At 58.2% G+C, this 113,591-nt stretch carries 109 protein-coding genes (2 of these 109 cut by a window edge); 14 read left to right on the forward strand and 95 right to left on the reverse strand.

Features of this window, described 5'->3' with window-relative positions; translation table 11 throughout:
• On the forward strand, positions 1 to 639 hold the final stretch of the coding sequence (gene otsA, locus AC1DS5_RS11130) for an alpha,alpha-trehalose-phosphate synthase (UDP-forming) (RefSeq protein ID WP_477718317.1). The gene continues 744 nt to the left of window position 1, outside the view; only the last 639 of its 1,383 coding nucleotides appear in the window; its start codon lies beyond the left edge, outside the window; its stop codon occupies positions 637 to 639.
• Positions 640 to 711: 72 nt separating this feature from the next.
• Here otsA and AC1DS5_RS11135 read toward each other — a convergent pair whose 3' ends face one another.
• The 25 genes from AC1DS5_RS11135 to AC1DS5_RS11255 form a co-directional block, all read right to left on the reverse strand.
• Complete coding sequence (locus AC1DS5_RS11135) at positions 712 to 1,224, reverse strand: thioesterase family protein (protein WP_477718318.1); 513 nt, start codon at positions 1,222 to 1,224, stop codon at positions 712 to 714.
• Between the two features lie 10 nt (positions 1,225 to 1,234).
• The gene (locus AC1DS5_RS11140; RefSeq protein WP_477718319.1) at positions 1,235 to 2,518 is read right to left on the reverse strand and encodes an RNA polymerase sigma factor; all 1,284 of its coding nucleotides are present in this window, start codon (positions 2,516 to 2,518) and stop codon (positions 1,235 to 1,237) included.
• A gap of 27 nt (positions 2,519 to 2,545) precedes the next feature.
• Positions 2,546 to 2,968, reverse strand: a complete 423-nt coding sequence (locus AC1DS5_RS11145) for a VOC family protein (RefSeq protein ID WP_011484807.1) — start codon at positions 2,966 to 2,968, stop codon at positions 2,546 to 2,548.
• Between the two features lie 81 nt (positions 2,969 to 3,049).
• Positions 3,050 to 3,580 (reverse strand): SRPBCC family protein, encoded by a 531-nt coding sequence (locus AC1DS5_RS11150; protein WP_477718320.1) that lies wholly within the window; start codon positions 3,578 to 3,580, stop codon positions 3,050 to 3,052.
• Between the two features lie 11 nt (positions 3,581 to 3,591).
• Positions 3,592 to 4,017 carry a YciI family protein gene (locus AC1DS5_RS11155; protein WP_477718321.1) on the reverse strand — a complete coding sequence of 142 codons (426 nt, stop codon included), beginning with the start codon at positions 4,015 to 4,017 and terminating at the stop codon, positions 3,592 to 3,594.
• A 139-nt stretch (positions 4,018 to 4,156) separates the two neighbouring features.
• Positions 4,157 to 4,513 (reverse strand): YciI family protein, encoded by a 357-nt coding sequence (locus tag AC1DS5_RS11160; RefSeq protein ID WP_477718322.1) that lies wholly within the window; start codon positions 4,511 to 4,513, stop codon positions 4,157 to 4,159.
• 10 nt (positions 4,514 to 4,523) lie between these two features.
• Entirely contained in the window at positions 4,524 to 5,351 is an 828-nt protein-coding gene (locus tag AC1DS5_RS11165; protein ID WP_477718323.1) for an SDR family oxidoreductase, read from the reverse strand.
• A 117-nt stretch (positions 5,352 to 5,468) separates the two neighbouring features.
• Entirely contained in the window at positions 5,469 to 6,233 is a 765-nt protein-coding gene (locus tag AC1DS5_RS11170) for an enoyl-CoA hydratase (RefSeq protein WP_477718427.1), read from the reverse strand.
• 176 nt (positions 6,234 to 6,409) lie between these two features.
• On the reverse strand, positions 6,410 to 7,249 hold the full coding sequence (locus tag AC1DS5_RS11175; RefSeq protein WP_477718324.1) for an acyl-CoA thioesterase: 840 nt from the start codon (positions 7,247 to 7,249) through the stop codon (positions 6,410 to 6,412).
• Between the two features lie 87 nt (positions 7,250 to 7,336).
• Complete coding sequence (locus tag AC1DS5_RS11180) at positions 7,337 to 7,720, reverse strand: YybH family protein (RefSeq protein ID WP_477718325.1); 384 nt, start codon at positions 7,718 to 7,720, stop codon at positions 7,337 to 7,339.
• Positions 7,721 to 8,121: 401 nt separating this feature from the next.
• Positions 8,122 to 8,745 (reverse strand): HD domain-containing protein, encoded by a 624-nt coding sequence (locus AC1DS5_RS11185; protein ID WP_477718326.1) that lies wholly within the window; start codon positions 8,743 to 8,745, stop codon positions 8,122 to 8,124.
• Between the two features lie 51 nt (positions 8,746 to 8,796).
• Positions 8,797 to 9,612 carry an alpha/beta fold hydrolase gene (locus tag AC1DS5_RS11190; protein WP_477718327.1) on the reverse strand — a complete coding sequence of 272 codons (816 nt, stop codon included), beginning with the start codon at positions 9,610 to 9,612 and terminating at the stop codon, positions 8,797 to 8,799.
• 222 nt (positions 9,613 to 9,834) lie between these two features.
• Entirely contained in the window at positions 9,835 to 10,380 is a 546-nt protein-coding gene (locus AC1DS5_RS11195; RefSeq protein ID WP_477718328.1) for a DUF4256 domain-containing protein, read from the reverse strand.
• Positions 10,381 to 10,463: 83 nt separating this feature from the next.
• Entirely contained in the window at positions 10,464 to 11,222 is a 759-nt protein-coding gene (locus tag AC1DS5_RS11200) for an arylamine N-acetyltransferase family protein (RefSeq protein ID WP_477718329.1), read from the reverse strand.
• Positions 11,223 to 11,325: 103 nt separating this feature from the next.
• Positions 11,326 to 11,796, reverse strand: coding sequence for a hypothetical protein (locus AC1DS5_RS11205; RefSeq protein ID WP_477718330.1), 471 nt, complete (start codon positions 11,794 to 11,796; stop codon positions 11,326 to 11,328).
• 86 nt (positions 11,797 to 11,882) lie between these two features.
• Positions 11,883 to 13,054 (reverse strand): IS3 family transposase gene (locus AC1DS5_RS11210; RefSeq protein WP_477718331.1). Its coding sequence is split into 2 segments (ribosomal slippage): positions 11,883 to 12,787 and positions 12,787 to 13,054, totalling 1,173 coding nucleotides; the frame shifts between segments, so codons are not numbered across the junction.
• Positions 13,055 to 13,096: 42 nt separating this feature from the next.
• Positions 13,097 to 13,822, reverse strand: coding sequence for a hypothetical protein (locus AC1DS5_RS11215; RefSeq protein ID WP_477718332.1), 726 nt, complete (start codon positions 13,820 to 13,822; stop codon positions 13,097 to 13,099).
• 941 nt (positions 13,823 to 14,763) lie between these two features.
• Positions 14,764 to 15,831, reverse strand: a complete 1,068-nt coding sequence (locus AC1DS5_RS11220; RefSeq protein WP_477718333.1) for an ABC transporter substrate-binding protein — start codon at positions 15,829 to 15,831, stop codon at positions 14,764 to 14,766.
• A gap of 36 nt (positions 15,832 to 15,867) precedes the next feature.
• Positions 15,868 to 17,025 carry an NAD(P)/FAD-dependent oxidoreductase gene (locus AC1DS5_RS11225; RefSeq protein ID WP_477718334.1) on the reverse strand — a complete coding sequence of 386 codons (1,158 nt, stop codon included), beginning with the start codon at positions 17,023 to 17,025 and terminating at the stop codon, positions 15,868 to 15,870.
• Entirely contained in the window at positions 17,022 to 18,413 is a 1,392-nt protein-coding gene (locus AC1DS5_RS11230; RefSeq protein ID WP_477718335.1) for an FAD/NAD(P)-dependent oxidoreductase, read from the reverse strand. Before AC1DS5_RS11230 ends, AC1DS5_RS11225 begins: the two co-directional genes overlap by 4 nt.
• Positions 18,410 to 18,832 carry a (2Fe-2S)-binding protein gene (locus AC1DS5_RS11235; RefSeq protein WP_477718336.1) on the reverse strand — a complete coding sequence of 141 codons (423 nt, stop codon included), beginning with the start codon at positions 18,830 to 18,832 and terminating at the stop codon, positions 18,410 to 18,412. Before AC1DS5_RS11235 ends, AC1DS5_RS11230 begins: the two co-directional genes overlap by 4 nt.
• Positions 18,829 to 19,623: an ABC transporter permease gene (locus AC1DS5_RS11240; RefSeq protein WP_477718337.1), complete on the reverse strand. Its 795-nt coding sequence runs from the start codon at positions 19,621 to 19,623 to the stop codon at positions 18,829 to 18,831. Before AC1DS5_RS11240 ends, AC1DS5_RS11235 begins: the two co-directional genes overlap by 4 nt.
• Positions 19,624 to 19,741: 118 nt before the next feature.
• Positions 19,742 to 20,620, reverse strand: coding sequence for an ABC transporter permease (locus AC1DS5_RS11245; RefSeq protein WP_477718338.1), 879 nt, complete (start codon positions 20,618 to 20,620; stop codon positions 19,742 to 19,744).
• A gap of 157 nt (positions 20,621 to 20,777) precedes the next feature.
• Positions 20,778 to 21,878, reverse strand: coding sequence for an ABC transporter ATP-binding protein (locus AC1DS5_RS11250; protein WP_477718339.1), 1,101 nt, complete (start codon positions 21,876 to 21,878; stop codon positions 20,778 to 20,780).
• 10 nt (positions 21,879 to 21,888) lie between these two features.
• On the reverse strand, positions 21,889 to 22,020 hold the full coding sequence (locus AC1DS5_RS11255; protein ID WP_477718340.1) for a hypothetical protein: 132 nt from the start codon (positions 22,018 to 22,020) through the stop codon (positions 21,889 to 21,891).
• A 125-nt stretch (positions 22,021 to 22,145) separates the two neighbouring features.
• Here AC1DS5_RS11255 and AC1DS5_RS11260 point away from each other — a divergent pair, with 125 nt between their 5' ends.
• Positions 22,146 to 22,979, forward strand: a complete 834-nt coding sequence (locus AC1DS5_RS11260; protein WP_477718341.1) for an IclR family transcriptional regulator — start codon at positions 22,146 to 22,148, stop codon at positions 22,977 to 22,979.
• Between the two features lie 6 nt (positions 22,980 to 22,985).
• On the opposite strand, the gene AC1DS5_RS11265 is transcribed toward AC1DS5_RS11260, so the two are convergent.
• Positions 22,986 to 23,909: a LysR family transcriptional regulator gene (locus AC1DS5_RS11265; RefSeq protein WP_477718342.1), complete on the reverse strand. Its 924-nt coding sequence runs from the start codon at positions 23,907 to 23,909 to the stop codon at positions 22,986 to 22,988.
• Between the two features lie 81 nt (positions 23,910 to 23,990).
• Here AC1DS5_RS11265 and AC1DS5_RS11270 point away from each other — a divergent pair, with 81 nt between their 5' ends.
• From AC1DS5_RS11270 to amaB, 3 genes are read left to right on the forward strand one after another with little or no spacing between them, the layout of a single operon-like run.
• A complete protein-coding gene (locus AC1DS5_RS11270; protein ID WP_477718343.1) occupies positions 23,991 to 25,022 on the forward strand; it encodes a 2-oxoadipate dioxygenase/decarboxylase family protein in 1,032 nt (343 codons plus the stop codon).
• Between the two features lie 34 nt (positions 25,023 to 25,056).
• Positions 25,057 to 26,322, forward strand: coding sequence for an aminotransferase-like domain-containing protein (locus tag AC1DS5_RS11275; protein WP_477718344.1), 1,266 nt, complete (start codon positions 25,057 to 25,059; stop codon positions 26,320 to 26,322).
• Positions 26,319 to 27,842, forward strand: coding sequence for an L-piperidine-6-carboxylate dehydrogenase (gene amaB, locus AC1DS5_RS11280; protein ID WP_477718345.1), 1,524 nt, complete (start codon positions 26,319 to 26,321; stop codon positions 27,840 to 27,842). The genes AC1DS5_RS11275 and amaB overlap by 4 nt, the downstream gene beginning before the upstream one ends.
• A 236-nt stretch (positions 27,843 to 28,078) precedes the next feature.
• On the opposite strand, the gene AC1DS5_RS11285 is transcribed toward amaB, so the two are convergent.
• The 11 genes from AC1DS5_RS11285 to AC1DS5_RS11335 form a co-directional block, all read right to left on the reverse strand.
• Entirely contained in the window at positions 28,079 to 28,948 is an 870-nt protein-coding gene (locus AC1DS5_RS11285) for an alpha/beta hydrolase family protein (RefSeq protein WP_477718346.1), read from the reverse strand.
• 184 nt (positions 28,949 to 29,132) lie between these two features.
• Positions 29,133 to 30,329: an acetyl-CoA C-acyltransferase gene (locus AC1DS5_RS11290; protein WP_477718347.1), complete on the reverse strand. Its 1,197-nt coding sequence runs from the start codon at positions 30,327 to 30,329 to the stop codon at positions 29,133 to 29,135.
• Positions 30,330 to 30,380: 51 nt separating this feature from the next.
• Positions 30,381 to 31,001, reverse strand: coding sequence for an endonuclease domain-containing protein (locus AC1DS5_RS11295; RefSeq protein ID WP_477718348.1), 621 nt, complete (start codon positions 30,999 to 31,001; stop codon positions 30,381 to 30,383).
• A 60-nt stretch (positions 31,002 to 31,061) separates the two neighbouring features.
• Positions 31,062 to 31,604, reverse strand: coding sequence for a DUF4442 domain-containing protein (locus AC1DS5_RS11300; protein ID WP_477718349.1), 543 nt, complete (start codon positions 31,602 to 31,604; stop codon positions 31,062 to 31,064).
• Between the two features lie 112 nt (positions 31,605 to 31,716).
• The gene (locus AC1DS5_RS11305) at positions 31,717 to 34,173 is read right to left on the reverse strand and encodes a 3-hydroxyacyl-CoA dehydrogenase/enoyl-CoA hydratase family protein (protein ID WP_477718350.1); all 2,457 of its coding nucleotides are present in this window, start codon (positions 34,171 to 34,173) and stop codon (positions 31,717 to 31,719) included.
• Positions 34,174 to 34,270: 97 nt separating this feature from the next.
• Positions 34,271 to 36,067, reverse strand: coding sequence for an acyl-CoA dehydrogenase C-terminal domain-containing protein (locus tag AC1DS5_RS11310; RefSeq protein ID WP_477718351.1), 1,797 nt, complete (start codon positions 36,065 to 36,067; stop codon positions 34,271 to 34,273).
• 16 nt (positions 36,068 to 36,083) lie between these two features.
• Positions 36,084 to 36,848, reverse strand: a complete 765-nt coding sequence (locus AC1DS5_RS11315; RefSeq protein WP_477718352.1) for a TetR/AcrR family transcriptional regulator — start codon at positions 36,846 to 36,848, stop codon at positions 36,084 to 36,086.
• 493 nt (positions 36,849 to 37,341) lie between these two features.
• Positions 37,342 to 38,196 carry a fumarylacetoacetate hydrolase family protein gene (locus AC1DS5_RS11320; RefSeq protein WP_477718353.1) on the reverse strand — a complete coding sequence of 285 codons (855 nt, stop codon included), beginning with the start codon at positions 38,194 to 38,196 and terminating at the stop codon, positions 37,342 to 37,344.
• Positions 38,197 to 38,234: 38 nt separating this feature from the next.
• Entirely contained in the window at positions 38,235 to 38,981 is a 747-nt protein-coding gene (locus AC1DS5_RS11325) for an SDR family NAD(P)-dependent oxidoreductase (protein ID WP_477718354.1), read from the reverse strand.
• Positions 38,978 to 39,709, reverse strand: coding sequence for an SDR family oxidoreductase (locus AC1DS5_RS11330; RefSeq protein ID WP_477718355.1), 732 nt, complete (start codon positions 39,707 to 39,709; stop codon positions 38,978 to 38,980). Before AC1DS5_RS11330 ends, AC1DS5_RS11325 begins: the two co-directional genes overlap by 4 nt.
• Positions 39,710 to 39,754: 45 nt before the next feature.
• The gene (locus tag AC1DS5_RS11335; RefSeq protein ID WP_477718356.1) at positions 39,755 to 40,867 is read right to left on the reverse strand and encodes a mandelate racemase/muconate lactonizing enzyme family protein; all 1,113 of its coding nucleotides are present in this window, start codon (positions 40,865 to 40,867) and stop codon (positions 39,755 to 39,757) included.
• 172 nt (positions 40,868 to 41,039) lie between these two features.
• Between AC1DS5_RS11335 and AC1DS5_RS11340 the strand changes: the two genes are divergently transcribed.
• The 7 genes from AC1DS5_RS11340 (at position 41,040) to AC1DS5_RS11370 (ending at position 48,697) form a co-directional block, all read left to right on the forward strand.
• Positions 41,040 to 41,759 carry a FadR/GntR family transcriptional regulator gene (locus AC1DS5_RS11340; protein ID WP_477718357.1) on the forward strand — a complete coding sequence of 240 codons (720 nt, stop codon included), beginning with the start codon at positions 41,040 to 41,042 and terminating at the stop codon, positions 41,757 to 41,759.
• A 90-nt stretch (positions 41,760 to 41,849) separates the two neighbouring features.
• A complete protein-coding gene (locus tag AC1DS5_RS11345; RefSeq protein WP_477718358.1) occupies positions 41,850 to 42,836 on the forward strand; it encodes a sialic acid TRAP transporter substrate-binding protein SiaP in 987 nt (328 codons plus the stop codon).
• Positions 42,837 to 42,968: 132 nt separating this feature from the next.
• Positions 42,969 to 43,544: a TRAP transporter small permease gene (locus tag AC1DS5_RS11350; RefSeq protein WP_477718359.1), complete on the forward strand. Its 576-nt coding sequence runs from the start codon at positions 42,969 to 42,971 to the stop codon at positions 43,542 to 43,544.
• Positions 43,545 to 44,939, forward strand: a complete 1,395-nt coding sequence (locus AC1DS5_RS11355; protein ID WP_477718360.1) for a TRAP transporter large permease — start codon at positions 43,545 to 43,547, stop codon at positions 44,937 to 44,939. It abuts the gene before it with no gap.
• 38 nt (positions 44,940 to 44,977) lie between these two features.
• Complete coding sequence (locus tag AC1DS5_RS11360; protein WP_477718361.1) at positions 44,978 to 46,504, forward strand: UxaA family hydrolase; 1,527 nt, start codon at positions 44,978 to 44,980, stop codon at positions 46,502 to 46,504.
• 128 nt (positions 46,505 to 46,632) lie between these two features.
• Positions 46,633 to 47,802, forward strand: a complete 1,170-nt coding sequence (locus tag AC1DS5_RS11365) for an Ldh family oxidoreductase (protein ID WP_477718428.1) — start codon at positions 46,633 to 46,635, stop codon at positions 47,800 to 47,802.
• Between the two features lie 148 nt (positions 47,803 to 47,950).
• Positions 47,951 to 48,697 (forward strand): SDR family NAD(P)-dependent oxidoreductase, encoded by a 747-nt coding sequence (locus AC1DS5_RS11370; protein WP_477718362.1) that lies wholly within the window; start codon positions 47,951 to 47,953, stop codon positions 48,695 to 48,697.
• A gap of 173 nt (positions 48,698 to 48,870) precedes the next feature.
• Here the strand turns inward: AC1DS5_RS11370 and AC1DS5_RS11375 are convergent, their stop codons facing one another.
• The 7 genes from AC1DS5_RS11375 to AC1DS5_RS11405 all read right to left on the reverse strand — a co-directional run bounded on the left by AC1DS5_RS11375 (position 48,871) and on the right by AC1DS5_RS11405 (position 55,559).
• Complete coding sequence (locus tag AC1DS5_RS11375; RefSeq protein WP_477718363.1) at positions 48,871 to 50,292, reverse strand: mannitol dehydrogenase family protein; 1,422 nt, start codon at positions 50,290 to 50,292, stop codon at positions 48,871 to 48,873.
• Between the two features lie 6 nt (positions 50,293 to 50,298).
• A complete protein-coding gene (locus tag AC1DS5_RS11380; protein WP_477718364.1) occupies positions 50,299 to 51,447 on the reverse strand; it encodes a beta-propeller fold lactonase family protein in 1,149 nt (382 codons plus the stop codon).
• Positions 51,444 to 52,505, reverse strand: coding sequence for an Ldh family oxidoreductase (locus tag AC1DS5_RS11385; RefSeq protein ID WP_477718365.1), 1,062 nt, complete (start codon positions 52,503 to 52,505; stop codon positions 51,444 to 51,446). Before AC1DS5_RS11385 ends, AC1DS5_RS11380 begins: the two co-directional genes overlap by 4 nt.
• 78 nt (positions 52,506 to 52,583) lie before the next feature.
• Positions 52,584 to 53,315, reverse strand: coding sequence for an amino acid ABC transporter ATP-binding protein (locus AC1DS5_RS11390; protein WP_477718366.1), 732 nt, complete (start codon positions 53,313 to 53,315; stop codon positions 52,584 to 52,586).
• Positions 53,296 to 53,955, reverse strand: a complete 660-nt coding sequence (locus AC1DS5_RS11395) for an amino acid ABC transporter permease (protein ID WP_477718367.1) — start codon at positions 53,953 to 53,955, stop codon at positions 53,296 to 53,298. The genes AC1DS5_RS11390 and AC1DS5_RS11395 overlap by 20 nt, the downstream gene beginning before the upstream one ends.
• Positions 53,952 to 54,653: an amino acid ABC transporter permease gene (locus AC1DS5_RS11400; RefSeq protein ID WP_477718368.1), complete on the reverse strand. Its 702-nt coding sequence runs from the start codon at positions 54,651 to 54,653 to the stop codon at positions 53,952 to 53,954. Before AC1DS5_RS11400 ends, AC1DS5_RS11395 begins: the two co-directional genes overlap by 4 nt.
• 99 nt (positions 54,654 to 54,752) lie before the next feature.
• On the reverse strand, positions 54,753 to 55,559 hold the full coding sequence (locus AC1DS5_RS11405; protein WP_477718369.1) for a transporter substrate-binding domain-containing protein: 807 nt from the start codon (positions 55,557 to 55,559) through the stop codon (positions 54,753 to 54,755).
• Positions 55,560 to 55,899: 340 nt separating this feature from the next.
• Here AC1DS5_RS11405 and AC1DS5_RS11410 point away from each other — a divergent pair, with 340 nt between their 5' ends.
• Both AC1DS5_RS11410 and manD read left to right on the forward strand, forming a co-directional pair.
• Positions 55,900 to 56,637 (forward strand): FadR/GntR family transcriptional regulator, encoded by a 738-nt coding sequence (locus tag AC1DS5_RS11410; protein WP_477718370.1) that lies wholly within the window; start codon positions 55,900 to 55,902, stop codon positions 56,635 to 56,637.
• 53 nt (positions 56,638 to 56,690) lie between these two features.
• A complete protein-coding gene (gene manD, locus AC1DS5_RS11415) occupies positions 56,691 to 57,902 on the forward strand; it encodes a D-mannonate dehydratase ManD (protein WP_477718371.1) in 1,212 nt (403 codons plus the stop codon).
• 242 nt (positions 57,903 to 58,144) lie between these two features.
• On the opposite strand, the gene slmA is transcribed toward manD, so the two are convergent.
• The 51 genes from slmA to rfbA form a co-directional block, all read right to left on the reverse strand.
• Positions 58,145 to 58,795 (reverse strand): nucleoid occlusion factor SlmA, encoded by a 651-nt coding sequence (gene slmA / locus AC1DS5_RS11420; RefSeq protein ID WP_477718372.1) that lies wholly within the window; start codon positions 58,793 to 58,795, stop codon positions 58,145 to 58,147.
• Between the two features lie 108 nt (positions 58,796 to 58,903).
• Complete coding sequence (locus AC1DS5_RS11425; protein WP_477718429.1) at positions 58,904 to 60,409, reverse strand: ATP-binding protein; 1,506 nt, start codon at positions 60,407 to 60,409, stop codon at positions 58,904 to 58,906.
• 146 nt (positions 60,410 to 60,555) lie between these two features.
• A complete protein-coding gene (locus tag AC1DS5_RS11430) occupies positions 60,556 to 61,248 on the reverse strand; it encodes a response regulator (protein WP_477718373.1) in 693 nt (230 codons plus the stop codon).
• A 118-nt stretch (positions 61,249 to 61,366) separates the two neighbouring features.
• Positions 61,367 to 62,284 carry an acetylglutamate kinase gene (argB, locus tag AC1DS5_RS11435; RefSeq protein ID WP_477718374.1) on the reverse strand — a complete coding sequence of 306 codons (918 nt, stop codon included), beginning with the start codon at positions 62,282 to 62,284 and terminating at the stop codon, positions 61,367 to 61,369.
• A gap of 78 nt (positions 62,285 to 62,362) precedes the next feature.
• The gene (locus AC1DS5_RS11440) at positions 62,363 to 64,306 is read right to left on the reverse strand and encodes a polysaccharide biosynthesis protein (RefSeq protein WP_477718375.1); all 1,944 of its coding nucleotides are present in this window, start codon (positions 64,304 to 64,306) and stop codon (positions 62,363 to 62,365) included.
• Positions 64,307 to 64,324: 18 nt separating this feature from the next.
• Positions 64,325 to 64,678, reverse strand: coding sequence for an H-NS histone family protein (locus AC1DS5_RS11445; RefSeq protein ID WP_477718376.1), 354 nt, complete (start codon positions 64,676 to 64,678; stop codon positions 64,325 to 64,327).
• Between the two features lie 88 nt (positions 64,679 to 64,766).
• Complete coding sequence (locus AC1DS5_RS11450; protein WP_477718377.1) at positions 64,767 to 65,330, reverse strand: sugar transferase; 564 nt, start codon at positions 65,328 to 65,330, stop codon at positions 64,767 to 64,769.
• A 15-nt stretch (positions 65,331 to 65,345) separates the two neighbouring features.
• On the reverse strand, positions 65,346 to 66,395 hold the full coding sequence (locus AC1DS5_RS11455; RefSeq protein ID WP_477718378.1) for a UDP-glucose 4-epimerase family protein: 1,050 nt from the start codon (positions 66,393 to 66,395) through the stop codon (positions 65,346 to 65,348).
• Positions 66,364 to 67,488 (reverse strand): non-hydrolyzing UDP-N-acetylglucosamine 2-epimerase, encoded by a 1,125-nt coding sequence (gene wecB, locus AC1DS5_RS11460; protein WP_477718379.1) that lies wholly within the window; start codon positions 67,486 to 67,488, stop codon positions 66,364 to 66,366. The genes AC1DS5_RS11455 and wecB overlap by 32 nt, the downstream gene beginning before the upstream one ends.
• The gene (locus AC1DS5_RS11465) at positions 67,481 to 68,494 is read right to left on the reverse strand and encodes a polysaccharide biosynthesis protein (RefSeq protein WP_477718380.1); all 1,014 of its coding nucleotides are present in this window, start codon (positions 68,492 to 68,494) and stop codon (positions 67,481 to 67,483) included. Before AC1DS5_RS11465 ends, wecB begins: the two co-directional genes overlap by 8 nt.
• A 17-nt stretch (positions 68,495 to 68,511) precedes the next feature.
• Positions 68,512 to 69,297, reverse strand: coding sequence for a 2OG-Fe(II) oxygenase (locus tag AC1DS5_RS11470; RefSeq protein WP_477718381.1), 786 nt, complete (start codon positions 69,295 to 69,297; stop codon positions 68,512 to 68,514).
• 29 nt (positions 69,298 to 69,326) lie between these two features.
• Positions 69,327 to 70,181 (reverse strand): dTDP-4-dehydrorhamnose reductase family protein, encoded by an 855-nt coding sequence (locus AC1DS5_RS11475; RefSeq protein WP_477718382.1) that lies wholly within the window; start codon positions 70,179 to 70,181, stop codon positions 69,327 to 69,329.
• 52 nt (positions 70,182 to 70,233) lie between these two features.
• Positions 70,234 to 71,478, reverse strand: a complete 1,245-nt coding sequence (locus AC1DS5_RS11480) for a glycosyltransferase family 4 protein (RefSeq protein WP_477718383.1) — start codon at positions 71,476 to 71,478, stop codon at positions 70,234 to 70,236.
• Positions 71,468 to 72,667, reverse strand: coding sequence for a glycosyltransferase (locus tag AC1DS5_RS11485; RefSeq protein WP_477718384.1), 1,200 nt, complete (start codon positions 72,665 to 72,667; stop codon positions 71,468 to 71,470). Before AC1DS5_RS11485 ends, AC1DS5_RS11480 begins: the two co-directional genes overlap by 11 nt.
• 41 nt (positions 72,668 to 72,708) lie before the next feature.
• Positions 72,709 to 73,557, reverse strand: a complete 849-nt coding sequence (locus AC1DS5_RS11490) for a glycosyltransferase family 2 protein (RefSeq protein ID WP_477718385.1) — start codon at positions 73,555 to 73,557, stop codon at positions 72,709 to 72,711.
• Between the two features lie 367 nt (positions 73,558 to 73,924).
• Complete coding sequence (locus tag AC1DS5_RS11495; protein WP_477718386.1) at positions 73,925 to 75,145, reverse strand: glycosyltransferase; 1,221 nt, start codon at positions 75,143 to 75,145, stop codon at positions 73,925 to 73,927.
• 12 nt (positions 75,146 to 75,157) lie between these two features.
• The gene (locus AC1DS5_RS11500) at positions 75,158 to 75,793 is read right to left on the reverse strand and encodes a NeuD/PglB/VioB family sugar acetyltransferase (RefSeq protein WP_477718387.1); all 636 of its coding nucleotides are present in this window, start codon (positions 75,791 to 75,793) and stop codon (positions 75,158 to 75,160) included.
• The gene (locus AC1DS5_RS11505) at positions 75,790 to 76,899 is read right to left on the reverse strand and encodes a DegT/DnrJ/EryC1/StrS family aminotransferase (RefSeq protein ID WP_477718388.1); all 1,110 of its coding nucleotides are present in this window, start codon (positions 76,897 to 76,899) and stop codon (positions 75,790 to 75,792) included. Before AC1DS5_RS11505 ends, AC1DS5_RS11500 begins: the two co-directional genes overlap by 4 nt.
• Positions 76,896 to 78,131, reverse strand: a complete 1,236-nt coding sequence (locus AC1DS5_RS11510; protein WP_477718389.1) for a glycosyltransferase — start codon at positions 78,129 to 78,131, stop codon at positions 76,896 to 76,898. The genes AC1DS5_RS11505 and AC1DS5_RS11510 overlap by 4 nt, the downstream gene beginning before the upstream one ends.
• Positions 78,128 to 79,081 (reverse strand): methyltransferase domain-containing protein, encoded by a 954-nt coding sequence (locus AC1DS5_RS11515; protein WP_477718390.1) that lies wholly within the window; start codon positions 79,079 to 79,081, stop codon positions 78,128 to 78,130. Before AC1DS5_RS11515 ends, AC1DS5_RS11510 begins: the two co-directional genes overlap by 4 nt.
• 50 nt (positions 79,082 to 79,131) lie before the next feature.
• Positions 79,132 to 80,523 carry a lipopolysaccharide biosynthesis protein gene (locus tag AC1DS5_RS11520; RefSeq protein WP_477718391.1) on the reverse strand — a complete coding sequence of 464 codons (1,392 nt, stop codon included), beginning with the start codon at positions 80,521 to 80,523 and terminating at the stop codon, positions 79,132 to 79,134.
• A gap of 48 nt (positions 80,524 to 80,571) precedes the next feature.
• On the reverse strand, positions 80,572 to 80,865 hold the full coding sequence (locus tag AC1DS5_RS11525; protein ID WP_477718430.1) for a GDP-mannose 4,6-dehydratase: 294 nt from the start codon (positions 80,863 to 80,865) through the stop codon (positions 80,572 to 80,574).
• On the reverse strand, positions 80,778 to 81,164 hold the full coding sequence (locus AC1DS5_RS11530; protein WP_477718431.1) for a GDP-mannose 4,6-dehydratase: 387 nt from the start codon (positions 81,162 to 81,164) through the stop codon (positions 80,778 to 80,780). The genes AC1DS5_RS11525 and AC1DS5_RS11530 overlap by 88 nt, the downstream gene beginning before the upstream one ends.
• Positions 81,165 to 81,247: 83 nt before the next feature.
• Positions 81,248 to 82,354 carry an MraY family glycosyltransferase gene (locus AC1DS5_RS11535; protein WP_477718392.1) on the reverse strand — a complete coding sequence of 369 codons (1,107 nt, stop codon included), beginning with the start codon at positions 82,352 to 82,354 and terminating at the stop codon, positions 81,248 to 81,250.
• A gap of 232 nt (positions 82,355 to 82,586) precedes the next feature.
• Complete coding sequence (locus AC1DS5_RS11540) at positions 82,587 to 83,396, reverse strand: glycosyltransferase family 2 protein (RefSeq protein WP_477718393.1); 810 nt, start codon at positions 83,394 to 83,396, stop codon at positions 82,587 to 82,589.
• Positions 83,347 to 84,324, reverse strand: a complete 978-nt coding sequence (locus tag AC1DS5_RS11545; RefSeq protein ID WP_477718394.1) for a glycosyltransferase family 2 protein — start codon at positions 84,322 to 84,324, stop codon at positions 83,347 to 83,349. The genes AC1DS5_RS11540 and AC1DS5_RS11545 overlap by 50 nt, the downstream gene beginning before the upstream one ends.
• A 69-nt stretch (positions 84,325 to 84,393) precedes the next feature.
• On the reverse strand, positions 84,394 to 86,220 hold the full coding sequence (locus AC1DS5_RS11550; protein WP_477718395.1) for a glycosyltransferase family 2 protein: 1,827 nt from the start codon (positions 86,218 to 86,220) through the stop codon (positions 84,394 to 84,396).
• A gap of 291 nt (positions 86,221 to 86,511) precedes the next feature.
• The gene (locus tag AC1DS5_RS11555) at positions 86,512 to 87,480 is read right to left on the reverse strand and encodes a GDP-L-fucose synthase family protein (RefSeq protein ID WP_477718432.1); all 969 of its coding nucleotides are present in this window, start codon (positions 87,478 to 87,480) and stop codon (positions 86,512 to 86,514) included.
• A 9-nt stretch (positions 87,481 to 87,489) separates the two neighbouring features.
• Complete coding sequence (gene gmd, locus AC1DS5_RS11560) at positions 87,490 to 88,617, reverse strand: GDP-mannose 4,6-dehydratase (RefSeq protein ID WP_477718396.1); 1,128 nt, start codon at positions 88,615 to 88,617, stop codon at positions 87,490 to 87,492.
• Positions 88,604 to 90,031: a mannose-1-phosphate guanylyltransferase/mannose-6-phosphate isomerase gene (locus tag AC1DS5_RS11565; protein ID WP_477718397.1), complete on the reverse strand. Its 1,428-nt coding sequence runs from the start codon at positions 90,029 to 90,031 to the stop codon at positions 88,604 to 88,606. Before AC1DS5_RS11565 ends, gmd begins: the two co-directional genes overlap by 14 nt.
• A complete protein-coding gene (locus tag AC1DS5_RS11570; protein ID WP_477718398.1) occupies positions 90,028 to 91,053 on the reverse strand; it encodes a lysylphosphatidylglycerol synthase transmembrane domain-containing protein in 1,026 nt (341 codons plus the stop codon). The genes AC1DS5_RS11565 and AC1DS5_RS11570 overlap by 4 nt, the downstream gene beginning before the upstream one ends.
• Positions 91,054 to 91,061: 8 nt before the next feature.
• Entirely contained in the window at positions 91,062 to 91,748 is a 687-nt protein-coding gene (locus AC1DS5_RS11575) for a glycosyltransferase (protein WP_477718399.1), read from the reverse strand.
• Entirely contained in the window at positions 91,745 to 92,959 is a 1,215-nt protein-coding gene (locus AC1DS5_RS11580) for a protoporphyrinogen/coproporphyrinogen oxidase (RefSeq protein ID WP_477718400.1), read from the reverse strand. The genes AC1DS5_RS11575 and AC1DS5_RS11580 overlap by 4 nt, the downstream gene beginning before the upstream one ends.
• An 87-nt stretch (positions 92,960 to 93,046) precedes the next feature.
• A complete protein-coding gene (locus tag AC1DS5_RS11585) occupies positions 93,047 to 94,978 on the reverse strand; it encodes an ArnT family glycosyltransferase (RefSeq protein WP_477718401.1) in 1,932 nt (643 codons plus the stop codon).
• Between the two features lie 137 nt (positions 94,979 to 95,115).
• Positions 95,116 to 96,756 carry a hypothetical protein gene (locus tag AC1DS5_RS11590; protein ID WP_477718402.1) on the reverse strand — a complete coding sequence of 547 codons (1,641 nt, stop codon included), beginning with the start codon at positions 96,754 to 96,756 and terminating at the stop codon, positions 95,116 to 95,118.
• A gap of 634 nt (positions 96,757 to 97,390) precedes the next feature.
• The gene (locus AC1DS5_RS11595) at positions 97,391 to 99,295 is read right to left on the reverse strand and encodes a hypothetical protein (RefSeq protein WP_477718403.1); all 1,905 of its coding nucleotides are present in this window, start codon (positions 99,293 to 99,295) and stop codon (positions 97,391 to 97,393) included.
• A gap of 104 nt (positions 99,296 to 99,399) precedes the next feature.
• Positions 99,400 to 99,561 (reverse strand): hypothetical protein, encoded by a 162-nt coding sequence (locus AC1DS5_RS11600; RefSeq protein WP_477718404.1) that lies wholly within the window; start codon positions 99,559 to 99,561, stop codon positions 99,400 to 99,402.
• On the reverse strand, positions 99,558 to 100,490 hold the full coding sequence (locus AC1DS5_RS11605) for an NAD-dependent epimerase/dehydratase family protein (RefSeq protein ID WP_477718405.1): 933 nt from the start codon (positions 100,488 to 100,490) through the stop codon (positions 99,558 to 99,560). Before AC1DS5_RS11605 ends, AC1DS5_RS11600 begins: the two co-directional genes overlap by 4 nt.
• Positions 100,487 to 102,913 (reverse strand): rhamnan synthesis F family protein, encoded by a 2,427-nt coding sequence (locus AC1DS5_RS11610; RefSeq protein WP_477718406.1) that lies wholly within the window; start codon positions 102,911 to 102,913, stop codon positions 100,487 to 100,489. Before AC1DS5_RS11610 ends, AC1DS5_RS11605 begins: the two co-directional genes overlap by 4 nt.
• A 142-nt stretch (positions 102,914 to 103,055) precedes the next feature.
• The gene (locus AC1DS5_RS11615; RefSeq protein ID WP_477718407.1) at positions 103,056 to 104,621 is read right to left on the reverse strand and encodes a hypothetical protein; all 1,566 of its coding nucleotides are present in this window, start codon (positions 104,619 to 104,621) and stop codon (positions 103,056 to 103,058) included.
• Entirely contained in the window at positions 104,618 to 105,721 is a 1,104-nt protein-coding gene (locus tag AC1DS5_RS11620; protein ID WP_477718408.1) for a DegT/DnrJ/EryC1/StrS family aminotransferase, read from the reverse strand. The genes AC1DS5_RS11615 and AC1DS5_RS11620 overlap by 4 nt, the downstream gene beginning before the upstream one ends.
• Positions 105,718 to 106,131, reverse strand: a complete 414-nt coding sequence (locus AC1DS5_RS11625) for a sugar 3,4-ketoisomerase (RefSeq protein WP_477718409.1) — start codon at positions 106,129 to 106,131, stop codon at positions 105,718 to 105,720. Before AC1DS5_RS11625 ends, AC1DS5_RS11620 begins: the two co-directional genes overlap by 4 nt.
• Before the next feature lie 4 nt (positions 106,132 to 106,135).
• A complete protein-coding gene (locus tag AC1DS5_RS11630; RefSeq protein ID WP_477718410.1) occupies positions 106,136 to 107,095 on the reverse strand; it encodes a GNAT family N-acetyltransferase in 960 nt (319 codons plus the stop codon).
• Complete coding sequence (locus AC1DS5_RS11635; RefSeq protein ID WP_477718411.1) at positions 107,092 to 108,015, reverse strand: glycoside hydrolase family protein; 924 nt, start codon at positions 108,013 to 108,015, stop codon at positions 107,092 to 107,094. The genes AC1DS5_RS11630 and AC1DS5_RS11635 overlap by 4 nt, the downstream gene beginning before the upstream one ends.
• 10 nt (positions 108,016 to 108,025) lie before the next feature.
• A complete protein-coding gene (locus tag AC1DS5_RS11640) occupies positions 108,026 to 108,781 on the reverse strand; it encodes a class I SAM-dependent methyltransferase (RefSeq protein ID WP_477718412.1) in 756 nt (251 codons plus the stop codon).
• A 27-nt stretch (positions 108,782 to 108,808) separates the two neighbouring features.
• Positions 108,809 to 109,483 (reverse strand): acetyltransferase, encoded by a 675-nt coding sequence (locus AC1DS5_RS11645; protein WP_477718413.1) that lies wholly within the window; start codon positions 109,481 to 109,483, stop codon positions 108,809 to 108,811.
• Positions 109,484 to 109,494: 11 nt separating this feature from the next.
• Positions 109,495 to 110,244: a methyltransferase domain-containing protein gene (locus AC1DS5_RS11650; RefSeq protein ID WP_477718414.1), complete on the reverse strand. Its 750-nt coding sequence runs from the start codon at positions 110,242 to 110,244 to the stop codon at positions 109,495 to 109,497.
• Between the two features lie 212 nt (positions 110,245 to 110,456).
• On the reverse strand, positions 110,457 to 111,806 hold the full coding sequence (locus AC1DS5_RS11655) for an ABC transporter ATP-binding protein (RefSeq protein WP_477718415.1): 1,350 nt from the start codon (positions 111,804 to 111,806) through the stop codon (positions 110,457 to 110,459).
• A gap of 67 nt (positions 111,807 to 111,873) precedes the next feature.
• Positions 111,874 to 112,626 carry an ABC transporter permease gene (locus AC1DS5_RS11660; RefSeq protein ID WP_477718433.1) on the reverse strand — a complete coding sequence of 251 codons (753 nt, stop codon included), beginning with the start codon at positions 112,624 to 112,626 and terminating at the stop codon, positions 111,874 to 111,876.
• A 134-nt stretch (positions 112,627 to 112,760) separates the two neighbouring features.
• Positions 112,761 to 113,306, reverse strand: coding sequence for a dTDP-4-dehydrorhamnose 3,5-epimerase (rfbC, locus tag AC1DS5_RS11665; protein ID WP_477718416.1), 546 nt, complete (start codon positions 113,304 to 113,306; stop codon positions 112,761 to 112,763).
• Positions 113,303 to 113,591: the final stretch of a glucose-1-phosphate thymidylyltransferase RfbA gene (gene rfbA / locus AC1DS5_RS11670; RefSeq protein ID WP_477718417.1), read on the reverse strand. Its footprint extends 599 nt past the window's final position; 289 of the gene's 888 nt are visible here — the last part of the coding sequence; its start codon lies beyond the right edge, outside the window; the stop codon is at positions 113,303 to 113,305. The genes rfbC and rfbA overlap by 4 nt, the downstream gene beginning before the upstream one ends.

Consider the following 113,591-nt stretch of genomic DNA (forward strand, 5'->3'; position numbering starts at 1 on the left):
GAGCGCATGAGGGACGAATACTCCCGGCGCAAACTGTTGCTGGGCGTGGAACGCCTGGACTACTCAAAAGGCCTGCCCCAGCGCCTGCGCGCTTTCAAGGGCCTGCTTGAAAAATACCCGGAAAACATCCGCAGCGCCACGCTGATCCAGATCGCCTCACCGAGCCGCGAAGACATGGGCACCTACACCGACCTGCTGCAGGAGCTCGAGAGCCTGTGCGGTGCCATCAACGGCGACTTTGGCGAGTTGGACTGGATGCCCGTGCGCTACATGCACCGCAACGTGGCACGCAAACGCCTGCCCGGCCTCTACCGCGTGGCGCGCGTGGCGCTGGTCACGCCGCTGCGCGACGGGATGAACCTCGTGGCCAAGGAGTTCATTGCCGCGCAGGACCCGGCCGATCCGGGGGTTCTGGTGCTGTCGCGTTTTGCCGGCGCCGCCGAACAGCTGAAGGAAGCCCTGCTGGTGAACCCCTACGATACGGACGGCACGGCAGACACCATCCAGCACGCCCTGCGGATGCCGCTTCAGGAGCGGCAGGGACGGCACCAGAAGCTGCTGAAAAATATCCGTGAGCAGGATGTGCACTGGTGGCGCAAGACATTCCTCGACACGCTGCGCGAAGCCGAAAGTGACTAGCCAGGTGACCAGCCTTTTACCTGACCTTTTTCAGGGACACCGCCGCTTGCAGCAGAAACCGAAGCAGAAAGTTCAGGACACGATATAGGCGGCAGCAGCGCTGGAAAAAAGCGTTCCGTCCGCCCCCAGAAACTCCATGCGCGTATTGGCCACCCGCGACCCCAGGCGCAACACCTCGGCCCGCAGTTCAAAATGCTCGCTGATGCCCGGGCGCAAATAATCCACCCGCAGGTCAATGGTTCCCAGCCTGGAAAACCGGTGCAGGCGCTGCAGCGGGGTCTCGTCCATGTGTCGCGCGCCGATGGCCGCCATCACCGCGAGCCCGCCCATGGCATCCAGGCCGGCGCTGATCACGCCGCCGTGAACGCGGTTGTGGGCGTAGTGGCCCACCAGTTCATGCCGCATGTCAATGCGTGCCGTGACCCGCTGGGGCTGGATTGACGTGATCTTCAGGCCCAGCGTCTGGTTGAAAACAATTTTCTCCTCGAAGATGGTTTTCAGGCCGGTGATGAACTCTTCTTCAAATTCTAAAACTGAAGGCTCGGGATTGGGATTGGGATTGGGGTGGGGTGAAGATCGGGTCATGGGTTGATTGTCATGCAGTCGGGTCGCGCGCGCGCTCGAGCAGCAGCTCCCGCTCCCGCAGGTTGCCGGCCAGCTGCGCCGCCCGCTCGAATTCGGCCCGCGCCTCGTCAAGGCGGCCCAGCTTGGCGAGCAGATCCCCGCGCACGCCGGGCAGCCATTGATAAGCCTGCAGCGACGGCTCCTGGCGCAGCGCGTCAATGATCTCCAGCCCGGCCGCGGGCCCGAACGCCATGCTGACGGCGACCGCCCGGTTCAGCTCCACGACCGGCGAGGGCGCGGTCTGCGCCAGCGCGTCGTACAGCGCGGCAATGCGCGCCCAGTCGGTCTCCGCCGCCGTGGGCGCCCGCGCGTGGCAGGCCGCAATCGATGCCTGCAGCGCATACGTGCCGAGCGGATGGCCACGTGCGCCGCACAGCGCCTCGGCCCGCGCGAGCGCGGCCAGGCCTCTGCGAATCAGTAGCCGGTCCCAGCGGCCACGGTCCTGCTGCGCCAGCAACACGGGGCGGCCCGAGGCGTCGACGCGTGCGGCGGCGCGCGAGGCCTGCAGCTCCATCAGCGCGACCAGTCCCTGCACTTCGGATTCGTCGGGCGCCAGCTCCGCCAGCATGCGGCCCAGGCGCAAGGCCTCGTCGGTGAGCGCCGGCCGCATCCAGTCCTCGCCCGCGGTGGCGGTGTAGCCCTCGTTGAAAACCAGGTAGACCACCTCGAGCACCGAGGCCAGCCGTTCGGCCAGCGCGTCGCCGACCGGCACCTCGAAGGGCACGCGCGCTTCCCCCAGTGTGCGCTTGGCACGAACGATGCGCTGCGCAATCGTCGGCTCGGCCACCAGGAAGGCCCGGGCAATCTCGTGCGTCGTCAGGCCGCCCAGCAGCCTCAGCGTCAGCGCCACCCGCGCTTCGGTCGAGAGCACGGGGTGGCAGGCGGTGAAGATCAGCCGCAGCAGATCGTCGCCGATCTGGTCGGCCCGGGCGGCGTCGAGCCCATCGACAAAATCGGGTACGACCAGCGCCTCCTGCGCCTCCAGGTCATGGCCGATCTGCGCCAGCTTGCTGTCGAGCAGCTTGTGGCGGCGCAGGTGGTCAAGCGCCCGGTTCTTTGCGGTGGTCATCAGCCAGGCGCCCGGGTTATGGGGCACGCCCTCGGTGGGCCAATGCTCCAGCGCCGCCACCAGGGCGTCCTGCGCCAGTTCCTCGGCCAGGCCGATGTCGCGCACCATGCGCAGGACGGCGGCCACGATCTTCGCGGACTCGATGCGCCAGACCGCGGCAATCGCCTGGTGCGTGGCTGAATGCATGGGCAAGCGTCCTCAGGCCCCGCCCGTTCAGGCCTGCTGGGGCGTGGCCGGGGCTGCGGCCATGTCCATGTACGCCAGCTCCCAGATGTGGCCATCCAGGTCCTCGAAGCCGTGGCCGTACATGAAGCCGTGGTCTTGCGGCGCGTTAGGCACGGTGGCGCCGGCGGTGCGCGCCTTGGCCACGAGCTCATCCACCTCGGCGCGGCTCTCGCACGACAGGCACACCAGCACCTCGGTGCTCCTGGTGGTGTCGGCCACCGCCTTTTTGGTGAAGGTCTTGAAGAAGCTTTCGACCAGCAGCATCACGTAGATGCTGCCGTCCGCCACGACCATGCAGGCGCCCTGCTCGTTGGTGAACTGCGGGTTGAAACTAAAACCGAGTTTGCCGAAGAACGCCTTCGAGCGTTCCATGTCCTTGATGGGGAGGTTGACGTAAATCTGGCGGCTCATGAAGTACTCCTTGGAATAAGCAATGAATGAATGAATCGATTTGAAAAACCGGGTTGAAACCGGATTGAAAAAATGGAACGCTCAGGCGCGCTCGGCCCGGGCCTTGAGGTTGGCGAGCCCTGCTTCGAAGTCGCGGCCTATCATGCGGTCCATGTTGAGGAACACGCCCACCAGTTTGCCCACGAAAGGACTCGGGCCGTGCATGGCCCAGGTGACCTCCGTGGCATCGCCGCGCGGCGCCAGGCTGAACTCGACGACGTTGTGCCCTTCAAAGGGTTCGAGCATGTCCAGCTTCATCGTGACCTTGCCAGGCGGCGAGGACTCGATGATCTCGATGCTGCCTTTGCCGACATCCTTGTTGCCCTGAAAGTCGTAGCCCGCCCCGGGGCCGCTGGCCGGGCCGCGGTAGCTGCCCTTGATGGCCGGGTCTTTCTTCTCGTAGGGGTTCCAGGTGTTGAACTGGCGCAGGTCGTTGATGAGCGGGTACAGCGTGTCGGGCGCAGCCTTGATGCTGGCGCTGCGCTGCACACGGAAGGTGTCGGGCCGGGTGGCGGCAAAGATCAGCAGCGCGCCAATGGCGGCAACAGCGATGAGGGCCAGGGTCTTGATCATGGCGCGCTCCCTCACTTCTGGCTGGGTGTGTTCATTTTGCGGAAGCGCTCGACCGACTCGCTGGCTACAAAGTCGTCCAGCTCGTAAAGCTGGCGCACCTCGATCACGGCCGGCGCGTTCTCGCCCACAGGGTTGGGAAAACGGCGCGACCACTCCAGCGCCTCTTCGCGCGAGCGCACCTGGATCGTGGTGAAGCCGGCAATGAGCTCCTTGCTTTCGGCGAACGGGCCGTCGACCACGGTCCGCTTCTGGCCGTCGTAGTGGATGCGCCAGCCCTTGCGGCTGGGCTGCAGGCCGCTGGCGTCCAGCAGCACGCCGGCCTTCGACAGCTGCTCGTGATAGTCGGCCATGGCGGCCATCAGCTTTTCGTCCGGCGACTGGGGCGTGGTCTCGGCCTCGAACTCGGGGTTGGATTTGACGATGATCATGAATCGCATATCGGTTCTCCTGGGTGGTAAACGGGTAAACGGTAGCCAAATTGCTGGCTTCCACTCACACGACGAACAAGCCGACGGGAAATCGACACATGACAGCTAGGTATAAACCCTAGATACACGACTGATCAGCCTCGACTGATCAACCTTCGTAACAAGGCGCCAGCGCCCGCACCTCGAGCGTGGCCCACTCCGCCGCCGGGCACTGCTTCGCGATGGCAATAGCCTCCTCCCGGCTGGCGCAGTCGACCAGGAAGAACCCGCCGACCATCTCCTTGGCCTCGGCGAACGGGCCGTCATGAACCTGGGGCCGGCCTTCGCGGACCTGAACCCGGCTGGCTTCGGCCTGCGAGCCCAGCGACTCGACGCCCAGCAGCAGGCCGCGGGCCTTCAGCTCATCGGCAAAGGTGAGCATGCGCCCGTAGACGGCGCGGCCTTCGGCTTCGGTGCGGGTGGCCCGCTGCCCGACGGGCTCGTGGATCAACAGCATGTAGGGCATCGCAATTTCCTCAATCGACAAAGAAGTCGGGAATGAAATCTTTCGTGCCCGGCGTCACCGAATATTTTTCCAGGTCGGTGATGCCGCGCGCGGCCAGCAGTTCGTCGTCAATATAAAAATTGCCGGTGTTCGAACTCGGGCTGGTCAGGATCAGGTAGGCGGCGTCAGACAGGATCTCGGGCGTTCGGCAGCGCTTCACGTCCACTCCGGGCAGCATCTGCAGCGCGGCGGTGGCAATGGCGGTGCGCGGCCACAGGCTGTTGACGGCGATGCCGTACTTTCCGAACTCGCCCGCATGCCCCAGCGTGCACATGCTCATGCCGTACTTGGCCATGGTGTAGGCCGTGTGGTGCTCAAACCAGCGCGGCTTCATCGACAGCGGCGGCGACATGGTCAGCACATGCGGGTTGCGCCCGGCCTGTGCGGATTTTTTCAGCTCGGCCAGGCAGGCCTGCGTGCACAGGTAGGTGCCGCGCGCATTGACGCCGTTCATCAGGTCGTAGCGCTTCATCGGCGTGTGCTCGGTGTCGGTGAGGCTGATGGCGCTGGCGTTGTTGACCAGGATGTCGATGCCGCCAAAAGTCTCCACGGCCTTGACCACGGCAACTCTCACGGCGTCTTCGTCGCGGATGTCCACGGCCAGCGCCAGCGCCTGGCCGCCTGAGGCCCGGATTTCTTCGGCGGCGCTGTAGATGGTGCCGGGCAGCTTGGGGTTGGCATCGGTGGTCTTGGCCACGATGACCACATTGGCGCCGTCGGCTGCGGCCCGGTTGCCGATGGCCAGCCCGATGCCGCGCGAGGCACCGGTGATGAAGAGGGTCTTGCCTTTGAGATTCATGAACGTCTCCTGTTTTAATTTGCGATGTTTTTGATTGCTCACCACCCCATATCGACAGCAGAGACAGGCTTTTTTTCTTGCTTTGTTCCTGATAACCCCCGAGCCCGTCCCGCCGCCTCACACCTTTGAGAAGTCCGGCTTGCGCTTCTCCATGAAAGCACCAAACGCTTCACGCGCGGCCGGCTCGCCGAGCATGCGGCCGAAACTGGCAGCCTCTTCGGCCATGCGTTCGGCCACGATGCTGGCGTTGCCTTTTTTCATCAGGCGCTTGGTTTCCATCAGCGCACTCAGCGGCTTGGCCGCCAGCTTGAGGGCCTGCCGCTGCGCCAGCGCATTGGCCTCGGCAGGCGGCACGATGCGGTTGACCAGGCCAAGCTCCAGCGCGGTTTCCGCCATGAAGGGCTCACCCAGCAGCAGGGCCTCGGCCGCGCGCGGGTAGCCCATCAGCTGCGGCACCAGCAAGCTCGACGCCGCCTCCGGGCACAGGCCCAGATTGACAAAGGGCATGGAAAACGCGGCATTGTCCCCGGCATACACCAGGTCGCAGTGCAGCAGCAGCGTGGTGCCAATACCGACGGCCGGGCCGCACACCGCGGCCACCAGGGGCTTGGGAAAGCTGCTGATGCCGCGCAGGAAACGAAACACCGGCGCATCGGGCGTGGACGGCGGCTTGTTCAAAAAGTCGCCAATGTCGTTGCCCGCCGAAAAAATGGTTTCATGCCCCTGGATCACGACGGCGCGCACGGCGCTGTCGTGGTGGGCCGCTTCCAGCGCGTCGGCCAGGGCAGCATACATCGCGGCGGTGATGGAGTTTTTCTTGTCCAGGCGGTTCAGCGTAATGGTCATCACGCCCGCTTCGACATGGCTGAGGATTTCGGGAATGGCGCCGGCTGATGTGCTGGAAGATGTGCTGGAAGATGATGAGTTCATGATGATTTCAGGGTTGGGATGCCAGGTGCGAAAAGCCCCATGGCGATGCCGAAAATATAGTCCTGTTGTCTTATGGTCCGGGCTATGCCGGTCAAGTTTATTCCTTGTGACGTCCTTGTGATTCCTGTTTATTCCTTGTAATAAACCATCTGGCTGCTGGTCGCCAGCAGGGCGCCCGCCTGATTCCAGACCTGCACGGCCTGGTCAAAAAAGCCGTTGCGGAAGTTCTGGCCGCGCGCCTGGCCCAGCAAATGCCCCTCGCCGCTTTGCGCCAGCTGCTGGCTGTCTGCATGAAAGTACACCGTGATCGACACCGTGCCGGCCGGCACCCGGGTGGCGCGGCGCAGCCAGACGCGGGGGTAAAACGCATCGGCCATGGCCGTCAACGCGAGAAAGTCCAGCGGGCGCGGCGGCTCGTCGCGTACCCAGAGCTGCGTCAGGCTGCCCTCTTCACCACCCTGGTCGCCGCCATCCCAGACCTCTGGAATCATGCCGCGCACCATGCGCATGTCGTAGCGGCGGGTCCACTCGGACGAGCCGAACTGCAGCCGAGGCAAGGTGTCTGAAAACCCGACAGCGGGCATGGGCGTGTCGTTCGCGCTCCAGGTTTCGCGCCGCGCGGCCGTCACCGCGGTCGCGGTCATCACCACCCCCTCCGCACCCGACGCATCGGCCTGCAGCAGCTCAACCGTCCAGTGCTGTGTCGAGCGGTTGGTGCGTACAGGCGTGGCCGTGATGCTGAATGGCCCTTCAGCCATGGCGCTGGCGTAGTTCACGGTCAGGGCGATCGGCTCGCCCAGCAAGGACGGGTGCAGCAAGATCGCCTGCAAAGCCGTGGCCGCCGTGGTGCCGCCAAACGGCCCAACCATGTTCCAGTAGGCCGGGCTGCTGGCGCCCAGCCAGGTGTTGGGCCGGTCACTGCCGGCGGCTTCAAGCCGAAGGGCCTGGTCAAAAGGGTGTTTATTCATGACCCAATAGTGTGAAGCAGGAAATCGGCGAAGGCAGTCGTCTGCGCGACGCCGGACGTCACTTTTTCACCATTTGAGGCCGGATGGTCAACTCAAGACGCCCGCGCCCCAGGGGTTGTCGATCACGAAGAGCCACTTGCCATCGGCCTGTCTGCGCAATACGTCTGAGGTCACGCCGTCCATGCGCGCTGGCGCGCCGTCAGGACCCGTCCCGTTGAGCGTCCATCGCACGACGGAGAGAGCGATGTCACCGGCTGCGACCAGCGTTTTCTTTTCAGGGACCAAGGTCGGCTTCATCGCGAGGAACCCGTTCAGCGCTTCACGTATGGCCGCGTGCCCCTCGACTATCTGACCTGGCTGTGCCACCAGAGTTGCCTTTGGCTCGTAGAGCGCAATGACGGTATCAATATCCCCGCGATTGAACGCGTCAAAGAATGCCTGGACGGCATCTTCCGGTTTGTTGATGAACATGTTGCCTCCTGCGTTTTGATGGCGCCTCAGGAATGTTGACGCGGTCTTGGCGGGCACCCTTTACCAATTTCCGCAGCGGGCTCAAGGACGCTCGATTCGACCCATGGGTGCCAATCGGGCAGGCCATTGAAGTTGCCTGTGACGTTTGAACTCGTACGGTACTGCAATTCTGCCCTCGGTGCGCGCACGATGAAAGTTGTTTAACGCGGCACAGGTTTCAAAGCCCGGCAAGACAATGATCTTCGGGCTAGCCCCAATATCGTTCAGTTAAGTTATTCACCCTGAGTAGGAATGACCAAAACCCTGACTTGTCATTGCGGGCCTGACCCGCAATCCATGGATCCCGGATCAAGTCCGGGATGACAAACCAGGGGCAAGGGCTTAACTGCACCGTATTGGAACTAGCCCGCATTCCCGGAAATGGCACGAGAGAGATTCTCACGGGCTCGCTGCTCCAGGGCCAAGTGGAAGTGGTCTGTGCTGTAGATGCGCCCTCTGCCCAGGAATGATGTCAAGATCGCACGACGCTTGCGCCTGAATATCCAGCCCGGAACAAAGGCGTACTCGTCCCGAATCTGCTGCTCATACTCTTTGAATCGCTCGTCTGACGCTCCGAGAATGGACAGATCCACATCCACAAGTAGTTGCTGGTCACCATGGGTTGGAACCTCTGTGTGCCGCGTGGCCTTGACAAGATCGTGCACGCGATTGACTGCGTCCGGCGGCACCGATGCCGTCTCAAGCTCCCGCCTGGACCAGTCAGCACTTTGCGCTTCGTTGTCGCCACGCTTGACGTCGTAAATGGCGTCATGGAACCACAGCGCAAGTTCAACTTCCGCAGGTCTCTGCGCAAGGGGACGAACTGTTTCGAACGTCTGCAGGCACTCGGTGAGATGCTGGAGCGTGTGGTACTTGCGATGCGGCTCGCCATACGACGCCACTAGCTCTTCGTACAACGAGGAGCCACTGGACTTGGCTCCGATATCGCGCCAGGCGCGCTCAAATGATGATTGCAGAGAGAGCATTTGATACGTCCAACCAAAGCGCACGCAGGGAACGCGACGCGTCCGGGAGCCCTACCGCACGTTCGCCACTGCACCCGTCCAGTCGACAATTTCCTTGATCGAAGCAGATGGTGCGCCCAAGTGACTGGAGCTTGGCTCATACAACCTGGTACGAGGATTCCTTGGAAGCGCATCAAACATCTGCTGCTTGATTTTGAGCAGCCCCGGATAGTCGTTTGTCGGGGCGATGAACAAGACAGGCGTGGCCGGATTCATGCGTTGAATTGCTTCCAGCAGGTTCATGGCACCCTGGGGATCGAACCAGGTCAAGTAGGCTGCGGGAGGGGCAATCACGGGGTAGGTCCCCTTGGCGCCCTCGAAATCAAAAAGCCTTGCCTTCTCGCCACCCTTTCCTTCGGCAACGAGCCTACGTGCCAACTCGACGGATTCACCCAGCTTTTCCCGAAATAACGAGCTGCCAACACTTCCCCCGGGAGCGATCGCAATCACACCATCGACGGCATGCCTGGTTCCGAAATACAGTGCGAACAGCCCGCCCTGGCTGTGCCCTGCAACAAATATCTTTTGAGCACCTTTGCTGCGTAGCGAGCTCAATACCGCCTCGACTTCTGCCTCAGCCGCACTGACGGGGACATCGTAATTTCGGCCTCCTGACCAGGGCATCTCCAGATTTTCGACGAGGTATCCCTGCCCCTCCAGCGGAGAGACCAGATCCGAGATATGTTTCATCGGGGAGCCACCCTTGCCATGCATAAGCACAACGCCAATCTTGCTGTTGCTGGCTTGAGCGATCGCACTCTGCGGCAGGAATGCGCAGACGATCAAGAAGGTCAGAGCAAACAAAATGCGATAAAGAACGGAAGCCATCACTTTCTCCTGACAAGGGCCAACGAAGCTATATATAAACCCGTTTTCAAGCGGCTGAGCACACGCGCACACGCCGGGATGATTCACGGTGGAGTATTTTTCAGACATGCTCGAAGTGTGCCGGATTTTGGGCTGCCTTGACACTTGCTCACGTCGTTGTGGCCTGTCTGGTATCCCGCCCTATTGGAACAACGGCGGCACCGGCGCTGCGTTGCACAAGATTCAGACTCGAAGTGAACCGCGGAAACCTCTGGCAGCGTAGTACGACTGCGCGCCGTTGTGATAAACGAACACCTTGCCATAGCGTCGATCACAGAAGAGGGCTCCGCCGAGTGCTCTAACGTCAGACGGCGTTTCGATCCAGCTGGAAGTCTTCGTATCAAAGTCACCGAGCTTCTGCAACTCTCGGTACCGCTCCTCCGTCAGAAGGTTGATGCCCATCGCGGCGGCCATTTCGACTGCGCTGTTCTCTGGCTTGTTCTCTTTCCGGGACTCACGCGCTTCAACGTCGTAACAGGTACTTCTGCGTCCTATGGGAGTTTCCGGGGAGCAGTCGCAGAAGGTGAAGTGACCGGACTCTTTGTCCTGACCAATGACATCCGGTTCACCACCCGTGGCTTCCATTCCTTGTAGCGACCCAAGTGCATCAGAATTGCCTTCGAGCCTGGCCAGTACTTCTGCCCATGCGATTCCAACATGTCGGTGCATGTTTTTCTCAAAGCGAGCCTTCAGTACCTGGAGCAGATCTTCGCGTTCTTGTGCCTTCATGGTCTTCTCAGTGTGTTCACGATCGATTGCGGATCAGTGATGTTCTTGTTAAGCGCGGCGTAAATACAAAGGGTCTCACAGCATTAGCTTGTCATTCCAATGCCAAAATGCTCTCGCAGTATGTCTGCATACTCATCTTGACTCGTTAAGATTCGCTCTTGTCGCCCGCCATTCTTGGACGTTGTGATAAAACGCATCCCGCTCAGGGTAATGCGCCCTTCCTCGGTCACCCGCGAGCAGATGCGTGCTCTGGTGAAATTCGACTGCGGAGAAGTCTGGTGGTAGCGGCACATCCCGGCATAGTCAGCATACTCATGGGGCTGTAAGGTAAAGCGATACTGAGCCTTCCATTCTTCCCCACTATCACGCCGCGCCAGAACCAAGTGAGCACCGTCCTCAAGAATTCGGTAGGTGCGTTCTCCCTCCACTTGCTCGCCCCGGTGATCAAGCAGCAGCGGCTCAACGAACGAATCCCCAAAGCCCACGTCCACAAGCCAACGCCGATCTAACGAAACCATCAGCGCCATGTGGTCGAAGTCCGGGCCGAACCCGCCTTCTGCATTCGCAACTCCGGCTGACAGCATAGCCACATCAAAGCCCAGTCCACGCAATAAGGCCGCAAACAGACCGTTGGCCTCATAGCAGAAGCCGCCGCGTCTACGCTCAACGATCTTGGCAAACAGAGCTTCATCCTCAAGAACAATCGGCTCATTGGCATGAATACTTAGATTCTCAAAAGGCACAGCCAACAGATGCGCGACTTGCAACTCGCGCAAGGTCTCAGCAGTAGGCGCAAGCGAGCCGTGATAGTTGATGCGTTCGAGGTAAGCCTTGGTGTTCAACTAAATCTCTCCACAAACTGCGTAAAACTCGTAAGCGCCTAATCATGCTACATAACCGACCCGTTCCGGTGACCAAGGCCACGCACCTCGATTGAAGAGAACGTCACTCTGATCTCTTAAGTTCTTTCAATTCGCTAACTGCCTGATCCTCTGCGACGAGACCAAAGCCGTATGCAACTGGTACATAAACCGTACCTGGTAGAACTATAGGAATTCCCCCTAGTGAAGGTTCGAACCGGAAAAACTTTCTTTCGCCAGCCGCCAATGTAACTTCGGTGGTGATCGGCTTAAATGACCCCATAAAGCCTGCCTTTAACTGCAGGACATGGGTTCCGGCTGCTGTGGGCAACGACACAAACCCAGCATTCCTTAGGGTAGCAACCTCACTTCCATCCAAGTTCACGTAATAGCTCACACCACCTCGGACAAAACGATCTGGTCGATAGACAACGATTTCGGCAGAGTCTGAATTGAGCTTTGTTACCTCTTGGAACTTAGGCCCAGTAGCGGCGCAACCGAACAGGAACAGAGGTGCGAAACCTAACAAGATGAGGTGTCGAAGTGGCACATGCATGCCTGGGAGTCTTTGGATATTCATGGAGCGCAAAAAACGGAGGGGATTTCAAAGGGCTAACGAATGAAAGTGGGATTCCCCTGATTTCACGGACACACCATTAAGCTCGCGTAGCGTTTTTCAAACTCTACCGGGCTCAAGCCATTGAGCGTCGAATGCCGACGCCTGGGGTTGTAGAACCTCTCAATGTAGTCAAAGATATCGGCTCGGGCTTCGTCCCGCGTCTTGTACCTGGAGCGGAACACTCTTTCGATCTTCAGCGTCGAGAAGAAACTCTCCATCGCCGCATTGTCCCAGCACTCTCCCCGGCGACTCATGCTGCAGGTAATGCCCTGATCAGCCAGCAGGCGCTGGAAGTCTTCGCTGGTGTACTGGCTGCCCTGGTCGGAGTGATGCATCAGCTGTGTGGGCTTGCCCCGTCTCCACAAGGCCATCATCAAAGCATCAATCACGAGCTGGGCCGTCATGCCCGAGCTCATGGACCAGCCCACTGCACGGCGGGAGTACAGATCGAGTACCACTGCCACATACAGCCAGCCTTCTGCCGTCCAGACGTAGGTGAAGTCAGCCACCCAGCGTTGATTGGGCTGGGCAGCTTCAAACTGGCGATCCAGGATATTGGGCGCGATGCCATGTTCGGGGCGCTGACCACTGTCGCCGGGCAACCGTCTGCGCTTGCTACGGGCTCTTAACTGGGCCGCCTGCATCAAGCGGGCCACCCGGTTCTCCGAGCAGGCCTCGCCCCAGTCCTGAAGATCGCGCCACACCCGTGGCGAGCCGTAGGTGCGGTCACTGGCTGCAAAGCTCTCGCGGATGCGGGCCGTCAGCAGTGCATTGGTCTGGCTGCGTTTGCTCGGGCAACGAGCCGCCCAGTCGTAGTACCCACTGGCCGAGACGCTCATCACCCGGCACATCGCCCTGACCGGCCAGACGCTGCGGTGCCGGGCAATGAAGCCGTACTTCACGATGGGTCTTTCGCGAAGTAGCCGAGCGCTTTTTTTATGATGTCGCGCTCCATCTTGACGCGGGCCAACTCGCGTTTGAGCCGCTCGATCTCCTGGGTCTGCGCGTTCTTCAGGGGCCGCTCAGTGGCCTTGTCTGCTGGCTCTGAGCCGTATTCCTTGATCCAGCGGCGCAGCACGCTTTCGTGCACGCCCAGGTCCTGGGCCACCGTGGCTACTGCGTTGCCGGGCTGCAGCGCTTGCCTCACAGCTTCGCGCTTGAACTCGGCTCCAAACTTTCTTCGGGTGTTTCCCATCTCTCACTCTCCTCGCTCTTTCAGCGTTTAAGAAAGTGTCCGTTATTTCGGGGGAATCCCAGGATTTATCTCCTTTAAAGCGCCAGGAAGGGAGAGCAATATTTCGTGTTCTGCTTCTTCTACTACGATGACTCGAGCCGTGATGGCAGCGCCCTGGTACATGGGCTCCACGCTAAGGCTGCCGAGTAGGTCGGTAGCTAGAAATCTCTCGCGCGCCGCGGCGGCTGGCTCAAGAGCATGGTCAAGCCGGGAAAAATCCAGCTCGGCACGCCAGTGATCGTAAGCTAGGTCGGCTGGCGCAAACGCTGATGCCAGATTGGCTCCCACGCCCTCAAGTTGACTAAAAAAGGCTGATGCCTCATTCAATCTCGCCGAAGCGAGCGCAGCTTCGCGTAGGGCATCAAACTTGTGGAAGGAGGCAAAAGCTGTTGCAGACGCAATTGATTGAGCAATGCCAGTGCTCATGGTCTGCATGGACTCAAATATCTTGCTCGCCCGCGCGGCTTCTTCGAGATGCTTTTGTGTGGCAGCGACCGATGCCAGCGTATCGTTCATCCGTTCAAATTCTGACGGCTGGATTACCGAGCGAATAAGTTCATCAAAGCGAGTTTGCTGGCGGACTACTTCCTCGTACCGCGCTTGAACTCGATTGATTTCCTCGAGGTATGGACGAACTTGCAGGGCAATTCTGTCAATCGAATCTTGGATTTCTTTAACCCGCCCCAAGGCTTCCTGATTAAGCAGCAGGGGATACGGATGCTTTGACATAGGCATTGAGAGGCTAACGAGGCTGTATATAAACCCGTTTTTCAAGCGGCTGAGCGCACGCTCACAAGCCTGGATGATTCATGGTGGAGTATTTTTCTGACATGCTCGGTGTGCGCCGGATTTTGGGCTGCTTTGACAATTTGCTCACGTCGTTGTGGGGGAGTCCATATACGAAAAGTTAGAACCAAACATGGGTTTCAGTATCAAGAAAAGTACTTTATATAAACATACATTCCAACCCATGGGGTTAGTGCCAATATTACAAATAGTGTTTTAACTAATCTTGATTTGAACGTACTGCGTTTTTCAAGATTTTGCGTAAGGCGAAGGGAATATTTATATATAAATCTTAGTATAAAAAACACTAGCGCCATTGCCAGCACTTTTCCAATTGCTTGTTCCACGATGAACCTCTAACTTTGATATATCCCGAAAAACTTCAAAATAACATGGCACACCGAATTCGAACAAACCGTTTGTTGTCATAAGGTTGCGCCAGCATGCTGTATGCATGTAGAGGCATAACGATTCTGGCAAAGTCGCCGTCCCTGTTTTCATTCCACCCGGCTGCTTGATCAGCTGCGCGAGCGCGTTCGCTATCTTCACTATAGCCTGCAAACCAAAAAAACTTGGCTGTACTAGGGCGCTTTTAACCGCAGGCATGGTCGGGGCGGCACGATGCGGCATCCGCGCAACATGGAGCAGGTCGAGGTGGAGGCTTCCTGACCATTGGCACGCCTCCCGCTGAAGCCCTTCGGCTAAAACGCGAGAGTGCCATGGCAACTTGCTCTGCTTTTAGTAGCGCGCCATGCCTATTGATATTTGGCTCAAGGCCAATTCATTCCCATCAACACGCCAACCAGGCGCCGCTGACAGGGAAGGCGCGAACTCCCCACCCTCACCCGCCAGCCACACACTCGCCGAATCAGCGAATCAACAACTCAACGCTCGACCGTCTTGTTCCACCGCGCATTCCACGCCGGGCGATTTTCGTTGATCACGTCCCAGTCGACCGTGACTGCCGTCTTCATGTAGTCGTTCATCTGCTTGACCAGCGCGGCGGCAGCGCCTGAGGCCTTGGTTTTGGGGTTGGACGGAATCTGGTCGCCGTGCTCGAGTGCGGCGGCTTGCGCTTCGGGTGACAGCAGGTACTGGGCCAGCTTGTGGGCCAGTGCGGGCTCGCTGTTTTTGGCGATCACGCATTCACCCACGGTGAGCACGGCGGAGCCTTCCTTGGGCTGTACATATTCAACCGGCAGGCCCTTGTCTTTCAGCACGCCGACGGCGGTGGGCGTTAGCGGGAACATGGCGGCCTCGCCGGTCTGCACCATCTCGGCGAGCTTGGCCGAGCTGGGGATGTACTCGAGCACGTTGGGACCAATGGTGGTGGGCCAGGCCTTGAAGCCGGGTTCCACATTCTTGTCGGTGCCGCCCTGGATGCGGTTAAACAGCAGGAAGCCGTGCAGGCCGAAGGTGGAAGACGACAGCGACTGGAACACGACTTTGCCCTTGAACTTGGGGTCGGCCAGGTCCATCCAGGAGGTGGGCGGAGCCCAGCCTTTTTCGGTGAACATCTTCTTGTTGTAGGCTAGGCCGGTCATGCCGACGTTGACGCCGGCGGCCATGTCGCCCTTGAAGCGGGCCGTGGGGAAGAGGTCATTGAGCGCGGGGCTGGGCTGCATCTTCTCGCAAAGGCCCATGCCGATGGCGCGGTACATGATGCCGTCGTCGAGGAACATGACGTGCATCTGCGGGTTGTCTTTGTTGGCTTGCGCCTTGGCCAGAATGTCTGACGAGGTACCGGGCACCACCACCACCTTGACGTTGTTGGCTTTCTCGAAAGCGCCGAACACATGGCCGGTGTAGGTTTTCTCCATCGTGCCGCCGTTCATGCCGATGTACAGCGTTTTGGTTTGCGCCATGGCCAGGCCGGTAGACAGGCTGGCGGCCGCAACGGCCAGGGACACCGCGGTGGCGCGGGCGGACGGGAAACGTGAGGGCAGCTTCATGGGGTTCTCCTGGAAACAAGGTTAAACATCGAGGGGTTAGACAACGGCGGAAGGAACAGGCCCGGTGGTTGCCACACGCGGGCTTTCGGAAAAACGCGAAACAGAAAATGCCTCAATCGGTGTGGCGGTCCGGCCGTCACGCACCAGGTCGGCCAGCACCGCGCCGACTGCGGGGCCCAGCTGGAAGCCACCACCGGCAAAACCGAATGCATGAATCAGGCCGGGTGTGGTGGCGCTGGGGCCCAGCACGGGCTGGCGGTCGGGCAGGTAGCCTTCGGTGCCGCTCCAGGTGCGGATGATGTGGGCGTTGCGCAGGGCCGGCAGCAAGTCAATGGTCTGCTGCATCAGGGCGGCAATGCCGCTGCGCTGGGCGCGGGCGCGCTGGTCGTCGAGCGCATAGCCCCGGCCGCCGCCAATGATGCAATTGCCGCGCGCCACCTGCCGCGCATAGACGCCGCCGCCTTCCACGCCCAGGCTGAAGTTCAGGAACACCGGCAGGGGTTCGGTCACGGCCATCTCGGGGTGGCCCGACTCCATGGGCACCGCATCGCCAAACTGCGCCGCGATGGTGCCTGCCCAGGCGCCCGCGCAGTTCAGCAAATGCCTGGCGCGCACTTCCAGCGCATTGCCCGAGCGCAGCACAAACGCCGTGCCGTCATGTGCCGCCTCATCGATGCGTGTCTGCTCGCGCACATCCGCGCCCAGCCGCCGCGCGGCCAGCGCAAAGGCCGGCGACACCAGGCGCGGGTTGGCCTGCCCGTCATCCGGGCAGAGCGACGCGCCCACGGCCGCCCGGCCCAGCCAGGGGCAGCGCTCGCGCAGGGCCCGCGCCGAAAGGATTTGCAGGTCCATGCCGAAGCCCTGCGTGCGTTCGCGGTAGCTTTCGAGTGCGGCCAGGTCGGCTTCGCTGCGTGCAATCTTGAGGTGGCCGGAGCGCAGGTATTCGCCGTCGATGCCGATGAGTTGCGGCAACTGCGCCCACAGGCCCTGCGCGCGTTGCGACAGCGGCAGCTGGCTGGCTGGCCGCCCCTGGCGCCGCACGCCGCCATAGTTCACGCCGCTGGAGCGGGAGCCGCAGAGGTCGCGCTCCAGCAAGACCACGGACAAGCCCATGCGCCGCAGGAACAGCGCGGCCGACGAGCCCATGATGCCGCCGCCAATGATGGCGACGTCGGCAGAGATGCGTTCCATCATGCGGCCTCTCCGTTCGCCCGGGCCATGGCCGCAAACGGCAGCGGCTTGATGGGCGCCTGGCCGCGCAGCCGGCCCACCGCATCGGGTGCGGCGGCGCAAGCCTGCGCGAGGATTTCCGCCGCCGCCACGCCGCAGGTGCGGCCCTGGCAGCGGCCCATGCCGACGCGCGTCAGCGCCTTGAGGCGGTTCATCTCGCGCGCGCCGGTGTTCTGCACGCATTGGCGCAATTCGCCCGCGGTGATTTCTTCGCAGCGGCAAATCACCAGCTCGTCAGGCGCGCTGGCGGCCCAGTCCTGCGGGAAGGGAAAGGCGCGCTCCAGCCCGACGCGAAAGGCCGCCGTGCGCGCCAGCTTCGCTTCCAGTTCGGAGGCGCGTGCGGCGTTCACAGCATCCACGGGCTTGCCGGCGTCGGACAGCAGCGCCAGCGCCGCACGCTCGCCCGCCCACTCGGCCGCGTCTGCGCCCATGATGCCGGCCCCATCGCCCGCCAGGTACACGCCCGGCACGCTGGAGCGCCCTGCCCCATCGCGTTCGGGCAGCGCGGCGCGCTGCAGGGCGTTGTAGCTGAAACGGCAACCCAGCAGGTCGGCCAGCTGGGTTTCCGAGCGCAGCGCATAACCAAAGGCCACGGCATCGCAGGCCACTTCGTGCTCGGCGGCGCCAGCGCGCCAGCGCATGGCCGTGACCCGCGCCTCGCCCGTGGCGCGCACCAGCCGCACGCCCTGGTGCACCGGCACGCCGTGCGCGCGCAACCAGCCCAGGTAATACACGCCCTTGGCAAACACGGCGGGCTGGCGCAGCATGGCCGGCGCCGCCAGCGCCTTGTCTTTGAAGCTGGCGGTGTCCAGCACGGCGACCACCTTGGCGCCTGCTTTCGCATACTGGTAGGCCACCAGATACAGCAGGGGCCCGGTGCCCGCGATGACCACGCGCGAGCCGATGGCGCAGCCCTGGTACTTCAGCGCCACCTGCGCGGCGCCCAGGGTGTAAACGCCGGGCAATGTCCAGCCGGGAAACGGCAGGACGCGGTCGGTTGCGCCGGTGGCCACGATCAGCTGGCCATATGGCAGCGTGCCCATGCGGCCGCGGCAGAGCAAATCAAGCCGACCGCCTTCGGCGCTCCAGACCAGCGTCTCGGGCCGGTAGTCGACGCGGTCCAGAATGTTGGCCATGGCGCTGTGCAGCGCCTCGGCACGGCCGGCTTCAAAACCGTACAGCGTGCGTTTGGAGCGGGTGAAACCGGGCGGCGGCTGACGGTAAATCTGCCCGCCCCAGCGCGGTGCTTCGTCAATGACCACCGGCCGCACGCCGTGCGCGACCAGCGTTTGCGCCGCGCGCACGCCGGCCGGCCCGGCGCCCACAATGACGGGATGCAGGACGGCCGTCATGATGTAAGAGCCCCCACGCTTGTCACTTCGTGTACTGCGCTTCCCCCCGAGGGGACCTTCACGCCTTGGGGCGGCCCGGCGTCGCTCATAGCCTCCCCGCCGGTCACCAGGCGCATGCCCTCTTCAATGAACGTGCCGCAGGCGCGCAGGCGCTGGCCCGACTCGGTGGTGATCCAGCAGTCCTGGCAGGCGCCCATCATGCAAAAACCGGCACGCGGCTCGCCGCTGAATTCGCTGTGGCGCAGCTGCGCCGTGTGGGTGAGCACCGCGGTCAGCACGGTGTCGCCGGCCAGGGCAACCCGCGCCTGGCCGTTGAGCACAAAGCCCACCGGAGCACGGCCGGTTTCGGCCACGCGTTGAAGAAGCGCCACGGTGTTTCCTGGGGAACGGGGTGTTTCAGTTTCAGTGGGCAGGGTCATTTGTGCCCCACCAGAATCTTGTCGAGTCCATAGACGCGGTCCAGCACCAGCATGGCGACGGCCGTGAGCGCCACCATGAGCGCGGAGACCGCGGCCATCAGCGGGTCAATCGACTCGGTCGCATACATGTACATGCGCACCGGCAGCGTCACGGTGGACGGCGCGGTGACGAAGATGGACATGGTCACCTCGTCAAAGCTGTTGATGAAGGCGAGCAGCCAGCCACCCGTCACGCCGGGCAAAATCATCGGCAGCGTGATGCGCCGGAACACCGTGGCCTGGCTGGCGCCCAGCGACAGGGCGGCCTGCTCCGCGCTGCGGTCGCCGCCCTCCACCGACGCCAGCACCAGTCGCAGCGCATACGGCGTGATGACGACCACGTGCGCCAGCGCCAGCCAGAAGAAGCTGCCGGTGGCGCCAATCAGCGAAAAGGTGCGCAGCAGCGCCACGCCCAGCACCAGGTGCGGAATGATCAGCGGCGAGAGAAACAGGCCATTGAGGAAATCGCGCCCCGGAAAGCTGTGGCGCGCAATGGCCAGCCCTGCCGGCACGGCCAGCACCGTGGCCAGCGTGGCCGACAGAAAGGCCAGCGACAGGCTGTTCTTGAAGGACTGCACAAAGTCGGCATGGGCAAACACCGCCTTGAACCAGCGCAGCGAAAAATGCGTGGTCGGAATGGTCAGCGTGTTCTCGGGCGTAAAGGCCACCACGCAGACGATGACGAGCGGCGCCATCATGAAGGCGATGACGAGGGCATTGAAGATAAGTGCGATGGGACCGTTTTTTGACATGGTGTGTAGCCTTGTTATTCCATGTTTACTTCAATGCGAGACCAGGCGCTGCGCCGCAGACAGTGCTGTAGCACGGCAAGGCGGGGCAACAACGTATCGGATTGAAGTAGACATGGAATTAGCCCATTGATTTTTTGTAGGAGCGCTCGAGCACCCGGTTGTAGCTGAGCATCAGCACCAGGTTGGCCAGCAGCAGCGTGAGCGCAATCGCCGCGCCCAGCGGCCAGTTGAGCTCGTGCAGGTACTCGTCGTACACCACGGTGGCCACCATCTTCAGGCGCCGCCCGCCCAGCAGGCCGGGGATGGCAAAGGCGCTGGCGCTCAGGCCGAAGACGATCAGGCTGCCCGAGAGAACGCCGGGCAGCACTTGCGGAAAAATAATGCGGCGCACGGTGGTGAAATGCGAAGCCCTGAGCGACAGCGCGGCATCCTCCACGCCGGGGTCGAGCTTTTGCAGCGAGGTCCAGACCGGGATCACCATGAAGGGCAGCATCACATGCACCAGCGCAATGACCACGGCGGCTTCGGTGTAGAGAATGCGCATGGGCGGCAGGCCCATGGCGCGCACGGCCTGGTTCACCACGCCCTCGGGCCCGAGCAGCATGCTCCAGCCAAATGCGCGCACCACCACCGACACCAGCAGCGGCGCCAGCACCACCAGCAGCAGCACAGAGCGCCACGGGTTGCGCATGCGGCTGAGCACATAGGCCTCGGGCGCGCCGATCAGCACGCAGATCAGCGTGGTGAGCGCGGAGACCCAGAAGGTGCGCCAGAAAATGCGGTGGTAGTAGTCGTCTGTGAGTACCGCGGCGTAATGCGCCAACGTGAAGCTGTTTTTGACGCCGGTGGCGTGGTCGAACACCTGGAAGGACAGCACGGCCGTGAGGGCCAGCGGCACCAGCAGCAGGCAGGCAAACAGCACAAAGGCCGGCGCCGACAGCAGCCAGGGTGCGCGGGCCGCCGAGGGCCGCGAAACATTCGGTGCAGCTCCCACCATGGTTGTCGCGTTCACTGCTTGCCCCCGTGTTGCTCCCTCTCCCTCCGGGAGAGGGCAGGGGTGAGGGCCTGGGCGGCTATAAGGCCAGCGGCCTGCGCGAACACCCTCACCCTAACCCTCTCCCAGGGGGAGAGGGAATGAAAACGGGTCGCCGCGTTCATGCCACCGCCTCCAGCGTCGCCGGTGCGGCACGCACTTGCAGATGCGTTGCGCCGGGCAACAGGCGCACCTGGCCGGCCGGCCAGTCCAGGCCGACGCGCTGGCCTTCTTCGGCGGGCACTTCGCCGTCGTTGGGGCAGACCACCACCAGCTCACCAGCGGCGGTGTCCACCTGGTAGAGCCACTGGCTGCCCAGGAAAAAGCGCTCGCAGACCGTGCCCGCGAGGCGGCCCTGGGTCTCGGGCACGAGGCGGATTTTTTCGGGTCGCAGGCTGAGCACCACGGCGTCGCCCGCGGCGGCCCCGGGTGCATTGACCTCCAGCGACGCCGTGCCCAGGTCCACCGTGGCCCAGGCGCCGGTGGCGATGACGCGGCCTTCCAGCAGGTTGGCCTTGCCGACAAAGCTGGAGATGAAACGTGTTTGCGGGTGTTCGTACAGGCGGTGCGGCTGGTCGATTTGCGTGACGCGGCCGGCCTCCATCACCACCACGCGGTCGCTGATGGACATGGCCTCGGTCTGGTCGTGCGTGACCATCACGGTGGTGGTGCCCACCTTGCGCTGGATCTGCCGCAACTCGAACTGCATTTCCTCGCGCAGCTTGGCGTCGAGGTTGGACAGCGGCTCGTCGAGCAGCAGCACCGGCGGCTCGATGACCAGGGCGCGGGCCAGGGCCACCCGCTGGCGCTGGCCGCCGGACAGCTCGCGCGGGTAGCGCGTGGCGTGCGCCTCCAGGTGCACCAGCGCCAGTGCGGCCTTGACGCGTTCGGTGCGCTCGTTTTTGGGCATACGCCGCATCTCCAGGCCAAAGCTCACGTTGTCGTGCACGCTCATGTGAGGGAACAGCGCATAGCTCTGGAACACGATGCCCAGGCCGCGCGTGTTCGGTTTGGCGTGGGTGATGTCACGGCCATCGAGCGTGATGCGGCCGGCGGTGACATCGGCAAAACCGGCAATCATTTGCAGCGTCGTGGTCTTGCCGCAGCCCGAAGGCCCGAGCAGCGAGACAAATTCGCCCTTCTCCACCGACAGGTTCATGTCGATCACGGCGTGCGTGGCGCCATAGGACTTGTTCACATTCGCCAGGGTCAGAAAAGACATCAGGAACACCTCACAAACAAGGCACAAACAAGGAAGGCATCAGGAAGACATGCACAGGGGAAATCCGCAGGGACATCAGCGCCGCAACTGGCTGCCTGAAGGCCGCATCAAGATTGTTTTGAGACACCTTGATGACATTCATGCTAGGGCATCTCATAAAAAATCGTCAATAGGTTATTCCGTATATAGAGATATTTATTTAATTTATTCCATTTGACGGAATTTCTATAAGATATGGATGAAATTCATTCCGATGAAAGAGATGCCATGAAAGAGAACTCAAAAGAGGACGACAGCGCCTCGAGCAGCGTGCAACGCGCTTTTTCCATCCTGCGGGCCCTGGCCACCACCCAGGCCAAGGGCGGGCGCATCACGCACATTGCCAAGGCCACGGGGCTGACGCAGGCCACCACCCACCGCCTGCTGCAAAGCCTGGTGGCCGAGCGCGTCGTGGAGCAGGACGCCGCGTCCAAGCTCTACCGACTGAGCATTGATTTTTTTGCGCTGGCCGCACAGGCCGGCAACTCGATGGACTTGCGCGCGCTGTGCCGGCCGTCCATGCTGCGGCTGTGCGCCAGCCTGGGCGACACCATCTTTTTGCTGGTGCGCAGCGGCTTTGACGCGGTATGCCTGGACCGCAGCGAAGGGCCCTTCCCGATCCGCTCCTTCACCGGCGACATCGGCGGCCGGGTGGCGCTGGGCATGGGCCAGGGCAGCCTGGCCATCCTGGCCTTTTTGCCGGAGTCCGAGCGGGAAGAGGTGATTCGCTACAACCTGCCGCGCATGCGCGAGTACGGCGTGTACGACGAGGTCTACCTGCGCACGGAAATCGAGCGGGTGCGCCAGTCGGGCTATGCCGGGCGCAACACCGGTTTGCTCGATGGCATGGCCGGCGTCGGCGTGCCGGTGCTGGACCGTGAAGGCCGCGCCGTGGCGGCGCTGAGCGTCGGCACGATCTCGTCGCGGCTCAGCCCCGACCGCCTGCCGACGGTGGTGGAATTGCTCAAGCGCGAGGCCACGGCCATCAGCGCGCAGCTCAACCCTTTTGACAGCACGCTGCGCCGCCCGGCGCAAAGCCTGGCGCCCACCGACAGCGCCTGAGCCCCTTTACACCGAGGACGCCGGAGGTGCCGCCTGTTCGCGCAGCCATTCGCGCAGCTGCAGCAAGGGCCGCCAGCTGGCCTTTTGCGTGGGCCACACCAGGTAGTAGGCAAAGTCGGAACTCAATGACAGGTCAAACGGCACGGCCAGGGTGCCGTCGGCAATCTCGTCGGCCACCAGAAAGCGCGGCAGCACGGCCACGCCCAGCCCGGCCTTGACGGCCTGGGCGATCATCGAAAACAGCTCGTACTTCGGGCCGGTGCTGGCGCCCTGCGCATCGTCAATGCCGGCCAGCTGCAGCCAGTCGCGCCAGGCGTGCGGGCGCGTACTCTGGTGGATCAGCGTGAACTTCAGCACGTCGGCCGGGCGCCGCAGCTGGCGCTTTTTCATCAACACGGGGCTGCACACCACCACGCTTTCCTCGCCCATCAGGTACTCGGACTCGGTGCCCGGCCAGTCGGGCCGGCCGTAGTGGATGGCTGCGTCCAGGCCGGTGAGCGAAAAATCAAAGGGCAGCAGCCGGGTTGACAGGTTCAGCGTGACATGCGGGTGCGCCTTGAGGAAGGTGGGCATGCGGGGAATCAGCCACTTGGTGGCGAAGGTGGGCACCACGCCGAGCTCCAGCGTGCCGCCCTCACCCTTGGAAGACGCCAGGTCCAGCATCGCCGCTTCCAGTGCATCGAGTGCCGGGCTGACACGCGACAGCAACGAGCGCCCGGCATCAGTCAGCACCAGCTGGCGCGGCAGGCGTAAAAAGAGGCTCACATCGAGGTCCTGCTCCAGCCCCAGGATCTGGTGGCTGACCGCACTCTGGCTCACCGACAGGTCCTGCCCCGCGAGCGTGAAACTGCCGCGGTGCGCCGCCGCTTCAAAGGCCAGCAGGGCCTGGGTGGAGGGGATTTTTCGGCGCATCGCATGAATATATCTCATGCCTGCATCGAAATACATCCTTTGCGCAGCGGCTGTGATTTCCCGAGAATCCGGCTTCTACCTGTTGAAATTACTCAAGCAATGACCAATCTCCAGACCCTGCTCGCCAGCTGCCTGCCGCCCGAAGCCGTGCGGCACATTCATGAGCAGATGTACGTTCATCCTGCCCTGCAGTCCGGCGTGTCCGGCACGGTGACGCGCGCCGAACTGGCCCAGGCCCTGAACATGGCCCTGTTCCATGGGTTGGTGCAGCGGGTGCCGGCGGCGCAAGAGTACATGGCCAGCGATGTGGCCGGGCAACAGCGCCAGGTCGTCTTTGACCACGGCGCGCTGCGCACCGTGCGCTGGCCCAGTGGCGCCTTGCCTCCGGGCGAAGCGGCCTTCACGCGGCTGCTGCGCCCGCTGGGTTTTACGCTGCAAGACACCTACCCCTTGCCGCGCCTGAAGATGACCGGCCGCGCCTGGTGCCACCAGGATTTTCCGCAGGAGATCGCGCAGTTCTTCGTGTCCGAACTGCATCCCGAACAGTTCACGGTGCCCTTCCAGGCCGCCGTCACGCGGGTGTTGTCCACCTCACGCGACCCGCTGGGCCCGCAAGATGTGGCGGACCTGGAGCAGCTGGCGCGCGACGGCAAGCTGCCGCTGCAACAGGCGCTGCGGCTGCTGCCAGTGATGCTCCAGTGCTTTGACCGCCAGCATGGCGTGTTTGCGCTGGACGACTATGAATTGCTGCTGGCCGAGTCCGCCGAAATGGCCTGGATCGCCACCGAGGGCAACGCCTTCAACCACGCGACCGACCGCGTCGGCGATGTGGATGCGGTGGCCCGGCGCCAGCGCGAGCTCGGCCGCCCCATCAAGGACAAGGTCGAAGTCTCGGCCAGTGGCCGCGTGCGCCAGACGGCGTTTCGTGCGGCGACGGTGCAGCGCGAATTCCTCACACCCGCCGGCCAGGTCACGCGCGCGGTGCCGGGCTCGTTCTATGAATTCATCACCCGCGCCGAGCTGCATGCGAGCCCTGCCGCCAACGACCCGGCGCAAAGCGGCCGCCTGGACCTGGCCTTTGACGCCGGCAATGCCACCGGCATTTTCGGCATGACGGCGGCCAGAGCATGAGCCGTGGGGCCGCGCATAGCGCGGAGGTTACCTAATGAACGCAGCCGCGCACACGCCGGTCCACCCGCTCTACGCGCAGGCCAGCGGTTCGCCGATTCGTGCCATGCTGGCGCTGGCCGGGCAGCCCGGCATGATTTCACTGGCGGGCGGGCATCCCGACCCCGCGCTGCTGCCGGCGGACTGGCTGCGCGAATGCATGCTGGCCGTGGCCTCCGGCCTGCAGGGGCACAGCCTGCAATACGGCGCTACCGAGGGCCTGCCCGCGCTGCGTGCGGCCAGCGCCGAGTTGCTGCAACAACGCGGCCTGCGGGCCCAGGCTGCGCAAGTGGTGATCACCACCGGCTCGCAGCAGGCCATAGACCTGCTGGCGCGGGTTCTCGTCGAGCCGGGCGCCGGCGTGGCGGTGGAGTCCTTCAACTACCCGGCCGCCCTGCAGGCCTTCCGCTTTGCGGGTGCGCAGCTGGTGGAAGTTCCTGCCGATGCCCAGGGGCTGGATGTTGAGCGGCTGGAACGTGTTTTGACCAGCGCACGGCCGCGCGTGCTGTATGTGGTTCCGAACTTTGCCAACCCGACAGGTGCCGTGATGCCCCTGGCGCGTCGCGTGCGCCTGCTGGAACTTGCCGCACGGCACGAGGTCACACTGATCGAGGACGATCCTTATGGCGAACTCTGGTTTGGCGCGGCGCCACCGCCCTCGCTGGCGCAGATCAACCAGCAAACCGGATCACATGCGCAGGTGGCCTACATGACGAGTTATTCCAAGGTGGTGGCCCCGGCCCTGCGCCTGGGTGTGCTGATGGCGCCGCCGGACGTGCTGCGTGCCGTCGTGCTGGCCAAGCAGGCCGCCGATGTGCACAGCGGCTCGCTTGAACAACTGACCTTGACCGCGATGCTGGCCTCCAGCCGCCTGGATGAGCACCTGGCCACGCTGCGCAAGGCCTATGCGGCCAAGGCCCGTACGCTGGCCGCTGCACTGCACGCACATTGCGGCGGGCTGCTTGAATTCAGCGAACCCCAGGGCGGCATGTTTGTCTGGGCCCGGCTTGCCAGCGCCCTGCCACTGATGCCGTCGCAGGCGTGGGTGGACTTTGGTTTGCAGCACCAGGTGCTGGCCGTGCCGGGCGCCGCCTTCAGCCTTCACAACACCGCACAGCCCTGGCTGCGCCTGAGTTTTGCCAACCCCAGTGCAGACGCCTTGCAGCAAGGCGCGCAACGCCTGGGCCGCGGGCTGCGCAGCCTTGCCGCCCCGGCCGATACGCCATCATCACGCCAACATTTCCCCGAAAGGACTTCACCATGAGCCACGCCAACGACATTTCGTCCCTGCTGCAAAGCCTGGGCATCCACGCCGATCTCGACAGCCAGGCGTCCGCGACCCTTGAGGTTCACACCCCGATTGACGGCAGCCGGCTGGCGCGTCTCGCCACCACCAGCCCGGCCGACGTGGATGCCGCGCTCAATCGTGCGCACCAGCGGTTTTTGAGCTGGCGCGATGTGCCGGCACCCAAGCGCGGTGAACTGGTGCGCGCCTTCGGCGAAACCGTGCGGCGCCACAAGCCGGAGCTCGGGCAGCTGATCTCGCTGGAGACCGGCAAGATCCTGCAGGAGGGCCTGGGCGAAGTGCAGGAAGTGATTGACATCTGCGAATTTGCGGTCGGCCTGTCGCGCCAGCTCTACGGCCTGACGATTGCCAGCGAGCGGCCCGACCACAAGCTGCTGGAGACCTGGCATCCGGTGGGCGTGGTCGGCATCATCTCGGCCTTCAATTTCCCGATGGCCGTGTTTGCCTGGAACGCCGCGCTGGCGCTGGTCTGCGGCAACACGCTGGCCTGGAAGCCGTCCGAGAAGACGCCGCTGTCGGCTGTCGCACTTAATGGCCTGCTGCTGCGTGCGGCGACGGAACTGGGGCTGGAGACCGAAGGCCTGAGCGAGTTGCTGATCGGCGAGCGCTCCGTTGGTGAAGCGCTGGTCAACCACCCGCAGGTCAAGCTGGTCAGCGCGACCGGCTCCACCGCCATGGGCAAGAACGTGGCCATGGCCTGCGCCGCGCAGTTCAAGCGCTCGCTGCTCGAGCTGGGCGGCAACAACGCGGCCATTGTCTGCCCTTCGGCCAACCTGGAGCTGGTCGTGCGCGGCGCGGCGTTTGCTGCCGCCGGCACGGCCGGGCAGCGCTGCACCAGCCTGCGCCGGCTGATCGTGCACCGCTCCGTCTACGCGGCGCTGGTGGAGCGGCTGGTCTCGGTGTTCGCGCGCCTGCCGGTAGGCAACCCGCTCACGGAGGGCACGCTGGTCGGCCCGCTGATCGACGGCCGCGCCTTTGACGCCATGCAAACTGCACTGGCCAGCGCGAAGGGCCTGGGCGCCAAGGTTCACTTCGGCCAGCGCGAGGAAGGCACCGGTGCTGGTGGTAGTGCGGGCCACTATGTGCGGCCCGCCATTGTGGAACTGGCCGAGCAGGCCGGCCCCATGCTGCACGAAACCTTCGCGCCGATTCTGTATGTGGTGCCTTACGACGACTTCGACGAAGCCATTGCCCTGAACAACGCGGTGGTACATGGCCTGTCGTCCGCCGTCTTCACCCAGGACCTGCGCGAGGCCGAGCAGTTCACCTCGGCGCGCGGCTCGGACTGCGGCATCGCCAATGTCAACATCGGCACCAGCGGCGCGGAAATCGGCGGTGCTTTCGGCGGTGAAAAAGAAACCGGCGGCGGCCGGGAGTCAGGCTCGGATTCGTGGAAGGCGTACATGCGCCGCGCCACCAACACGGTCAACTACGGCTCCAGCCTGCCGCTGGCGCAGGGGATTCGTTTCGAGATTTAACCTGGAAACGGCAGTTGGATGCGCCCGAGTGCGCCGTGATCGGCGTGCCAGGCAAGGCGTGACAACGCAGTGGGCTCCTGCCCACAAGGCGGAGCAACGCAGCATGGCGCGCCCGGCATGGTGCAATCGGGCGCATAGCGCTGTCACCCCAGAAGGTAATCGCCATCGAAGAGGGGAAAGTCAATGGGCATACGGCTTTCCTGAAGTTTGCAAGCGGTCAACTGCTGTTTCCAGGTTTAAGCCGGCACCCGCGCCATGCCGTCCAGAATCTGCCGGGCGCGCGGCCACAGGGTCTGGTCAAACTGTTCGCGGAAAAACCCGAAATGGCCGATGCGCTTGACCTGCAGGTCTGACGGCGCGATCCGCTCAAAGCTGCGCGGCGCATTGGCATACAGGTTGATCAGGTTTTGCGTGCCGCGCCAGGTCATCAGCTCATCGTCGGTGATGGACAGGGCCTTCACCGGGTAGCTGACCCGCCCGTAGCTCAGGCGCGCGCTCTCCCCTTCGGCGCCCACGCTGTACTGCGGGTCCAGGCACCACTTGCGCCATTGCAGCATCACGCCTGCCGGCAGGTCACCCACTTTTTTGAGCTTGCGTCCCGGGAAATAACCGAACAGGCACGTGGCCAGCGGCACCAGCACATACCAGAAGTACAGAATCATGCGCCTGAGCTGCGGCGCGTTGTCGCGCCAGTAGCCGCTGCCAGCCGCAATGCTGATCATCCCGTCGACCTGGCCCTGGTTTTTCAGGAAGCCCGGCAGCTGCGCGCCGAGACTGTGTCCCAGCAGGTAAAGCGGCGCGTCGGGCAGTGCGGACTTGGCCGCATCCACCACGGCTGCGTAATCGCTTGCCCAATCCAGCAGATCGGCCTTGAAGCCGCGCAGGCTGCCGTCCACGGTATCAGGCAATGACTCGCCCGAGCCGCGGTAGTCAAAGGTCGTGACACGAAAGCCCTGGCTGGACAGCCATTCGGCAAACGGCGTGTAGTAATCCTGGCGTACGCCCATCGCGCCGCCGATCACGACGCTGGCGCGGGCTGGCCCGGATGCGTCATAAATGCGCAGCGCGAGTTGGCTTGTGCCGGCAGCGAGAGTCTGCTTCTGCATGCTTGTCTCCAGTCGTTGAAAAATGCCAGTTTCCGCTGACTTGAAAAACCGACAGCCTCAAGGGCGTAGCGAGCGGGATGAGCTGCAAGGCGGACGGAGCGGACCCACCGGAACGTACTTCAGGTACGTGAGGATGGGGAGCACCGGACCAACGCGGCAGATCGCCCGCTCGGTAGCCACCAACTTACACCCGTTCGAAGATGCCGGCGGCGCCCTGCCCCATGCCGACACACATGGTCACCATGCCGTACTTCAGCTGATGGCGTTGCAGCGCGTGAATCACGGTGGCTGCACGAATCGCGCCCGTGGCGCCCAGCGGGTGGCCCAGTGCAATCGCGCCGCCCATCGGGTTGACTTTGGCCGCGTTCAGGCCCAGCGTGTTGATGACCGCCAGCGACTGCGCGGCAAACGCCTCGTTGAGTTCGAACCAGTCGATGTCGTCCTGCTTCAGGCCGGCGTAACGCAGCGCTGCGGGAATGGCTTCGATCGGGCCTATGCCCATGATGTGCGGCGGCACGCCCTTGGCGGCGTAACTGACGAAACGCGCCAGCGGTTTCAGGCCGAATTCCTTGACGGCTTTTTCGCTGGCCAGAATCAGCGCGCCCGCGCCATCGGAGGTTTGCGAGCTGTTGCCGGCCGTAACCGAGCCGCGCGCAGCAAACACGGTTTTCAGTTTGGACAGGCCTTCCACCGTGGTGTCGGGGCGTGCGCCTTCGTCCAGGCTCACGGTGCGGGTAGTGGCAATGACTTCGCCGGTTTCCAGGTTGGCGCTGCGGTCGGTCACTTCCACCGGCGTGATTTCATTTGCGAACTCGCCGGCCTGCTGGGCCTTGAGTGCCTTCATGTGGGACTCGTAAGCGAACTGGTCCTGCGCGTCACGCGAGACCTTCCACTGCTGCGCAACCTTCTCGGCCGTCAGGCCCATGCCGTAGGCAATGCCGACGTTCTCGTCGTTGGCAAACATTTCCGGCGACAGCGACGGCGAGTTGCCCGACATGGGCACCATGCTCATGCTTTCGGTGCCGGCGGCAATCATCACATCGGCTTCGCCGACACGGATGCGGTCCGCAGCCATTTGCACCGCGGACAGGCCCGAGGCGCAAAAGCGGTTGACGGTGATGCCGCCCACGCTGGTGGGCAAACCCGCCAGCACCGCACCGATGCGGGCGATGTTCAGGCCCTGTGGGCCTTCGGGAATCGCGCAGCCGCAGATGATGTCTTCAATGGCCTTAGGGTCCAGCGTGGGCACCTGGGCCAGCGCGGCCTGCAACGCCTTGACCAGCAGGTCGTCGGGACGCGTATTGCGGAAAAACCCCCGGTGCGAACGGCCGATGGGCGTGCGCGTGGCGGCAACGATGTAGGCTTCCTGGACTTGTTTCATGGGGAACTCTTTCTCGGTGAATCGGTGAATCTGTAAAAGGTTGGGTGTCTTTTAAAAGCGGCGGCTTGCGGGCAAGGGTTCGGGAGAGCCCCCATCCCTGCCTTCCCCCAGAGGGGGAAGGAGTGGTGCGGGGAAATTTTCAGGCTCTACACCCCGAGGCGGAAGAAGTGCTACGGGGGAGTTTTTAAGCTCCCCGCCCTGAGGGGAAAGGAGTGTTACAGAAGAGGTTTCAAGCGCCGCACTCCGAGGGGGCAGAGGTGTTACGGGTGAACTCTCAGGCTCCTTCCCCCTCTGGGGGAAGGTTGGGATGGGGGCGACCGCGGCCAGTTCGGTCAAACGGTTGTGTATCGCCTCAACCATCGACTGCAAATCGGAGAACGGCAAATTTGCCGGAAAACGCATCACGTCAAATCCGAGAGACTCGAAATATGCATCGCGCTTTGCGTCGTAGGCCTGCTGGTCAATATGCTGCGACCCGTCTATCTCGACAATCAGCTGGGGAGCAAGGCACGCAAAATCCGCCACGTAGGACCCGACAGGATGCTGGCGCCTGAATTTGACGCCCAGTTGCTCGCCACGCAAGCGCTGCCATAGCAGCCGCTCGCCGTCGGTCATTTCGCGGCGGAGCGACCTGGCGAACATTCTGGCGTTGAGGGTGGCTTGGTTTTGCATGTCGTAGAGCCCCCATCCCTGCCTTCCCCCAGCGGGGGAAGGAGCAATGCGGGGAGATGTTCAGGCCGTGGCCTCCTTGGATGCCGGCGTGGGCTGCGAGCGCACAGACGGCACCCAGGCCCAGACAAACTCGCACTCGACCGGGTTGACGCCGGCTTCGTCCGTCACCGTGACCGCCACATTGACTTCGCCCTTGTCACTGGCCTGCATGGCCGCTCGCTGCTCGTCGGTGAGCGTTGCGACGGCGCGCAACGAGCCGGTGGCGCGCTTCCTGAAGGTCATCTTCAGTTCCTTGGCCAGCGGGACGCAGTCGTCTCGCACGTTCATGCCGACCACCATGCCGGTGGCAGTTTCTGCCAGCAGGTTCATGGCCGAGGCATGCACGCCGCCGATGTGGTTCTGCACCTTCTTCTGGTTCTGGATGCCGATTTCTACCCGGTTGTTGCTCATCTGCAAAAAATCCAGCCCGGCCGTGCCGGTGAATGGCACGGCGCGGCGCAGGATCACGCTGCGAAACCAGGTGCGGGCAAAGGCCGGCACCTCCGACAGGCGCTCAAGCTGGCGCTCCAGGCGGTTGGGAGATGTCTTCGTCAAATCAGTCATCACTTTCTCCCTGCCAGCAAACACCGCAGAACCGGCTCTGCCAGGCTGCTGGTGTTGCCCCCTGCAAGGGGGGAGGCGGCTACACGAAGTGAGTCCGCAACGGGGGTGTTCATCAATTTCTCACCGGTTTGCCGGTGCTCATCATGCCCATGATGCGTTCCTGCGTTTTCGGGTTTTCGAGCAGCGAACAGAAGGCCTTGCGTTCCAGCGTCATCAAATACTCTTCCGTCACCAGGGTGCCGGCATCCACATCGCCGCCGCACACCACGTTGGCGATCAGGCTGGCGATGTGAAAGTCGTGGGCACTGATGAAGCCGCCGTCGCGCATGTTGACCAGCTGGCCCTTGATGGTGGCCAGGCCGTTGCGGCCCACCACCGGGAAGGGCCGCCTGTGCGGCGCGCGGTAGCCGGAGTTGAACAGGGCGCGTGCCTCGTTCAGCGCGATGAACAGCAGCTCGTCCTTGTTCGGCACGATGACGTCGCTGTCCAGCAGGTAGCCGAGCTTGCGGCTTTCAATCGCACTGGTGCCCACCTTGGCCATGGCGGCGGCCGTGAAGCCCTCGGTCAGGAAAGGCAGTATGTCCTTGTTGGTGGACGTGGCGGCGTTCTCTGCTGCGCGGCGCGCAATATACGCCAGGCCGCCGGCACCGGGCACGAGGCCCACGCCAACTTCCACGAGGCCGATGTAGCTTTCCATCGCCGCCACACGCTTGGCCGAATACACCGCCATTTCGCAGCCACCGCCCAGCGCCAGGCCACGAATCGCCGAGACGACGGGCACAGCCGCATAGCGCAGCTTGAGCATGACGTTCTGCAGTTCGGCCTCGGCCCCTTCAATCGCCCTGGCGCCACCCATCATGAAGGCGGGCAGCATGGCTTGCAGGTCGGCGCCGGCCGAGAACATCTCGTCGTTGGACCAGATGACCATGCCCTTGTAGCCTTTCTCGGCAAGGTCCACGCCCATCGCCAGGCCTTCCGCCACATCGGGGCTGATGGCATGCATCTTGGTCTTGATGCTGGCAATCAGCACATCGCCTTTTTCTCCGTTCGCGCCGTCCAGTGTCCAGAGGCGAATGGCATCGTCTTCATGCAGCGTGGTACCAGCGGTCTCGAAAGCCGGGGCGTTGGCACCGAGTACGTCTTCGGGGAAATACTGGCGCTCATAGACGGGCAGTTGGCGGCGGGGAATGAATTTTTTGGCCGAAGCACTCCACGAGCCTTCCGCGGTGTGCACGCCACCCGCGTCGGCCACCGGGCCCTTGAACACCCAGTCGGGCAGCGGCGCTTTGCTCAACGCCTTGCCCGCATCAATATCTTCCTGGATCCAGGTGGCCACCTGCTTCCAGCCGGCCTGTTGCCACAACTCGAACGGGCCTTGCTTCGCGCCAAAACCCCAGCGCATCGCAAAGTCTATGTCGCGCGCGGTTTCGGCAATGCTTTCGAGGTGCACCGCGGCATAGTGGAACTGGTCGCGCAGGATGGCCCAGAGGAAACGCGCTTCGGCGCCCTCGGCCTCGCGCAGCAGCTTCAGCCGCTCGCCGGCTGGTTTTTTCAGCATGCGTCCGACAACCTCGTTCGCCTTGGCGCCTGCGGCCACGTACTCCATGCTCTCGGGGTCGAGGCGCAAGATGTCCCGGCCGACCTTCTTGTAAAAACCGGCGCCGGTTTTCTGGCCCAGGCTTTTGGATTCCAGCAGTTTCGCCAGGACCGGCGGCGTGCCGTAGATGTCGGAAAACGGGTCTTCCACCTTGCCGGGGCCGAGGTTGTCCTGCAGCGTCCTGATGACATGGGCCATGGTGTCCAGGCCCACCACGTCAGCGGTGCGGAAGGTGCCGGAGCTGGCGCGGCCCAGCTTCTTGCCGGTCAGGTCATCGACCACGTCATATGTCAGGCCGAAGGTCTCGGCCTCCCTGATGGTGGCCAGCATGCCGGCAATGCCGACGCGGTTGGCAATGAAGTTGGGCGTGTCGTGCGCGCGGATCACGCCCTTGCCCAGCGCGCTGACCGCAAAGGCTTCCAGGTCGTCGAGCACTTTCGGCTCGGTGGTGGGCGTGTTGATCAGCTCCACCAGCGTCATGTAGCGCGGCGGGTTGAAAAAGTGAATACCGCAAAAGCGCGGCTTGATCGATTCGGGCAGGGCCTCGCTGAGTTTTGTGATCGACAGCCCCGAGGTGTTGCTGGCCACAATCGCGCCTTCGGCAATGAAGGGGGCGATCTTGTGGTACAGGTCGGTCTTCCAGTCCATGCGCTCGGCGATGGCCTCGATGATGAGGTCGCACTCCAACAGCTGCTCCATGTACTCTTCGTAGTTGGCCTGCTGGATCAGCGCCGCGTCCTCGGGCACGCCCAGCGGCGCGGGCTTGAGCTTCTTGAGCCCTTCGATCGCCTTGATCACGATGCCATTCTTCGAGGACTTGGAAGACGACGGGGCCCCGCCCCCATCGTTGTCCTTCGCGGGCAGGTCAAACAGCACCACGGGCACCTTGACATTGACCAGATGAGCGGCGATCTGCGCGCCCATCACGCCGGCGCCGAGCACGGCGACTTTTTTGACTGTGAATTTTTGCATGTTGTATTCCTTTATCGGAGAGCCCTCACCCTAACCCTCTCCCAGAGGGCGAGGGGATAAAGCGGAGATGACTGGGTGGGGGCTGACCCCGCATGGTTCAAGCCAGCGCCTCGTCGGTGTCCATCAGCGCCCGGCTGCCTGAGCGCGCGGTGCGCATCAGCGTGGCGGTTTCGGGGAAGAGTTTGGCGAAGTAAAACCGCGCTGTCTGCAGCTTGGCCACGTAGAACTTGTCGGTGTTGCCGGCGGCAATCTCGCGCAGCGCGACCTGCGCCATGCGGGCCCAGAAGTAGCCGAACACCAGATGGCCGGCGACCCGCAGGTAGTCGACTGCGGCAGCGCCCACTTCGTCGGGGTTCTGGAAACCCTTGAAGCCCAGTTCGGTCGTGAACTTGGTCATCTGGTCGGCCAGGTAAGCCAGCGGGTTGATGAACTCGGCCATCTTCTCGTTTACGCCTTCCTCTTCGATCAAGGCGCCGATCAGCTTGCCGAATTTCTTCAGCGTGGCGCCGTTGTTGCCCAGGATCTTGCGGCCCAGCAGGTCCAGCGACTGGACGGTGTTGGTGCCCTCATAAATCATGTTGATGCGGTTGTCGCGCACAAACTGCTCCATGCCCCATTCCTTGATGAAGCCGTGGCCGCCAAAGACCTGCATGCAGGCGTTGGTGGCGATGTGGCCGTTGTCGGTCAGGAAGGCCTTGACGATGGGCGTGAGCAAGGCGACGATTTCGCCGGACTCCTTGCGCACCTTTTCGTCGGGGTGGTAGAGCTCCTTGTCGAGCAGCAGCGTGCAATAAATGGCCAGGGCGCGGCCGCCTTCGGCATAGGCCTTGGCGGTCAGCAGCATCTTGCGGACGTCGGGGTGCACGATGATGGGATCGGCCGGTTTGTCCTTGGCTTTCACGCCGGAGAGCGAGCGCATCTGGATGCGGTCCTTGGCATAGGCAAGTGCATTCTGGTACGCCACTTCGGTCAGGCCCAGCGACTGGTTACCCACGCCCAGGCGTGCGGCGTTCATCATCACGAACATCGCGGCCAGGCCCTTGTTGGGTGCGCCCACCATGGTTCCCACGGCGTTTTCCAGCACCATCTGGCAGGTGGAATTGCCGTGGATGCCCATCTTGTGCTCGATACCGCCGCAGTAAATGCCATTGCGCGAACCGATCGAGCCGTCCTGGTTGACGTTGAACTTGGGCACGGCAAACAGGCTGATGCCTTTGCTGCCCTGCGGCGCATCGGGCAGGCGGGCCAGCACCAGGTGAACGATGTTGCTGGTCATGTCGTGTTCGCCGGCGCTGATGAAAATCTTGTTGCCGGTCAGACGGTAGGTGCCGTCGGGCTGCGGCTCTGCCTTGGTGCGCAGCAGGCCCAGGTCGGTGCCGCAATGCGGCTCGGTCAGGCACATGGTGCCGGTCCATTCGCCGCTGGTGAGCTTGGGCAGGTAGATTTTTTTCTGCTCTTCCGTGCCGTGGGCATGCAGGGCTTCGTACGCGCCGTGCGACAGACCCGGGTACATCGTCCAGGCCTGGTTGGCCGAGTTCAGCATTTCGTAGAAGCACTGGTTGACGACAAAGGGCAGGCCCTGGCCGCCGTACTCGGGGTCGCAGCTGAGCGCGGCCCAGCCGCCTTCCACGTACTTGGCGTAAGCATCCTTGAAGCCTTTGGGCGGCGTGACTTCATGGGTGGTCTTGTCGAGCTTGCAGCCTTCCTGGTCGCCGCTGATGTTGAGCGGGAAAGTCACTTCCGAAGCGAATTTTCCGCCTTCTTCCAGCACCGCATTGATGGTGTCGGCGTCGATGTCGGCATGGCGTGGCAAAACCTTCAGCTCGTCGGTGACCTTGAGCACTTCGTGCATGACGAACTGCATGTCGCGCAGGGGTGGGTTGTACTGTGGCATGGGGAATCCTTTGGCTTTAAACCGGTTTCGAAGATGTTTTGGGGGAGGCTTTTGCCGGTGCTTTCGTCGGCGAAGCGGAAGGGAGTGGCTCTGCCGGCGACGGCGCAGCCTCGTTGCCGTAACGCGCCAGGATGTTGGCAAAGCCGGTGTTGGCGCGGGCGACGGAGCCGGGGGATTTCAGGAAACGGGCTTCGTAATGCAGCGCCAGAATGAGTCCGTGGATCTCGAAGACCATCTGCTGTTCGTCGGCATCGCGCTGCAGGTGCCCGGCCTCCTTGGCCTGCATCACGGCGCGGTACATCGCGGCCAGCCAGGTCCGCACCGAGCCCGCCAGCGCGTCGCGCACCGGCCCGGGCCGGTCGTCGAACTCGACGGCGCCGCTGATGTACAGGCATCCTGAATCGATTTCGACCGAGGTGCGGTTCATCCAGTTGTGAAACAGCGCGCGCAGGCGCGGCAGACCCCTGGAAGCCTGCAATGCCGGGAAGAACACCTCTTCCTCGAAGCGGCTGTGGTATTCGCGAACCACCGAAATCTGCAGTTCCTCGCGTGAGCCAAAATGGGCAAACACGCCGGACTTGCTCATGTGCATGACTTCGGCGAGCGCTCCTATGCTCAGGCCCTCCAGGCCAATTTGTGTGGCCAGCCCCAAGGCAGCATCGACAATGGCCGCCTTGGTCTGCTGGCCTTTTTGCTGGCTTTTGGGCACGGCTGCACCGATCGCAGGGATAGGCGCAGCCGGGACGGGAACGGTTTTGACAGGAAGTTCATTGACGGTCATGGGATTGAGCCAAAATAAAACGAACGATCGTTCTATTTTGCAACAATTCCATGACAGTCAAACCCTGAGGGTGATGGAGTGTCTGTTTATAGAGAACAAGGTCTAGCCAAACCAAGGGTAAACCCTAGAACAAGCCCACCCCCTTCCAGGCTCACTGCGTGTAGCCTGTTCCCCCCTCAGGGGGCGGAGAAATTGGCTCACCCCCGTCCAAGCTCACTGCGTGTAGCTTGTTCCCCCCTCTAGGGGGCGGCGCCTGCGGTCTGGCAAAGCCAGTCCCGCGGCCCCCGCTAGTTGTGTTCGCTCGAACTCTTCGCCCAGTATGAGCCGTGGAACCGGCTTTGCCGGGCCACAGGCGCAGCGGCCCCCGAGGGGCTGGAGCCTGCGGCTCCAAAGCTGCTCGAGCAGCTTTGGACAGGCGACAGAGGCGAAGCGTCTCGCGAGCCGCGGCCTGCAAGGCCTCGGGAGTTACGCGAAGCGAGCGACCGTGGGGGCTTTATTTCACGAGCTTGAACGGCACCACGGTCTGCTTCTGCTCGCCCAGGCCCTCGATCCACACCGCCATCTGGTCGCCCTTTTTCAGGTACACCGGCGGTTTCATGCCCAGGCCCACGCCAGGAGGCGTACCTGTGGTGATGACGTCGCCCGGCTCCAGCGTCATGAACTGGCTGACGTAGCTGACGAGCTTGGCCACGCTGAAGATCATGGTTTTGGTAGAGCCGTTTTGCATGCGCTTGCCGTTGACCTCCAGCCACATGCTCAGTTTTTGCGGGTTGGGCACGTCGTCGCGCGTCACCAGCCAGGGGCCGATCGGGCCGAAGGTGTCGCAACCCTTGCCCTTGTCCCAGGTACCGCCGCGCTCGATCTGGAACTCGCGCTCGCTGACGTCATTGATGGTGCAGTAGCCGGCCACATAAGTGAGCGCGTCCTTCTGCGACACATAGCGTGCGCGCGTGCCGATCACCACGCCGAGCTCGACTTCCCAGTCGGTCTTGACCGAGCCCTTGGGCAGCATGACCGGATCGTTGGGCCCCTGAATGCAGCTGGTGGCCTTCATGAACACGACGGGTTCAGCGGGAATCGGCAAGCCGGACTCGGCCGCGTGGTCGGCGTAGTTCAGCCCGATGGCGATGAACTTGCCGACGCCGCTGACCGGGCAGCCCATGCGCGGCGAACCCCTGACCAGCGGCAGCTTGTCGGTTTTCAATTTGCGGAGTTTGGCCAGCGCCGCATCACCGAGCTGGTCGGGACCGATGTCCTTGATCACGCCGCTGAGGTCGCGCAGCTTGCCTTCGGCATCAATCAGTCCGGGCTTTTCCTTGCCCGGGTTGCCATAACGAACGAGTTTCATGGTTTTCCTTCTGGTTAAATCAAAGTCACATCAATAAGTCAATAAGTCGAACGCCCGCCCGACAAGTCGAACACGGCGCCGGTCGAAAACGAGCATTCCTCGGTAGCCAGCCACGTCACCATGGCCGCGACCTCCTCGGGGGTGCCGAAGCGGCCCATCGGAATTTTCGACAGCATGAACTGGATGTGTTCCGCCGTCATCTGGTCAAAAATTGGCGTCTTTACCGCAGCCGGCGTCACGCAATTGACGCGCACGCCAGTATCGGCGAGTTCCTTGCCCAGGGACTTGGTCAGCGCAATCACCGCTGCCTTGCTGGCACTGTAGGCGCTGGCATTGGGATTGCCGTCCTTGCCCGCCACCGAGGCGATATTGATGATGCGGCCATAGTTGCGCGTGCGCATGTGCGGCACCACCTCGCGGCAGCAGAAGAACAGTCCGTTCAGGTTGACCTGCTGCACCTGCATCCATTGCTCGGGCGGGTAGTCCCACAACTTGACATTGGGGCCGGTGATGCCGGCCGAGTTGACCAGCACATCGATGACCGGGTGGTGGGCCACGGTTTGCCGCACGGCTTCCACCACACTGGCATGGCTGCTCACATCCACCACAACGGTATGCACGCCCGCACCGAGTTCGGTTCGGGCCGCCGCCAGCGCCTGCGGGTTGAGGTCCCACACGGTGACGGTCGCGCCCGAAGCCAGCATGCGCTGCGCGATGGCAAAGCCCAGGCCCGCCGCGCCGCCGGTGATCACCGCATGGCGGCCGGCCAGGTCAAGCTGGTTCATATGGTCATGCCGCCGTCGATGGCATAGGACTGCCCGGTCACAAAGGCCGATTCGTCACTGGCCAGAAACACCACCAGCGGCGCTATTTCATGGGCCTGTGCAAGCCGCCCCATGGGCTGGCGCGCGATGAAATTTTTCCGCGCCTCATCGGGGTCTTCAAACACATTGATGCGGTCCTGCAGCGAGGGGGTGTCGACCGTACCGGGGCAAATGGCATTGCAGCGCACACCCTGCGTCACGAAGTCGGCGGCCACGCATTTCGTGAGGCCGGTCACCGCGGCCTTGGAGGCGCCATAGACAAAGCGGTTTGGCAGGCCCTTGAAGCCGCAGACGCTGGCCATGTTGATGATGCTGCCGCCGCCATGGGCCAGCATGTTGGGCAACACCGCCTGGATCATCCAGAACTGCGAGCGCACATTCAGGTTGAAGGCAAAGTCCCAGTCCTCGTCGGTGGCCTGCAGGATGGAGCCGGCGTGGACAAAGCCGGCGCAGTTGAACAGCACGTTGAGCGGTGGCAACTCGGCTGCCAGTTTCTGGATGGCGGCCTTGTCGAGCACATTGAGCGCCGCAGTTTTGATGTTGGGCACGCCGGCGTAATCGGCGAGCAGTTTCTCATTGACATCGGTAGCCCACACCTGGGCGCCCTCGGCCGCCATGGCCAGCGCGGTGGCCTTTCCGATGCCCTGTCCGGCGGCCGTGACCAGTGCGGTTTTTCCCTGGAGTCTCATGCTTGTTCCTTGGTTGTTGACGATGGTTGTGATGATTTCGATGACTTACTTGATGGTCACGTCGGCAAGCTGCCGCTTGCCGATGACGGGCCAGTCCCATTCGATGCCCAGGCCGGGCGTGTCCGGCGGGAAGGCGTAGCCATCCGCGACGCGGATGCGGCTGGTCGTGATGTCGTCGAGCTGCGGGATGTACTCGACCCAGGCCGCGTTGGGCACGGCGGCGCACAGGCTCACATGCAGCTCCATCAGGAAGTGCGGGCACACCGGCACATCAAAGCCCTCGGCCAGATGCGCCACCTTGATCCAGGGCGTGATGCCGCCAATGCGGGCCACGTCGGGCTGGACGATGCTGCAGGCGCCCTGCTCCAGGTATTCGCGGAACTGGCTGAGGTGGTACATCGACTCGCCCACCGCCACCGGAATGGCCGTGTGTTCGCGCAGATGCCGGTGGCCGGAGATGTTTTCCGCGGGCAGCGGCTCCTCCAGCCAGGCCAGGTCTAGCGCGGCAAAAGCCGCCGCCCGGCGCACGGCCTCGGGGCGGTTGAAGCCCTGATTGGCATCGGTCATGATGTTAAAGCCCGCACCGACCGCCTCGCGCACCTTGGACAGGCGCGCCACGTCCTCGCTGACATGCGGCCGGCCGACCTTGATCTTGGCGCCCCTGAAACCCTCGGCCTGTGCGGCCAGCGTCTGGTCCACCAGTTCATCCGCGCTCAGGTGCAGCCAGCCGCCTTCGGTGGTGTAGACCGGCACCCGCGGCTGCGCGCCACCCAGCAGTTGCCACAAGGGCAGGTTCTGGCTGCGCGCGCGCCAGTCCCACAGCGCGGTGTCCACGCAGGCCAGCGCCAGGCTGGTGATGGCCCCGACAGCCGTGGCGTGGGTATGGAAAAACAGGTCTTTCCAGATCGCTTCAATCAGCAGCGGGTTGCGGCCCAGCAGGCGCGGCGCCAGGTGGTCGTGCAGCAAAGCCATCACCGACGAGCCGCCGGTGCCTATGGTGTAGGCGTAGCCGGTGCCCTCCACGCCATCGCTGCAGCGCAGGGTCAGCAGCAGCGTCTCCTGCGTCACAAAGGACTGGATGGCGTCGGTGCGCACGACCTTGGGCGGCAAATTGACCTGCCGCAGGCGGATGGATTCGATCGTTACTTCCGGTTTCATGATGCAAAAGGGTATCCAGGGTTATTCGCGGTTATTCAGGTCGGTTATTCAGGTCATGAACGGTATTACAGGGTTTAGCCGGATGCCACCGCCGGTGGATTCATGGGATTATCAATTGGTCTTACCACTTGTCCAATTCTGGCTAACCCTTAATTTCGCCGCCAAAGCCCGCATGCCCATCCAAACCGTCGAACCGAAACGCCTGTACCGCCAGATTGCCGAGCAATTGCGCTCGCTGATCAGCAAGGGCGAGTTTGCGGCTGGCAAACGCCTGCCGGCTGAGCGTGACCTGGCCAAGCAACTGGGCGTGAGCCGCCCCTCCGTGCGTGAAGCCCTGATCGCACTGGAAGTGGAAGGCTGGGTCGAAGTGCGCACCGGCTCCGGCGTTTACGTGCTGGACCGGTCAAACCAGGTTCAGCGGAAAAACGGGCCGCAGATTGCGCCGACCGAATGGGGACCGCTGGAACTCATCCGGGCGCGCCGCGTGGTGGAAGGCGAAATTGCCTCCATGGCCGCCGTCCAGGCCAAACGCAAAGACATTGACGCCATGCGCAAAGCCATAGACGCCATGAAAAACGATGCCGGGCGCGGCGTACTGCCGCTCGAAGGCGACCGGGCATTTCACACCGCGATCGTCGAGGCCTGCGGCAACGTGGTGCTGATCGAAACCGTCCAGAGTTTCTGGGATTCACGCCGCGGCCCGCTGTTCACGCGCCTGGGTGGCTATTTCGAGACCATGAAGTCATGGCAATCCGCCATCGACGAGCACGAAGCGATTTATGCAGCCATCTGCGCGCATGACGGCGCCGCTGCCCGCGCTGCGATGCATGCCCACATGGACAAGTCCCACACCCGATTCAGCGCGAGCTGGCGCCGCGCGAAGACGAGCTGATTCCTGCGTCCAGCACTTCCCTGCTTTTACTTTTACCTTCTTCAATTTTTTAACTTTTCACGTTCACCTTTTTTCAACCGAGGAGACAACATGACAAAACGATCGACGATAAAAACCATGGCCCTGTGCGCAATATTGGCGGGGACCATGGGGTCATTTGGCATCGCCCATGCGCAAACCAAGCTGAAGTGGGCCCACGTGTATGAAACGTCCGAGCCCTATCACAAATGGTCGGTCTGGGCGGCAGACGAAATCAAGAAGCGCACCAGCGGCCGCTATGAGATCCAGGTGTTCCCGGCTTCCACACTGGGCAAGGAAAGCGACATCAACCAGGGCCTGCAGCTGGGCACCGTCGACATCATCATCTCGGGCGCCTCCTTCGCTGCCCGCAGCTTTCCACGCATCGGCGTGGGCTACTACCCCTACACCTTCCGCGACCCTGAGCACCTGCTCAAATACTCCAAGAGCGATGTCTTCAAGGAACTGGCCGACGGCTACAAGCAGAAAACAGGCGTGCAGACCGTCGCCGTCACCTACTACGGCGCACGCCACTCCACCAGCAACAAGCTCTTCAAGACCTGCGATGAAATGAAGGGCCTGAAGATGCGGGTGCCGGACGTGCCCGCCTACATGGCCCTGCCGCGCGCCTGCGGCGCCAACCCGACGCCGATCGCTTTTGCCGAGGTCTACCTGGCCCTGCAGAACGGCACCGTCGATGCGCAGGAAAATCCGCTGCCCACCATCGAAGCCAAGAAGTTTTTCGAGGTCCAGAAGAACATCATCCTGACCGGCCACATCCTGGACTCACTGGTGACGCAGGTCGGCCCCCACGTCTGGACCAAGCTCAGCGATGCAGACAAGAAAATCTTCACCGACGTGATGCAGGAGGCCGCAGCCAGCGCCACGGCTGACATCAAGAAACGTGAAGGCGAGCTGGTCGACGAGTTCAAGAAAAAGGGTCTCAATGTCGTCACGGTCAACAAGGACGAGTTCCGCGACCGCATCGTGAAGGCCGTGGACATGAGCTCCATGGGCTATGACAAAAAGGATTGGGACCGCATCCAGGCCCTCAAGTAAGCACTGCGTGTTGCCCCGCCGAACCTGGGCGGGGCTGAACGCTGCAGATCGCCATTCGCCATTCCCCATTCCATCCGATCCCCTTCCCATCGCGGGGAGGGGCTTCCCCACCAACCCCTACGCCCTACCATCATGATCACCATTCCTGACATCGACGCCCTGCCCAAGGTCATGGGCGACGACGGCGAGTTCCATGCCACCGACGAAGCGGTCGACCTGTCGGACACACCCGCCGAGGCCTGGGCGGCATTGCTGTTTTTCTGGGCACTGGGGCTGACGGTCTTCTACCAGTTCTTCACCCGCTATGTGATGAACGACTCCGCCGCCTGGACCGAAGAGATCGCGCGCTACCTGCTGATCGCCACCGTGTTCGTGGGCGCCGCCATTGGCGTGGCCAAGAACAACCACATTCAGGTCGACTTTTTCTACCGCTTCATGCCGCCCTGGCTGGGGCGGGCCATGGCCCTGCTCACCGATGTGCTGCGCATCGCCTTCCTGGCGGCTGCGGTTGTATTGACCTGGCAAATGATGATGAAGATGGGCAATTACAAAATGACCATCGTCGACTTGCCCATGAACCTGGTGTATGGCGTCTGCCTGATCGGCTTTGCGGCCATGTGCGTGCGCTCGCTCTGGGTCATGCGTGTGCACGTGAAGCGCGGCTACAGCGTGCTGGAACGCCCTGAATCCACCATGGAGGACCGTTAAATGTTGAAGGTTGTTTTCCTGTTCCTGATGAGCGGCGGCCTTCCGGTGGCCATGGCCATGGCCGGCGCCTCGCTCCTCTACATCCTGTTCACCCAAAGCTCGCCGCCCTTCGTGGTGATTCACCGCATGGTCAGCGGCATTGACAGCTTTCCGCTGCTGGCCGTGCCCTTCTTCATCCTGGCCGGCAACCTGATGAACAACGCTGGCATCACCAATCGCATCTACAACTACGCGCTGGCGCTGGTGGGCTGGATGAAAGGCGGGCTGGGCCATGTCAATGTCGTGGGTTCGGTGGTGTTTGCCGGCATGAGCGGCACCGCCATCGCCGATGCGGCCGGGCTGGGCACGATCGAGATCAAGGCCATGAAGGACCATGGCTACAGCACCGAATTTGCCGTGGGCGTGACGGCCGCTTCCGCCACGCTGGGGCCCATCATTCCGCCCAGCCTGCCCTTTGTAATCTACGGCATGATGGCCAACGTCAGCGTCGGCGCGCTGTTTCTGGCGGGCATATTGCCGGGCATCCTGATGGCCATCCTGATGATGCTGACGGTGGCCTACTTCGCCCACAAGAACGGCTGGGGCGCCGACGTCAAGTTCGAGTGGAGCCGCCTGAGCAAGGCGCTGATCGAAACCGCCGTGGTCATCGGCTGGCCCCTGCTGCTGTGGCTGCTGATCGGTAAGCTGGACTTTCCGCCGCAAGTTACCGTGGCCGCCGCGCTGGTGGCGCTGTTCGCGGCCGACAAGGCCTTCAAGTTCCAGGCCGTGCTGCCCATCATGACGCCGGTGCTGCTGATCGGCGGCATGACCACCGGCATCTTCACGCCCACCGAAGGCGCCATTGCCGCCTGCGTCTGGTCGCTGATTCTCGGCTTTGCCTGGTACGGCACGCTGACCTTCAAGAGTTTCGTGAAGGTGTGCCTCGATACGGTGGAGACAACGTCCACCGTGTTGTTCATCGTGGCCGCGGCCTCCATCTTCGGCTGGATGCTCACGGCCACCGGCGTGACCACCGACATCGCCAACTGGGTGCTGGCTTTCACCAAGGAGGCCTGGGTCTTCCTGCTGCTGGCCAATGTGCTGATGCTGTTTGTGGGCTGCTTCCTGGAACCGACGGCGGCCATCACGATTCTGGTGCCCATCCTGGTGCCCATCGCCGTTCAGCTGGGCATTGACCCCATTCATTTCGGACTGGTGATGGTGCTCAACCTGATGATTGGCCTGCTGCACCCGCCCATGGGCATGGTGCTGTTTGTGCTGGCGCGCGTGGCCAAGCTCTCGGTCGAGCGCACCACCATCGCCATCCTGCCCTGGCTGTTTCCGCTGCTGGGCAGCCTGGTGATCATCACCTACTTCCCCAAGCTGGTGCTGTGGCTGCCCAAGATGTTTTATTGAAATGTTTTGTTGAAATGTTTGACTGAAGAGAAATTTCCATGACCCCATTCATTCGCCTTCATCCCGCCGATGACGTGCTGATTGCCCGCCAGCAATTGCTGAGCGGCACCAGCGTCGAAGGTGTCCCGGTCAAGGGCCTGATCCCGGCCGGCCACAAGATTGCCACCCACGCCATCGCGCCGGGCGAGCCCGTGCGGCGCTACAACCAGATCATCGGCTTTGCCAGCAAACCGATTGCCGCCGGTGAGCATGTTCACACGCACAACCTCGACATGGGCCCGGACAAGGGCGACTTCGAGCGCGACTACGCCTTTGGCGCGGACGTCAAGCCCGAGCCGGCGCGGCGGGAAGCCACCTTCATGGGCATCAAGCGGGCCGACGGCCGCGTCGCGACGCGCAACTACATCGGCGTGCTGACCAGTGTGAACTGCTCGGCCACGGCGGCCCGCGCCATAGCCGACCACTTTTCGCGGCGCACCAACCCGGCGGCGCTGGCCGATTTTCCGAATGTCGACGGCGTGGTGGCCTTGACCCACGGCACCGGCTGCGGCATGGACACCGAGGGCATGGGCATGCAGATGCTGCAGCGCACGCTGGCCGGTTACGCCACGCACGCCAACTTCGCCGCCGTGCTGGTGGTGGGGCTGGGCTGCGAAGCCAACCAGATCAATGCGTGGCTGGCCCACAGCAGCCTGCGGGAAGGCGAAACCTTCAAGGTGTTCAACATCCAGGACACGGGCGGCACGACCAAGACCGTGGCCAAGGGTGTGGCGCTGATCAACGAGATGCTGCCCACCGTCAACAACGTGAAACGCGAGCCCTGCAGCGCCGCGCACATCACCATCGGCCTGCAGTGCGGCGGCTCGGACGGCTACTCGGGCATCAGCGCCAACCCGGCGCTGGGCGCGGCGGTGGACCTGCTGGTGGCACACGGCGGCACCGCCATCCTGAGCGAGACGCCTGAAATTTACGGCGCGGAACACCTGCTGACGCGCCGGGCGGTGAAGCCCGAGGTGGCTGAGAAGCTGATTCAGCGCATCAAGTGGTGGGAGCACTACACCGAAATCAACGAAGGCGAGATGAACAACAACCCCTCGCCGGGCAACAAGGCCGGTGGGCTGACCACCATTCTGGAAAAATCGCTGGGCGCCGTCGCCAAGGGCGGCACCAGCAACCTGCAGGCGGTCTATGAATACGCCGAGCCGGTGCAGGCCCACGGTTTTGTCTACATGGACACGCCCGGCTACGACCCGGTCAGTGCGACCGGCCAGGTGGCCGGCGGCGCCAACCTGATCTGCTTCACGACCGGCCGCGGCTCGGCCTATGGCTGCGCGCCCTCGCCCTCGCTCAAGCTGTCGACCAACTCGGCGCTGTGGCGCAAGCAGGAAGACGACATGGACATCAACTGCGGCGAGATCATCGACGGCAGCAGCACGGTGGCCGAGATGGGGCAACGCATTTTTGAACTGGTACTGGCCACCGCCTCGGGCGCACCCAGCAAGAGCGAAAAACACGGCTACGGGCAAAACGAGTTTGTGCCCTGGCAGGTCGGTGCGGTGATGTAGTCCTTTTTTTCACTCCCTCTCCCTCTGGGAGAGGGCGGGGGTGTGGGCCCTGCGCACCGAGAAGCCCTCACCCTGACCCTCTCCCAGGGGGAGAGGGAATGGAATCCCAAAACACCTTCAACACCCTCATGAGCCACACCATCTCCGCCCCCCAGTTACGTGCACAGGTAGCGACTGTTTTAAAAGCCGCCGGCAGTTCGCCCGAAGAGGCCGCAGCCGTTGCCGCCAACCTGGTGCTGGCCAACCTGAGCGGCCATGACTCGCATGGCGTGGGCATGCTGCCGCGCTACGTGGACGCGGTGCTCGAAGGCGGCCTCAAACCCAACAACGGCGTGCGGGTAGTCCTCGACACCGGCTCGCTGCTCACGCTGGACGGCCAGCGCGGCTACGGCCAGGTCGTCGGCGAGCAGGCGATGGCGCTGGGCATCAGCCGCGCCAAGGCCCATGGCAGCTGCATCATGACGCTGGGCAATGCCCACCACCTCGGGCGCATCGGGCACTTCGCCGAAATGGCGGTGGATCAAGGCCTGGTGTCCCTGCATTTTGTCAACGTGCTGTCGCGCCCGGTGGTGGCGCCGTTTGGCGGAGGCGATGGCCGCTTTGGCACCAACCCCTGCTGCATCGGCATTCCACTGAAGGGGCGTGGCGCGAGCGAGCGCCGCGAAGGGCCGCCCCAAGCAAGCTCAGCCCCTTCTGGTGATGATAGGGGCAGCGTACCGCCGAAGGCTCGCGAAGCGACAAGCGTGGGGGCTCCTTTCGTGTTGGACTTTGCCACCAGCCGCGTGGCGCAGGGCAAGATGCGTGTCGCGCACAACAAGGGGATTCAGGTCGAGCCCGGCACACTCATCGACGAACACGGCAACCCGACCACCGACCCGGGTGTGGTGGTGGTGCCCCAGAGCAATGGGCTGTTTGGCGCGCTGCTGGCCTTTGGCGAGCACAAGGGATACGGCATGGCCGTGGCCTGCGAACTGCTGGGCGGCGCGCTGACAGGTGGCGGCACCTGGCACAAAGCCACCGACCCGGCCGTGCGCGCCGTGGTCAACGGCATGCTGACGATTTTGATCGACCCGGCCAAGCTGGGCACCCAGGCCGCTTTCGAGCAGGAAGCGGTGGCCTTTGTGGACTGGCTCCAGGCCGGGCCGGTCGCACCCGGCTTTGACGCCGTGCAGATTGCCGGCGACCCGGAGCGCGCCACCCGCGCGCAGCGCGAAGTCGAAGGCATTGCGGTGGATGACCAGACCTGGCAAGAGATGGTTGCCGCCGGCCGCAAGGTCGGTGCGACCCTGCAAGGCTGATTTCCACAGCCCCACCATTCAGCTATTGCATTCAGCTACCCAATTGATGGCTATTTGCGCAGATAGATCAATGGCCAGACATTCAAAACACTTTCAGACACTCTCAACCACTTTTTAATCAAATACTTTTCAAATGTCTTTCAACACCATGACTCCCCCCATTCAGGACCAGGTCGCCCTCGTCACCGGAGCCAACGCCGGCATGGGCCTGGCGACCGTTCGCGCCCTGCTCGACGCAGGCTACCGTGTGGCCGCCACCGACTTGCGGACCGACCAGGTCGCCAGCTTGCTGGCAGTGCACGGCGACCGGCTGGCCTGCTTCACCATGGACGTGAGCGATCAGGCCCAGGTGCATGCGGCCTGCGACCAGATCGAGGCGCGCTTCGGCCGCATCGACGTGTGCGTGAACAATGCCGGCTTCCTGCAGTACGCCAATTGCGAACAAACCACCCCCGAACTCTGGCGCAAGACCCTGAGCATCAACCTCGACGGCGTGTTTTATGTGAGCCAACGCGTGGCGCCGGGCATGAAAGCACGCGGCTTTGGGCGCATCGTCAACGTGTCGTCCTACGGTGCCAAAACCGGCGGCCTGTCGCCGCTGCCGGCCTACGCGGCCAGCAAGGGCGGCGTGATTTCGCTGACCTTCAGCTTTGCACGCGAATACGCCCCGTTTGGCGTGACCTGCAACGCCCTGGCCCCGACCTTCGTCAAGACCCAGATGCTGACCGAGCAGGTCAGCGCCGAGCGGCAAGCCGAGCTGCGCCAGAAAATCCCGGTGGGCCGCTTTTGCGAGCTCGAGGAATTTGCCCACAGTGTGCTGTTTCTGGCGCACCCGCTGAGCGGCTTCATCACCGGCGAGGTGCTGGATCTCAATGGTGGCCTGCAGTTCGATTGAGTGAGCCCGCGCCTGTTCGCGCCCCTGCTGCGGTGCGAACAGGTCGCAACGGTGCGACGCAACCCGTGCGCCGTCTGATTGCCTTATTGCGAACTGACGAAGCCCTGCGACAGGCTCAGGACGAACAGTAGCCGAATGCCCGTCTGATGATGGACAGAAGTTCCGGCAAGAGCTCAGTCTGACGGATGCAGCTGCGCCAGCGCAGCGGCGACACCCTGGCGCCGAATGACCTGCAACCAGTGTTCCACGCGCGCGATCCAGCGTGCGTCGTGCGGCAACACCTCGCCCCATATCGAGCTCACGGCGAGCAGCGCACGCACCGTGCCAGGCACATCGTCCCGGCGCCGCTGTGCGGTGGCCTGCAAGGCCGCCCCCAGCGGGTCCGAGATGGCATAAGCCTGGCCTTGTTCATCGGCGCCCAGCAGATAGCGCATCCACACCGCCGCGGCCAGCGCCAGGGGTTCGATCGAACCGTTCGCCGCCAGTTGCGCCAGCACCGTCGCTTGCCAGCGCAGGGGAATCTTGAGCGAGCTGTCGGTGGCGATCTGGTGCACCTTGTGCCGGAGTTCGGGATTGGCAAAGCGCGCCAGCAAGGCATCGCGATAGGCCGGCAGCCCAGGGCGCTGCAGGTGCGGCATCACCACCTCGGTCATCAGGCTGGGAATAAAGCGGTGGATGTCAGGCCGGGCAATGCAGTCGGCCACCGTGGGCACACCCAGCACCGCACCGATCAACGCGATGGCCGTGTGACTGCCGTTGAGCATGCGCAGCTTGGCCTCCTCAAAGGGTTTGACGTCTTCCACCACCTGGACACCGGCAGCCGCCAGCGCGACGCCATCCGCGTCGTCGACAAAGCGGCGCTCGATCACCCACTCCCAGAATTCTTCGGTGCCCAGCGCACAAGCATCCGCCAGTCCCAGCGCTTGTGCCGCATCGCTGCGATGCTGTGCGGTGGCGGCCGGAACAATGCGGTCGACCATGCTGTTGGGGAAAGCGCAGGCGGTGTCAATCCACTGCGCCAGCGCAGCATCGTGCTGCGCCGCATCCACACACAGCTGCTGCAGCTTGCGGCCGTTGTCAGAGAGGTTGTCGCAGGAAGCGATCGTCAGCCCGCCCAGACCCGCCGCGCGGCGCGCCGCCAGCCCCTGCACCAGCAAGGCCGCCAGCGCCGGGCCATAGCCTTTTTCGGTCACCGTCAGCGTGACCCAGCGCGTGCCGGGTGCGGCAATAGCCGCCACCACGTGCGCAGGCTCACGCGCCGCCACGCAGGCCTGCAACACCGAGCCGACCACCTGCCAGCGCCGCCCCTCGTGGCTGGCCACTTGCACTGAGTAGAGCCCGTCCTGCGCAGCCAGGGCATCGGCCAGTTCGGTTGTGCGCATGGCCACGCCCAGTACGCCCCAGCGCGGGTCGCCGCGCTGCAACAGGGCGTCAAACACCATGGCCTGGTGGGCACGGTGAAAAGCGCCCAGCCCGAGATGCACCACGCCTACGTGGGCATCGGTGCGGCGATAGTGCGGCAGTTGAACAGGCGATGGTGTGGCAAACGCAGAGTCCGTCAACTGCGTCAGTGTGGCTTGGTTCAATGGCTGCATAGGTGATCAGGTGGATGGAAAATCGACGGTGCGGATGGCGGCAAAGCTGCCGAAGGCGATGGGCAGCCGCTCGCCAGTGTCGGTGAAACCCTGGCTGCTGACGCGAAATACCTGCAGCTCACGCTCCACGGTGTTTTGCACCAGCAGGGCGGTGCTGTCGTGCGAAAACGCCGCGCCCTGCGCCCAGCGGCCAATCGGGTGCTCGGCATGGCGGACCAGCTGCAGGCCGCTGACACGGAACACCATCAGGGTGCCGTTCGGGTTGAAAAAAGGCGAGTCCTCAACACGGGTGGAGCCGTTGTGGCACACCGCCACCACCCAGGCGCCATCGGGCGAGACCACCACCGCCTCCGGCGTCGCGGCAACACCCAGCGTGTCCACCACGCGGTAGGGCTTGCGCGTGAGATCGATCACGCTGATCGAGTCCGCATCGCCGCTGACCCGCCCTACGTTCGCCGTCACCGCGAACTGACCGTTGGGCGCCACCGACAGGCCATAGGGCTTGATGCCGGCGCTGATGTCGCGCCCGGCCGCCCGCACCTGGCCATCGGCCACATCAAAGACCGACACGAAGTGGTCGCCGTCGCGCGACACCAGCAGGGTGGCGCCATCGGGCGTGAAAGCCGTCGAAGCAGGCTGGCACTGGCGGTCGCCGACCGGCACGGTGGCGGTTTTGACCAGGGTTTGGCCCTCGACACGGAACACGGACAACGTGCCGTCATTGCGGTTGGCCACCACGGCCATGCGCCCGTCGGGTGAAAACGACACCCCCGTGGGGCCCAGTCCGGCTTCCAGGGTTTGCGAGATGCGTGCGGGCCCGGACGCGATGTCGATGACGGTCACACGCGTGTCGGGAACCGTACGCGCGGGGTTGGCCGGATCGGTTTTTTGCGCGGCCGTGACAAGGGCCAGCGTCTGGTCCGGGCTGACGGCCACGCTTTGCGGCGGGCCAGCCAGACTGGTGGGCATGGCCAGATAGCCCACTTCCCGGGGCGGGAAGACGGACAGGTCGTACAGCATGGCGCCGTCGCGCTCACCGTGGTTGATGACTTTGATGCTGCCCTTGTCCAGCACCAGCTTGCCGTCGACGGCCGAGAGGGCGATCTGCCTTTTTCCGACGCTGCTGGCTCCGGCGCTAGTGGCTGCCCTGGTCATGCATTGCCCAGGGGTGCAACGCCCAATTGGGTCGCACAGGCCGCGAGTTTGTCCAGCGTCGCGTCGCTCAGGGCGATGCCCTGTTGCTGCGCGCGCGCGATGTTGCCGCTGGCCTGGTCGCCCGGCAAACGCACCAGACCATCGGGCTGAACCGGCGTGCTGGCGCGGCAGGCGTCGCCAATGAAATCCATTTGGGTGAGGAAGTTGTCGCGGCCGGCAAAGGCCTCGGGGTCCATGACCTGCAGAAACACGTTGGCGCCCCAGCGGTTGGGGGCATCAATGCGGCCGTGGCCGGCCAGCCCCTGGGTCAGGGCCTCGACCATCAAGGCCAGGCCAAAACCCTTGTGGCCGTATTCCGCACCGCCGAGCAGCAGCAACGAACCGCGCGGCGTGGTCTGCTCCAGCACACGCGGGTCAGTGGTCGGCTGGCCGGCGTTGTCCATCAGCCAGGGGTGTTCGAACTGCGCACCGGCGGCGGCCTTGGTGCGGGCCATGGAGACGGTGGTGATGGAGGCGCAGATGTCCACCAGCACCGGGGCCTTGCTGCCGGGGTAGCCGATGGCAAACGGGTTGGGCGTCAACACCGGGTCACGTCCGCCAAAAGGTGCGACAAACTTGCCACCCGGGTCGGACGTGGCCAGGATGGCCACCAGGCCCCGGTCGGTGGCCTGTTTGACCAGCGCGGCCAGGCAGGCGATGTGGTGGCTGCGGCGCATGGCGAAGGTCACGACGCCGTGCCGGGCGACGCGCTCGAACGCCAGGCTCAAGGCCTTGTCGACCAGCCACAGGCCGGGCAGGTAGTGGCCGTCCCACACCACGGTGGCGCCGGTGTCCCGCACCACTTCGGGCTCACCGTCAGTGCCCATCAGCTGGTTCTTCAACTGGTCAATGTAGAGCGGGCACAGCGCCACGCCGTGGGTGTGGCGCTGCATCATGTCGGTCAGCACCAGCAGGCGGGCCACGGTGTCTGCCTTGGCGGCGGGCAGACCGGCGGCCGTGAGCAACTGGCTGGCAAATCGGGTCAGGTCGGCGGGGGTGTGGCGTAGAGCGGTGGTCATGGGCTTGAATCGCAAATTTGGATGGGGTGAGTGAATGGAACGAGGCGTTGCAATGAACACAATGAAGGATAAGGACGACTATTTCAGGCTGCCGCCAATGAACTGCCTGAGCTCGGGCGTTTGGGGTGAGGCGAAGAGTTGCTCTGACGGACCGGCCTCCCAGACCTTGCCCTGGTGCATGAAGACGGTGATGTCGGCGACGCTCTTGGCGAAACCCATCTCGTGCGTCACCAGCAGCATGGTCATGCCGTTTTTGGCCAGGTTTTCCATCACGATCAGCACCTCGCCCGTCAGCTCGGGATCCAGCGCGGAAGTCACTTCATCGAACAGCATGACCTTGGGCTGCATGGCCAGCGAGCGCGCAATCGCCACGCGTTGCTGCTGCCCGCCGGACAGCTTCTCCGGGTAGGCGCCGAATTTCTCCGAGAGTCCCACCTGCGCCAGCGTCGCCTCGGCAATGCGCCGGGTTTCTTCCCGCGAGATGCCTTTGGTGATGCGCGGCGCGAGCATGATGTTTTCACCGACGGTCAAGTGGGGGAACAGGTTGTAGCTTTGAAAAACAATGCCCACGTCCTTGCGCAGTTCCCGCAAATGCCGGCCGCTGTTGTCGAGCTTGTGGCCGGCAATGTCGATGTTTCCGGCGTAAATCGTTTCCAGCCCGTTGAGGCAGCGCAACAAGGTGCTTTTGCCCGAACCGCTGCGCCCGATGATGGCCACCACCTGGCCCGCCTGGACATCCAGCGAAACACCCTTGAGCACCTCGACTGCGCCAAAACGCTTGACGACATTTTCAATTTTGACGATTGGCATGTACTTTCCTCTCTAACATTTTGCTCAGGTGGGACAAGGGGAAACACAGCGAGAAATACAGCAGCGCCACGATCCCGTAAACCATGAAGGGAGAGTGCAGGCTGGTCTCGATGTGCTCGCCGGCGCGCATCAGGTCGATGTAGCCCACGACGGACACGATCGAGGTGTTCTTGATCAGCTGGACCAGAAACCCGACCGTGGGCGGCAGCGAAATACGCACCGACTGCGGCAGGATGATGAAGCGAAACTGCTGGGCCCGCGTCATGGCCAGCGAGGACGAGGCTTCCCATTGCTGGTAAGGCACCGACTCCATCGCACCACGCCAGATGTCGGCCAGATAGGCCCCGGCATACAGGCCCAGGGCGATGGTGGCAATGACCAGTGCCGGTGGATCGAAACCCATATAGGCCAGCCCGAAATACGCCAGGAATAACACCAGCAAAACCGGCAGGCCCTGCAGCACCTGAATGTAGAGAACCGCGACATTGCGCAGCAGATTGTGGTGAGACACCCGCGCAATGGCAAAAAAAGCACCGATCACACTGCCCAGCAAGAGCGACGAGACGGTCAGTGCCAGCGTCCAGCCCAGAGACCGGATCAAAAACATGAATTCGGGAAACCCGAAGCTTTCGATCATCATCCCAAACCTTTCGAAACCGCATTGGCTTTGGCGTCCTGCAGCGCCGGGAACAGCGTCCGCCCCAGCACGGCCAGGCCCCATTTCATCAGCAGCGCGACGCCGAGGTAAATCGGTGCGGGGATGAGGTAGGCCTCGAAGCCGCGCGCGGTGTTGGACTCCACAAACTTGGTGGCGGCCATCAGGTCGGTCACCGGAATGAACGAGCACACGCTGGTGGCCAGCATGGTCAGCACGAACTGGCTGCTGAGCGCCGGCCAGACCCTGGCCAGCGCCGGCATGATGACCACATGGCGGTACAGCTGGGCGCGGGTCATGGCCAGGGACAACCCGGCCTCCAGCTGGGACGGGTGGATGGCGTCGATGCCGGCCCGAATGATTTCCGTGGAATAGGCGCTTAAATTAAGCATCAGCGCCAGCAAGGCCCCCATCAGCGGCGGGATCGGAAAGCCCATCGATCCCAGTCCGAAGTAGATATAAAAAAGCTGAACGATAAAAGGCGTGTTGCGCAAAAACTCGACATAGACCGTGACGAGTTTGGGAATCGGCTGGGGTGCGATCTTGCGCGCCAGCGCCAGTGCCACCGCCAGCGCAAATCCCAGCGGAATCACGCACACCACCAGGCCCAGCGTACCCAGCGCACCTTCGGCGTAGAGCTGCCAGCTGGCAAAAATCGATTGGAAATGAAGCTCGGCTTTCACAGGCATCTTTCAGCGGGTTGAACGGCAAGGCACGCGCATTGGCGCCGCTTCGGGCGGCGCCAATGCCTTATCCCGGGGGACCAGGGATCAGGGGAAAAATCAGAAGGTAGGCAGATCGGGCAGCGGGGAGCCAATCCACTTGCGAGCAATTTCGTCGAGCTCGCCGTTGATCTTGATGTAATAGATCGTGTTGTTCAGCCACTGTTGCAACTCGAAAGCGTCTTTGCGCACGGCCATCGAGTTGGGCTGTTTGCTGAAAAAGAATTTCAGCGCCATATCGCCATCGGGCCGGGCCTTCAGGCTCTGGTTGGCCATGGTGTCGGGCTCGGCACAGGCGTCGATTTGCCCCGAAAAGACGGCCTGGATGACGGCGGCATCGGTGTCAAAACGCACGACCTTCAAGCCGACCAAGCCCTCCTGCTTGACCAGTGTCGGCTCTACGCTGGAGCCGCGATTCACGCCGACCTTTTTGCCTTTGAGGTCCGCCCAGTCCTTGATCTTCAGGGCTTTCTTGGCGTAAATGCCGACCTGGAAGGCGTTATAGGGAATGGTGAACATCACCGTCTTGGCGCGCTCAGGCGTGGGCGCCAGGGTCGAGACGAGAAAGTCCACCTTGCCAGACTCGAGCGCCGGAATACGCGCCGGCGGCTCCAGCGCCACCATCTCCACCGGCACGCCCAGGTACTTGCCGAGCAGGGTCGCGGTATCGGCATCAAAGCCCACCGGATTGCCGGACGAGTCCACCGCCCCCATCGGCGGAGCCCCCACCAGGACGCCAATCTTGACCTTGCCCCGCTTGACGATGTCGGTGACGGTCTGGGCTGAAGCGACATTGCCCGTCAAAGCGACGCTGGCCAGAACCGTCAGGCCGACCGCCGCAACTCTGAGAATTTTCTTGATCTGCATAGATGACTCCGCTTGGGTTTGATTTGAAAAAGCCAGGTTTTGGGAAGAGCTGGCCTGACACCAACTGAACGGAAGTTTAAAAGTGGCAACCAGAAATGCCATAGTGGTAAACCAGTAAAGCCAAAATTGGTAAACCACTTATAGTTTGGTCTAACCAGTAAGCGCTACGAGATACACTTATGCATCCCTGTCACATTCATGGCCCCCAAAAGAGCAGCAAACCCGGCGACACGCCGATGAAACGCCGTGTTGAATGGTCAGGGTTGGCAGTCTCTGGCTTAATTGGTAAACCATCTTCAGTTCTTGTGCCTGACAGGCCCGTCCTGCTGGCAACCCTCTTATGAACCTCCAACTCATTCCCGCTACCGCAGCAAAACTTCACCCTGAAGAGACCGACGTCGAGCGGCCCTACCTGCGGCTGGCCGCGCAGATTCTGGCGCTGCTGGCGCAAAAAGGCGTCAAGGCGGGCGACCGCCTGCCGTCGGAACGGGCTTTGGCCGAGCAGTTCGAGGTCAGTCGCACCTCGGTGCGCGAAGCCATCATTGCGCTGGAACTGCAGGGAGCCGTCGAGGTCAGGGGCGGCTCCGGCGCCTATGTGATCCAGACCCCGGCGACGGCGACACAAACCCCGGTCTTCATGCCAGAGGCCGGGCCGGGGCCGTTTGAGCTGTTGCGCGCACGCTGCCTGATCGAATCTGAAATCGCCTCTGTGGCTGCAGAGACGCGCAAAGACGCCGATCTGGACCGCATCTTCGAGGCCCTGGCCGACATGCGCCTGCACATGGACGACAAGGTGGCCAACGAAGCCGCCGACCGCCGGTTTCACCTGTACATCGCGGAGTCCACCGGCAACAGCGTTTTGCTGCAGATGGTGACCGCGATGTGGGACCATGCCAAAGGACCCGTGTGGGCCAAGATTGACCAGCACTTTCACAGCCCGGCCCTGCGCGTGTCGTCGCAGGAAGACCATCAGCGCGTCTTCGATGCGCTGATGGCGCGAGACCCCGTAGCGGCACGCGCCGCCATGCGCGCTCACCTGGAGCGCGTGATCAAGGAATTCGCCCAGGCCTGGCGCTAAACAGCGGCCCCGGTCCCCCGCCCCGTCCATTCACTGAAACCCCAGCACGCATCATGAAAATCACCAACGCCCGCGTCATCGTCTGCAGCCCCGGCCGTAACTTCGTCACGCTCAAGATAGAAACCGATGAGGGCCTCACCGGCATCGGCGACGCCACGCTCAATGGCCGCGAGCTGGCGGTGGCAAGCTACCTCACCGACCATGTGATTCCCTGCCTGATCGGGCGTGATGCGCACCAGATCGAAGACATCTGGCAATACCTCTACAAGGGTGCCTACTGGCGGCGCGGGCCGGTGACCATGAGCGCCATCGCCGCAGTCGATACGGCGCTGTGGGACATCAAGGCCAAGGCCGCGAACCTGCCGCTGTACCAGTTGCTGGGCGGGCGCAGCCGCACCGGGGTGATGGTCTACGGCCACGCCAACGGCAAGGATATCGAACAAACCGTCGATGAAGTCCTGCGCTACAAGGAAATGGGCTACCAGGCCATCCGCGCACAGAGCGGTGTGCCGGGGCTGGACAAGGTCTACGGCGTCGGAAAAGGCACGCTGTTCTATGAACCCGCAGACGCTGACCTGCCCGGCGAGCACGACTGGAGTTCGGAGAAATACCTGCTGCACACGCCCAAGCTGTTCGACGCGGTGCGCCAGGCCGTTGGTCCCGACATTCACCTGCTGCACGACGTGCACCACCGACTCACGCCCATCGAAGCGGCGCGGCTGGGCAAATCACTGGAGCCCTATCACCTGTTCTGGATCGAGGACGCCACGCCGGCGGAGAACCAGGAAGCGTTCAAACTGATACGCCAGCACACCACCACGCCGCTGGCGGTGGGCGAGATCTTCAATTCGCTGTGGGACTGCAAGGACCTGATCCAGAACCAGCTGATCGATTACATCCGTGCCACCGTGGTGCATGCCGGCGGCATCACGCACCTGCGGCGCATCGCCGACTTTGCCGCGATGTACCAGGTGCGCACCGGCTGCCACGGCGCGACGGACCTGTCACCGGTGTGCATGGGCACGGCCCTGCACTTTGACACCTGGGTGCCGAACTTCGGCGTGCAGGAGTACATGCGCCACACTGAGGCGACCGATGAAGTGTTTCCGCATGCCTACAGCTTCAAGAACGGCTTCATGGACTGCGGCGAAGCCGTCGGTCACGGCGTGGAGATCGACGAGAAGCTGGCCGCGAAATACCCGTATCAGCGCGCCTACCTGCCGGTGAACCGGCTGGCGCACGACGGTACGTTGTGGAACTGGTGAATAAGCTCACCCCTGCTGACGCTCACTGCGTGTAGCGTCCCCTCCCCTTCCAGGGGACAGGCGCCTTGGGCGCCGGCAAAGCCGGACCCCGGCCCCTGTTGGTATTGTTTTACTGACGCTCAAGCCGCACAGCATCCAACGAAGTTATTCACGCGGGGGCCGCGGAACGGGCTTTGCCCGGCCGCAGGCGCCGTCCCCTGGAAGGGGAAAAGGCGCGACACGAAGTGCGCGTCCGATAGGGGTTAGCCCAATATACTCGCCAGGCTGGCTTCGAGGTGCTCTGACGGCAGGCGCTTGAAACCCGAGCGGGCAAAGCGCTGCAAACGGCCCACCATGAAGGCGACGATCACCGAGGCACGCACCTGGGCATCGACCGTGGGCGTGGTGGCGCCGCTGGCGGCCGCTGCGTCACGCAGGCTTTGCTTGAGGCTGGACTCGAGCTTGTCAAAAAACTGGTTCATGCGCTCTTGCAGCCGGTCGTTTTCAAACACCAGTGCATCGCCCACCATCACGCGTGTCATGCCGGGATTCTTTTCGGCAAACTGCAGCACCATCACCACGAGTTTGCGGGTGCGCGCCGCGTGATCTGTCTCGCGCTCGCCGATCTGATTGACCAGCGTGAAGACGCTCTGCTCAATGAATTCGATCAGCCCTTCAAACATCTGCGCCTTGCTGGCGAAATGCCGGTACAGCGCCGCTTCGCTCACCTCCAGCCTGGCCGCCAGCGCCGACGTCGTGATGCGTTCTGCGCCCGGCTGCTCCAGCATGGTCGCCAGTGCCTGAAGAATCTGGACCCGTCGCTCACCCGGCTTGGGGCGCTTGCGCACGGCGGACTCGGCAGAAGCTGGCGTGGCGTTCGGGCTCAGTTCGGGTTCAGACGCTAAGTCGGACATAAGTGGCGGTATGAAGAATGTTTCAAAAAACCGGTGATCGTTGCAATTGATTCTCGCACAGCCTGACGACAGCCCAGGCTGAACCCAAGAGGCCAAACACGCGAAAGACTAAAGACGCAGGCGCACGCGCAAACCGCGTGGGCCTTGCGCAACATTGTCCGCATCTTCGCCATCGCCTGCATCACCACCATGGCCTGTGCTGGCATAGTCAAGCTCCAGCTGTGAGTGGTGCACACGGGCAATCTCATCGGCAATCGCCAGCCCGAGGCCGTTGCCCTCGCCGGCCGTGCCCCGCACCCGGTAGAAGCGCTGCAAGGCCCTGGTGCGCTCCTCGGGCGCAATGCCGGGCCCGTCGTCTTCCACTTCCAGAAAAACGCCCCAGCGCCGATGCGCGCTGTCGGCCTCGGCATCAGCATCGGCCAGGTGCGGCGGGTGGGTGTCAAGGGCGTGATCACGCGGAGCGGGAAGAGGGCCACAGCGAATCGTGACCGTACCGCCGGGCGGTGTGTATTTGACGGCGTTGTCCACCAGGTTGCCCAGCAGTTCCCGCAGCAGCCACTCGTAGCCGTTCACTTGCGCAGACTGCGCTTCCAGTCCCAGGTCGATGCCTTTGCTGGTAGCGGCATCCAGGTGCAGGGGCAAAATCGCCTCGCACAGGTCCTTGAGATCCACCCGCTGCGTGGGCTGGGCGCCCATGGCCGAGGCGTCCGCGCGCGACAGCGCCAGCAACTGGTTGGCCAGTTGCGAGGTACGTCTTGTGGCGCTGCGCAGCTTGATGATTTTGTCGGCAGACAGCAGGATGGCGCCGTCCGCCCCTTTGGCCCGCGCGGCCTGCGCCCACGCCTCGACCTGGGCCTGCAGCCCCGCCAACGGAGTACGCAACTGGTGCGCAGCGTCGGCGACAAAGCGACGCTGTCCGTCGGCCTGGTCATTGACGAGGCCAAACAGGCGATTCAGGGCGCTCACCAGCGGCCGCACTTCGGCCGGCGTGGTGAGCGGGTCAATGGCACTCAGATCCCGCGGGCTGCGGCGTTCCACGGCTTCTTTCAGATCAATCAACGGCTTGAGCGCGCGCGTGACGGCCCAGTTGACGGCAAACCCCGCCGCCACCACCAAAATGAAATTGGGCAACAGCACCTTGAACAGGATGGAGCGCACCCACTGCTGGCGCGGATCCGAGCCGTCGGCCAGCTGCACGATCAGCTCGCCGGCCGCGGTGTTCACGCGCTGCACCGCAATGCGGTAAGTCACGCCCCCATCCTCCATGCTGTGGAACTCGGGCTCGTGGGTCGCGGGCAGAATGTCGGCAATCCAGGGCTCACCCGCCAGAAACCCGCCCTTGGCATCCGAAATGCGAAAGCCCGCGGAACCCGTGAGGCCCTTGATGAAGTCTTCGACCGCCGGGGCGAGCATCAGCACCGGCGCGCTGTCCGGCGTGGCACCAGGCGCCACCACCGAATCGGCCAATTGGGGAATCAACCGCAGCAATTGCTGGTCTTTTTGCAGGGCCACGTTGCCGGCGGTCTGGTAGTCAAAGTAAATGCTCACCAGCACAAAAACCCCGAGCGGGACGAGCAGCAACAGCAGCAGCCTGCGCTGCAGGCCCGACTTCATGGCGGCAGGTATCAGCCGGCTGTTGACGACATGGAAAGCGCTGGCGTGAAGGCGGCTCTTCAGGCCCGTATTCAGACCACTACTCAGGCGGCGTGCCAGGTCGCTTAACCAGGCAAACCAGGCACGGCCGGGGGAGTTCATGGGCGCTACTCCACACCGGCACCTGGCGAAGCCTCGCGCAACTCCAGGCGGTAGCCAAAACCCCGGATGGACCGCACGGCAATGCCATGCGGCTCCAGCTTGCCGCGCAGGCGCGAGATGTAGACCTCGATGGCGTTGGGCGTGATCTCCTTGTCCCAGCCGGTCAGGGCCTGCAGCAGCTTGTCCTTGCTGGCCGGTTTGGGCGCATTGATCAGCAGGTACTCCATCACGGTCCATTCGCGCGGACCCAACTCGATCAGCTGGCCGTTGGCGTGGGCCTGGCGGTTGGCCGTGTCCAGCTCCAGCGCACCAAAGCTCAAGGTGGCGCTGGTGGCAGCCTGCGAGCGGCGCAGCAAGGCGCGCAGGCGCGCCAGCAGCTCGGGCAGTTCAAAGGGCTTGACCATGTAGTCGTCAGCACCGATGTCCAGTCCCTGCACGCGATCCTGCAGCGCATCGCGCGCCGTCAGGATCAGCACCGGCATGGCCAGGCCGCTACGCCTCAGGCGCCGCGTGAGTTCCAGCCCGTCGAGCTGTGGCAAGCCGATGTCAATGATGGCGGCATCGAAGGTTTCGCCCTGCAACACCTCTTCGGCGCGCTCGGCGCTGCCGACCCAGTCGACCGCATACCCGGCATCGCTGAGCCCCAGCTTGATGCCGCTGGCCAACATCACATCGTCTTCAACAAGCAGGAGTCGCATCTAGTCTCCCCCCCGAAGCGCCTTCGGCGCCTCCCCCTCAAGGGGGCGCCACCTGTGGCCCGGCAAAGCCGGTTCCACGGTGGCTGCTTGAGAAGGGTCCGGACGCGCCATCATGGGTCTAGTGCGACCGGATCATCGTGCCATAGGCCTGGTCGGTCAAAATTTCCAGCAGCATGGCATGCGGAACCCGGCCGTCGATGATGTGGACCGAATTGACACCGCTCTTGGCGGCATCCAGTGCGCCCTCGATTTTGGGCAGCATGCCGCCCGAAATCGTGCCATCGGCAAAGAGGTCGTCAATCTCGCGCGCCGTCAGGTCGGTCAGCAGCTCGCCCGCCTTGTTCAGCACGCCGGGCGTATTGGTCAGCAGCACCAGCTTTTCCGCCTTCAGCACGGTCGCCAGCTTGCCCGCCACCACGTCGGCATTGATGTTGTAGCTTTCATTGGCCTCGCCAAAGCCGATCGGGCTGATCACGGGAATGAAGGCGTCATCCTGCAGCGCCTTGACCACGCTGGGGTCGATGCTGACGATGTCGCCGACAAAGCCGATGTCATGCTCCTTGGCCGGGTCGTCCTTGTCCACCATCTTGAGCTTTTGCGCCCGGATCAGGCCGCCATCGCGCCCTGTCAGGCCGACCGCCTTGCCGCCGGCCTGGTTGATCAGGCCAACGATGTCCTGCTGCACCTGGCCGGCCAGCACCCACTCCACGACCTCCATGGTTTCCTCGTCGGTCACCCGCATGCCCTGAATGAAATGGCCCTTCTTGCCCAGGCGGTTCAGCGCCGCCTCGATCTGCGGGCCGCCGCCATGCACCACCACCGGGTTCATGCCCACCAGCTTGAGCAGCACCACATCCTCGGCAAAGTCGGCCTGCAGCGCCGGGTCGGTCATGGCGTTGCCGCCGTATTTGATGACCATGGTCTTGCCATGGAACTTGCGGATGTAGGGCAGCGCCTGAGCCAGGATTTCGGCCTTGTCGCGCGGGCCTACATGGGACAGATCGGGATCGTCAGCGGTTACGGTGGGTTGGGTCATGGCAGTTGTTCAGGAAAAGTCAATATGCAAATTGTGCCGCATGCGCATGCCGGACCCGAAATACCCGTACCGGAGCCCTCAGGACGCGCCCGACTTGGGGCTGTAACCCTGCACATGCCGTGCCAGCAAGCCGTTGATGGCGGCCAGGTCATCCTGCTGCACCGCCGCACCCAGCGCCGTCAATTCGGCCGACAGCTGCGGCCACGGCGCCAGGGATTCATGCGCCTTCATGATGCGGGGATGCGCGGTCGCTTGCGGGTTGTTCCCAATCAGCAATTCCTCATACAGCTTTTCGCCAGGGCGCAAGCCGGTGACTTCAATGTCGATGTCACCGTCCGGCGATTCGGCGTCGCGCACCGTCAGGCCCGACAGCTCAACCATGCGGCGCGCCAGATCCAGTATCTTGACCGGCGCGCCCATGTCAAGCACGAACACGTCGCCGCCGCTGGCCATGGCACCGGCCTGCAGCACCAGCTGGGCGGCTTCCGGAATGGTCATGAAGTAGCGGGTGACTTCGGCATGCGTGACCGTCAGCGGCCCGCCTTCCGCTATTTGCCGGCGAAACAGCGGCACCACGCTACCGCTTGAATCCAGCACGTTGCCGAAACGCACCATGGTGAAACAGGTCTGGTTGACCACCCCGCGCTGCGGCGCTTCAGTGCTGCCAGCGCCGCCACAAAGCACTGGTGCCGCCTCGGCGGCCAGCGCCTGCAGCACCAGTTCCGCCATGCGTTTGCTGGCTCCCATCACGTTGGTCGGCCTGACGGCCTTGTCGGTAGACACCAGCACAAAGCGGCTGGCACCCTGCTCCATCGCGGCCCGGGCCATGTTGAAGGTGCCAAACACATTGTTCGCAATGCCCTCGCTGGCGTTGCTTTCCACGAGAGGCACATGCTTGTACGCCGCTGCGTGGTACACCGTGACCGGCCGGTAACGCTGGCAGACCGCCGCCATGCGCGGGTAATTGGCGACACTGCCCAACAGGGGCACCAGCTCGATCCGGAGGCCCTGAACCGAACACAGGGCCAGCAACTCCTGGTGGATGCTGTACAAACCAAACTCGTTGTGGTCCAGCAGCAGCAGCTGGCGAGGTTGCTGCAGCGCTATTTGTCGGCACAGTTCGCTGCCTATGCTGCCGCCCGCACCCGTGACCAGCACCACCTTGCCCGCCAGGTCGCGCGCCAGCAATTCGGCGTTGGGAGGCACCGGATCCCGCCCCAGCAGGTCTTCCACATCCAGTTCACGGAAATCACGCACGGTGACACGGCCACTGGCCAGATCGGCCAGGCCCGGCAGCGACCGGACGTGAACCGGCAGCTCGCTCAAACTGTCAATAATCGCATTGCGGCGCTCTCGGGACGCACTGGGCAGAGCCAGCAGGATGTCGGTCACGCCCTGGTAAAGCACCAGACCCGAGACCTGCGTCGGCGAAAACACAGGCACGCCGTTGATATCGCGCCCGATTTTTCCCGGGTCATCGTCCACAAACCCCAGCAGCACATACTGCCCCGAGTCCTCGATCGCCGAGGCCGTCTGCACACCCGCGGTACCAGCGCCAAATATCAGCAAGCGCCCTTCGGCTTTTCGATGCTCATGGCCCAGGCCAGCCAGCCAGAACCGGGCCATGGCCCGGCTGGAACCCACCAATAACAAAAATATCAGGGGCTGCAGCACACCCATGCTGCGCGGCATGTCCACATCCGACACATTCAGCCACTGCATCCACATCAAGGCAGCCAGCAGCAGCAGGCCATATACCGCAACGGCTTGCGTGGTTGCCACCAATGCCGCCCTTCCGGTGTACCTGAAAATGGCGCGGTAGAGCCCAAACTTGATGAAGACAGGCAGCGCCAGCACAGGGCAAAGTACATAAACCCACCACTGTGCACCGATAGGCTGATGAAGCTCATCCAGGCGCAGCGTAAAGGCCAGCCAGGTAGCAGCCACCGCCATGACCACATCCAGCCCGGCCACCACCAGCCGCTTGACGGCGCGCGGCCACGCCAGGATTGTTTGCTGCATGTGACTTGTTGCGCCTGATCAGTCCTTGATGGCGAAATCTTCCTTGGTCCGGCCCTCGGTTAGCAGCGTTGCCAACCAGCGCGGCGTCAAGCCCCGGCCACTCCAGGTCTGGCCCTCGGGGCCGCGGTATTTGGCGGCAACGGCAATGCCCGGTTTCTTGGCCGCACCTTTACCGGCTGGTTTTTTCACCGGCGCGGCTTTGGCTTTACGGCCACGCCCCTTGCCGGGCTGCAGATCCTTCAGGGTAATGCCGAAGGCCTGCATTTTGGCGAGGATTTCCTGAACGGTTTTATCAAACTCCCGGACTTTGATGTCGTTGGCTTGTTTTTGAAGTTTTTCAATTTGGGTTTGAATATCGATCAGACTACTCATGGTTGGATGCTCCTTGTTAAATCACTGCCGATGTAATTAAATCACACGAATCACTTGTACTGAAAGGCATCGTAAAAATCAAGCCCGATTAATGAGTAATGCCTTCCCGCCGGATCACCCTCGCCACGGTCAGGAAGATTATTTTCAAATCAAACCAGAAAGACCGGCGCTGCAAATACTCAACATCCAGCTGCACCTTTTGTGGGACAGGCAGTTCATCCCTTCCATTAATTTGCGCCCAACCCGTCAGGCCGGGCAGAATTTCGTGAACGCCATATTGCGTGCGCAGTGAAATCAGGTCATCTTGATTGAACAAGGCCGGACGGGGCCCGACAAAACTCATGTCCCCCTTGAGAATGCTCCACAACTGGGGTAATTCATCCAGGCTGCTTGTTCTCAAGAAACTCCCCACCGGCGTGAGATAAGCCGCGGCATTTCCCAACAAATGCGTGGCTACCGCCGGTGTATCGACCCGCATGCTGCGAAACTTGGGCATTCGGAAAATCCGGTTGCGTTGACCGACACGATGAGACCAATACAGTACCGGGCCACGAGAAGTGAGCTTGACGATCAAGGCCACCATCACAACCGGTAGCAACAGGACCGCCGCCAGTATCAAGGCCAAAAGAAAATCAAACCATCGTTTGCTCACATTCACCTCACGGCCTTAACCACGCCATGGCGCCACGGTCTGGCGCAAACCCTCATCCACACTGAAGGGAGGGGTCCACCCCAACAATGCACGATTTTTGGCAGTGTCCACCTGCAAATTACTGCAAAGACGCTGCGCCACATACCGTTTGCCCATCAATGCGGCGCCCGCTTCCAGCACGGACGCCGGCACCGGAATCAGGCGAGCTGGTTTGTTCATGGCCCGTGCAATGCAACGAACCAGGTCCGTCGTCGATAAATCCTCGGCATCGCTGACCAGAAAGGTCTGGTTGGCGGCGGCCGAATGATCGGCACAGGTCATGAGGAAATCCAGCAAATTATCCAGACCCACAAGACTTCGCCGATTATTAATGGCGCCCAGCGGCAATGGAATTCCCCGTGCGACTGCCTTGATCAGACTGAGAAAGTTGGCACGTACCCCGGGGCCATATACCAGTGGCGGGCGAACAATAACAAATTCCAGTCCGGTTTCTGCGGCAATCTGGCGCAAACCCGTTTCTGCTTCGTGTTTGCTGATGGCATATGCATCCTGGGGGTCGAGTGAATCATCCGCAAAAAAGGCACGCCCTGGCTGGGTTGATTCGCCATTGACCTTGATCGAGCTTAAAAAAACAAATCGTTTGACGCCGGCCTTCGCGGCTTGCCGCGCCAAATTCAGGGTGCCCTCTACATTGACCCGACGGAATTCAGCCAGACTATCGGCTGCCGTTTCATGCATGACATGCACGCGGGCGGCAGTATGAATCACGGCATCCACCTGATCCAGCGCCCGCGTCCAATCAGTTTCGCCGTGAATATTCCCTACACAGGCCGTATTGATGCAAGAACCCGCAAAAGATGCTGAACCGGACATATTGCCCGCCAAACCGGCATCGGACCCCATTGTCCGGGTTGCAGCCACCACCTCGCGCCCTGGCTCCAGCGCCAAATGTCGCAGCAAGCCGGCTCCCACGAAACCCGTAGCGCCAGTAATCAGCAGCCGCATCAGACCGGGAAAATGCCGACGAAGGAAATCAAGCCTTCCTCCAGACGCGTTGATTGACAAACTCGGTGTAGCTCAAAATGATTCGCAACACCTTGTCAGACACATTAAGGGACTGATAGTCATGGACCATACCAAGCAAACGCTGGGCGCCACGCGGCTGTGTTTCCAGAAGAGACAAGCCGTTCATCACGCGATCTGCATCCAGCCCCACAAACATAACCGCTGCCTCTTCAAAACCCTCGGGCCTTTCATGCACTTCACGCAGATTCAGGGCCGGAAAATTCAGTATGGATGATTCTTCAGTGATCGTTCCACTGTCAGACAACACGGCGTGGGCGTCCATTTGAAGCTTGACGTAATCCAGAAATCCAAATGGCTTGCTAAAGACGATATGGGGATGGGTACTCATGCCCAGCGATGCCATGCGATTTCGGGTGCGCGGATGCGTGGACATGATGATTGGCTCGTCATACCGCTCGGCCAGCGCATTGAGCATGGACAGCAGGCGCGTCAAATTTTCCGGCGCATCTACATTCTCTTCCCGGTGCGCGCTCACCAGAAAATATTCACGCTCAACAAGACCAAGACGTTGCAGCACATCCGAGGCGTCAATCCCGGCGCGATAGTGCTCGATCACTTCACGCATCGGGCTGCCTGTCTTGATGATTTGATCGGGAGGCAAGCCTTCCCGCAACAGGTATTCCCGGGCGATCTCACTGTAGGTCAAATTAATATCCGCCGTGTGATCGACAATCCGCCGGTTGATTTCCTCCGGCACCCTGAAGTCAAAGCAACGATTGCCGGCCTCCATGTGGAAAATGGGCACCTTGCGTCGCTTGGCGGCAATGGCAGCAAGGCAGCTATTGGTGTCTCCCAACAATAAAAGCGCGTCCGGTTTGTATGTATCCAGCGCCTGGTCTGCCGAAGCAATCACCTGACCGATGGTTTCGGCCGCCGTCGAGCGGGCCGCCGCCAGAAAGCAGTCCGGTTTACGGATTTTCAGATCCGTAAAAAAAACTTCATTCAACTCGTAATCGTAGTTTTGGCCACTGTGTACCAAAACATGCTCGCAGTGCTGATCCAGTTTTTCGATCACACGAGACAAACGGATAATCTCCGGCCGCGTGCCAACGATCGTCATGACCTTAAGCATGGGAGAGCGCCTCACGTACCACGTCGAGCCTCATCAGGGTCTCCTTGACTTCTTCGACGCTCAAACGTCGCGTGCTGTGCGACGTGTAATCTTCGAACCTGGAAACTTCGGTTTCACCTTCAACAAAATATTTGTTGTAGTTAAGGTCGCGTGAATCGGCCGGGATACGGTAGTAGCCGCCCAGGTCTTCTGCACGCGCCATTTCTTCCCGCGACACCAGAGATTCATAGAGTTTTTCGCCGTGCCGGGTGCCGATGATCTTGATCTCACTGGAGCTGCCCGTGAGCTCCCTGAGCGCCTGCGCAAGGTCACCCACGGTAGACGCCGGCGCCTTTTGCACAAAAATATCGCCTGGCCTTGCATGCTCAAAAGCATACAAAACCAAATCGACGGACTCCTCCAGAGACATCAGAAAGCGTGTCATGTTCGGGTCGGTCAGGGTCAACGGCTTGCCCTGCCGGAGCTGATCGAGAAACAGGGGAATCACCGACCCCCGCGAGGCCATCACATTGCCATAGCGGGTCGCCGAGAGCACCGTGCCATTTGCATCCGAGAGACGCGACTTGGCGACCATCACCTTTTCCATCATGGCCTTGGAAATGCCCATGGCGTTAATGGGGTACACCGCCTTGTCCGTACTCAGCACCACACAGCGCTTGATGCCATGCTCTATAGCAGCACGCATGACATTTTCGGCACCCATCACGTTGGTGCGCATGGCCTCCATCGGGTAGAACTCGCAGGAAGGCACCTGCTTGAGTGCAGCCGCATGAAATACATAGTCAACACCTCGCAGCGCGTCGTGCACGCTGTCGTATTGCCTGACATCGCCAATGTAAAACTTCACCCGGTCACTTTTCAGTGACAGACGCATGTCTTCCTGCTTTTTTTCATCGCGACTGAAAATGCGTATCTCGGCAACATCGGACGCCAAAAACCGCTGCAATACAGCGTTACCGAACGAGCCAGTGCCCCCTGTGATCAATAGTGTTTTGTTTTTGAACATTTTTACCAACCGTGAAACTATTTGAAGCCACGGGTCTTGTTGCCACGCTTATCCATTAAAGCGCGTTTGACCCATAAAGCACTATGGGGGCTATCCACAGCCACATGATGCGCCGGTCGGGATTCTTTGGTGTAGTAATAAAGAATCAGGGAGCGGCGTGGGACACCTTCCGGGAAAGTCAAGGGATCTGGTAGCCCGTGGAAACTGAAGTCATGAGAATCAAAAATAACCAGCCTGTTAAACAGGGGCGCCACCTTCTTCAGGCATGTTGTACCGGTTTTATCGTAGAGGCCAAACTCCCCTCCCCATTGGAGCTGCCAGTCCGGATTGAAGTAAACAATCGCATTGAGCCGCCGGTTTAAACCAGTGGCATCATGATAATTGCCGTCAACATGAACGTCCAGCAGGCCATCACGCAGAGTGACGTTCAGTCCGCCGCCCGAGAAATATGGGTCCGCCACCAGCTTCGCAATGCCAATTCGTTCTGACATCGCCTGGAGAAAACAGGAGGAGTTGAGTATGCGGACTGCATCCACAATGCCCTCTGGAATATCAAACTCGGAAGTCCAGGTGGTGCGAAACTTCACCTCGATATCTTTGTCGTTGGCATGCTCCCAGGAACTGTCGCTGAGAGGCGGAAAATTCGCCAGGCAGACATCAGCCATTCGCTGATCAAAAAAATTGTCCAGCACGATGTGCCGATAGGGCTCAGCGAAATATTCCACTCCCTCTTTGGCCTGCTCTATTTTCCTGGCGCATGCCATCGCCATTGTTTTCAGGTCTGACTGGGTAAATTGGGCCATGTGATTTTCAGATTGTCTGGTTGGGTGGATTATCCAAAGGCATGCATGCTACGCACGAGCTCCGGCCAGGCGGGAGGCATATAACCCGTCCTGGCCCGAAAGCGGGTGGAATCCAGTGACCGGTCAATGACCAACTCATCGTCGGGTGTGATGTCGACTGTTTTTCCGTATGCTTTTGCAACCAGCATGAGCAAATCATGCTTGCTGATGGGATCGGCAGAAAGATGATACATACCGCGAAGCGCCGCATCAGATATGACATGGTCGCAGATGACTCGCGCGATCTCCACCGTCGGCAGACCCGAATAGATGGCCCGGGTGAAGCCTCGCACGGGACCTGTTTGTGCCAGAAACCAGTTGATCAGACTGCGGGCACCGTTCAACTCATGCCCAATGATGGAAGTTCGCAGGGTCACGGCATTGGGGTAATCGACCTCGCCCAAGAGCTTGCTGCGGCCATACAAATCGGTAGCGTCGGGATCATCATTTTCGGTGTACATGCCCTTCTTGCCCGAAAACACACAGTCGGTACTGAGATGCACCAGGCGCGCACCCGCCAGTTCACATAAATGCGCCAGGCGATGTGGCAAAAGCGAATTAAGCGGTATGGCCGTTAATGGGTCGTCAGCCGCGGCAAGCTGCTTGACGACACCAATACAGTTGATCACCACATCGGGCCTGGCTGTCACCACGGCACGAACCAGGCTGTCAGACTGCTCCACATCCACACCCGCGATGAGAAAAGGCCTGAGCGCCTCAGGAAGCAAATTCATTGCCTGTGGGGACCTGACCGTGCCTTGCACCACATAGTCAGGCTTGCCGGCGAAAAACCTCAATAGGGCACTGCCCAACATGCCTGAGGCCCCGAGAACGAGAATTTTCATGCGCTTGATCTATTCATGGTGATGACCTACTTGAGGTTTTAGCCCAGCCCGCCTACCGACGCGACACCCCGCCAAACAACTCTACCAATCGCCGGGCCAAGACGGTTGGCTCAAAATTCTCTGCATAAAACCGCCGGCCGGAATCCCCCATCCGCTGTAACGCCGCTGGCGGCAAGGCGCGCAGGGTCAGCACGGCTTCAGCCAGTGCCTGTGCGTCCTCGGCAGCGCAGGCCACACCGGCGCCCGCATCCAGAACCACGCGCGCGCCCTCGCCATCGATGGCCGCAATGACAGGGCGTCCGACAGCCAGGTAGGCCTGCAGTTTTGCAGGTATTGTCAGGCTCATCGTGGGATCCCGCACCAAGCTTACCAACAATGCCGAAGCCTGCTGCAAGATGGCCGGCATGGCCTCCGAAGGGAACCGGCCGGGCAGATGAACGTTATGCAGCCGGCGCCGGCTCACTTGTTCTTGCAGCCATGCGCTGCGGCTGCCGCTGCCGATCAGCACCAAACGGATATCAGGATGAATCGCCAGGATCTCGGCAGCATCCAGCAAGGTCTCCAGCGCCTGCACTGTGCCCAGATTACCGGCGAACACCACGTTGAAGCCCGGGTCGAGCTGCAGGGCAGGCGTATCGGCTGGTTGTGCCTTGCACGCAAAAGCGAGCTCACCGGGATTCGGGTAATAGACAACAGGTGTTGAACCTGCCATGGCCTGCACGGGTTCAATAAAAGCCCGGGATTGAACCAGCAGCAAATCATTGCGGCGGTAAATCCAGCGCACCACCACCGCAACCGCCCGAAGCAAGCGCTTGTTGCGCACAAAACCCGTGACTTCCAGACTCTCGGGCCAAAGGTCCTGCACCCAGGTGACCAAACTTGCACCCTTGATCAGCTTGAACCAGGCACCTGCAATTGCCTGCAAAATGGGTGACGGCGCATACACAAACACCATGTCAAATTTCTGCTTGCGCAGCAGCCAGGGCCCGATGGTGCACGCCGATGCGATGAACGAGAGATAGTTCAGAACAAGGCGCAGGGAGCTCCCCCTTCCCCTTGCAACCAGGGGCACCCGGTAAATCGCATAGCCATCATGCATTTCTTTGCCCGCCCCAGTAGCGCTGTAGCCAGGAAAGACGACGCCGTTCGGGTAGTTGGGTTGCCCCGTCAGCACGGTGACGGCGCATCCCGCCTCCTGCAATGAATGCACAACTTCCGTGATGCGGAAGGTTTCCGGCCAGAAATACTGGGTAATGACCAGAATTTTCATCGGCACGCCATCACTGTCAGGAAACATTGACAGCTTCTGGCATGGGCCGGGACCGATTCAACAACCATTCACTCACCTCCAAAGCCGTGGAACCAATCCGGGTCCAGGAGTATTTATCAAGCACGAGCTGGCGTCCCCGCTTTCCCATGAGTCCTAGTTCAACAGGGTCACACTCGATCGCAGCACGCAACGCGGCAGCCACACCCTCAACACCCGGCGCCACCCACCAGCCACAACGATGCTCCAGCAATTCCTGCCATGGCGCCCCAGTCGTGGTGATCACCGGCAGCTCGTTGGCCAAGGCCTCGGCAACGGCGATACCAAAGTTCTCGGAATAGGTGGGCAACACAAAAATGTCAGCGCCATCGAAGCAAGCCTGTTTTTGCGCGCCCGTCACAAACCCGACAAATTCAAAATCAGACTCCAGCTCTCTTACCCGGATCAAGGCCTCCACCTTAGCGCGGTATCCACCCTCATCACCTCCGGCAATAACAATCCGCCACCCGGGTCGCCGCACCAGCGCCCAGGCTTCAACCAAATCCAGCAACCCTTTGATGGGATGAACACGGGATAGGAAAAGGATTGTCTTGACCTCCTCACGCGCATCACGAAGAAAGGGCTGCTCCACATCGACACCATTGGGAATTACAGCGATGGGTTGACGTAAACCCAGTCGTCGAATGCTTTCCAGTTCCTGCCTCGCTGTCGCGACAAACAAGGAGGCCGAGCGCAAAATCGCGCCCTGGTAGGTCTTCAAGGCAAGCCACTTCTTGTAGTATTTATACCCAAGCGCCCAAGGCTCCAGGCACCCATGTGGCGAGACAACAAGGGGAATACCTCTCTTGCGCGCAACCATTGCCGCAACGGCCAGGAGCGGTGACCACATGCCATGGAGATGTATCAGGTCAATATTCTTTGCTTCTGAAAGTTTTCGTATGAAGTCATATTGAAAAAACAACGGCAGCAGATTGCGCCTTGCCACGCCATCCTGCAATTCAAACCTTCCGGCACCAAGCAACCCGGTGTTTGGAGAAGCAGGAATATGTTTGGCCAACAGGGTAACGACCCCTCCTGCCCGTGCAATAGATTCAGCATATCGCAACGCCGCCAGCCCTTCCCCTCCTGAAGTCACAGTGACATCGGCGACTATATGAAGTTGGTTTTTATGTTTCACGCCTGATAAAAAATCAGGAACGTTCCCTGGCAAATCAGTCAATGCTTACCCCAACAGCTACGAACGACTTAAGGCGCATAAGCTCAGGTCTTGGTCCAATAAGACGGCAAACCCCTGAGGCGTCGACTCAAGTCAGTAAACTTGCGGGCCCATTGCTCACCAAGCACGCTCCACAGCGCAGCCCGAATGTAAACCCTGGCCACGGCCATTAACCACGTCCATCCAGGCAGCCGTTGACCGTGCTTTCGTTGTGCTCGCCTTATTTCGCGCATGGCGATGAGATTATTGGCAGGATTACTGCTAATGCCTCCCTGACGCATCCCTGTTGTGATCAAGTCGGGAATAAACATGGCATCAGCCATTTTTAATTCTCGCAGCAATAACTCGTAATCACCAGCGATTCGGTACGTTTCATCAAATGCCCCCCGCTCTTCAAACAGGCTACGCCGGTGCATCACTCCCTGGTGCGGAATACACATGACATTTCCGAATCGTCGCTTTATTTTTCGCCAGGATTCACCCACCGGATATATTGCTTTTCCTGCAGCGCTGAGCAACATCACCTGACCATAAGCCACACGGATACTGGGTGGAAGCTTTTGCAGTTGCTCACTCATCTGAGCTAAGACGCGCTCATTCCAAAAAAAATCATCTGCACCCAGGAAGCAAATCCAGTCACCCCGTGCTTGAGTCAGCGCCTTATTCCAGGCGTTATATATGCCACGGTCAGGCTCTGAAATCCAATAAGCGATATTTTCCTGGTTGGCCGTCAGCAAATCCACCGTCCCATCTGTGGAACCACCATCAATAACAATCAGTTCAGTATTTTTATATGTTTGCTGCGTGACACTGTCAAGGCACTGCTGCAGCGTTTCACTTCCGTTGTATACGGCGATGATCGTGCTGATCAGTGGAGGATTTTCGGTGCTCATTATGGTCGCCACTGCAAAGTTAATTTCTCAAAATCCAATCCGTACCAGCTCAAGACGGCGTAGCGGTTCAGCAGCACTCAGAAAATCTAGTAATACGAAATTTATTCCGCCAGGGCTGACTGGGCAGAAAAAGTCCTGCGCGCAATTTGGCATCAGCGGCGCAGTATTACCAGAAAATCCACGCGAGTGGGCTTTCGAGATACTGTGGACGGCTGATAGGACTGATTTCACGTAGTTTTTTAGAAATATTGACGTAATTCAGGCTAGGAAGCAGTGGCTGGGTTTTGAGGTCACGGATTCAGGTTGAAAACTTGATACGCATATTTAAAGCGGGCATAAGGTAAATTACGCAGACTCAACCTGTTTCTCAACAGCTTCCAGCACAAGTGCTAGCAATGTCGAACAAGCTTAAACCCAGCTTGCGTGCATAGTCACCGCTTTTCTGTGATAGCTCATCCATGTTCTGTCGAAGTGCTTTGCTCTGAATTTGCAGCTTAATCGCATTAGCTAGAGATTGCTCATCACCTGCTTTAAAGAATCTAACCGTCGAGTCATTAATTTCCAAATTGACCGGTATATCAGACAACACACTTGGAACCCCCAACGCTACCGAATCATATGCCGCACCACCGCCTGGCCCGCCTTCAAACAACGTTGGCTGCAGCATCAGATCGGCTCCATTAAGCAGGGCTAATTGCTCTAATTTATCAATATAACCTGTAAAAATAACTCGGTCTTTGATATTCAACGATGTAAGTAATGCTTGTAACTTTGAAAAATGACCCGGAAAACGGTAGTCTTCCATCGCGCCAGTACAAACTAGCCTATAACTAGATAGGGCATCATCCTGAATTGCTAGTGCAAAGGCTTTGAACGCAGTTTTATGGTCTTTATGAATCCAAAATTGGTTTGAAATAATGAAGTACTGCTCGCCAGTATCGTATTTTTTTCTAACTAAGGGGGTTTGCGCCAAGACAGACATGATATTTTCAGATCGCATCAGTGGTGAAAAAGGAAGTGCGGAGATATTTGCTTTTTTATCAGGGAAAAAAGTGTCAAGGTCGGTTACTACAGCTTGGGCATTAACTATGACGCAACTTGCGGTGCGCAGCATTTGTGCAAAGTCGCGGTCACGATTGGCAATTTCGTTTGAGCCAAAAAATTGAGGGTAATACCTATGCTGGCAGTCAAACAAATAGCCGGCCCACGGTGTACCGAACTTTCGCAATGGCGTCATACTGGGCAGCAACACATCCACCCTCAAACGTTGGCAAAGCTGACTCAAACTTTTCGATGTGCCGTCATAGCGCATGACAACTGGGCAAATTTTGGCGAACAGTGCTGGCGCCGTCCGCCAAGGAGTAAGGTTATGTGTTGTGCCCCACAAATGCCGAATCGCTTGGGACGGTTGAAAAGCTGCTCTTTTTACCCTGCCTGCCAGCTGGCGCAATTCCCTCTGTGCAGGTACAAAAACGGTGATCTTGGTCACCTTGTCGGGCACTGCGACCAAGCCAAAGAGCAGATTTTCAATAAATCCAACGCCCCCGCCCCAGCCGACAAACCCGTGTGCACTAACGCCGATATGCATGCCTGAACCTGCTCATTTGATTTTTTTGGCCGGTATGCCCACATAAGTACCGGGCTCTACAATGTCGCACACAACCACAGCACCAGCACCAATGATGGCATCGGCACAAATGTGGATGTTTTCAATGACCACCGCACCCATGCCTAAAAAGACGCGCTCGCCCAGGCTGACTTTGCCTGCCAGGTGCACGCCCGGCGAGAGGGTGCAAAAGTCTGCAATGCGCACGTCGTGGCTGATGCTGCAGCCCACATTAACGTGCACGTGGCAACCCAGGCCAAGCTGGCTAGTCAGTGTGCACCCCGGAAAAATAATACAACCCGCGCCTAGGCTGACTCTGCCTGACCTGCTATCAAATGTGACGGTTGGATGGATCAGTAGAGGCCACGCCGCCAGCGGTGAGTCAAATTTATGCCAGACTTTTTGGCGCAAACGGGGATTTCCCAGCGCAAGGAAGCCGTTAAAAGGTCCACCCCGTAGCAGCACTTGGGATTCGGTCAACACCGGCAGCCCAACATGCAGCGTTTGAGGGCAAGTGTCTGGCATCACAAAGCTGTCGGCACGCCAGGTTTGACCGGCGGGAGCTTCACACACTTGGGTGAGCCACTCAATCTCGGTGGCGTGTCCACTGGCACCAAAAATAAGATTCATGACTTTTGAGGCGAAAAGAAATCCTTGACTTTTCCGAGAATGAACTCTTGCCCTTCAACCGAAATATCCGGCGAACTGGGCAAGTTGATGCCACGCCAACCAATGTTTTCTGCCACAGGATGTCTTTGAAATCGCTGGGAATACATGGGCATGGTGTGTACCGGGTAAAACACGGGGCGGGTTTCAATGCCTGCGGTTTGAAGCACATCGCGCAAAGGGTCGCGCTGGTTGGCATCTGGCACAAGCATGGCAAACATCCAGAATGAATGCGTAACGCCAGGTGATTCTCTCAGGTAGTCCAGCCCTATCTGATCCAGATACCGCGCATAGTTCAGCGCAATAGCGCGCTTCTTTTGCAAAAATAACTGTGCCTGTTCCAACTGAGCCAAGCCAATGGCTGCACAGATATTAGTCATGCGGTAGTTATAGCCCACCACGTCGTGCCAATACTGACGGTGCTTAGCCAAGCCCTGGCCTTTGAAATGGACCACACGATCATGTAGGGTGTCGTCGTCCGTTGTGACCATACCGCCTTCGCCGGTAGTGATGGTCTTGTTGCCAAAAAAGCTGTAGGTGGCAATGTGGCCAAAGTTGCCAACGTGGCGCGTTCCAATGTAGCTGCCAAAGGCTTCGGCACAGTCTTCAATTAAAAACAGTCCGTGTTCGTCAGCCAGTGCTCGCAGGGCGGGCATGTCGCAGGGGTGCCCATACAAATGCACGGCCATTATGGCGCGGGTGCGGGGGGTGATTTTGGCGCGCACGTCGTCCACACTGACCTGCCAGGTTGACGCCACGCTGTCGGCAAAGACGGGCGTTGCGCCGGTGTAAACAATGGCGTTGACCGAGGCAATGTAGGTAAGGGTGGGCACAATGACTTCGTCACCCGCGCCGATACCCAGGGCAATGAGGGCCAAATGGATGGCAACAGTGCCGTTGCTGCAGGTGGCGGCATTGCGCGCCCCGGTGAAATGGCTGAAAGACTGTTCAAAGCGCTGTATGAATTCACCCTTGGACGAAATCCATGTGGAGTCAAGGCACTCGTTGACATATTTTTTTTCGTTGCCAGTTAGGCTGGGTTGGTAAATGGGGTATTTAATCATGTTCATTGCTTTATTACACTTTGAAAAATATTCAAATACGCCTCAGCGGTATTCCTCCATGTCAATCGACTCAAGGCATTACGCGAGTGTTCTGCATCTTCACGGGCGATCTCACCATGATCAAGAATGAAGGCGATTTTTTTCGCAATATCCTGAGGGCTACGTGGGTCGAATACTTGAGCTCGAACATCAAAAACGTCCAGATGTTCCAAAAAAGCAGGGATGTTTGACATTGCCACCGGCGTACCTCTGCCCCACCCGTCCAACCCTGGGCCATTGCCAGCTTCATAGAGCGACGGACTGACAACAACCAGTGCACATTGAACGAGTGCATCCATTTGAAAATTGGAAACGTACCCAAGCCCCTGAACATCCCCGCCATTTATGTCAAGTCGCACTCCAATCGTACTCGCATTACCCGATATAGCTTCGGTTCCAGCACCTGTAAGTACAAGCTGTATCTGGCGGCCTTGCTCCCGCAATATTGCCATCGCAGAAGTCAATGGCCCCAGATTCTTATGACTGCATAGGTGTGTGGGGTAGAGAATGTACTGATCATGAATGCCGAGTTGTGCTACCACCTTTTGAGCCTGCATTGGCTCGATCAAATCCACACTGCCCATCGGTGCCAAATGGACGACTTTAGTTTTATGAGCAGCTTCAGGATAAAAGAATGCCAATTCAGATGCCATGAAATTTGTCGATACCACAGGTGTTGTATTGGCCAGCCAAACAGGCATTTCAGCTTCCAACTGGGCACGTTGCTCAGCGGAAAAAACGAATGATCCACCAAAGTAATATTTGTAATTAAAGTCGTGAAAAATACCTACTGATGGACAATCCAACTTTGGAAATTCAAGCAAGAAGGGCCATGGGTAAAACGCAAGATCGAACCCCTCGACACAAGCGACAATTTCCTTAGAAACGTTACCAGACAATACAAAAGGTAGCCAACTTTGATTTGCAAGCCATCGATCTTGCAATAACTGAATTGCCCGCCGAACGTAACTCGATTTAATAACCGCGCCTTTGCTTAGCAACAGGGACTTCAGCGCACGCACCTGAATATTCAGTGCGGTAAATTCCTCGGCTGAGTTCTCTCGCTGTATGGCTGCGGGATTGCCAAAGTAAGTTATTTCAAGTTCTGGAGCCAGTTGCTTTAGAGCAGGCAGCAGCGCCCGCACGACCCGGCTACCCCCACCGTGATTACCAACATGATCGATAACGGCTATCTTCATCGCTTGACAAACTCAAAAGCGACAACGCCAAGACCAGGCATACTTTCAATGCGGTCAAAGTATTGATACTCCGAGGCCATTATCCACGACTCTCGCCAGAAAGGGTAGTCTGAGTCTGAAAGTTTACGCTCACGATCACGTACGAATGTTCCCTCAATTTTTTCTCCAAAAACCGCCATGCGCGCAGGTCGACCCACGACACCGAAAATATGATCCTCAACTAACTTTTGATCATAAAACCGCTGACCAAATACATAGCCATCACTCTGTGTTTGAAGCAGATGATACTCATTGAAATTAATAAATTCTTCGAATGCTGTAGCCGCACAAGGTACTGAGAGAAGCAATTGTCCGCCTGGCTTTACAAGTTTCCACATGGCTTGCAACGCGTTGATTGAGGCTTCGTCAGGTATGTGCTCTAGCACCGAGATGCAAGTTACCAAATCAAATGAATTGGGCGACTCTTTAAATTCACCAATGAGGTCACTACAAAACTCACATTTTTTGTCGATTCCAATAGCTTTAAACAAATTAACACTAGCAGCCAAATCTTTGGCATCCGGATTTAAAATAACTGTACGGTGCGTTTTACCACTGGCAATAACTCGCCAACAAAACATTCGCGGCGACGAAACATCTAAATAATCTCCGATTGCGTTTCGTTGTGAAATAGATTTCCAAAAAAAATCAAACTCAAAGTAGCGAAAGGTATCCATCGGTGAAGTGAACAATCTATAAACTTCACCCTTGGATAATCGCGACCCAATCCATCGCAATGCCGATAAAGCGATTGCCACGCGGAATTTAACACCTGGCCCATTCTTATACGCTGCACGAAGTAAATTAACCCATGAAAAAACAAGACCATACAATAAGGCAATTGGCTTTCGCCTTATATGAGTGGCATCCGCTTTAATATTCACGTAAATTTTTTTAAGGGTGTCTGGCATTGGATTTCAGAATTATTTGAATATAAATGCATAATTTTCAGGAGGAAAATTTATACGACAGCGATTTTTTTCTTCACTCGATGCATCAGCCAGAGTATTGGAATGCATGTTGATGCTGCCATAGCAAAAAAAACGCCTGGGACACCCCATGTTGGAATAAGGAAGTACATCAAAAATATCACGATGAGTGCGGATAAAAACACCATACCGATCTGTGACCAGATATCGTCCAGACTACTTAGAGTCTCGCTCAGTAGAGAACTGATAGAAACAAAAAACAATGATAAAACCACACAAGACCAACCCCAAAAGCCTATGGCATTTGCACTTCCAGCGCCAATCCAACCACGCATAATTGAGTCACCAAAAAATATCAGCGCCAGTGAAAAAGGAACCAATGCAAGTATCCGCAAAATGAGACTTCGTTGAATGGCTTTTCTAACCCAACGAATATCAGTACGCTCGAAGGCATCACGAATGGCTGCATAGAACGGACTGCTGAGTGCCGCGGCAATAGAAAAAGCAAATAGATAAACGCGCAATATCATGTTGTAGTCCGCTACAACCGAAATGTTCGCCAACCTGGCAATCATGATATTGACAAGTTGATTCACCAGCAACGCACCACACTGAAATAAAAATAATGGCACGCTTGAGCTTGCCACCCGTGAGATTGCTTTTCTATTGATGCCTTGGCGTTGAAGTCTTAGCGCTGCATCTAAATTAGAAATTAATAGCCATAACCCCAAATTGAATAACACTGGTGTAAAAACTGCGATCGAGACCAGTCCCAGTAAATTGGTGCCATATTGCACAGCCAACCACATTCCAAAAAAAGAAATAACCGATGACAGTGCTTGCGATATGGATATGACGTAGCTGCGCTGATAGGCCATATAGACGCGGGTAACTAAAGACACAGGAATGCTAATGACAAATGCCAACCCCACCAAAAGGAAGGCATCGTCTGCCATTGCTACCAAATCTGGTTGAGTGAGGTTCAAAGCTTTTCCCCACGGTACCCAAAGATAAACAGCCCACAGCGGAAGCAGGCAAATCAATGCTATCAGTACTGTCGCCGCAAAGGCTGATGACAAGTATGCGCTTGCAGCTGCCGGGTCGTCGCGACCATGGGCCTCGGCTAAGGCATTAGTTAAACCATTGGAGATGCCAAAGTCAGCCAATTGCATCCAAACCACTAAAGAGCTAACTACCATCCAAAGCCCAAACTGCTCCTTACCAACATAATGAACAATCATGGGGACACTAGCCAATCCAACTAGCGCAGTAACAACCTTGGTCGCAATGGCAGTAGCGCCAGAAAACGCAATGAGTCGATAACGCGCCCTAGATCGCCGGGCAATCTCAGGTAAGCCGTGCGGTGATCTGCGCAGAATATTGACCGCGCGTTGGGTTATATCCCAAAGCTTATCGAATATCATTAATGAGCGCACCAGAACTGGCTTTTCTTAATGGTACGTACAACACAACTAGTCCACACTTACGCTCACTAAATAACCATATTTTTTTAGCGGTGCGTGTTGCCTGGCTTCAGCCAGATCGGCTGCGACCATCTCGGTACACATTTCCTGGGCCATGATTTCAGGCACCCAGCCGAGTTTTTGTTTGGCTTTGGTGGGATATCCGTACAAGGTTTTTACTTCAGTGGAGCGGAAATAACGGAGATCGATGCGGATTACCGGTTCGGGGGGCGCTGGATTCCCGTCTTCGCGGGAATGACGGTTTGTCCAATAACCAACATCGTTGACGCCTTCGCCCCCCAGCGCAGCTGCATGCCCAGGGCGTTTGCGGTCCATTCGATGAACTGGCGCACGGGGTATTGCACACCCGCAGCAATCACAAAGTCCTCGGGTTGCTCCTGCTGCTGCATCGTCCATTGCATGCGCACGTAATCCTTGGCGTGCCCCCAGTTGCGCAGCGCATCGATGTTGCCCATGTACAGGCAATCTTCGAGGCCCTGACTGATAGTGGGCAGACCGCGCCCCGCCGACTGGCGGCTGGCGGCTGGCGGCTGGCTCGTGGATAAGCTGGCATAACAAGTGGCATGGCAAGTCTTGCGCAGGCACTGGTGACCTTGATGTGTTCATGACCTGAACGCATTGTAGGTGCAGGTCGGCCTTGCAGCCCTACCTTGCAGCCTTTGTATTACCTGCGGCGCAGCCAGCGCGGCACCTTGAAGCGGATGATGGCCACGTAAGCGGCCACATAACTCACCACAAACAAGGCACAAAACCCCATCAGCACCAGCGTGTTGCTCCAGAACAGTACCGCGGGTATCACCGAGAGCACGGTAAAGCTCCACAAATACGGTGATGTGCGGTTGTTGCGCATCAGCATGCGGCGCGAGGCATCGTCATCAAACACGCCTCGCACAATGCGCCGGTATATCAGCTGGTGAAAATGCAGCGCATCGGCCACCCCCGGCGAGACGCCACGCGCCAGCTTGCGGTAGATGGAAAAAACCGTTTCCCACACCGGGTAGATCAGCAACAGCATGGGAAACCACGGCGACACCTGCTCGTGCCGCTGCACCAGCAAAATACTGGCCACGGCAATCACCAGCCCCCACAAGTAGGCGCCCCCGTCGCCGGCAAAAATCAGTCCGCGCGGGTAGTTCCAGAATAAAAACCCGGCCGTGGCCCCAGCCAGGCAAATCACCATGGCGGCCAGTTGCCTGTCAGCCAACTGCAGTGCCACGTGGGCAATCGCCACGCACACCAGCAGGGCAACGGTGCCCGCCAAGCCGTTGTAGCCGTCAATGATGTTGAAGGCGTGCGGCAAGCCGCAGATGGCAAAAAACGCCAGGGCAATGCCCGCCCCTGGCATGGCAAGCAGCCAGCCGTCTACACCCGGCAGGCCCAGCCTGCTGATAGACAGCCCCAGCAATGCACACGCAAGCGCCGCAGATATTGCGGTTAACCCAAGCCTGTAGCGCACCGAAAGGCGCTGCGTCACATCCTCCATAACGCCGCCCATCACGGCCGGAAGCACCAAAACGACCCAAGGCCATGCAAACGCCCAGTCGACCTGGATGTTTAAATGAATTCCGAAAACCACGGCAATTGCAGCCACCAGCCAGCCGGCGACCGCACCCGCCAAAACCCCCACACCACCTACCCGCGGCACATCGCCCGCATGAAAGCGTTGGGGCTTGGCCTCGCCATAGCGCTTCGCGTGACCGCGCGCCATGCGGATGAAAAACACCGCAGACAACAACGACACGAAAAAACTGCAAAACAAAAGAATCACCATAACTAACCACTCCCCTTGTTATGGATTATCTACACCTCCAAACACTGGAGAAAATACCAGTGTGGTGTTGCACGCTGGCTGCCTCGGCGGCAACCAGAAAAATGCCACGTGAATCTCAACATGCAAAAAAACTCGCGTCAGCAGATGACGCGCATGACACAGCGCTTGTCAAAACCAGTTCGACGCACGACTACGGCGACTATCGGCTGCAGCTACAACCACTCACTACCGCCTATTTGCGCCGATCAACAAATTTCCGTTTGTACTCTCTATAAGACGCGGAACTCCACAACCGTAACAGACTGCGTACATGCCACGCCAGATGCCCTGGGCTTTTGAGGGTATTGCGCCGGGTGTGGTGAATCACTTTTGCATCTGCGCGCGCCAGGCTGTAACCGGCAAGCTGCATGCGCAGACAAATATCCACATCCTCGCAGTACATAAAGTAACGCTCATCGAAACCACCAAGCTCACGAAACACCGATGACTTGAAAACCATGAATGCCCCACTGACCCAGTGAACAGGTTTATTGGGTTGCGGCCGATAGCGTTGGCCAAACAAATGGCGTTGTGCAATAGCGAAGGGGCTGACCAGCTCACGCTCAAAGTCCAGCAATGCATTTTCCCCATCAACTTGCGATGGATAGGCAAGCCCCACCTTAGCAGCAGAAAGCGCTTCAACAAGGTGAGCAAATGGATCACTTGCAAACTCAATATCTGGATTGAGTACGCAAAAAAACTCTGTATCGCACTGCTTGAACGCCTGATTATGGTTAGCGCCAAACCCGCGAACTTGCACGTTGTCAGTGCGTTGCACGTCAAAACGCAATCCTTCAGCAGGCATATTCGAAAAATCATCCAAAGTAGGCGCGTTGCTTGTAATCACCACCCGTGACACCCAAGGGCCGCCTGAAGCCGCCAGCGAGTCAATCATAGAGCGAACCAAACCACTATGGCCATGGCTAACGACCGATATGGTGACTGATTTCTGATTATTTACTTGCATGTACAGGTTTTTCGCCAGCCACATTGATAAGGCCATGCCAGCATCCGTACAGCATAGCTTTCATCGCCTCCCATTTGCTGTCTCCGATGGAAATTCCTATTACAAATTTACCTGGAATTCTGATGGCATCCTGCAATTTCCATAATAACGGAACGTGCTTCATTCTATAAAGCAATATTCTGTTCCGCATAATATAGTAAAGTCTGGTGCTGTTATGTTGGATTACAACTTTTTTACCCAGAATTCTAAGATGCCAAGGTGCTTGAATATGCGTGTCACCGAGTTGATGCGAAAGTATCGCATCAGGAACTCCAACCAAATGCCACCCCATATCCCGGGCGCGCAAGCACCACTCCAGATCAACATTGTCGATAAAGAGGCGCTCATTCATTTCACCCACCTGTTGAAGTGCCTCCAAAGGCATCAGGCATCCCGATGTAATCAAGCAATCGGTAAAAATAAACTCTTCATCTATCGATTTAGAGGCTGGCTTGTTGCGAGGAAATCCCACACGCCAAAACGGCGTAAAAGTGGCACCACGAGAATCAAGGAAGTTTGGACCTGCAGCTGCCACACGGTATTTCTGTTGGGACTGCGTTAATCCGGCCATTAATTTCTCAACCATTCCGTCTTGCGGAATACTGTCCTGGTCCATCATGAGCACATGGGTAGCACCTATCTCCCTTGCTTTCAAGATACCCACATTGAGGCCCTTGGCTAAACCCACATTTTTGCCCAAGCGTATTGGTGTAACAAAGTCAGTGTTTTCTTCCGCTTGGTCCCGCCTTTCAACCGGCGTGTTATCAACGAGCACCACATGAGAAACTTGCTTGCGCAACTGAATTATTTGTGAGGCAAGACCTTTCTCTTCAGGAAAGTAGGTCACCACCACAGCGATTACCACGGCATTACTTGGTTCAGCTAGCATTGTGTTCCGTGCAACGACACAGCCTAATTGGATCATTCGAATTGATCCAGATGCCTTCAATAGCAATAACGAACATCGCGCCCCCTTTTTGCCAGAAAGCCCATGCTAAATCCTGGAAAGGGGTAGACGATGAGTCACCCTCCTGCGGATATGCGGATTGAATTTCATGGGTAACTGGATGTCCCATTTGGTGCTGTGGATGGCCAGGTTCGGGTTGTAATAGGGATCTCCCTGATCAAGGAACTTGTGCCATCTCTTGGTAAACAAGGCCGAATCTTCTGGATGAGGGTCTTCATGACTCTTGCCCCGGGTATAGGACTCATGATGAATCAAAGCCGCATGGGGGCAGAACACGACGCGGTAGCCCGCCTCCCGTGTTCTCAGGCACAGGTCCACGTCACCAAAACCCACCGCTAAGGCCTCGTCGAAACCGCCAATGCGCTGAAATGCGTCCTTCCGCATGAGCGCACACGCTGCGGTAACCGCAGAAACTTCGTGATTCGCAATCAAAGTCCCGTGATAGCCTGGATGAATGCTGCCATCAGGCAGTCGCTCATCCATAAACTTCGCGTAGTGTTCCGCGATTCCGAACATGCCGACGCAAACGCCCGCATGCTGGAATGTCTTTCCGCCCGGGTAGAACAATTTCGCACCCACCATACCCACGTCCGGTTTCTGGCAAAGCTCAATCATTCGCTCCAGCCAGCCCGCTTCGGTCGCCTCGATATCGTTGTTGCAGAACAGATAATGGGTGTACGCCGCCTCCAGCTGCTTCACTGCCCAATTGTTAATGGCGGAAAAGTTGAAAGGCCCCTCGTACCTCAAGACTCGATGCCGGCCATTCAACTGCTGGAAATAGGCCAGCGTTTCCGCATCGGTGGATGCGTGGTCAATGATCAAAATATCGTACGGAACTCCAGTCACGGTGCGTTCAATGCTTTCGACGCATTGTCGAACCAGTTCCCCATGGTTCTTGGTCGGAATGATGATGGCCACACGTTGACCAGGTTCGATCGGGTAACGCACTTCATAGAAATTGAAAAGCAGACCATCTTTGACATCCCCGCGCTCTCCGCAACGCTCCAGATGACTCGCCAGCACTTGGCGAGAGGTCTCCGTTACCTCGCCTTGCATCTCGTGGCTGGTTGAGTCAGTACGCTGCCGCCACAGGTAAAGGATCTCCGGGATATGCACGATAACCGGCGCTTTTTCACTTGCCCGAAGAATCAGATCGTAGTTCTGGGAAATAGCCAAGGAAGTATTCAGACCGCCTAATTCCCTCAGCAAATCCGTTTTGAACGCCACCAGGTGAACGATATAAGGGCAAGAGCGCAGCATCTCCAGAGAAAAGGCAGGCCGATATACGTGGTTAAGGACTTCCTCGCCATTTTCCGACAGAGTTGCCTCATCAGAGTAGATCATGTCGGGATCGTCGGCCACAATACTTTCCGCCAATCGAAACAAGGCCTGCTTCTCCAGCAAGTCGCCATGCCCCAGCAGCGCGACGAACCGGCCGCTTGCAAGAGCCAGAGCACGATTGGTCGCGCGCGCGATACCGCCATTTATCTCACTGATTTCCACCCGGATGCGGCTATCCTTGGCAGAGAATTCCTCCAGGATGCTGCGCACTTGGGATTGAGGTGAAGCATCGTCGACCACGCACAGTTCCCAGTTTGGATAAAACTGAGCCAGAACCGACTCAATCGTCCTCCTCAGTACTCCCTCAGGTGTGTTGTAGACCGGCAGCAGAATAGAGATCAGCGGCCCACCACCCTCCATTCTTCCGATACGGTGCCGGATGTCCGCTTCTACATCCGGCGTGAATAGCTTCCGGTATCGGCGCCAAACCTCATTGAAACTCACTTCACTCGGAAGCTGAAGCAACAACTGTTTGACAGCCAAAAGCCCACCCCGATCCCACGCAGAAGACATGCGGGTCAACGTAGATGGAATTTTGCGAGGGTCACGCCATAAGGGCGCGAGGCATCCGATCAGCGTACGAAACTGCTTAAGGTAGCGGCCTATCCGGCGCATAGACGCTGGTAACGGCCAATTGCTGGGACTCAAGATTTTCTCCATCCCGGTTTCACGCTCGGCTCGGGCGCGACCTCGCACCGATAAACGCCCGCCGGGCAGGAGTCCAACCGCAGACAGCAGGTTTGAAACAAAAAATACTTGTAGTCTTCTCACTGAAAATTAATCCACCACTCAAAGATAATTTTTTCATTGGTGGATATCTACAGAAGACAAATAGTTTTTGTATGCAAGTTCAATCCCTATGGGCAAATCAATTTCTGGCTTCCAGCCCAAATTGCGGATCTTCGACACATCCATGATCTTACGCATCGTGCCATCGGGTTTGCTGGTGTCCTGCACAAAACCGCCTCGGTAACCCACTACTTCGGCGATCGTTTCCGCCAACTCCCGGATGGTCAGGTCTTCGCCGGAACCGACATTGATAAGCGGACACCGCGACGGATCAACCAGTGTGTCGTAGCGCGCGTTATCCAGGGTTGCGAGGAACACCAGTGCGCTGGCCAGATCGTCCACATACAAGAATTCGCGCTTGGGTGTGCCGCTTCCCCACAACACGACCTCTTCGGCATTGGCCACTTTGGCTTCATGCATCTTGCGGATCAAAGCAGGAAGGACGTGGGAGTTGTTTAAATCGTAGTTGTCGCCCGGGCCATACAGGTTGGTAGGCATGGCCGCCAGCCATTTGGTGGCGTATTGGCGGTTGTATGACCAGCACATTTCGATACCGGCGATCTTTGCCAAGGCATAAGGACGGTTGGTTGCTTCCAGCGAACCAGTCAGAAGGTATTCTTCTTTGATAGGCTGCTGGCAATCACGTGGATAGATGCAAGAGCTGCCCAGAAAAATCAGGCGAGCAACGTTTGTCACATATGCGGACTGGCAGATGTTGGCTTCTATGAGCAGGTTGCTCATCAGGAAGTTCACTGGATACGTGTTGTTGGCATGAATGCCGCCAACTTTGGCTGCAGCCAGGAACACCATCTCGGGACGTTCTTGCTCAAAGAATCGCTGCGTGGCCGCGGGATCTTCCAGGTCAAGTTCAGCATGAGTTCGCGTCACGAGGTTGGTGTAGCCCCGGCGTTGCAACTCGCGCACGATGGCACTGCCGGCCAATCCACGATGGCCTGCAATGTAGATTTTTCTGTCCTTGTCCATCATCGAATCCTATTCGTGGTAGTCATACGCCGCGTAACCGTGCTTCTTCACCAGCTCGTCGCGCTCTGCACTCTTGAAGTCTTCACGCACCATCTCGGACACGAGTTCCTGGAAGGTGATCTTGGGTGTCCAGCCGAGTTTTTGGTGAGCTTTGGACGGGTCACCCAGCAGGGTTTCGACTTCGGTGGGGCGGAAGTAGCGCGGGTCGACCTGCACGATGCACTTGCCGGTGGTAGCGTCATAGCCCTTTTCTTCCTGGCCTTTGCCCTCCCAGCGCACTTCGATGCCGAGTTCTTTCGCGGCGGTGATGACGAATTCACGCACACTGTATTGCACGCCAGTGGCAATGACGAAGTCTTCGGGTTGATCTTGCTGCAGCATCAGCCACTGCATTTCCACGTAGTCTTTCGCGTGACCCCAATCACGCAATGAGTCCATGTTGCCGAGGTACAGACAGTCTTGCAGGCCGAGTTTGATGCGCGCAAGAGCACGGGTGATCTTGCGGGTGACGAAGGTTTCGCCACGAATGGGGCTTTCGTGGTTGAACAGAATCCCATTGCACGCGTAGATGCCATAGGCTTCGCGGTAGTTCACAGTGATCCAGTACGCGTACAACTTCGCAACAGCATATGGGCTGCGCGGATAGAAAGGAGTGGATTCCTTTTGTGGAATCTCTTGTACCAAGCCATACAACTCTGATGTGGAGGCTTGGTAGAAGCGGGTCTTCTTTTCCAAACCGAGGATGCGGATGGCTTCGAGGATACGCAAGGTACCGATACCGTCGGCATTCGCAGTGTATTCAGGGGCCTCGAACGAAACGGCAACATGACTCATGGCGGCGAGGTTGTAGATCTCGTCCGGTTGGACCTGCTGGATGATCCGGATAAGGTTGGTGGAGTCGGTCAGATCGCCGTAGTGCAGTTTGAATTTGGCGTTATCGACATGAGGATCCTGGTAAAGGTGGTCGATACGGTCAGTATTGAACAAGGACGAGCGGCGTTTGACGCCATGCACGATGTAGCCCTTTTTCAGCAATAGCTCGGCCAGGTAGGCGCCGTCTTGGCCTGTGATACCGGTGACCAGTGCAACTTTTTCGTTACTCAATTTCTTCTCCTGATTAAATCTATTGGCGTCCATACACATCTTCGAACCGGACGATGTCGTCTTCACCCAGATATGCACCGCTCTGCACTTCGATCATCACCAACATGAGCAGGCCTGGATTTTCCAGGCGATGTTTGTGGCCGGCCGGGATGTAGGTAGACTCGTTGGTGTTCACGAATAGTTCTTTCTCGCCGTTCACCACGCGCGCCATGCCACTCACGACGATCCAGTGTTCGCTGCGGTGGTGGTGCATTTGCAGGCTGAGACTGGCACCGGGTTTGACTTCGATGCGTTTTATTTTGAAGTGTGGGCCTTCTTCCAGCACCGTGTAGGTACCCCAGGGGCGATGCACGGTGCGATGCAGGCGGTGCGCTTCGTGGTCTTGCGCTTTGAGTCGGGTGTAGAGGTGTTTGACATCTTGGGCACGGCTACGGTCGGCGATTAACACGGCATCCGGGGTGTCGATGATCACCAGATCTTTGACACCCACTGCGCCGACGATGCGCTGGTTGCTCTGGATATAGCAATTATTGACATCATGCAGGACAACTTCACCTTCAATGCGGTTACCTTGGGCATCCGGTGCGGTAAGGTCGCCCAACGCAGTCCATGAGCCGATATCGCTCCAGCCGATGCTGCAGGGCACGATGGCGACGTTCCGGGATTTTTCCATGACGGCGTAGTCAATGGAGTCGTCCGGCACGAGCTTGAATGCTGCGGCATCAAGGTTGAGTTGACTGAAGCCTTTGCCTTCTGCGCTACGCGATTGCGCGATACAGACCCGGGTAGCGGCGAGAATGGCCGGGCAATGTAGTTGCATCTCGCGCAGCATGCTCCCCGCCTGGAAACAAAACATGCCGGAGTTCCACAAATAGCGACCGGATGCGATGTATTCCTGAGCTTTTTCCAGATCAGGTTTTTCGACAAAGCGCTTGACGTCGTTGCCATCCGCTTCGATGTAGCCGTAGCCAGTTTCGGGCATGTCGGGCTGGATGCCGAAGGTAACCAGCTTACCTAGCGCAGCCAATTCCATGGCCTTCACCACAGCTTGGGAGAATGCTGTTTGGTCGGCGATGAGATGGTCAGCCGCCAGCACCAGCAGGCAGGTATTTTCGCCATGGGTGGCGGCAACATGCAGTGCTGCAGCGGCGATGGCCGCCGCAGTGTTGCGGCCAAATGGTTCAAGAATGAAGCGGTTGACCAGGTCCTTGTTGCCGGAAGAGGCAGCCACTTCGCGGTATTCGTCTTCGGTTTTGAAGAACAGTTCGCGGTTAGTCACGGTGAGCGTCTCGGCAACATCCGGCAGCACTGTGCCGCGCAGCCAGGCTTTTTGCAGCAGACTTTGTCCATCGGCCAGGCGAATGAACGGCTTGGGGTGCAACTCGCGGGAAACCGGCCAGAGCCGGGAGCCCGCTCCGCCACAAAGGATGGTTGGGATCAATTTCATGATTTATATACCTTTTGTATTGGCGAGGAATCTACAGGCTCCATTTCGCGTGGACTATGCATCGCTGCCAGGTAAAACGGCAGACCCAATAGCCTGGATAGTGCACCGATGATTTGAAATAACAAGCCAATCAGGGCGCCATTTTGAATCAATAGTAAATGAGATAGCAAAAAATCAAATGCAGCAGTCCCCAAACCAAAGCCACCCGCCACCCCAAATACGCCACCAAATATTGCCAACGGGAAAACGATCAATCCTTTTAGGGGCTCAACAGCATTGCCCACTGCAATCGCTATAAATAACAATGATGTGCACCAGAAAAGATGATTCACGATGGACAGACCTAACGCCGAAATTAATATTTTCGGATTTTCGCGTAGCGCATTAAATGAACCAATCAAGTTCTTCAAGCGCAGGCCCCAAGGGTGAGCCATAAGCCAACGATTAATGTACGAATTGTTATAAATTCTCCGCGCGCCGGCAATGCGAAATGCAATTAATGGCCCGACACTCGCTGCAAACGACATACCGACAACCAGATAACGGGCAGGCAAATCCGCCAATAAACTCCAGCCAATCAGACCAGCTATTGTGGCCAGTAAAAACAAACCCAACAGGCCGATAATCCGATCAAAACCAACGGCCATTACGGCCCGAGTCCTTAAACCTTTACCTACATGCGTAACCACATAACCCGCCTTGATCAAATCTCCCCCATTAGAACTGGGCATGGCAAGATCGAAGAACGAGCCGACCATCGTCCAGCGAAGTGCTTGCCGAAATGGAACGTCAATACCCTGGCTGGACAAAATCAATTTAAAACGATACGAAACAATCCAGAAGGGCGGTAGCGCAAGCACGAATGCCACCAACAACCACGGCCATGTCTCCGATAATGACGCAAGAACAGCAATATCGATACGATTAAAGTACGCGAGCAGCCCGATAATCCCAACAGCAACCGCCAACTTGAACCAAACAGAAGTTGCTGCCCGGCGTAACCAACTATATTGTTTAAGCACGTATTTCCTCAACCTTGACGACGCAATTCAAACCACAGGTAAGAAAGCAGGCGTTTACCAGTTGGCCAAATCTTGAAATGTGTTTCCCCATAGCCGCGTGCCATCTCGGTAGTTGGGAACTCAACACGCGGAATACGCAACTTGTAGGCTCGCACGACCATTTCAATGTCAATTGACAAGCCCACGTCAAGCACCTTCATTTGAGCAAAGGCCGAGCGCTTCCAGCCCTTGAACCCATGCAGCACATCGCGCACCCAGGCCCCTTCGCGACGCCAGACGAGCGCAGCAGCGGCCGCCAATCCGATCACCGCCCATTTGCGAGGGCGAAAAAAATGTACGTCCTCTTCATTGACCGATCCAGGCAATTGTCGACTTGCAATAATCAGCTCGTTACCTTTCTCGAAAAGGGGTCTGAACTTGCGCAAGTCTTCCGTTGGCAAGGTGCCCTTGGCAAAATAGACGACCACGGCATCACCCGTTGCGATGTCATTGGCATGCACGTAGGCGGCATTCAGACCTTTTTTGGGTTGACGATGAACGGGTATTCCCTGGCTTTCAAGATACTCAACCGTTCCGTCGCTACTGCCACCGTCCACAGCGAAAACCTCATCGAATTCATCGAGTGGAAGCTTTGGCACATCGGCTTGACAGCCCTTTAGTTCATTCCATACGATCAGACACAACGAAATCTTCAAGCTATCACCCTGTTATTTAATTTATTTGCCATTTGCAGCGCTTCAGCAACCGCAACATCCGAATTCATATGCTCCCACCGGCCCCAGCGTCCGAGCCCGACGATGCCGTTGCTATGGCCCCAGGCAAGAATCTTGTCGACGGCTTCGGGCTTGCCCAGCGTGTTAATCGGGTAAGCAAACTCATTGTGGAAGCGGGTGCCATCGGTAGGCGATGATCGTGTGGCATTTGTCTCTGTCCAGTAGCCACGACCCTCCTCGGTGAAATTTGAGCGCAACAACAAACGGTGATGGGCGATCGACTCGTCCGGTTCGTATATCCAGTGCGCAGGACTGTCCAGAGTTTCCGGATGATAGTCAACATTGATAGGCGCATTTTTCAAGCTTGAAATGGCTGTGAGAATATCTTGCGGCAGATCGCAATATCCAGCCCACAGGGTCCAGGGTATGGTGGAGATGATTGTTTCTGCCTGCCAGCGGTTATTGACGGTGCGCGTTGCCAGGTCAATGCTCTCGACCGGGCAGTTCGTCACCAGCGAATCACCAAGCGCCTCGCCCATGCGCCGCCACACCTCGCCATAACCGAATTTCTTCGGGTACAAGAATGTGCCGTGAGCCGGTAGCGCGCCCATTGGCTTGCCTTCAAGGCAGCTCAACAATGTTTCACGGAACGAAACATTAGGCAGCTTATACAGCCAATAGGTACCCAGTTCGTCAGGATCCATGGACCAAATCTTGCGATTGTACGGGAGCATGTACTCCTGCGCGATGCGATCGCCCAGCTTCCATTTGATCCACGCGGCAAACGATTCAGGCATTTCTTCGCCACGCACGCAACCTGCCTGGGCGATCGATTCGAGGTAATCTGCCTGCACTTCGGTCGGAAGCTGCCAGAGGTTGGCTTCCAGCGGATGATCTACTTCCATCCCGCGAATTCGAATCTTCGACACACGATCGTACAGATCCCACTCCTCCCGCGGCATGAAACGAAACACGAAGTCCAGCACCTCCTTGCGTTTTACATCCAGGAAGTGCCCCCCACCGATGTCCAAGGGCGCGCCATCAACCGTCTCCGAACGACACAAGCCTCCGCCAATAGCCTGCTTCTCGACAACAAGGATTTCGTCCAGCGAGCAGCCGGCGTCCACCAGGGAATGCGCCAGCGTCAGGCCGCTCGGACCCGCGCCGAGTATTAGATATTTGATTTTTTTCATAGAGTATTGCAGTGGAAATTCGTGATTAAGACAAGCGTCGTCTTTTGCAGTGGTGAATAGGCCTGGATAATTAGTCGCGCTTGCACGTCAATTTGAAGGTTTTTTAATACTCATGACGGAGGATTTTGCGGAAGAATATTTATTCCATATGAATCCATTGCTCCAATGAATGGATTTTAGATCTGAAGTAATTTTTCCTGAAACTTTCCACTCATCAACATAAACAGTACCATCCCGTATCGTTGCAGATCCTTTGAGCCCCGCCTCTGTTGTTATCGTTAGACCCCCTCCATCATTGGCTGCGATGTTTGCCAATCCACTCCCGACCACCCAACTACCAACCAGATCAGAAACGGAATGGATGGACACATAGCTTGGGCCGCGTTTGAAAAATAGTGTAAACCGGCTTCCGTCCGGCTGCTCAATATTCAAGTCCGTAGACACATATTTCGGATCAGCGTTAAGACGAGATACTATTGAGGAATCCAACCTCGAGGAAAACGCGGGCCAGTTTTCACCGCTTTTAAAAACTATTCCGGCAGGATTTGTTTTCTCTATGAATTTTAACGCCTCTTCGAGTGACATTTCCGAATCTGAATAGTATGGCAGAACGATATATTTTAAATGAAAACCACTCATCAAGCCTTCATAATCCAAAAGCCTGAGATGGTAATAACGATTCCCCCCTAAAAAAACAACTGTTTTACTTGCTTGATGTGCATCGAGCTTCTGGGCAATTCCTCGAACTAACTTATCCACCTGCCAATCCCTCTGGTCCGGCGGTGAGTCCGCAGCAAAGCCCATATCCATTTTTAAAGCCGATACAAATTGCCCTGTCGACTTCGCACTTAGCAAATTATTACCATATAAATACCCCGGCAATGCAATCATATATATTAACGCCATCGAAATGGCCCCCAACCTGGTCATTGAATTTCGTGCCGCAGCTACGCCCGCGAATACGAAAATCGGCACCAAACCAGGATATATATAACGAGGATCTTTAATTTCACCAAATGTAGCGAGCAGAAACGGAATGAGAAACCATACGATCATGACAATAAACAGGTTTTTATCTTCGGCCTCCCCTAGCCCATCTGCGGATTTTAGATTTGACCGACTCCACCAAAAATACGGCATTGCAACGGCACAAAGAGCCGCAACAAGGATTACAGGGTTTGCAAAGATGCCCCGCAAATAATTCAATATCGTTCGAGGATCAAAAGCTCCCCCAAACCCATATAACTTTGATAAATTGTGGGACGACAAAAAAGCCGTAAATTCAAGAATGTGTTTTAAATTGTATAAGTAATATGGCCCGGCAATGACAATTGATAGCAGTGCCGCCGGGAGGAACAAGTTAAATGCCGTCCGAACAGACGAGTTTCGAGCATTTCTAAAGATCAAAATACCGAAGGCTGGCAAAAGAAAAACGGCAAAAGTCACCTTCGTCAAAAGGCCTAGGCCAATAAATATGCCAGCAAGCACCGACCACTTAACTTCTTTTGTTTTATGTAGCAGTAATAGTGAATATATTGCAGCACAAACAAAGGAAACCAAAAAGAGTTCGACAAGATAGTTATGCGAGAGCATAACGGTTAACGGATAAAATCCAAATAATAAAAATGCAAAAAATCCCGCCTTGTCGCCGGCGCTTGAATCTGTGACTTTTCGAGTAATTCCCGGCAATGACCAAGCGAGAATAAACCATGCAAAGTTGAGTGAAATTACCGCAACATCCAAACTCGGACCAAATAAATAAAACGCCGGTTGCACAATGACTGTCATCAACGGCACCCTCCCGCGATCGGTATTGAATACCGAAATCAGGAAATCAAAAAAACCATTCTGCATAAAACTCTTATGCAAAATAGTAGCTTGATAAAGATAGAGCCCCTGGTCCCAAGCTGGCGGGCTATTGTCTATGTACGACCAATAAACTGATAAACCAAAAAAAATGATGGCCGAAATAATTGTCGCCAGCTTCCATGCTGACATGGAGTTCAAAAAGCGATCCATCAAAGACTCATAAAGAGTTCGTGACAATTGAATGCTGTTAAATAGATATTTCAATTCTGGATTCCAAACAAAACTCGGAAATTATTTTTTTAATAAAATGCTGATGCCATCAGTACGAGAAAAATTTTCGTTGCAATTTAGTTAACATCTATCAACAGACGATGTCCTTCCCAGTCACTGTGCCCATTCAGAACTTTTCGAAATATCTGCGGCTTAGAAAGCGAAGCAACTTTGTATATCCCGATTGCTACTGAGGAGACACGATCCCATGTTTCTCGTTGTACTGGCCAAACATATATCCGATTAGTAGTAGTTAACCCATTTCTTCCAGGTAGTTCAGTCGCATTTTCATATGCATAATCCCCTTGGCTTATCATTTTTCCATTCTTATCCAAGAGGTGGACAAACACTTGATCCTGCGATTTTGTCCCACTCCAGATAAAAACCAGCCGTGGATCTACCCCATTTTTTGTAAGGCGAATCAATTCTGAACCGTTATCGAATCTGATGGGTGTTATTAAAAGCTCGGTTCGGGTTTCGGTAACGTAACCACTCGATTGAAATCTTTCGACATAAAGATCATTTCTTGGAAAACTCACAGGTTCTTGACCTATAGATTTTGATCCAATCAGCATGAGTTGTGATTTATTCACTAATGTAGGCTGACTCCCAATACCCCAGAATAGTACATTTTCACTATCCCAGTCGATATAAGGACGCGACTCAAGCCTTAACCCCAGGTGCTTTAAGTATTCACTTACTGTCCAATTTTGCTGAAATGGACTATCGCCCCAACGAACAAACGGGTTTGTAATGCCGAATGCTGGATATTTATTAAAGAAATCATCTTGATAAAATCCATTTTGCACAATCGATATAACACGCACTCCATTTTTAGCAGCATCATTTAATGTGGATATGATTTTTTTATCCTGCTCTGCATTTAGAGGAGCAACATTAATTTCATATGCAAGCCAACTTACGCAAACAAGACAAGGGATGATCCATGATGTCGCTCGCATCAGGCCTTGTCCTCCCAGGCTTGACAAATTCCTCCACATCAAGAAAACAACGACTAAGGTCGCTGGAAGTACAACATAGCCATACCGTACTTGTAGTGCAAACGGATGGCCATATAGCTTCGCGCCGGCGAAAGACATGCCAAAATATAAACTCCAGAGGGACAACAACATAATTATCAAGGCAAGAAGTCCCTTAACGCCTATTCCATCACTTGACAAGATCTCCCGTGTTCGACGAAACGTATTCGTAATCCAAAAACCACGTCGATATTCACTAGAATCAACCAATGCCTCGAATGGGATCAGTGGAGCCAGAATAAGTGCTAATAAAAATATACTCACGTAAACAAACTGTTGCGACACTTCACTCCAGGCAAAAGAATAACTCTTTAGCAAAGGGTAGTAGGGCTCGTAACTTACAGCAGTTAATTGAAAGCCTTGCAAGAAAGCCGATTTTACCGATTCAAAAAAATAAGATAAGTTTTTTGTCAGCGCATCGAAATCAGTAAATCTAACGTCAAATCTCGACGTACCGCCAGAATAATTATTAAAGATACTTAAAAGTAGGTAATGAGAAACTAACGTGGCCAACACAATTAGCAAATGTAATCCAGCGTATTTGGCGTCGCGTTTTTGATATATCCTAATAAAAAGATAGGTAATCACAGGTGGCAGAATTGCCTCACCAGAAAGGCAGATAATAAAAACCAAAACCGATGAAGGCCACACTTCCTTTAAATTGATTGAGAAACTCAACCTTTTCTCAATCAAGCAAACATAAGCCAGAAAAAGGAAGAATGGAAATAATATATAAGAAAAATGATGAAAAGTATTGCTAAGCGAAAATGGTGAAAAAGTCCAGATTAGAGCGCATCCGAAAGCCTCGACATTCAAACCAATCGTTGGAGTACTTAACCGGGAAATAAGTCTATATATAAGTAACGCGGACCCAAGATGGGTTATTGCCATTATCATATAAAACGGAAGCGGATTATTACCGAGCAAGTAAAAAATAATGAATTGGAAGCAGCGTGAAAATGAATATGTCCTATATTCGTTTGGTAAATCCAATCCGAGAAAAATCTGTTTAAGCCCAGTTAAAAACTCCGCCCCATCGAATTTTATAACGAAACTTATGTCGTCGAAATTCCATACTGGATGCCTGATACTAAAGTATATGTAAACCACCGCAAAAAGAGCGATGAAAGATGCATTTAAACGTTGTCTAAGCATGTCTGGAAATGGTGATTAATTTTCTAAATTAAAAATCAATTAATTATTGAATTTTAATAATTCATGCTGAATGCATTTTTTACTTCATTAATGCTTGAGAATTTGAATGACTTAACTCGAAATTTTTTCAGTTTCTCGACATCGCGTTCTTCGAGCTTTATTTCTGTTCCATTTTCCCGTAAGGCCCAATTGAAAGAGCAAGGCCAAGCGCCCCCATGCAAGCAAAGAATGGAATGATCGGCAGAACGTAGCGTGCCTGGGTGCCGCTCCAGGAGCTCGCGTCGAGAATGCCAAACAGAGCAACACGGGCCGCAATTGCGGCAATCATCAGCAACAGCATCGCCACGATCACCGAGCGCTGGCGCCGGATCAATGCCGCCGCGACAGCGCCTAGCGCTGCGAGGCAAAACAAATAACCAAACCAGACATACGCATTGCTCAGCCTCGTCAGCCAGCGGTCTGCCCTGTGAGGACGGGCATTCGACTCCATGCCGTCGATGCCAAATCGTGCGGAAGCACTTGCGCCGATAGTCGCCGTCATTCCCGTGGCGAGTGCGGACAAAGGCACACTGCCGCCTTGACCGCCAGGCATTTGCAGCAGCAATTCGGTCGGGGGTGCGATATCTTGCGAGGAAACCGCAAAGCCGTAGGCGCCGGGCACGTCTGGACGGGGCTGTTGGCCGACGCGTTGCCAGGATGACGTCACGCTCTGTGCGCCAAGACCAATTAGGCTGCCTGCAGGGGCGACAATCCAGCCGTTCACGGTGACGCGTGGCGACAGGCGTCGCCGTCCGGTGACCGTTGCGTAGTGGTCGAGCTGGCCCGGTGAAGCATTTTCTGTTGGTGACTCCAGGCCTCCAGCCACCGGTCGCACCACCACCTTCGATACGTTGTAGATCGATGTCGGCAGTTGCGGCATCCATTTGCCCAGGTCGGGGTCGACAAACGACGAGAGCATCCGACGCTTCTTCAAGCGGCCTGCCCTGAACGCCTGCTCCAACTCATCGGCAGCCGCAGCGTATTTGCTTTCGGCCAGTCTCGCATTCGCGTGCCATCCCGACTGGGCTGCCACGCCGCGCAATGCCCAGTAAAACCAGCCATTGCCGATTTCTCCCGGCGCGGCAACATAAGGACTGGCCAGGGCAACCCATTGCTGCCCGGGATTGCCCTCCATGGCCGGCTTCAATTCGAGGAAGGTCGGGCTCTCTCTATAAGCCAAAGAAATCATCTCTTTGGTCACGGTAATTTGCCATGGCGTCGGACCGGCGTCGATGCTGCTCAAAGCAGCAATTGCGCGTTCGTATCCCGGTGCAGCCAGCTCATGACGGGCCCAGATACGCCATTTCAAATAATTGCCGGCAGATAGGAAAACGCCCAGCAAAACCGTCGCCAGCAGCGGTGCCAGCAGCAGAGGCACGACCAAAGTGGATCGGTTGACACCGCGCCACCAGTGCTGACGATCGTAAATGGACCAGCAGGCCAGCAGCAGTAGCGGCACGGCCAGTACGATGCCCTCCTTGCGCGTGTGATAAGCAATGGCAAAGCCGGCGGCATAGACGATCAGGGCGACGCGGCTGCGGTACGCGGCACGGTTGTCGCGAGAATTCCAGAGCTCGATGGCGGCAGCAAGCACTGCCGCGGAGACGACAGTTAGGAAGGTCTCGGCCAGTGCCCGGTCGAAAATGCTGATGACATAAGGGTGAAATGCCAGAAAGGCGAACAGCAGTGCTGCTATCCAGGCCACTCGGGTCAGGCGATACACGGCAAAGGCCAGGTAACTGGTGGCGAGGAGCCAGCACACGTCAATTGCAAGTCTTGCGGGTATGCCGAACAGATCAAGGCAGGCCAGCCAGATCGAATAGACGGGCAAATGTATCAGGGTCATCTCGTTGTACGGACCGCCCCATATCCTGTTGAAAGCGCTATGGATATACCAGTATTCGTCGTGAGGGGAGTTCAGCGCCAGAATGTCCCGGTCGCCTGTCAGATAAAGCCGCGCAACGATAAGCACGGCGAAGAATATCCACCAACCCCGGCGGATCAATATGTTTTTGTTCGTCATGTGGCTTCAATTCAAGGCAGATGGTTTGGATTTTTTAGCAAAGAGACGCTCGCCTTGATGGCGTCACGCTGTTGGGGAATCATGGCTGTCCAACAGCAAGCGGCTCAAGTGAAATCAACGACCAGCACCTCGACCGACCAGGCGGTCCGTTGACCCATGCGTTGACCCATGCGTTGACCCATGAGTACATCCAGCATGCCACGCAACTTCATGCCGACGTTTTGGCGGATATCCACCGACGCCTTGAATCTCGACGTGCCGGTCATTTGCTCAGCACTTTGCGCATGTATTCCGCCGTTTTTACAATCCCCTCCTCCAGGGTGACCAGCGGCACCCATCCCAGTTCCTGGCGGGCCAGGGAGTTATCCAGCACGTTGACCGGCACATCAAAAGGGCGCCCCGGCAGGTAGTGACGAGCCACTTCACGCCCCAGTACGCGCTCGATCATGACGATCATTTCATTGAGCGTTGTCCCGACGCCGGAGCTGATGTTGAAGACCGATTTCGCGCCGTCGTAAGCCACCGCGCGGGCAAATGCTTCGGCGACATCGCTGATATACAGATAGTCGCGGGCAACACTGCCGTCGCCCCAGATTTCAATCGGCTGATTCTGGATCGCCTTGCTCAGGAATACCCCGACGGCACCTTGCGCGGTTTCAACACGCTGACGCTCACCAAAGGGATTGGCAACCCGAAGAATATTGGCCTTGATGCCGTGAAGATGCTGGTACATCAGGAGGTATTTTTCTATAGCCAATTTGGTGATGCCGTACGACACCTGCGGCTCGGTCGGATGCTTCTCGTCCACCGGTAAATAACTGGGTACGCCATAGACCGTACCTCCGGACGAAATGAACACGATCTTGCGCACCTTCTTGGCGACCATGGCGTTGAGCAATTGCAAGGTGGCGACGAGATTGCTCTGTACGTCGTAGATTGGGTCGTCGTTGGAGCTTTTTGGCAGCGTGGTGGAAACCAGGTGCAGCACCACGTCGACACCATCGATCGCATTGTTTACATCGTGGACGCTCATCAGGTCGCCGGTCAGCCATTCGACTTTTTCGCCGTCAGAAAACTGACGATAGGCATCCACCCTTGGACGTTCGAAGATGCGCAGTTCATGGCCATCCTTGAGCAGACGATCCGCGATGGCCGACCCAATAAAGCCGCCGCCACCGAAAATGGTGATCTTCATCGCGTGACACCGTTCACGTTGGTTACCGCGTACCGCAGATCGGCAACCGAGAGACTCAATGAGAACAGCCTTTCAAGTGCGTGAAGCGCACTGCAGTCATACGGCAGTGGTTCTTCAGGATAGTCATCCCATCCGAGATTCAGGTTCATCATTGGCCTTAAAGCTGCGGCGCTGGCCCAAAACATTGTTCCGACCGGAAACGAAAAATATTCCGGAACATGCGGCAACCCAACCCGTTTTGCATAGACGTCGGCGAATGCGCGATTGCCGCCCAAACCGATTACATGAGGATCATCCGGAAACACCATGCCGATTGAAGCGTCCTGCTTCATTCTGGCCAGGATGCGGTCCGCCATCGCTCCGGAGTCGCCACCCAGAAGGTTTTCGAGCAGGAATCTGAACCACGTTTTGCCCATGGCGGCATCCTGCACGTCGGCGCTCTTTTTGGTGTGGAGATGTCCAATGAAATCATAGTTGGCCATGAGGCGGGGACCGAATGCCGTCAGAAAGGGGCCGATATCACGGCCGCGATTGGCGACTACCTGGATGTCGATAACCCGCCCTGGGTAATCCTTCAGTTCGTTGGTCACTTGCTTGCATGCGGCATCACTCGCCACACTGATAAACAGGTCTGGGCAAATCCGGTTGCGCAACAATCTCGTCGTTATTTCGGATAGCAGATCGGGGAAGTAGACGTGCACATGCAAAGCCACGCGCCGATTTTCCGGCAAACTGTCCGACGCAACCTGGGCAGCGGTAATGACGGGATAACTCCACGGCCCCTCAGGACGGCCCGCGCGTAAATACTCCGCAAAGGGGTCCGCATTTTTTGTCGTAACGCCATGCTGCTCCAGGTAAATGCCCGGATGGAAGCCCGGAAAGGGTTTCCGGCGGTCGATGCCGCTGGCCCAGCCTCGCACATAGCCGCGAATTTCCGACTCCAACGGATCGTTTCGTCGATGCATGGGGCAGGAGAAATCGTGCTGATAAATGCCGGAGTCGAGAATGACCCGGATATCTTCTTTTTCCTGTTGGGTGCGGTCGATCGCTTCCTGCGCCAGACGCTCCAGTCGCGCGACATATTCCTCCATGCTGAAATAGGACATTGAGGCTGCGCGACATTGCTCCGCAACCTCGGCGCGTAACGATGTCGAATTCGCCAGAGCAAGAATCTTTTCGGCCATCTCCGCCGTATCGATGTACTCGGCAACGCAACGATCGCGAAGTCCGGCGTCGATCAGGAAATCGGCAATGCCGGTGGTCTTGTTGAAACAAAGCACGGGGACTCCATGCACCATGGCATCGATCGCGACATTCGGCAAAGGATCCAGGCGTGAAGAAAGCAGCAGCAGATCCGCCTCTTCGTAGGCGGCCTCGATGGCGCTGGTCTCGTCGATGAAAAACACATGCTCTTGCAGACCCGCGCGACGAATCTGGTCCGCCAGATACACGGAATATGCGACGTCGTTTTCCGGGTCGTATCCTTTACCAATCCAGACGAAGCGACAACGGTCGCCACCTCCCGCTGAACTCAGCACCCTGGCGGCACATTCGATGAACAGGTCAACGCCTTTTCGTAATTGCACAAATCCGGCACCAAGCACCACTACTGATTTATCGGCGTTTTTTGGCCGGATCAGCCGGCGTATGCGCTCACTTTCGGTTTGAAATTGCTGCTCACTAAATTCAGTGGATGGCAATAAACATTGGCCCTGTGGAAAAATGTAGGCCGACCGCTTCTCAAGATCAGGATATTCGGCGAATGCATTTTCCTTGGTCACATTGGCCGAGAACACGACCTCGCCCGACCATAAAAGGGCTTCTCTGAAGGCATGACGAGGACGCGTGTAGGAAGCAAATTCGTGGATCAGACTGATCGTCGGAACAAATTGTCGGCCCAGTTCCGGCAGCACGACGCGCGATTCAATACTGTTAATCAAGGCGAACTTGAAATTGAAACGCGCGCACAATTGACGGACAAAAAAATCTGCCACGTCTGGCTTTCCCCTCAGATTCAATGCGGTTATCACCGCTGCACCTGATAGCTGGAAGGCTTCAGAGAGCGGACCACCACCCAATAACAACGCTACAACGTTATAGCGCCTGACAAGCCCCTGGACGAGATTGAGACTCAGCACCGGAGCACCTGTTCTGGACGCCTCGTGGCTAACCACAAGAATTGTGTCGCGATCAGTCCTGAATTCAGGACCGCCAAAAACATCAATGGCGGGCCGTGAGAACGCACGGCCTTCGTGACGTCCGAAATTCAAATAATGGGTCGTCGGATCAACACCCGCGCTCTTTACATCCGGATTTAATTGCAGATAAAGAGCGCTATCAAATCCATCAGGAAGGCCCCCCCCTACTGTGGCGGAAATACGCCTCAATGAATAGCCAAGACGTTTCAATAGTTTCAATGACATCAAACTGGAACGGTGCAACCTCACGGCTACCTCTTTCTAACTAATTTTTACCGGGAAGAACAGAAGACAGAAATCCTGAATTAGGCACTGTCGACACAACCTTTTTGGTCTACAAAAGACCATACACCATCGACAATTCAATTTAATGACGCGATCCGGAGAACAGTCGCTTTACAAGAGAGCTGGCCAACGCTTTAGGCGAATCAAGACACAGGCGGAGTCTTGCATTCTCGGAGGCAAGTTCGTCCCTTTCCTTGACTGCGATTAACCATTCGTTATTTACACGCTCAATCTCACTCAGGTTGCTATTTTTCAGGGTATTGAATTCAGCCGTTTCATCCAGGAATACCTGAAGAGCATCAATGGCATATTCTCGCAACTTGGGTACTGCACTGATATTTTGATTCCTGGAAAGATCAGCGGCCTCGATAAGCGCCTGATCCGAATGGAAATTTTCGTAGTATGTTCTCGCCAGCAACGAATGGCGCATTAGCTCTTCCGCCGTCACGCTGTTCAGGATCGCAAGCAGCTCAGCCTCGTTCCGCCATAGCCAAGCCTCCGGATAGGCAAGATCCGCCCCTCCGAGAAAGCGGGAACGGTAATTCTGGTGCATCAGCAACGGGATGCCTGCTGCCATTGCCTCAACGCTGGATTTCCCTCCCCCCAGAGGGAACGACGACATATAAAGATCCACTTTGTATTCGACAAGCGCCCTGGCAATCGAGGGCACCCAGGCGACGTGGATCAAAGAGGCCGGATCGACCCTCGCCACCGCAAGCCCGTGTTGCAGCCTCTTCTCCATCTCTACCGTCAAGCCACCGATATGGATGTGGCGACCACCAGTCGCAGCCAATAGCCTTGGAATCAATTCGACATAGTCGTAAAGATAATGGCTCGCGTCAAATTTTTCTGGTCGACCACTGGTGCAAGTGACGAGACGTCCGTCGGCAAGAAACGGAGGAACCCGCGGCTGCACGGAGCGGCAATTCACCGTTAGTGGCCAATAGCGATTGTTCCTTATTTCTAGTTCATTCTTGCAATGGAAGTAGCCTATGTTGGAGGGGTCGATGTGTATGAAGTCTTCACACGTAACCCCCAAGCTCAAGTGATGGTCTCCGTGATGTATGAACACCACTTTATCTGCGACGTTCGAGTGTGCCGCTGAAACGCCCACACTATCCTGGTTATGCGTTAACAGAACCACGGTGGTCGGCGCCAGACTCCGCAAACGCTCAAGAACCCAGATCAAGCGCTCACCAGAGGAAGGCCCCTTCGCAACCTCTACATTGACCCCGCAAGTCGCCGAAAAATCGGCTATCACGTCGTCATCGACTCTGGCAAAAAGGTCCGTGAGCACAATACTGAACGGGCCATCAAACAACTTCAGCCGGATGATGTCCTTGAGCATCTCGACATGCCCGCCTGCTTTAACGAGCTCAGTGGCGAGGACAACAGTTCCGCTCCGGCCACCCGCTGGAGCGGCACAGACGCCTGTTGTGGTCGCGGCAACTTCTCCGACGTATCGGCATAACTTGTCGATGTCAGTGCTCGCAAACACCTTGGCCACTGATTTTTGGTCGAAGATCACGGACTCAACAAAATGGCGAATCGCATCCAGCGCATAGCCAAACTTCCCGTTTTTCACCAAGGCGCGCACGTGCGCGTCCAGCGCGGCAACTGAAGTTCTTTCGAATTGATGAGTCGTCATTTTTCTAGGAACTTGATCAGGGTCTGACACACCTGATCGACTTGCTCCATGGGGATATGGGGCCCCATCGGTAAGCTCAACAGCTCGTCCGCCATCTGTTCCGCAATCGGAAATGCCCCTTTTGTCCAACCGCAGGACTGGTAAGCCACTTGCATATGCGGCGGAATCGGATAGTGAACCAATGTACCGATGCCAGAGTCAGCCAGGAATTGCTGCAATTGGTCGCGACGAGGGTGTCGGACGACGAAAAGGTGCCAGGCGGGGTTGGCCCAATCAGGGACCGTAGGCAGCGTTATCGGTTCGCTAGACAAGACCTCAATATAACGGCGGGCCACCGATGCACGCCGTTCATTCCATGCATCCAGCACGCGGAGCTTGGCCCGCAGAATCGCAGCCTGAATCGGGTCGAGACGGCTGTTGTAACCGCATACTTCATTGACATACTTGACCCGGGAGCCATAGTTTCCGAGTAGTCGGACGCGGTCGGCAAGTGCCACGTCATTTGTCGTAACGGCCCCGCCATCGCCCATGGCTCCAAGGTTCTTGCCCGGATAAAAGCTCCATGCCACCGCATCGCCGTGGGCACCGATGGGTTGGCCCTTGTAACTCGCGCCATGCGCCTGGGCCGCATCTTCAAGCACACGCAAACCATGGCGGCGCGCAATCGAAACAATCGCGTCCATATCCGCGGGCTGACCATAAAGATGCACCGGCAAGATGACTTTGGTTTGCCGCGTTATAGCCGCTTCTACCTTGTCCGGATCAATGTTGTAGGTCGCCTCAATCGGTTCAACCGGCACAGGTCGCGCGCCACAATTGGTAATGGCCAACCATGTGGCAATATAGGTATTGGAGGGGACGATAACCTCATCGCCCGGACCGACGCCCATCGCCAGCAGTGCCAGGTGCAACGCGTCCAGCCCATTGGCAACGCCCACCGCATGTCCAGCGCCGCAATACGTCGCAAATTCATCCTCAAACGCCTTGACCTCATCACCGAGGATAAACCAACCTGACGATACGACCGTCGCCAGGGCCTTATCTATTTCGTCTTTCAACTCAAGATAGGGTGCTTTGAGATCCAGGAAAGGAACGTTCATCGAACGACCCCTTTAGCCCGAAGAAAGTCATCGTAGTCGCGGTAGTAATCGTTTGCATCGTAAGGTATTGATGCCATAACGAGACAAACTGTTCCGGGATCGAAATTAACCTCCGCAGCCCAAATCATAGGGGGGACATAAAGCCCTTGCCATGGCCGATTAAGGTGAATAATGGACTTATTAACTCCATCATCAATAGCTACGTCGAAGCTCCCAGACAGGCACACCAAAAACTCATGCAATTCCTTATGCGCATGCGCTCCCCGATTTGCGCCCGTGGGCACGTCATAGATATAGAACACCCGTTTGATTTCAAAGGGAATATGCTGCCCACCTTCCACGAAGGTGATGTTGCCTCGTGGATCCGAGACCTTGGGGAGAGTTATAAGTTTGCAATCCGAAATTGACATTTATTTAAAGCACCTTTAGATCGATTTCGTAATATTCGTGCGCTACGCCACCGCCACCAAACTCCGACTTGAACTTATACAGTCCGTCGTTTAACACCAGGCCAACCTGTTCGTTACTGGTTCCGAAGTCGAAATAACGCACGCCGGTTTGTTGCGCCTCTGAAATCGCGGCGTCAAACACGGCATCCAGCGCGGACACATCGTACGCACGTTCACTTGCAGCAATGTACTGCGCATGCCAGACGGATGGCGAATTGAAAAAAACCACGCCCGCCTCAACCCGGCCATCCAATAATGCACATCGAATATTGATTTGACCTGGAAAGCGATCTCTGAGCAAATCAAGCTCAGCCAATGAGTGCACCGGCCTGGCATCGTGCTTGCGAGCCAGGTTCTGTGCAATCACGTCCCATAGCTCCCCTAGCAGCGCCTGATCGCTCGATAAGGTAACCGCCGTGTGTGCCTTCTTCAGCCCCCGTCTTCGACGCTCGCTAAGCGGTTGACGATGGGCTATGTCTATCGTGCAGGAAAGATCGCAGCGTATGCGGCGGGCACTTAAACGAAACAACGCATACAAGTCATCCTGCGCGGGAATTGCCGTATAGATGTGTGGAACAGCCTTGTACTGCAGCCGATGGTAGCCGCACTTTCCGTAATACTCGGACAAAGCGGACAACGCTTCAATCATCCGCATCCCGCTCAGCCGGCCCCGATGAACAACCCCCCCATAAGTGATACCCGGGTGACTGACCACCAGCTTAGGATCAGATGGTGATTCCGCCGCCGGAAAAACACCAACAAGCTTGCCGGATTCCATCATCAGTACCGACACATCCTTGAACCGATCGCCGTGATAGCCGAGAAAGCGACGGGTGTGCAAAAAGGTGCCGTTCACGGCGCCCGTGCAAAACTCATCCCATTCCGTGTCATGGGCCGGGGTGTAAGGCGTCATGACGATACTCACGCAATCAACTCCGCCACGCCGAAACCCTGCTCGCCGAAATTGTTGCCGTTATAAAAACAGTAAGTTTTGTCGCCAACCGAAATAACAGCCGAATACATGATTGCGTCGGAGTCAAATTCACCCGGCGAGACATCCAGCCCCATTTCGCCATCTTTACGAACCCAGTTGATGCCATCCGTTGATTCGGCATAACCAAGCCGATACGCGCCAAAGGAGCGACGGCGAATTGAATAGAAAAGCTGGTAATCATTTGGCCCGCGTTTAATCACCCAGGGGCGGCCAAAACCATGCTCATCTTCGCCCGTGATCGCCATTGAAAGCTTGCCCGTATCGGACCAGTGAATCCCATCCGCGGATTCCTGGTAACGCAAATCGTAAACCGGCATCGGCTTGCCATTGAGCATAGTCCATTCGCTGCCCGCCACATACCATAGTCTGAACACGCCTTCATCAAACATCGCGAAAGGAGCACAACGAAAAAAAAGCTCGGAGTCGGTGCGATCCAATATTGGTGTGCGACTGTGCCGTGTGAAAGTAGCCCCGCTGTCCTTGCTCACGGCAAGTCCGGAGAAAATGCGATAGCGGATATGCGTACAGAGTTCAAAGCCTGCGTAATATAAATAGACGGTGTCCAGATCGACACTCACGACGCTAACAGCTATTACGCCGTTATCATCAAAACCGCCAGCGATTCCGAGATCCAATAGTGGTGCATCTGAAACAGCCAATACTTTTCGCGGATCCGTTGCTGACACATCAACAAAGCTAGGGCGACCCCTGCCATGTTTATCCAGGCAGGTCACAAAGACCCTTATCACATCCTCATTTAAGAGGTAGGGTACCGGTACTGCAGCATGACTATGTGCCCATGGAAACGCTTTGTGCGAACCATAAACAAGACCAAGCTTTCGCCAAATCATTTGGACAATTTTAAGTAATTATCAGATAGCTACGATCTGGTAGAAAACGGGATCGTTTTATTTCGTAGTTTTTCGTACCCAATACCTCCACAACCGCCTGCGTCTCGCCAGGATAATCATGATGACAAAGCTCATCAAATACAAGCACGCTCCCTTTAATTAGTCGAGGTTTTATCGCCTCAAGACATTTAAGCGTGGGCTCATAAAGGGCCATATCAAAATACGCCATTGCAACCAAAACCTCAGGATTTGACTTAATATACTCCGGACATGTAATTGTTGCATCACCTTTGATAATGGCATGTTTTTTCACGTGAGCCATCATATTTTCTTTCTCGTGATAATCGAGCAATTCCGTCAGATATTTTTCATATCCGTCACAGACTGTATAGACGCCTTCAGTGATTATGTCGGAACGAACATCGGACTGCCCTATGCCAACGTAGCCCGAGAAAGTATCAAAGGCGACTATGCGTCGCTGATAGTTGTAAGGCTCATAAACCGCTCGCAGATTTTCAAATGCCACCGTACTAGCACCCATCCATACACCAAACTCACATATGATCCCTGGAAGATCAACGATCTTTTGATACATCTCATTGAGAAACAATAGTTTTGCCAATGAACCACTTCGCATATACATGGAAAGATTTACTAGAAGATCCTCATCACTCATCGGCCGGTCACGAAAAAGCCGATAAAGCTGTTTACGTGCTTCCAAGGCCTCATTCGAAGATCGATTCTGGGAGGTAATTGCTTTGCTCATAATGTTCTCGTAATACAAATAAGTTAGTTAAGAAACTTTAAAAAAACGACGTGCGCCAACCTTTGCCGCTTCAGGTTGTTCACCCTTGAAAAGTAAATTTGGCTCTGTATTCTTCACAATCGTCACACTAGGGCCAATCCAGTTATCCTCACCGAGGATGACGTTATTACCTAATGTGGCGTTCACACCCATAAATGTGCTATTGCCTATGTCGCAAAACCCGGAGATCACTACATGGGAAGCAATGAAGCAATTGTCTTGAATTACAGAGTGATGCCCGATATGGTTGCCACTCCATAGCACTACGTTCTCACCAATCCTCACAAACGGCTGAACGGTGTTGTCTTCGAAAATAAAGCAATGTTCGCCGAGTTGAACGTTATGCCAGACAAATGCCCGACTGCTGATGTAACTGGCCGGCCGGTATCCCTTGGCCTTTGTTTCCTTGTAAAGGCGGGTTCGCAAACGATTGAGCTGGGTATAAACCAATGCGGCATAAAACTCCACCTCGCCTGGATTGAAATGCTCCTCAATATGCTCCAACGCCACGATTGGCAAACCAAATAGTTCACTCTTTATAAGATAGGCAGATTCAACTGCGAACCCCACAACTTCATATGCTGAGTCATGGGTAAAGCATTCGTAGGCAACCTCGGCGAAGGCACTATCGCCGATGATCACTAATTTTTTTGTTTTTGCCATGGCTCTTGTTCTTATGGACGCGTGATCAGAATGTCTTCCCGCCGATTTGCCATCGGCAGAGTGGAACCCTGCGGGAGTACATAAGCATCGAAACCCTGGGCGCGCGCTCGCTGAAGCAGTGACATCACCACGGCATCGTCAATCTGATCGTGCTCAATGGTATTGAATGCAACATCGGGCAATTCCGTTGTTTTCATGAATTCCTGGTGGAAGCGCACGCCGTTCTCGCTGGCAAAAAATCGCTTGCGTTTGGAAATGTTGGGGATATCGCCGATCAACATTTGGCCGCCCGGTGCCAGCAACGAAAGCGAAGTATCGAGGAATCTAAAAAATGCAGTGTCGACCAGCACATAGTGCAACACGCTGTAGCAGAGAATCACATCCACGGTTCCCCGGAGCCGTGAAATCAGGTCCGGGCAATTTGGATAAAGCGCTGCAACCTTTTCGATAAACGGCTCATCGGGCAATTGGCTCAGCATTTCCTTGCTATCGACCATCGCAAGTTGGTGGCCGTGCTTTCGACATAAATCAATCAGCATCATGGGCAGATCACTACATCCCGGACCAATATCCAGAACGTGCCCCTTGTTGCCTTCGAGATTGGTCAGCTTCTTGACGATATCTGAAAAAATTCCAGCTTCGAAACCTTGCCGGTATGCATCCGGAAATCCAATCCGCTCATATTTGGATAATGATTGATCCGTAGCGAGTCGACGAAAATCCTCGAAACCTATGTTTGAAAATTGCTTGTTAGAAGCCATGAGCAGAGTTCCTGAGTAAGGCTGTCTGTTTTGAAATCTTATCGCCTGGTAAATGGTTAATTTCTGGAAATCAAGTCAAACACGAATTTTTGTCTATATGACGCTTGGTGGTTGTTGACGATAAAGAATTATTTATCCAAGGTGCCTTTTGCACTGTTTATCGACACGGGCCGCACAGAGTGATCGCGGCTCCTATTACTATCCAATCGTTATTATGTTGCGCCAATCTTGCGTACCCTGATATCCACATCTTGCCAGACCATTGCGGGAAAGATGTTTTCGACTTGACTGCCAAATGTGCTGCGAAATATCACAGCATTTTCGACCACATCCAAAAACTGGTGCAGCATATTCTGCTGGACGATGTTTTCAAGCCCCACGCTCAATGTATATGGACCTTGCGCCAAACTATTTTTGCCGATAATTTCAACATTATAGATTTCGCCGGTCAAAAAAGACGGCATGTTCATATTGGGGAAATTCGAGTTCATGGCGCCGACAACCTGATTGCCTTTAAGGTCGCGGAAGGAGTAACCGATTGCAGGCCGCGCTACGTCGGCGTTGGCTTTGATCGTCATTCTGATAGTGAACTGCTCGTGCAAATCAATGACTTCTGCATGATTGCCGCGACTGTCCAGCATGACAACGTCCAGTATCGAAGCCCGTCCATCGCCGTAACGCTTGTGCCCCTCAGACAAGGAATGGCCATTAGTGTCAGGGTCAGCCACTACCTCGGGCAGTTCGTCGGTGACCTCGTCTGCATCTGGCACAGGAGCGGGAGCGGCCCCTGTCGTTTTGTTGATTTCAAGATGCAGTTGCCGGACATATGACTCCACGATCTCCTTCGGGGAGCCGAAATCCATCGCCTGTCCTTGATTCAACCAAAGGACTTTTTGACAAATATTCCTGACGCTGCTCAGATCATGGCTGACGAACAAAATGGTTGTCCCGGCATCCGTCAAATCCTTCAACCGTGCCATGCATTTGGCCTGAAACGCCAGGTCGCCGACTGCCAACGCCTCGTCGATGATGAGAACGCTTGGGTCCATATTCGCGGCAATGGCAAATGCCACACGCACATACATGCCCGATGAGTACATTTTCACCGGTTGATCGATGAATAAGCCTATATCGGCAAAGGCAACGATGTCGTCGTAACGCGCCTCTATTTCACTTTGGCTGAGCCCTAAAAGAGCGCCATTTGTAAATATATTCTCGCGCCCGCTAAACTCCGGATTAAACCCGGCACCCAGCTCCAGCAATGCAGCTACACGGCCATTGACGTGTATGTTTCCGGCGGTGGGGTTGAGCGTGCCGCAGATCATTTGCAGCAAGGTAGATTTGCCGCTGCCATTGCGCCCGATGATGCCGACGGTTTCGCCTTTTTTTACTTCAAAGGAAACGTCTTTGAGGGCCCAGAACTCACGGAAATACTGCTTGGGTTCTTTGCCAGCAAGCCGCCGCATCCGTGGCAGGACAAACTGCTTAAGCCTGTCGCGCGGGGTGCCGTAGATTTCGTAGCACTTGCTGAGATTGCTTATACGGATGGCTATGTTGTCCATTGTGGCCCCCATCCCTGCCCCCTCTCCCAGAGGTAAAGGTAAAGGTAGAGGGGAATAATTGTTTCTATCAGAGAACATCGGCAAACCCCTTTCGGGTTTTCTGGAACCAGGCGTAGCCTGCCCAAGCCACGAAGGTCGCCGCCAAGGTGTAAACACCCAGGCCAAGCCAGTTCGGCAAATGCCCCCAAACCAGCACTTCACGCGCTTGTTCGATGATGAAAGTCAGCGGGTTAGCCATGATGAACGGGCGGAACCTTTCAGGCACCGCGGTTACCGGGTAAAAAACGGGGGAAAGAAACATCAACACGGTGGTAAGGATGCCGATGGTTTGCCCGACATCGCGCAGAAACACACCCAGGGAGGCCAGCATCCAGGCAAGCCCCGTGGTGAGGATGACCAGCGGAAACACTACCAGGGGCGTGAAAATCGCCGTCCAGTGCAGGTAGCCGTTAAAGACTGCAAAGGCGGCCAGCAGCACGCCAAGGCTGATGAGGGTGTGGAAGAGCGCGGCACCCATGGCGATTACCGGCAGTATTTCAATGGGAAACACCACTTTTTTGACGTAGTTGACGTTAGAAAGAATCAACCCGGGTGCGCGGTTGAGTACCTCGCTGAACAGGCTGAGCACGATCATGCCGACAAAAAGAACCACGGCGAATTGTGTTTTGCTCTCGTCGCCACCAACCCCACCCCAGCGGGATTTGAAAATCTCCGAAAAGACAAAGGTGTACACCACCAGCATGAACACAGGGTTGAAGAACGACCACGCCAGCCCCATGGCCGAGCCTTTGTAGCGGCCCACCACTTCGCGCTTGGTCATTTGCACGACAAGCTGGCGGTTGCGCCAGAGGCTTTTGGCCAGTGCCACCAGAGAGGTGGGTTGGGTGGCGTGGGGGTTGACTCCCTGGCTGGCGGAAAGTGGGGACCGGTTAGCAGGAAGTGGCGAGGGAGGAGTCATGTGAAGTGCTCCGCTTGCGCTAACAGCTTCGCCTGCTGGTCTTTCGCGGACAAGGTGGGCTCGCCCTGGATGGGCCATTGGATGCCGATGGCGGGGTCGTTCCAGGCGATGCTTCGCTCAAACTGGGGGGCGTAGTAGTCGGTGGTTTTGTACAGAAACTCGGCGGTGTCCGAAAGCACCACGAAGCCATGGGCAAAGCCTTCGGGCACCCAAAGTTGTTTTTTGTTGTCGGCTGAAAGAATGTCGCCTGTCCATTGGCCAAAGGTGGGGGAAGATTTTCGGATATCGACTGCGACATCGAAGACCTCGCCTTGCACCACGCGCACCAGCTTGCCCTGGGGTTGCTGGATTTGGTAATGCAAGCCGCGCAGCACGTTTTTGGCGGAACGGGAATGATTGTCCTGGACAAAGCTGATTGGCCTGCCAATGGCGGCTTCAAACTTCTCCAGATTGAAGCTCTCGAAAAAGAAACCTCGCTCATCTCCAAAAACTTTGGGCTCAATGATGAGTACATCTGGGATCGTGGTGGCCGTAACTTTCATTTCTGGATCTCTTCCTTCAACAAGCGCAGCATGTACTGGCCGTAACCATTTTTGGCCAATGGCTGAGCCAGCTTTTCAAACTGTTCGGTGCTGATGAAGCCATTGCGCCAGGCAATCTCTTCGGGGCAGGCGATCTTCAAACCCTGGCGGTGCTCCAGCGTGGCGATGAACTGGCTGGCTTCGAGCAGGCTGTCGTGCGTGCCGGTATCCAGCCAGGCGTAGCCGCGCTGCATGATCTGCACATTGAGTTGCCCTTGCTCCAGGTAGGCCTGGTTAACGGCGGTG

Source organism: Polaromonas sp. P4_H1 (assembly GCF_056400945.1).

What these genes read in the sequence shown, in the direction of transcription:
- AC1DS5_RS11135 (WP_477718318.1), bottom strand. Translation starts at nt 1,224, where the DNA reads ATGACCCGATCTTCACCCCACCCCAATCCCAATCCCAATCCCGAGCCT.
- AC1DS5_RS11140 (WP_477718319.1), bottom strand. Translation starts at nt 2,518, where the DNA reads ATGCATTCAGCCACGCACCAGGCGATTGCCGCGGTCTGGCGCATCGAG.
- AC1DS5_RS11145 (WP_011484807.1), bottom strand. Translation starts at nt 2,968, where the DNA reads ATGAGCCGCCAGATTTACGTCAACCTCCCCATCAAGGACATGGAACGC.
- AC1DS5_RS11150 (WP_477718320.1), bottom strand. Translation starts at nt 3,580, where the DNA reads ATGATCAAGACCCTGGCCCTCATCGCTGTTGCCGCCATTGGCGCGCTG.
- AC1DS5_RS11155 (WP_477718321.1), bottom strand. Translation starts at nt 4,017, where the DNA reads ATGCGATTCATGATCATCGTCAAATCCAACCCCGAGTTCGAGGCCGAG.
- AC1DS5_RS11160 (WP_477718322.1), bottom strand. Translation starts at nt 4,513, where the DNA reads ATGCCCTACATGCTGTTGATCCACGAGCCCGTCGGGCAGCGGGCCACC.
- AC1DS5_RS11165 (WP_477718323.1), bottom strand. Translation starts at nt 5,351, where the DNA reads ATGAATCTCAAAGGCAAGACCCTCTTCATCACCGGTGCCTCGCGCGGC.
- AC1DS5_RS11175 (WP_477718324.1), bottom strand. Translation starts at nt 7,249, where the DNA reads ATGAATAAACACCCTTTTGACCAGGCCCTTCGGCTTGAAGCCGCCGGC.
- AC1DS5_RS11180 (WP_477718325.1), bottom strand. Translation starts at nt 7,720, where the DNA reads ATGTTCATCAACAAACCGGAAGATGCCGTCCAGGCATTCTTTGACGCG.
- AC1DS5_RS11185 (WP_477718326.1), bottom strand. Translation starts at nt 8,745, where the DNA reads ATGCTCTCTCTGCAATCATCATTTGAGCGCGCCTGGCGCGATATCGGA.
- AC1DS5_RS11190 (WP_477718327.1), bottom strand. Translation starts at nt 9,612, where the DNA reads ATGGCTTCCGTTCTTTATCGCATTTTGTTTGCTCTGACCTTCTTGATC.
- AC1DS5_RS11195 (WP_477718328.1), bottom strand. Translation starts at nt 10,380, where the DNA reads ATGAAGGCACAAGAACGCGAAGATCTGCTCCAGGTACTGAAGGCTCGC.
- AC1DS5_RS11205 (WP_477718330.1), bottom strand. Translation starts at nt 11,796, where the DNA reads ATGCATGTGCCACTTCGACACCTCATCTTGTTAGGTTTCGCACCTCTG.
- AC1DS5_RS11215 (WP_477718332.1), bottom strand. Translation starts at nt 13,822, where the DNA reads ATGTCAAAGCATCCGTATCCCCTGCTGCTTAATCAGGAAGCCTTGGGG.
- AC1DS5_RS11220 (WP_477718333.1), bottom strand. Translation starts at nt 15,831, where the DNA reads ATGAAGCTGCCCTCACGTTTCCCGTCCGCCCGCGCCACCGCGGTGTCC.
- AC1DS5_RS11225 (WP_477718334.1), bottom strand. Translation starts at nt 17,025, where the DNA reads ATGATGGAACGCATCTCTGCCGACGTCGCCATCATTGGCGGCGGCATC.
- AC1DS5_RS11230 (WP_477718335.1), bottom strand. Translation starts at nt 18,413, where the DNA reads ATGACGGCCGTCCTGCATCCCGTCATTGTGGGCGCCGGGCCGGCCGGC.
- AC1DS5_RS11235 (WP_477718336.1), bottom strand. Translation starts at nt 18,832, where the DNA reads ATGACCCTGCCCACTGAAACTGAAACACCCCGTTCCCCAGGAAACACC.
- AC1DS5_RS11240 (WP_477718337.1), bottom strand. Translation starts at nt 19,623, where the DNA reads ATGTCAAAAAACGGTCCCATCGCACTTATCTTCAATGCCCTCGTCATC.
- AC1DS5_RS11245 (WP_477718338.1), bottom strand. Translation starts at nt 20,620, where the DNA reads ATGGTGGGAGCTGCACCGAATGTTTCGCGGCCCTCGGCGGCCCGCGCA.
- AC1DS5_RS11250 (WP_477718339.1), bottom strand. Translation starts at nt 21,878, where the DNA reads ATGTCTTTTCTGACCCTGGCGAATGTGAACAAGTCCTATGGCGCCACG.
- AC1DS5_RS11255 (WP_477718340.1), bottom strand. Translation starts at nt 22,020, where the DNA reads ATGAATGTCATCAAGGTGTCTCAAAACAATCTTGATGCGGCCTTCAGG.
- AC1DS5_RS11260 (WP_477718341.1), top strand. Translation starts at nt 22,146, where the DNA reads ATGAAAGAGAACTCAAAAGAGGACGACAGCGCCTCGAGCAGCGTGCAA.
- AC1DS5_RS11265 (WP_477718342.1), bottom strand. Translation starts at nt 23,909, where the DNA reads ATGAGATATATTCATGCGATGCGCCGAAAAATCCCCTCCACCCAGGCC.
- AC1DS5_RS11270 (WP_477718343.1), top strand. Translation starts at nt 23,991, where the DNA reads ATGACCAATCTCCAGACCCTGCTCGCCAGCTGCCTGCCGCCCGAAGCC.
- AC1DS5_RS11275 (WP_477718344.1), top strand. Translation starts at nt 25,057, where the DNA reads ATGAACGCAGCCGCGCACACGCCGGTCCACCCGCTCTACGCGCAGGCC.
- amaB (WP_477718345.1), top strand. Translation starts at nt 26,319, where the DNA reads ATGAGCCACGCCAACGACATTTCGTCCCTGCTGCAAAGCCTGGGCATC.
- AC1DS5_RS11285 (WP_477718346.1), bottom strand. Translation starts at nt 28,948, where the DNA reads ATGCAGAAGCAGACTCTCGCTGCCGGCACAAGCCAACTCGCGCTGCGC.
- AC1DS5_RS11290 (WP_477718347.1), bottom strand. Translation starts at nt 30,329, where the DNA reads ATGAAACAAGTCCAGGAAGCCTACATCGTTGCCGCCACGCGCACGCCC.
- AC1DS5_RS11295 (WP_477718348.1), bottom strand. Translation starts at nt 31,001, where the DNA reads ATGCAAAACCAAGCCACCCTCAACGCCAGAATGTTCGCCAGGTCGCTC.
- AC1DS5_RS11300 (WP_477718349.1), bottom strand. Translation starts at nt 31,604, where the DNA reads ATGACTGATTTGACGAAGACATCTCCCAACCGCCTGGAGCGCCAGCTT.
- AC1DS5_RS11305 (WP_477718350.1), bottom strand. Translation starts at nt 34,173, where the DNA reads ATGCAAAAATTCACAGTCAAAAAAGTCGCCGTGCTCGGCGCCGGCGTG.
- AC1DS5_RS11310 (WP_477718351.1), bottom strand. Translation starts at nt 36,067, where the DNA reads ATGCCACAGTACAACCCACCCCTGCGCGACATGCAGTTCGTCATGCAC.
- AC1DS5_RS11315 (WP_477718352.1), bottom strand. Translation starts at nt 36,848, where the DNA reads ATGACCGTCAATGAACTTCCTGTCAAAACCGTTCCCGTCCCGGCTGCG.
- AC1DS5_RS11320 (WP_477718353.1), bottom strand. Translation starts at nt 38,196, where the DNA reads ATGAAACTCGTTCGTTATGGCAACCCGGGCAAGGAAAAGCCCGGACTG.
- AC1DS5_RS11325 (WP_477718354.1), bottom strand. Translation starts at nt 38,981, where the DNA reads ATGAACCAGCTTGACCTGGCCGGCCGCCATGCGGTGATCACCGGCGGC.
- AC1DS5_RS11330 (WP_477718355.1), bottom strand. Translation starts at nt 39,709, where the DNA reads ATGAGACTCCAGGGAAAAACCGCACTGGTCACGGCCGCCGGACAGGGC.
- AC1DS5_RS11335 (WP_477718356.1), bottom strand. Translation starts at nt 40,867, where the DNA reads ATGAAACCGGAAGTAACGATCGAATCCATCCGCCTGCGGCAGGTCAAT.
- AC1DS5_RS11340 (WP_477718357.1), top strand. Translation starts at nt 41,040, where the DNA reads ATGCCCATCCAAACCGTCGAACCGAAACGCCTGTACCGCCAGATTGCC.
- AC1DS5_RS11345 (WP_477718358.1), top strand. Translation starts at nt 41,850, where the DNA reads ATGACAAAACGATCGACGATAAAAACCATGGCCCTGTGCGCAATATTG.
- AC1DS5_RS11350 (WP_477718359.1), top strand. Translation starts at nt 42,969, where the DNA reads ATGATCACCATTCCTGACATCGACGCCCTGCCCAAGGTCATGGGCGAC.
- AC1DS5_RS11355 (WP_477718360.1), top strand. Translation starts at nt 43,545, where the DNA reads ATGTTGAAGGTTGTTTTCCTGTTCCTGATGAGCGGCGGCCTTCCGGTG.
- AC1DS5_RS11360 (WP_477718361.1), top strand. Translation starts at nt 44,978, where the DNA reads ATGACCCCATTCATTCGCCTTCATCCCGCCGATGACGTGCTGATTGCC.
- AC1DS5_RS11365 (WP_477718428.1), top strand. Translation starts at nt 46,633, where the DNA reads ATGAGCCACACCATCTCCGCCCCCCAGTTACGTGCACAGGTAGCGACT.
- AC1DS5_RS11370 (WP_477718362.1), top strand. Translation starts at nt 47,951, where the DNA reads ATGACTCCCCCCATTCAGGACCAGGTCGCCCTCGTCACCGGAGCCAAC.
- AC1DS5_RS11375 (WP_477718363.1), bottom strand. Translation starts at nt 50,292, where the DNA reads ATGCAGCCATTGAACCAAGCCACACTGACGCAGTTGACGGACTCTGCG.
- AC1DS5_RS11380 (WP_477718364.1), bottom strand. Translation starts at nt 51,447, where the DNA reads ATGACCAGGGCAGCCACTAGCGCCGGAGCCAGCAGCGTCGGAAAAAGG.
- AC1DS5_RS11385 (WP_477718365.1), bottom strand. Translation starts at nt 52,505, where the DNA reads ATGACCACCGCTCTACGCCACACCCCCGCCGACCTGACCCGATTTGCC.
- AC1DS5_RS11390 (WP_477718366.1), bottom strand. Translation starts at nt 53,315, where the DNA reads ATGCCAATCGTCAAAATTGAAAATGTCGTCAAGCGTTTTGGCGCAGTC.
- AC1DS5_RS11395 (WP_477718367.1), bottom strand. Translation starts at nt 53,955, where the DNA reads ATGATGATCGAAAGCTTCGGGTTTCCCGAATTCATGTTTTTGATCCGG.
- AC1DS5_RS11405 (WP_477718369.1), bottom strand. Translation starts at nt 55,559, where the DNA reads ATGCAGATCAAGAAAATTCTCAGAGTTGCGGCGGTCGGCCTGACGGTT.
- AC1DS5_RS11410 (WP_477718370.1), top strand. Translation starts at nt 55,900, where the DNA reads ATGAACCTCCAACTCATTCCCGCTACCGCAGCAAAACTTCACCCTGAA.
- manD (WP_477718371.1), top strand. Translation starts at nt 56,691, where the DNA reads ATGAAAATCACCAACGCCCGCGTCATCGTCTGCAGCCCCGGCCGTAAC.
- slmA (WP_477718372.1), bottom strand. Translation starts at nt 58,795, where the DNA reads ATGTCCGACTTAGCGTCTGAACCCGAACTGAGCCCGAACGCCACGCCA.
- AC1DS5_RS11425 (WP_477718429.1), bottom strand. Translation starts at nt 60,409, where the DNA reads ATGAAGTCGGGCCTGCAGCGCAGGCTGCTGCTGTTGCTGCTCGTCCCG.
- AC1DS5_RS11430 (WP_477718373.1), bottom strand. Translation starts at nt 61,248, where the DNA reads ATGCGACTCCTGCTTGTTGAAGACGATGTGATGTTGGCCAGCGGCATC.
- argB (WP_477718374.1), bottom strand. Translation starts at nt 62,284, where the DNA reads ATGACCCAACCCACCGTAACCGCTGACGATCCCGATCTGTCCCATGTA.
- AC1DS5_RS11440 (WP_477718375.1), bottom strand. Translation starts at nt 64,306, where the DNA reads ATGCAGCAAACAATCCTGGCGTGGCCGCGCGCCGTCAAGCGGCTGGTG.
- AC1DS5_RS11445 (WP_477718376.1), bottom strand. Translation starts at nt 64,678, where the DNA reads ATGAGTAGTCTGATCGATATTCAAACCCAAATTGAAAAACTTCAAAAA.
- wecB (WP_477718379.1), bottom strand. Translation starts at nt 67,488, where the DNA reads ATGCTTAAGGTCATGACGATCGTTGGCACGCGGCCGGAGATTATCCGT.
- AC1DS5_RS11465 (WP_477718380.1), bottom strand. Translation starts at nt 68,494, where the DNA reads ATGTTCAAAAACAAAACACTATTGATCACAGGGGGCACTGGCTCGTTC.
- AC1DS5_RS11470 (WP_477718381.1), bottom strand. Translation starts at nt 69,297, where the DNA reads ATGGCCCAATTTACCCAGTCAGACCTGAAAACAATGGCGATGGCATGC.
- AC1DS5_RS11475 (WP_477718382.1), bottom strand. Translation starts at nt 70,181, where the DNA reads ATGAAAATTCTCGTTCTCGGGGCCTCAGGCATGTTGGGCAGTGCCCTA.
- AC1DS5_RS11480 (WP_477718383.1), bottom strand. Translation starts at nt 71,478, where the DNA reads ATGTTTCCTGACAGTGATGGCGTGCCGATGAAAATTCTGGTCATTACC.
- AC1DS5_RS11490 (WP_477718385.1), bottom strand. Translation starts at nt 73,557, where the DNA reads ATGAGCACCGAAAATCCTCCACTGATCAGCACGATCATCGCCGTATAC.
- AC1DS5_RS11495 (WP_477718386.1), bottom strand. Translation starts at nt 75,145, where the DNA reads ATGCATATCGGCGTTAGTGCACACGGGTTTGTCGGCTGGGGCGGGGGC.
- AC1DS5_RS11500 (WP_477718387.1), bottom strand. Translation starts at nt 75,793, where the DNA reads ATGAATCTTATTTTTGGTGCCAGTGGACACGCCACCGAGATTGAGTGG.
- AC1DS5_RS11505 (WP_477718388.1), bottom strand. Translation starts at nt 76,899, where the DNA reads ATGAACATGATTAAATACCCCATTTACCAACCCAGCCTAACTGGCAAC.
- AC1DS5_RS11510 (WP_477718389.1), bottom strand. Translation starts at nt 78,131, where the DNA reads ATGAAGATAGCCGTTATCGATCATGTTGGTAATCACGGTGGGGGTAGC.
- AC1DS5_RS11515 (WP_477718390.1), bottom strand. Translation starts at nt 79,081, where the DNA reads ATGCCAGACACCCTTAAAAAAATTTACGTGAATATTAAAGCGGATGCC.
- AC1DS5_RS11520 (WP_477718391.1), bottom strand. Translation starts at nt 80,523, where the DNA reads ATGATATTCGATAAGCTTTGGGATATAACCCAACGCGCGGTCAATATT.
- AC1DS5_RS11535 (WP_477718392.1), bottom strand. Translation starts at nt 82,354, where the DNA reads ATGGTGATTCTTTTGTTTTGCAGTTTTTTCGTGTCGTTGTTGTCTGCG.
- AC1DS5_RS11540 (WP_477718393.1), bottom strand. Translation starts at nt 83,396, where the DNA reads ATGGCCTTATCAATGTGGCTGGCGAAAAACCTGTACATGCAAGTAAAT.
- AC1DS5_RS11545 (WP_477718394.1), bottom strand. Translation starts at nt 84,324, where the DNA reads ATGATCCAATTAGGCTGTGTCGTTGCACGGAACACAATGCTAGCTGAA.
- AC1DS5_RS11550 (WP_477718395.1), bottom strand. Translation starts at nt 86,220, where the DNA reads ATGTCTTCTGCGTGGGATCGGGGTGGGCTTTTGGCTGTCAAACAGTTG.
- AC1DS5_RS11555 (WP_477718432.1), bottom strand. Translation starts at nt 87,480, where the DNA reads ATGGACAAGGACAGAAAAATCTACATTGCAGGCCATCGTGGATTGGCC.
- gmd (WP_477718396.1), bottom strand. Translation starts at nt 88,617, where the DNA reads ATGGACGCCAATAGATTTAATCAGGAGAAGAAATTGAGTAACGAAAAA.
- AC1DS5_RS11565 (WP_477718397.1), bottom strand. Translation starts at nt 90,031, where the DNA reads ATGAAATTGATCCCAACCATCCTTTGTGGCGGAGCGGGCTCCCGGCTC.
- AC1DS5_RS11580 (WP_477718400.1), bottom strand. Translation starts at nt 92,959, where the DNA reads ATGAAAAAAATCAAATATCTAATACTCGGCGCGGGTCCGAGCGGCCTG.
- AC1DS5_RS11585 (WP_477718401.1), bottom strand. Translation starts at nt 94,978, where the DNA reads ATGGATCGCTTTTTGAACTCCATGTCAGCATGGAAGCTGGCGACAATT.
- AC1DS5_RS11595 (WP_477718403.1), bottom strand. Translation starts at nt 99,295, where the DNA reads ATGACGAACAAAAACATATTGATCCGCCGGGGTTGGTGGATATTCTTC.
- AC1DS5_RS11600 (WP_477718404.1), bottom strand. Translation starts at nt 99,561, where the DNA reads ATGACCGGCACGTCGAGATTCAAGGCGTCGGTGGATATCCGCCAAAAC.
- AC1DS5_RS11605 (WP_477718405.1), bottom strand. Translation starts at nt 100,490, where the DNA reads ATGAAGATCACCATTTTCGGTGGCGGCGGCTTTATTGGGTCGGCCATC.
- AC1DS5_RS11610 (WP_477718406.1), bottom strand. Translation starts at nt 102,913, where the DNA reads ATGTCATTGAAACTATTGAAACGTCTTGGCTATTCATTGAGGCGTATT.
- AC1DS5_RS11615 (WP_477718407.1), bottom strand. Translation starts at nt 104,621, where the DNA reads ATGACGACTCATCAATTCGAAAGAACTTCAGTTGCCGCGCTGGACGCG.
- AC1DS5_RS11620 (WP_477718408.1), bottom strand. Translation starts at nt 105,721, where the DNA reads ATGAACGTTCCTTTCCTGGATCTCAAAGCACCCTATCTTGAGTTGAAA.
- AC1DS5_RS11625 (WP_477718409.1), bottom strand. Translation starts at nt 106,131, where the DNA reads ATGTCAATTTCGGATTGCAAACTTATAACTCTCCCCAAGGTCTCGGAT.
- AC1DS5_RS11635 (WP_477718411.1), bottom strand. Translation starts at nt 108,015, where the DNA reads ATGATTTGGCGAAAGCTTGGTCTTGTTTATGGTTCGCACAAAGCGTTT.
- AC1DS5_RS11640 (WP_477718412.1), bottom strand. Translation starts at nt 108,781, where the DNA reads ATGAGCAAAGCAATTACCTCCCAGAATCGATCTTCGAATGAGGCCTTG.
- AC1DS5_RS11645 (WP_477718413.1), bottom strand. Translation starts at nt 109,483, where the DNA reads ATGGCAAAAACAAAAAAATTAGTGATCATCGGCGATAGTGCCTTCGCC.
- AC1DS5_RS11650 (WP_477718414.1), bottom strand. Translation starts at nt 110,244, where the DNA reads ATGGCTTCTAACAAGCAATTTTCAAACATAGGTTTCGAGGATTTTCGT.
- AC1DS5_RS11655 (WP_477718415.1), bottom strand. Translation starts at nt 111,806, where the DNA reads ATGGACAACATAGCCATCCGTATAAGCAATCTCAGCAAGTGCTACGAA.
- AC1DS5_RS11660 (WP_477718433.1), bottom strand. Translation starts at nt 112,626, where the DNA reads ATGACCAAGCGCGAAGTGGTGGGCCGCTACAAAGGCTCGGCCATGGGG.
- rfbC (WP_477718416.1), bottom strand. Translation starts at nt 113,306, where the DNA reads ATGAAAGTTACGGCCACCACGATCCCAGATGTACTCATCATTGAGCCC.